Here is a 115,343-nt window from a genome sequence, read left to right as displayed (position 1 = left end):
GCCGCGATCTGCCCACCGAAGCCGAATACGAGTACGCAGCGCATGGCGGCAAGCACGGCGTCTATCCCTGGGGCGACACCTTCGCATTGCGCTCGAAAGCGATGGCGAATACCTGGCAAGGTGCGTTCCCTTTCCAGAACACGGACAAGGACGGCTTTGTCTCGACTTCGCCGGTAGGCTGCTTTCCAGCGAACGGCTATGGGCTTTACGACATGGTCGGCAATGTCTGGCAATGGGTGAAGGACCCGTGGCAACAGACCCATGCGCAACAGGCGGCCGAACCGCCCCCGGCGCCTGCCGTCGATCTGGAAGATGCGCTGGTTGCACGGGCGCGTGGCACACAGTTCGGCACCATCAAGGGTGGCTCGTTTCTCTGTTCGCCGATCTATTGCAAACGCTATCGCCCCAGCGCGCGGCACGCGCAGGATCTGACGATGGGCACGAATCATATCGGCTTTCGCACGGTGTCGAGGCTGCCCGCCTCGTAAGTGTCCGATCAAAAAAACGCGGCGGCAACAGGCTTTGCCCGCAGCCGCCGCGTGCTTTCCCTCTCGCAGCAAGATTCTTCATAACTAATTAGTAGTCCAATCATCTGGAGATCCTTTCGTGAAATCACGTTTTCTGACCGTGAGGACGGCGCTCGCCGGTTCGCTGGGCATCTGCTGCTGTTTCGGCACAGGCGCGGCGCATGCGCAGAGCAGCGTCACGCTGGGCGGCATTCTCGATACGGGTTTGCTCTACGCCAACAACGCGGGCGGTCACGCGCAATGGACCACGGCGAGCGGGCAGCTTTCTTCGTCGCGCTGGATTCTGACCGGCCGGGAGGATCTGGGCGGCGGCACCCGCGCCGTGTTCCGCCTGATGAGTCCGTTCAATATCGACAACGGGCACGGTCCTGGCCGCGCGTTCAACGTCTCGTATGTGGGGCTGGCGAACGACGGCTACGGCACGCTCACGCTCGGGCGGCAGTGGGATTCGACTATCGATTTCGTATCGGGCTTTGCGACCAACGAAACCTGGGCCGGTTACATCGGCGCGCATGTGGGCGATGCCGATAACACCAACGCGACCTTCAAGGTCAGCAATACCGTCAAGTACGCCAGCCCGACTTTCGCCGGTTTCAGCTTTGGCGCGACTTATGGATTCAGCAATCAGCCCGGCGATTTCACCGGCAATCGACTGATCGCGGCAGGGGCCGGCTGGACCCAGGGGCCGGTCTCGCTAGGCGTCGGCTTCGTGCAGGCCGACCGGCCCGATACGCAGCCTGCAGGCGCGCTGGGTGCGCCGGGCGCGGGTATTTTCGATGACTATTCGAATACCTTCAGCAACAGCATGGCGGGCGGCGCGGGCGTGCAGCGGCAGCGCATCTGGCTGGCGGGCGCGTCGTGGCATGTCGGCACTGTGACGCTCGCGGGACTGTATTCGAAGACCCAGTATCGCTATCTGGACGCCACCGGGCTCACGCTCGACAACTACGAGGCCAGCGTCACCTGGCAGATGACGCCCACGTGGCTCGCGGGCGTGGCGTATATCCGCACGAATGGGCAGTATTCGGGCGAGGGCACGGCGGGTGCGGAGCCGGGTTGGGATCAGCTCAATCTTGGCACGCAGTATCAGCTTTCGAAGCGCACGACGTTGTATCTGCTTGGCGTCGGGCAGCAGGGGCGGCACGCACAGGCGCAGATTTACGGCGTCTTGCCGTCCAGCACGCGCAGGCAACTGGTAGTGACGGCGGGCATGGCGCATCGCTTCTAGGGTGTGTGCGAGGCGCTGACGCCGTTACGGCTTCAGCGCTTCCTGCTGGCTGAGCGCAGCCAGCAGGCGCGGAATCTCGCTCTTGTCGTGCATGCCGAGCTTGCGATAGGCGCAGCGCAGATAGTGCCGGACGGTGGTCGGCGAAATACCCATGCGTTGCGCGACTTCCTTGTGCGAGAGGCCGTCGCCGTAGTGCTGGATGGCGACGAGTTCGCGCGGGCTCAGGCGGTCGAGTTCCGAGCGCGTGCGCGCTTCCAGTTGAAAGAGGCCCGCCGTCGGCACGCAATGCACGGTGATGCGCTCGCCCGTGTATGGATGCGCGCCGCCGCCGTGCAGCCAGTCGATCAACGGCTGCGGCAAGGTCTGGTTGGCATAGAGCGGCCAGTCGTGGCGCAGGGTCGTCTCGAAGGCTTTATCGGCTTGATGCACGGTGCCGAACGAATCGCAGATCGCACGCGCAGGCGAGACGCTGGGCGTCGCGCCGCGCTCGCGCGTGAGCTGGAACGAGCGATTGATCGTGAGCGCCGCCGCGAGATGCGCAATCACGTTGCCGACCTTGTGTGCGTCGTCGGCGCTGAAGGGCTTGTCGAGCGCACGCCGATACACCGAAAGAAAAGTTGTGAGTCCGAAGCGATGATCGAGCGCCGTCACTACCATCAACTGCGCGAGCCCGTGTTTGACGGCCCAGTTGCGAAAGCGCGGCGGCACGTCGGGGTCGACGATGGAAATCGCCATCGCGCGGCCATAAACACCGCGCGTGCCCAGCGCGAGCGGATCGCAGTCGCGCACCTTGATCCATTCCGGGAAGAACGAATCGGGCAGACCCCACGTAAAACTGTTGTGCATGACCGGGCCGCCGGTCGTGTGCGTGGTCACGCCGGTCCAGCCCGCGTCGAAAGCGAGCAGCCCGCGCAGCAGCCGGAAAAAACCGTTTTCGAATTCGCCGATGCCGGTTTGATTCGCCAGCGCGTAGAGATCGAGCAGCAACACGCTCAGGTCGCGCTCGGCGGTGCCGTCGCCGCAAAACGGGCCTTCGAAATCGGCGCTACGCACGGCTGGCGCGTTGTGCGCGTAGGTGTCGATGGCGATCGCGGCGGGCATGTCCGGGGCGTTCGCGAAGGGCGCGTGCCGGTCTGCGTTGCGTGTCAAGCGCTCCTCCTCTTCGATTGTGAAGCCACGATTTTGCAGCCGATTATACGTGCCGCCGATTTTCGGCGGACAGCGTTGTGAAGTGCGTCTTCACCCCCTGCAATTGAACGGGGCCAGCCACAACGCCATGCGTGCTGCACCCGCACGAAACCGGCATCGCGCCAGTCTGCACGGGCGCTGGCGAGCGCATCAGGGTTTTCCGCAGCGTTCACTTGAACGTCTGTTCACGACTTTTCCTGCTACCGACACTGCACGCAGACCCGGGGCCTCGACGCTACCGGGCACGTGGTCAATGACAACAACGTCGTACGGTTTGGAGAGTCGGTCGATGAAACGATGGAATGGATTGAGGCACCCGCGCAGGCGCTCGCGCATCGAAGCGTGCATTCGCCTGGCACCGCTAACCGCGATGGCGCTTGCCGCAGGTGGCGCGGCGCACGCGCAATCGAGCGTCACGCTTTACGGCATTCTCGATGCCGGCATTCAGTACCGCACGCACGCGGACGGCGCACACAGCGCCGTCAATCTGCAGAACTACGGCGTGCTGCCTTCGCAGATCGGCATCACCGGCACGGAGGATCTGGGCGGCGGCATGCAGGCGATTTTCCGCCTCGAACAAGGGCTGAATCTCAACGATGGATCGGCCACGGTGCCGGGCCTCGCTTTCTTTCGCGGCGCCTGGGTGGGGCTCAAAGGCGGTTTCGGCACGGTGACGATGGGCCGTCAGTTCAGCGTGCTGTTCGATCGCACGGTCTTCTACGATCCGCTGCTTTACGCGTCGTATAGCGGGCAGGGCGTGCTCGTGCCGCTTGCCGCGAATTTCATCGACAACGCCATCAAATACCAAAGCCCCGATATCGCCGGTTTCAGCGGCGAAGCGCTGGCCGCGACGGGCGGCGTCGCCGGCAACTCGCGTTCGGGCCGCGTGCTGGAAGCAGGCGCGCAGTACGCGGGCAACGGCTTTGGCGTGAGCGCGGTGATTCACCAGTCGTACGGTGCGGCTTCATCGACCGCCGATACCTCCGCCGAACAACGCGTGGTGGGCGTGCTGGCCGCGCATTGGGACATCGACAGGCTTTCGCTATACGGCGGCGCGGAACGCCAGACCGGCTCGCTCGAACCGGCGAAGACCGTCGCATGGGGCGGTGCGCGTTATCGGCTCGATCCGGCCATCGGCTTCGCGGCGGGTATTTATCACACGTTTTCGAATACGCCGAGCGTCGGCCATCCCACGCTTTATATCGCGAGCGGCACCTACGCGCTCTCCAAGCGGACTTTTGCCTACGTGAATCTGGGCTACTCGCACAACACGAGCGGCAGCACGCAGCCCGTCTACGAGTACGACACGCTGCCGGTGGCCGGTGTCTCGCAGTTCGGCGCGATGGCCGGCATGTCCCACACGTTCTGATCGACCTGTTCGCTAACCGGAACTCTCACTCCATGAAAAATCCCGCTCCGTCCTTTGCAGCCGCGCAATCCGCACCGCGCGAATTCGCGGCTTCGACGCTGCTTTCGCTAGTCGTATTCGCGGCGATCACGCCCTTGCTGTTGCTGGTTGCGCCTGCGGTTGCCGCGCAACTGGCCGTGCAACTCGGGCTATCCGCTTCGCAGATCGGTACGTATTTCTTTGTCGAACTGGGCGCGTTCAGTTGCGCGACGCTGCCTTCGCTGCTGTGGCTCGGGCGAGTGGATGCGCGGCGCGTTGCCGCCATCGCCACGGCCGTGTTCTGCGTGGGCAACTTCGCGACCGCATTCGTCATGCCGGGCTTCGCCGGTTTGCTCGCGCTGCGCACGATCACCGCGCTGGGCGGCGGCACGTTGATGGTGTTGTGCATGACGAACGCGGCGACCAGCGCAAACCGCGACCGCGTCTATGGCCTCTGGGTCGTCGGCCAACTGGTGGCGGGCGCGGTGGGGCTGTTCCTGCTGCCGCACGTATTCGAAGGCTATGGATTGCGCGCGCTGTATGCCGTGCTCGGCGTGCTGGGGTTGTGCGCCGCGCCGCTGGTGCGGGGCTTCGATCCTGAACTGGGCCGCGCAAAGCGCGCCGCCGGTGCGGCTGCTGGCGCCGATGCGTCGACTACCGCGCGTGCGGCGCTGAACGCGGCGCTGGTGATCGGCGGCGTGCTGGCGTTTTACGTGGCGATCGGCGGCGTCTGGACCTTTGCGAGCAAGGCGGCTGCGCTGGCGGGATTCGACGCCGCGCATACGGGCGAAGTGCTCGCCGTGGCGAGCGTGATGGGGATTATCGGCGCGGGCAGTGCGTCGCTGATCGGCGGGCGCCTGGCGCGCTTCGCAATGCTGCTGGCGGGCTACGCGATCCTCGCCGTCTCGCTCGCGGGACTGGCCACGCAGCCGGGCACGGCGGGCTATATGGCGGCGGTGTTCGCCTTCAAATTCGCATGGACCTTTGTGCTGCCCTTCATCCTGGCCGCTGCCGCGAAGCATGACCGCACGGGGCGGCTGGTGGCCTCGCTGAACTTCGTGATTGGCGCGGGGCTCGCGGCGGGACCGCTGATCGCGGGCGTGCTGCTCGATGCGGGCGCTTCGCTGGGCGCGCTGTTCGCGGGGGCGGCGGCGATCTGCGTCGTGTCCTGTCTCTGCCTGCTGCGCGTCGAGCGCGATTGATTTTCACACTGGATTTTCAGGGTTAAACCTGCAAACGCAACACGAACCACTACGAGCAAGAGAACCTCATGAGCAAAACGGCCTTCTTCACCGATGAACGCACTTTCTGGCACACGGGCGGCACGCACGCGCTGTTCTTTCCCGTCGGCGGCTGGGTGCAGCCACCTTCTGCGAGCGGTTACGCGGAGTCGCCGGAATCGAAACGCCGGCTGCTGGCGCTGATCCAGGCGTCGGGGCTGGCGGCTTCGCTCGACATGCAAGGCGCGCCCGCCGCGAGCGACGACGACCTGCTGCGAATCCATCCGCGCGATTACCTCGAACGCTTCAAGGCGGCGAGCGATGCGAACGGCGGCGATCTGGGCGAACTCGCGCCGTTCGGTAAAGGCAGCTACGAGATCGCGGCGCTGTCGGCGGGCCTTGCGATGAGCGCTGTCGATACGGTACTCGCAGGCCGCGCCGCGAACGCGTTCTCGCTCTCTCGCCCGCCGGGCCATCACTGCCTGCGCGACAAGCCGATGGGCTTCTGCCTGCTCGCGAATATTCCGGTTGCGATCGAAGCGGCGCGCGCGAAGCACGCGGTCGAGCGCGTTGCGGTGATCGACTGGGATGTGCATCACGGCAACGGCACGCAATCGATCTATTACGACGATCCCAACACGCTGACGATTTCGCTGCATCAGGAAGGCTGTTTTCCGCCGGGCTATAGCGGTGCGGATGAGCGCGGCGCAGGGCGCGGAGAAGGCGCGAACATCAATATTCCGCTGTTGCCGGGCGGTGGCCACGACGCTTATCTCTACGCCTTCGAGCGCATCGTGCTGCCTGCACTCGAACGCTTCAAACCGGAACTGATCGTGGTGGCGAGCGGGCTGGACGCGAGCGCCGTCGATCCGCTCGCGCGCATGCTGTTGCATAGCGAAAGCTATCGCGCGATGACGCAACTCGTGCGCGACGCTGCCGAGCGCCATTGCGGCGGCCGGCTCGTGATCGTGCACGAAGGCGGTTACTCGGAAGCCTACGTGCCGTTCTGCGGCCATGCGATCGTGGAAACCCTCGCGGATGTGCGTACCAAAGTGGAAGACCCGATGCTCGAACTGGCGATCCTGCAGCAGCCGAGCGCACGCTTCGCGGCATTCCAGCGCCAGTTGATCGACGAAATGGCCGACGCCATCGCGCGATAGGCCGGCGGCGTTGTCATCCTTATGGTCGATGCCGCGCGGCGGGGCGGCTCCGTAGAGTGTGAGTCACGCCGCCGCTTCTTTCAGGGCGCGTGCGGCCCTCACACACTTTCCATGGAGTTCTCCTCATCATGTCGTCCCAACCCGTTTTCATTCAGGTCGGCGCACTCGCCGAAGGTTTCGCACCGGATAGCCATATCCTCACGCCGACGGGCGATCTCGAAGGCCGCCGTTTCACGCTGGAATTCGCGGATGGAGCGAGCGAAACGCTGCATTTCGCGAGCTCGCAACGCGTGGAGGTCGAGCGCTCGGGCGGCGCTAGAACGCGCCATGATTGCCGGGTGAGTTCGGTGCGCGAGGGCATGTATTTCGTCGATTACGTGGGCGCCGATGCATCGCTTCCCGATGATCAGGGCAAGCCGCGCAACGTTTCCACGAGCTACGTACTCGATCTGCGCCGTGCCTTGTGCACGGTGGTGGCGGGCGCCTTGCCGAGCGAAACGGAAACGCATATCGACGCCTTTACGCGCGTTGAGCGCGGTATGGAATTGACGGGCGTGCAGATGCAATTGCGGCATGGCCGCATTGCGGCGGGCGAGGGCGTGAGCGTTGCGCAGATGCCGTTGCACGCGCCTACGAACGAACTGATCGGCATGCGCAATCTGTACACGTATAGCGCGACGGAGCGTTACGAACACATCTATCTGAACGAGAATTTCTACGCGTGGCAGTGCCTGAGCGGCGTGGAAGCGGGCCTGGCGGACGTGGACCGTTGTCACATGATCGGTATCGACGAAAAGCTTTATCTCTTTGTCTGGCGCGAGAAGATCGTGCCGACGCTGGGTGTCGTGATGATCGATCTCGAACGGATGAAAACCGACGGCAAGATTTTTGGTTATCAGGGTAGCCGGTTCGATGCGCTGTCGAATTTCCCGGTGGGCGCGCATGCACAGGTGCTCAATATCACGCGGTATCCGTCATGACGGGCCTTTTTGCAGGGCGTACTGTGCTGGTGACGGGCGGCGCCCAGGGGATCGGGCGCGGGATCGTCGAAGCGTTCGCGCGTGAGGGGGCGAGTATTGCGCTTGTGGATTTGCAGGCTGATAAGGCGCGCGGCTGGCTGGGTGAGTTGGGGCCGCAGGGGCATCGTGTCTATGAGGTCGATCTCGCTGTGCGCGAGCAGATTCTGGCGCTGATCGCGCAGGTTGAGAGCGATTTTGGGCGGCTCGATGTGGTGGTGCATAACGCGGCGTATTTTCCGCTGACCGCTTTTGAGGCTATCTCTGCTGAGGTGCTGGAGCGCACGCTGGCTGTGAATCTCAGTGCGCTTTTTTGGTTGGCGCAGGCTGCTACGCCGGCTTTTGTAAGGCAAGGTGGTGGGCGTTTGCTGGTGACTTCTTCTGTTACTGGGCCGCGAGTTGCTTATCCTGGGTTGGCGCACTATGCGGCTTCTAAAGCGGGGGTGAATGGGTTTATTCGGGCCGCTGCGCTGGAGCTGGCTGTGCATCGGATTACCGTTAATGGCGTGGAGCCTGGGATGATTCGGACTCCTGCTATGGGGAATCTGGGGGATGAGGCGCTTGCTGCGCGGATTGCTGGGGCGGTGCCGCTTGGGAGGTTGGGGGAGCCTGAGGATGTTGCTGCGGCTATGGTGTTTCTTGCTTCGCCTTCCGCTGGGTATGTGACTGGGCAGACTATTGTGGTTGATGGTGGGGCTACTTTGCCTGAGGGGTCTAGTGGGGCGCCTGCTGGCGGTGTCGCGTATCCTTGAGTTCGTGTCGGTCTATTAGCGTCGCCCCTGTGCGGGGCGGCACCTACTTTTCTTTGCAGCGGCAAAGAAAAGTAGGCAAAAGAAAGCCGCTCACACCGCCAATATGACGCAGTCCACAACCAGCCTTACACGGGGAATGGTATAGGGGCGTCCGTCACCTCGCGCCTTCAAAGGTAGTGACAAAGCCGTCATACATCCCGTTGCTCGCTGCGCGCGCAACGGTTGGGTTTGCCACGGAAACCAGCAAACCTTCGGTTTGCGTTATGCCTCTCGGGGCGCGCAGCGTCCCCGGGTGGGCGGGCGCCTTGTCACTAGCTTTGGTGGCGCGGGGGACCGGATGCTCCTATACCTTTCCCCCTTAACGGCTGTTTGTGGACTGCGTCATTCTGGCGTTTGTAGCGGCTTTCTTTTGCCTACTTTTCTTTGCCGCTGCAAAGAAAAGTAGGTGCCGCCCCGCACAGGGGCAACGCTAATAGACCGACACGAAAACAAGGATCCGCGACACCGCCAATAAACCGCCCCAAAAAAACCAACCTAAAAATCCCGCCCAAAAACAATAGTAGGCACATCAACAATAGAAGACCCACCATCAGCAACAATAGCAGCCCCAGTAACAACACTAGCCGCAGGCGAAACAAGAAACCCACAAACCTGAGCGATCTCATCGGCACTAGCAGCCCGCCGCAAAGGCACATCACGACAAACCCGTTGATAAGCCTGATCCAGCGAATCGCCATAGCGATCAATGAGAGGCTGCATTTCAGCATCAGCCATAGGCGTCCTGACCCAACCCGGACAAACGGCATTAACCCTCACACCCAACGGCCCGTAGTCCCGCGCAAGCGAGCGCATCAATCCGATCAGCGCATGCTTGGCCGTGGTATACCCACAAACCTCCGGCCCAGCCGCAAGCGAAGCGATAGAAGCAACCATCACAATCGCCCCCCGCCGCTCGATCAATTGCGGCAAACAGGCCCGCGCACTCACAAACGCAGTATCCACATTAGCCCGCATGGCAGCAGCCCAATCACCGTCGCTGGTTTGAAGCGCACTCCCCATCCCCAACCCACCCGCACAAGCCACCAGCGCAGCAACACCGCCTTCAGCTTCCAGCACAGCACCAAACCGCTCCCAATCGGCAGCAGAAGCGGCATCGCCTTCCAGCACGATCCCGCCCGTTTCCTGCGCAACACGCTCAAGCGGCCCACGCCGCCGCCCAATCAACGCAACACGCGCGCCTTGCGCGGCAAACAGCTTCGCGCAAGCTTCGCCAATACCCGTCCCCGCACCGGTAATAACAACACAGCCCTGCGCAGATGAATTAGCAGATGTCATGCAAGCAACTCCAGAGTGAATAGACCCGAACAGCGCCAAAATGCAGGCGTGCGCCGAGTCTAGGCGCCCCTCATAGCCCAGCCTATCGGGCAAAAGGATGACAACGCGCCGCCCATTTGCCAATTTGCGCTCACACCTGGGCCGCCCGCCTGCCTAGCATCGTCGAACAATCCCGCCGATATCCGAGGGACGATGGAGATCTCACATGCCCAGGCAAGACCACCGCGCCGCCGCGCTGGATACCGCCGTTGCCGCGCTCACGAAGCTGCTGCGCCCAGGCGCGACCGTGTTCTACCGCATCGGCGCGCATCAGCAGCCTTCGGGTTTCGAGCTTTTCGGTCTCGCGGAAACCATGCATCGCACGTGGCTCCAGCGCTATCTGGTGCTCGATCCGATGCACCCGTCGCGCTATTTGCGCCAGCATGGCAACGTCCTCACGCTCGCGGGCGAGTTGCCCGAGGCGCTGCGCGCGCAATCGGTCTACTGGCGACGTTTTTTGCAGCCGCATCGCGTCGTGGATGTGATGGAAGTGCTGCTCCGCGATGAAGGCACGGTCGCCGCCGCGTTTTCGCTGCTGCGCTTTGCCCCCGATCCGCCGTTCACGCCGCACGAAATCGATCAGGCCAACACGTTGCAACCGCTGCTGGAACTCGCGCTCGAGCCCGTGCTGCGCAGCGAGGCCGCCATGCATCTGGCCGCGCCCGCCGACGATGCCGATGCACCGCGCCTCACGCACCGCGAGGAACAGATTGCGCGTCTCGTGCGCGATGGCCTGTCCAACAAGGCGATTGCGCGCGATCTCGAACTCTCGCAACCGACGGTGAAAACGCACTTGCTGCGCATGTTCCGCAAGCTCGGCGTATCGAGCCGCACGGAATTGATCGGCGCGCTGTTCCTATGAATTGCCTTTCGACGAGGTCCGCACGATGAGCGCCTGCGCGCCCCAGTTGGTCGACGCCGCTCCCGCCACGTATGAAGAAAGCGGTCTGTTGCTCTATGCGGTCGCCGCCGTGGCCGTCGAGCCCGCGCAGGAGCCGGGCTGGTTCCGCCGCTGCGCGCACGCCGGCGCCGCGGTGATCTCGCGCGAGGAGGACGTGCCCGATGTCCTGCTGCGTTTGCCCGACTGCTGGAATATCGCCGATACCGCGCGCTGTCACGGTCTGCACGACGATCCCGATATCGTCGCCGCCGATCCGCGCTTCAGGCATGGCGACGACGACACCGCCTTCGCCATCGTCGCGCATGACGACGGCCTGCGTCACGTGCTGCTGATGCAGGTGAACGCCGCCGAAGCCGTGCTGATGCCCGAGCGTCCGTTTCGCGAGCGCGACGGTTTCGAGCGCTGCGTGTGGGGCTGAGCGCAAGCGCACGCGCACGCGTGAACCTGCATCGATGTATACCCGCAGCGCATCTCGATCTGCCAATTTGCGCTAACGCGCCATGACTTGCGCCCCTAAAGTCGGCATCAGATGCCCGTCTGCGCCAGCGCACCGACCGCCGCGCGGGGCTTTGCCCACTGGTGATTAGCGAGAGATTGACGATATGAGTAGCGATGCGAAGGTCCGGGTCAGCGACAACGTGCGTGCGTTTCTGGCGCGCGAACACGGTCTCTTTATCAACGGCGGTCCGCAGCCCGCGCAAGCCGCGCAGCGCGTCGATGTATTCGATCCGTCCACGGGCGAGGTGATCGCCACGGTTGCGGACGCCAACGCCGCCGATGTCGATCGCGCCGTCACCAATGCACGCGAGGCCTTCGACGCACGCGTCTGGAGCGGTCTGCGCCCTGCGGATCGCGAACGCATCCTGCTGCATTTCGCCGATCTCATCGAAGCCAACACCGAAGATCTCGCGCAGCTCGAAACGCTGGAGCAGGGCAAATCGATCAATATCGCGCGTGCGATCGAAGTGGGCGCGACCGTCGAATACGTGCGTTATATGGCCGGCTGGGCCACCAAGATCACCGGCGAAACGCTCGACGTGTCGATTCCGTTCCCGCCCGGCGCACGCTACACGGCCTTCACGCGCAAGGAGCCGGTTGGCGTGGTCGCGGGCATCGTGCCGTGGAATTTCCCGCTGATGATCGCCGTGTGGAAGCTGATTCCCGCGCTCGCGGCGGGCTGCACGATCGTCATCAAGCCGTCGCCGGAAACGCCGCTCACGGCGCTGCGTCTCGCAGAAATCGCCGTGGAAGCGGGCATTCCGCCGGGCGTGTTCAACGTCGTCACGGGCGGGCGCGAATGCGGCGCGGCGCTCGCTTCGCATCCTGCCATCGCGAAGATTTCCTTCACGGGATCGACGCCCACGGGCAAGCTGATCGGTACGGCCGCCGTGCAGAACATGACGCGCTTTTCACTGGAACTGGGCGGCAAGAATCCGGCCGTCATGCTCGCCGATGTCGATGTCGATCAGGCCGTGCAGGGCGCGCTCGCAGGCGGCTTTCTGAACCAGGGGCAGGTGTGCGCGGCGGCTTCGCGCATCTATATCCATCGCAGCAAGTATCGGCAGATTGCCGACGGTCTCGCCGATGTCGCGAAGTCGATGACGCTCGGCGCCGGGCTCGATCCGAACGCGCAGATCAATCCGCTGGTGTCCGCGCAGCATCGCGATCGTGTCGAGCAGCATATCGCGCGCGCGCACGCCGATGGCCTGCGCTTTCTCGCAGGCGGCACGCGCGTCGATCATCCCGGCTATTACGTGCGTCCCACCGTGATCGACGATGTGCCGCACGACGCCGCGCTCGTGCGCGACGAGGTGTTCGGCCCGGTGCTCGCACTGATTCCCTTCGACGATCCCGAGCAGGCGCTGCGCCTTGCCAACGATTCGCCTTATGGCCTGGCCGCGAGCCTCTGGAGCAACGATCTGCGCGCCGTGATGAATCTCGTGCCGCGCATCGAGGCCGGCACGGTCTGGGTGAACTGCCACGTGCCGCTCGATCCGTCGATGCCGTTCGGCGGCTACAAGCAATCGGGCATGGGTCGCGAATTCGGCAAATACGCCGTTGAAGGCTTTACCGAAACCAAATCCATCTGCATTGCGCATTGAACGCGCGCATTCATCGAGTATTCGACGGAGACACCATGAGCAAGCCCAATTCCGCTTTCTGGCACCCGATGATCCATCCCGCCGAAATGCAGCAACGTACGCCGATCCGCATCGTGCGCGGCGACGGCTGCTTTGTCTTCGACGAGCACGGCAAGCAGCTTGTCGACGGCGTGGCGGGTCTGTGGAATGTGAACATCGGCCACAACCGTTCCGAGGTGAAAGCGGCCATTACCGCGCAACTCGACGAGCTTGAATATTTCCAGCTTTTCGATGGCATTTCGCATCCGCGCGCCGAAGAACTCTCGCGTCGGTTGATCGACATGCTCGAACCCGAAGGCATGACGCGCGTGATGTACAGCTCGGGCGGTTCGGACGCGGTGGAATCGGCGCTCAAGCTTGCACGCCAGTACTGGAAGGTCGAAGGTCAGGCCGATCGTACCAAGTTCATTTCGCTCAAGCAGGGCTATCACGGCACGCATTTTGGCGGAGCGTCGGTCAATGGCAATACGGTTTTTCGCCGCAATTACGAGCCGAATCTGCCCGGCTGCTTCCATGTGGAAACGCCGTGGCTTTATCGCAATCCGTTCACGCAGGACTCGCAGGAACTGGGCCGCATCTGTGCGGAAATGCTCGAACGCGAGATCCTGTTCCAGAGCCCGGATACGGTGGCCGCTTTCATCGCCGAGCCGGTGCAGGGCGCGGGCGGCGTGATCGTGCCGCCGGAGAACTACTGGCCGCTGATTCGCGAAGTCTGCGATAAATACGGAGTCCTGCTGATCGCCGACGAAATCGTCACCGGTTTTGGCCGCACGGGCAGCCTGTTCGGCAGCCGTGGCTGGGGTGTGAAGCCGGACATCATGTGCTTCGCGAAGGGTATTTCATCGGGCTATATTCCGCTGGGCGCGACGGCTTTCAACGCGCGCATCGAACAGGCCTTCATGAAGAACGCCGACTTCACGGGCGCGCTCATGCACGGCTACACCTATGCGGGGCATCCGGTTGCGTGCGCGGCGGCGCTGGCCAACCTCAAGATCGTTGCCGATGAAAACCTGCCGGCCAATGCGGCGGCGCAGGGCAAGCATCTGCTCGAAGCGCTGCAGCCGTTCGCGCAGCGCTATGCGGCTGTAGGCGACGTGCGCGGCAAGGGCTTGATGGTGGCGCTCGATCTGGTCAAGGACAAGGCGACGCGCGAACCGATCGATCCCACCGACGGTTACGCCAGCCGCGTGGCCGAAATCGCCCGCGAGAACGGCGTGCTGGTGCGCCCGGTCGGCACGAAGATCATTCTCTCGCCGCCGCTCGTGATCGAGACCGAACAGATCGACGCCATCGTCAAGGCGCTGGCGGCGGGTTTCGCACAGGCCTGAATTTCAGCGCATTCTTCATCGCAACCTATTCGGGCATTTATTTAAGGCAAGACCGCTCCCTGGTTCATCGATTAAAATTCGTCGACAGGCATTCGACGATCAGGATGCTGCTGATTCATGCAGGAGACAGCCGATGGATTTCAGGGTCAGCGCGCTTGCCGACGTGCATGATCATTCGCTCGCCGTGAGCGGCTGGGAGCAGGTCTATCGTCAGATGACGCCGGGCCGCTACGAAAGCCGGCTCGTGCAGGCTTCGTCGAGCGAATTTCACTTCTTTCGCGAGCAGACCAACCGCCGCGTGGTCCAGGCGGGCGTCTCGCCCGCGGGCTTCGCTTCGCTCGCCGTGCCGCTGTACGCGCCCGTCGTCGGCACGTTCCAGGGCCAGAAGGTGGACGGTTATGCGCTCATGCAACTCGGCCCCGGCGAGGAGTTCCGCTTCTACACGCCCGAGGCCATGCATTACGTAGGCGTGAGCCTGCCCGCCGAAACCATGTTCGAACTCGTGGCCGTCACCATCGGTGAAGAGGCCGCGCGCCAGTTGCGCCGCAACGTGGTGCCGTTTCCCGCCGAAGCCGCACAGGTGCTGCGCCTGCGCCTTGCCCCTTTTCTCGATGCCAGCGAGCGCGAGCGCGCGGCGTTTGCCGATGCGGCCGCCCATGGCGCCAGCGTCAAACGGTTCCAGGACGAAGTGCTGAGCGTGCTGCTCGGCCTGCTCGAAAGCGCAACGGGTTTGCCCTCGCGCGACCTCACGCACGCCACCTATAGCGATATCGTCAAGCGCTGCGAGCGCATCACCGAAGACAACACCGAAGAATCGCTCACCGTGCTCGACCTGTGCCGCATGCTGCGCTGCAGTCGCCGCACGCTGCAAACGAGCTTCCAGCGCGTGGCGAACGTCACGCCGGTGGAATATCTGCGCTCGCTGCGTTTGAACGCCGTGCATCGTCTGCTGCGCTCCACCAGCGCGGACGAACTCCTGATTGGCGATGCGGCCGCGCGTTGGGGCTTTACGCACCTGAGTTATTTCGCGCGCGAATATCGCGACCTGTTCGGCGAACTGCCCTCGCAAACGGTGCGCAAAAGCTGATCGGCAGTTTTCGTTTGACTGACAACACCGCCTGTTTCAGGGCGCATTCTTCTCCCGACTAACCCTGGTTCCGCCCCCTTGCCGCGCGGCTTGCCGATTTGTGCTGCCGGTCGGCAATATTGGCTCTCTACAGTGCATCTCGACACCCGGCCTGCATGCGTGCGCGCCGCGGCACGATTAATACTTATCGGAGCGAGATACATGAACGTCGCGGCAGAACCCACGCCCTCGACCGAACTACGCAAAGGCGCTTTAGGCCTGGGCTTCATCGTCTTTTTCGTCATTTCCGCGGCCGGTCCGCTGGTGGCCATCGCGGGCGGTTTTCCTATCGGCATCATGCTTGGCAACGGCGCGGGCACACCGGCGCTGCTCGTGGCCACGGTCGTGATCCTGCTGCTGTTTGCGGCGGGTTATACGGCGATGTCGCGTCACGTCACGAATGCGGGCGGCTTCTATGCGTTCACCGCGCGCGGGCTTGGCGGGACGGCCGGCGGTGCGGCGGCACTGCTGGCGCTGCTCGGCTACAACACGATGCAGATCGGTCTTTACGGCATGTTCGGCGCGGTGGCGTCGGGCTTTCTGCAAACGCACTTCGGCGTGAATGCGCCGTGGTGGATCTGCTCGCTCGCGGCGATGGCAAGCATTGCGGTGCTCGGCTATCGGCAGATCGATTTGTCGGCCAAGGTGCTTTCGCTGCTGGTGCTCGGCGAATATGTGGTCGTGCTGATTCTCGATCTCGCGATTCTCAAGAGCGGCGGCGCGCATGGCGTCAACGCCGTGTCGTTCACGCCGCGCGTGTTCCTGAGCGGCACGCCTGCGCTGGGCTTTCTGTTCTGCTTCGCGAGCTTTATCGGCTTCGAGGCCACGACGATCTACAGCGAAGAGGCCAAAGATCCGCAACGCACGGTGCCGCTCGCGACGTATATCTCGGTGCTGCTGATCGGCGGGTTCTACGCGTTCTCGGTCTGGTGCATGGTGATCGGCGCGGGCGCGGACGATATCGTCAAGACGCTCGGCGCGCTTCAGGACCCGACCACCTTCCTCTACACGCTCTCCGATCACTACGCCAACGGCACGCTGACCGGCGCGATGAGCGTGCTGTTCATCACGAGCGTGTATGCCGGGCTGCTGGCGTTCCACAACTCCGCGGCGCGTTACTTTTTTGCGAGCGGCCGCGAAGGTCTGCTGCCGAAGTCGCTTGGCCGCACGCATGCGCAGCATTGCAGCCCGCATATCGGATCGCTCTGGCAATCGGCGATTGCTGCCGTGGTGGTGCTGGTGTTCATCGTCGCGCATGCCGACCCGGTGCTGACGCTGTTCTCGTGGCTTACCAATGTGGCGACGCTGTGCATCATCGCGCTGATGACGCTGGCTTCGGCGGCGGTGTTCGTGTTCTTCCGCCGCCAGACGGTGCGCGAGGAAGGTGCGCTGCGCGTCGTCTGGTTCCCGCTGATTTCGGGGATTGCGCTCGCGGTGGTGCTGCTGCTGGCGGTGGCGAACTTCCCGTTGCTCACGGGTGCCGGCGCGACGCTCTCGTATGCGTTGACGGCGCTGCTGCCGGTGTTTGCGGTGATCGGCGTGGCGCTGGCGCGCCGTCTGAAGCGCCGCGATGCGCTGGCGTACAGCCGGCTCGGGCGTTCGCGGCTGTAACGTCGCATTGAAAGAGGGGTAGTGAGCCTGCGCGGCCCGTCCATGACGGGCCGCGCGGCGTTTACGGCACGTGCTTTGCGAGACGCAGCGATGGGTTTCAACGATCGGAAACATTCTGCGAATTGCCGCTGCGCCACGCCTGTCGCGCGTCGCGGCATCCCGGCGCGGGCGGCGATGTCAAACGCCGTCGGCTGGCGTACCGATTTCAGGGTCACAGCGATACACTCGCCCAAAACTCAGACGGCGGATGTCAGGGAGCCGATCGCGGCCAGCAAGCGCTCGCGTCGTCCGCAACCGTTATTCAAGGAAGATATGCCGGCCTTCATCGTCAAATATACGCATCGTCATGTGAACACTTCGACGGATATCGGCTCGGCAATCCGCGTCGATGCCGTGTCCGGCGATGCCGCCGTCGATCAAGCCTGGGTCCTGCTCAAGCAGCGCCATCCCGGCGAATACATCGTGGTGACGGCGGCGATCAGGAAGTAGCGCTCAGCCTCTGCGGTCACGACAATTTGATCTTGCTTCCGCTAGCTGTCGCGCGCCGGGTCAGTAAATTCCGAAATGGCGGCGCGTTGCGCGCAACGGCGTCGGGCATGTTGTACCGTCAGGGATGCACGGGTTTCGATCGCCGCTCAGATAGCACACAAGCAGAACTCAGGCAGAAGCCCGGCGTGCTCGCCGCCCTGTGGACCGGCTTCGCGGATCTCACCCGGCGGCGTATCGACATGCTCGCTTACCCGGTGGCCAATATGAAAACAATCCACTTCCTCCCCGCACTTCCTGCACTCGTGGCGATATTCGCCGTCACTTCCGCGTGCGCACAACCGTTGCCGATGAGCGCGCAAAGCCCCGCGCGGCAGCAGGCGGCCATGGCGAACCCGGCTTCGGTCAACTGCATCCACAACGGCGGAACGCTGCAGATCGTCGAAACGGCGGACGGGCAGACCGGCATCTGCAAGCTGCCGAACGGCCATCAATGCGAAGAGTGGGCCTTGCTGCGCGGCGATTGCCAGGCGGGCCGGCCATGAGTGCGGGCATGAGTGCGACCATGGGTGCGACCATGAGCACGGCCGCCGTCGATTTCGACTATGGCGGCCAGGTGCAGGTGCTTGCGCATGCACTGCACGCGAGCATCGACCATGAAGCCTCCATGCCGCGAGCGCAGGTCTGGGTGGTGCATCTGCCCAATATCGATCCCGATGCCACGCTGCTGCTGCGTTTCTCGCCGCCTGAGGCGGCGGGGCGGCTGGTGGTGGAATCCGTGCTCGCGCTGAACGGCGCGCCGGTGCTGGCGGCTGAATATCCGAGCATCGAAATGGTGCGCGCGTGCGGCTACCGGCGCGCAATCTCGCTGTCGCTGAGCAAGAAGGCCAACCGTCTCGCCGAGGATATCAAGGTGCGTCTGATGCCGGGCTATATCGACGTGCTCGAGCGGATTCGCGCCGCGCGCCGGCTGGGTGGCGCGCAGCCGGTACGCATGGCGCATGTGCAGGCGCAGATGCAGGCGCCGCCCGCGTGCCCGCGCTCGCGATCGCGCAGCCCGCTCACGGCTTTCTGATGCCCAGACTGCTGGCGAGTATCGGCTTGCATAGCACTGAATGGACAGGGCATAGCCGCGTGGCGCTGCCGCGTCTGGTCACGGGTGGCCCGCAGATCGACGTTGCTGTCGACTGCGAGCAAACGGGCACGGTGCATCTGTCGATCCGCGATCTGCCGCTCGAACGGGCGCAGGCCGTGCTGCAGCTTATCTGCGAGTTGCGCTGAAAATGACGTGATCGCCAACGTCGGCAGTGTGAAGCGCGTGTGACAGGACGTTTTCGGGACGGCATTTTCCGAAGCTCCGGCATACTTTCGCCTGACGAGGAAAAGACCGGCGCTGCGGCGCCGCCTCGGCAACCAGCAACCCCATAGGAGTCAAGCAAATGAGCATCTTTGGCGATATCGTGAACAAGTTGTTCCACAAGGCCAAACCCGACCAGACGCCGCCGGCCGCCGAGCCGACGCCGGACCCCGCAGCCGCCCAGGCCGCCGCTCCCGAAGCCGCGCCGGCGCCTGCGCCGCTCACCGATGTCGATGTTGCCGCCGTGATGGACCAGCTGGTGTCCGAAAGCGGCCAGACGCTGAACTGGCGCGTGTCGATCGTCGATACGATGAAGGCGCTCGGCGTGGACAGCAGCCTCGATCACCGCAAGCAACTCGCGCAGGAGCTCAAGTACTCGGGCGACGTGAACGACTCCGCGAGCATGAACATCTGGTTGCACAAGCAGGTGATGGCTGCGCTGGCCGCGAACGGCGGCAAGCTGCCGGCCGATCTGGCAGGTTGAGTTGATGCAGACCGCCGCGCGCTGATGGCGCGAGCCGGTTTCCGAAGCTGTTGAAAAGCGGGCCGCTGGAATTTCCAGCGGCCCGCTTTTTATTCGTGAGATTCGAATGGCACGGTATTTCAGTGCGGCGGATTGACGACGATGTACTGCACCGTCGTTCCCGAGTACTGCGGCTGATAATAGGTCGAGCCGCACTGCTGATACGTGACACCGTTGACGTTAATCGCCGAACAGCTAGGCGGCAGGGTGTGGACGATCGAGCCCACCACGGCCGCTGTGGCGACCACTGCGCCAGTCACTGCGGCGGCTGTCGCAACCGGGTGATCGTTGTACCAGCCGCCGTTATAACAGCAGCCACCGTGGTTGTCGTTGTAGTTGTTGGCGACGTTGGCGCGGTTATTGCTGATGTTTTGCGCTGCATTGGTCCGGTTCGAACTGACCTGCTGGGCGGTGTTCTGGCGATTGCCTTCGCGCGTGGTTCGATTGGCTTGCCGCGTGGCGACATTGGTATCGTGCGAACTTGCCATATTCGCGCGATTCACGGACGTTTGCGCACCACCGCGGACCTGAAACGCGCTCGCCGAAGTCGTGCTCATTGCAACGATCAGTGCCACGCCAGTCGCCGTCAAGATTCTCTTTGATTTCATGATGATCTCTGGATTGAAAGGCTATTGGTCTATCGGGCTCTTGGCCTATTGGGCGCCGTTGGTTTGCACGAACTTGATCTGATGTGCATTTTCAGGAGGCGAGAAGTCGAACAGCTTCGCGCTGATTTCCGGCTTCAGATTCCAGTGGTAGATCGCCGTGTACTGTGGCCGTTCCTTGTCCTGCGACGTGACGATATTCAACTTGCAGGGCAAAGGCTGGCTGCCTTTCTGAATCCAGATTTGCCAGTCCAGATTGTTTTGATGATAGGCATAGTGGGAACACGTATTGCCGCTGACGACTTCATCGTCGATATAGACGGCCGACGTCACATGTTTTAAATCGTCGGGATTGGCGCCTAGCGTGAAGATATCGCTGAGCGGCAACTCAATGCCGTATTTGTTCTCGAGATCGCCCATTAGCTCCTTGATTGTTGCAGGAGCCGGAGCACTGGCATAGTAATTACCCGGTTCGGTAAACAGTGTAAAAGTTTTGCCGTTGTAAAAAACGTGGCGGCTGTAACCCGGTGCGCCACCGACAATATTGACCTTGAGACTATCGGGACGGCTAACTGTCAGTTTCGTGTTGTGCGATAGCTGGATCAATTGCGCCGTTGACCATGAGCTGATCGTTCGTTGAATCAACGTCTAGATCGAATTGCTTGACCGTCTCCATGAAGCTGCTCATTCTGGTCGGGGCGTCCAGTGCCTCTGGATCGGGTTTCGTTGCAGCAGCTGGCGCGACGACTTTCTTAGCCGCCATGGCAGCCTCGCCGGCTGCGCAGAACGTGAGCGCCACTGCCGCGAGGACTGCAAGTCTGTCAAGACGTTGTGTCATTCGCCTTCTCCTTTAATCAGGCTTCTTCAACCGCTGGTTTGACAACGTTGTTGCTGCCACGGCCAACGACGGGAGTACTTCAGTCCCACGGACTCCCATGCAGGAAATCGATACGCAAGACCCTATTAAACAACGCTTTTCGGATCAGGGTTCTGTGAAGTGGCAGGGGCGCAATATTTAACATGTGCGCAGCGGGACAACCATGATTTGAAACAAGGAGAAGACAACAGAGTGGCGGACGCTATCGTCGAATTGCCGAATGGATCATGCTTTTATATTTAAAAGCATGCTGGAGACATGAAAGTCAGTGGCGAATTCAGACGTTGCAATGCGATATGGCTTTTATCGACGATCGGAATTTTGCATAAACATGACTTTCGATTGCGTCATTCTCAATGGCATTTCTGCTGGATAAAACCTTGCGGGTTTTGTTCGCTCGAGCCGGCTGCAAAGCGAGGCAATGCAGCCGCGAGCGATTTAATCCGTCTTTATGGCGTTCAGCCGGGCATTAACCGGGTTGGCGCGAATTGGCGTCCACATACACCCACGCCTGCTTGCCGGAAGCGAGCGTGACGAGATCGCGCCGGTATTCGGCGACTTCGTAGGCATCGGCGTGCGCGAGTTCTTCCGGCGTGATGGCGAACACGGCGCCGCTCACGCGATCGGCGGGATTGCCGGTCCAGGTCACGACAGGATGATGGGTCTTGCCGCTGGTTGCGACCACAGCCGGGTCTTCGATCTTGAGCATCGTGAGCGAAAAGCCAGGCATCTCGTCGGCTTCACCATCGAGCTTGCGGCCGAAGGTGGCGATCTGCACCTGCTCGAGCTGCAGGGTGCCGTAGGAGAAGAGCTGTTCGGAGAACGGGGAGTCGGTGTGGGTCATGGTGCGGGTCCGGAGGAGAACGGCGAATACGTCGATACACTGCGCCAGTCATTATAGGGGTCGTTTTGCGCGGCTGCCCGCGGGTCGGCAAGCGGCGGTGCGCCCGTTGCCCGTAAAATATGCGGCTGCACCCTGCAATCGACGGAGACCGCATCGCATGGAAGCCCCGCATCATCAACTCGACATCGTTCCCGACGCGCAACGCGAACACCATCTGCCGCCCAACGTCATGGCCCGCTTGCCAGCAGAAGGCGTGACGGTCTTCAGCGTCGCCGACGATGCCTCCGACACCGCGCAATTCAGCGAGCGTTATGGTTTCGGCCTCGAAGACTGCGCGAATACGCTGGTGCTGCGCTACAAGCGCGAGGGTGCGGAACGTCACGCCGCCGTGGTGACGCTCGGCTCGCGCCGGCTCGACGTCAATGGCGCGGTCAAGGCGCGGCTGGGTGCGCAGCGGCTGTCGTTCGCGAAGCGCGAACAGGCGGTCGAACTCACGGGGATGGAGTTCGGCGGCATCACGGCATTCGGCGTGCCCGAAGACTGGGTCGTGCTCGTCGATGCTGCGGTGATGGCGCGCGAGCGCATTGTCATGGGCGCAGGCGTGCGGGCCACCAAGCTGTTGCTCGCGCCCGCGCTGCTCGAACAGTTGCCCAATGTCGATATTGCGCCGCTGGTCTTCGATGAAGATGAAACTACGCAGGCATCCTGATTAATTTTCAGGTGTCGACCATCTTGCGCGAGCCCGGCGCTCGTTTCAAACCGCTCGCGCTACGCGCCCGATTGCATCGACGATAACTTGCGGCGCGTCGCGCTGCACGAAATGCTCGCTCTGCGGTGCGCGTATCAGTTCGGCGCGAGAAGACAGCGCGAGAAAACCTTCCTGCATACGCTCCCAGGCGTGCTGCAACGCCTCGCGCTGTTCGGCCACGAAGAAAGGCGAATGCTCGAACGACGCCGCCACGATCACGGCCATCGGCAGATCGCCGAGCGTATCGATTGCGCTCGCCGCGCGAAAGCTGGCGGGAAAGTCGATGTTTTCGGGCGTGGTGCGCGCATTGCGCCAGCCTTCGCGCCAGAGTGCGCGCATCGACTGCAGTGCGCTCGAATCGTCCGGCGTAGGTTCGACGAATGCAGGGCCGAAGCGCTCGAATTGCCCTTCGTGCATGGCTTCGACAAGCACGAGCCCGCAGGTCTGTGCGCGAAAACGATGAGCGAAGAGGCGCATGAGCAGACCGCCAAACGAATGACCGACCAGCAGCCACGGCGCGGGAAGGCGCGCTGACTGCAGGAGTTGCGCGAGGTCTTCGATCATGGCGTTAGCGTCGCGCGGGCCGCGCGCGGGATCGCTGGCGCCGCGTCCCGCGCGATCGTAGCGAAACACGCGAAAGTGCGGCTCGATTGCGGCTTGCACGTCCTGCCAGGCTGCACTCTCCAGGCCCAGACCGGTTTCGAGCACGACGCTGGGCGACCCCTTGCCCGATGTCCACCAGGCAAGGCGTTTGCCGCGGATATCGGTGAAATGGGGGGCGGCGGCGGGAAGAGCAGCTTGATCCGGCATGATTGGCGGGACGTTTCAAGGCGCGACATGCGCACTATAACCGCATCTCGCCGTCTGGCATTACGCTCGCGCCGAGGCCAGTGCGTGCAACGCTTGCGCGACGCGCGCGACCACGGGTTGCCAGTCGCCGGGGCGCGGCTGGCGGAATAGCGTGACGCTGTCGTACCAGCGCTGCTTTTCGGCGCTTCCCCACGCCCATTGCGATACGTGATCGAGCATCGCATAGACCGGCATGCCCAACGCGCCGCCAAGGTGCAGCGGCGCGCTGTCGATGGTCACGATGGCATCGAGCGTGCTGACATGCGCGGCCACATCGTCGAAGCCGAGCTGATAGTGATGCGTGAGATCGCAATGCGCCACGCTGGCGGGCAGTGCCGTGCCGCCGGGTGTCAGCGGATGAAAAACCACATTGGGCACAGAAAAGAGCGCGTCGAGCGTTTCCAGATCCATCGAGCGTTGAGCGTCGCGCCGATGTTTGGAGTCGCCGCGCCAGACGAGGCCGATCTGCAATGCGTCGCGCCGGGGCGTGCGTGCATGAACGAGCGCGCGCCATGCCTCTACGCGGGAGGCGTCCGCTGCCAGATACGGCGTGCCGCGCACGTCGTCCGGCTTGAGGCGCAGCATGAGCGGCACACTCATGATCGGCAGGCAGTAGTCGGGCGTGCCGTGCTGCGCGTAGGCCTGCGTTTCGATTTCGACGCAAGGCGCGAAATGACGCGAAAAAAGCGCATGCAGTGCCTGCCTGCACGCCAGCACCATCCGGCCGCCTTCATGCTGCACGCGCGCCGCGAGCGCGGGCAGCAGGCGCGCCATTTGCAGATCGTCGCCGTTGCCTTGTTCGCTGTACACCAGCAAGGTGCGGCCTTCGAGCGATTGACCGGCCCAATGCGGCGCGACACGCGCCATGATCGACACGATGCTGTTGTGCGCGCGATCCGCCCGGCCAAGGCGCGCTTCGTAGCGCGCCCAGCCGCGTCGCCAATCGCCGTTGCGCAATTCGATTTCGGCGAGATCCACGGCTGGCGTGGTCGCGCCGGGATCGAGCTTGAGCGCGCGTTCGTAGAGACGCTGGGCCTCGCCGTAACGGCCTTGCTCCGCCACGAATTGTGCCATGGCGGCGACGATGTTCGCGTTGCCGGGGTTGAGGGCATGGGCGCCGCGCATGGTGTTTTCGGCTGCTGCGGGCGCATGCCGGCGCCATTGCGCGCCAGCCAGTTGCCACGCGACTTCCGCATTGGCGGGATCATGGGCCAGCGACGTGAGGCACAGGCTTTCGACCGCTGCCCAATCGCCCGCGAAGCGCCTTTCGAGGATGGTCTGAAGCGACGGATTCGGAGCGTCTATCAGGGCTTCGGCGTCTGGCATGGCGGTGCTATCGGTATGATTGGTATTCCTGATTATTGCGATGCTGCGAGTGATCAGGAAAAGGGCGCACATTATCGCCCGAAGCCGCGCTGCAAACCTCTGGAATCCGTGCCGATGCCTTGATGGGCGTCATTGGCCAGGTGCTTGACAGGCCAGCAAGCGAGTAAAAAGCGGCACGTCCGACGCCCGTGCCGTTAATGCCCCTTTAAAGAACACATTTAAAGAAGCGCCTTTAAAGCGCCCGCAACCCTTCCATATCGACGATACGAATCAGCTTGCCTTGCGCGTCGATCAGATTGCGTTTCTGGAAGCGCGAGAGAATCCGGCTCACTGTTTCGAGCGTAATGCCCAGATAGCTGCCCATATCCTCACGCGACATGCGCAGATGGAATTCGGTGTGCGAGTAGCCGCGCTGCCAGTTGCGCTCCGAGACATCGAGCAGGAACGCGGCCACGCGCTCTTCGGCGGAGAGCGAGCCCAGCACCATCATCTGCGAGGCTTCGCGATTGAACTGGTCGCCCATCAGGCGGTGCAGGCGTTCCTGCATCGTCGCGGTTTCGCGGCACAGGCTCTTGAGCGCGGCGTAGGGCAGGGTGCAGATCGAACTGTCTTCCAGCGCGATGGCGCTGAACGCATGCGTGTCGCTGGCGATGCCGTCGAGGCCGAGCGCTTCGCCCGCCAGTTGCAGGCCGGTGATCTGCTCGCGGCCGTCACGATGCACGATCAGCGTCTTGAGCGAGCCGGAGCGCACGGCGTAGAGGTTGTCGAAGCGGTCGCCGGCGCGGTAGAGCGCTTCGCCGCGGCGGACCTTGCGCACGCTGCAGATCAGGGCTTCGAGCTTGGGCACTTCGTCGGAGGCGAGGCCTTGCGGGATGCACAGATGGCGCATCGCGCAGGCCGAGCAGCGCGCGACCGTCTGTTTGGCGGCGATGGGCGCGCGGCTGGCAGGACCGCCATGGCGGACGACGACTTGGGATACCGCGGTAGGGGACAGCATCGAAACACTCCTCTGATCGGTTCCTGAATATTGTCCCCTCACAGAGAAGGGTTAAATAGGCGACAAAATGACGCGCGTCAGGAACGGCTCTGGTCGAGCCTTGTCAGGTGGCGCTTTTCGTGATCGTGCTATCCCGGAAAAAAGATGCGACTTGGGAAAATGTGCCGAAAACGGACAATCTAGTCGCGACCGCTCTTGTCACAATGCGAAAAGACGCCCCTCTCGCGTTATTGAGCGCAGACATCCGAGATTGGGCATGCGCGCTTCAGACGTAGCGAACGGCAGGCATTCTTCCTCGAACACTGCCTGCCGGTCGCCTGGTCCAGCGCTCCGTTCAATAAACCGATGCCATACCAGGTGGTCGATGCTTGAAGCGCCGGTGCACCCAGTAATACTGCTCGGGATATTTAACGACCTGCTCCTCGAGGAACGCATTCATGCGGCGTGCGTCGACCACATCACAGCCCGATGGGAAATTCGCGAGCGGCTCGAAAATCGTCAACTTATATCCCTGATAGTTTGGGAGCACCTCAGTCACGAATGGAACGACCCGCGCGCGTCCCAGTTTCGCGAGACGCGAAACAGCGGTTAGCGTGCAGGCGGGAACGCCGAAGAACGGGACAAAAACTGAGTTGTCCACGCCCTGGTCCATGTCTGCCGCGAGCATGACGGGTTTGCCGGAACGTAACAATCCCACGATCCTTTTGGCGCTGGTCGCGCGTTCGATCATCTCTGCCCCGAAACGGCCGCGTTGTCGCCTGGCCAGCGCACATAGGGCCGTGCTTGACATACGTGTGTACAGCGAGGCAACCGGTAGGCGGGTCGAGTAGAGCATGCAACCGACCTCGATGCCCACGAAGTGAAACCCCATAAAGATGGTGGGAGGGGCCGCGTCGTCGTCCAGATCAATTTTGCTTTCGATCTGAACGATGTCCCGGATCGCCTGCGCACTGCCGAACCACTGGATGCCTCGTTCGAGATAACTGCGAACAACGTGGCGGAAGTGCTCTCTTGCGAGCTGCTGAAGCTCGCTGCTGGTTTTCTCGGGGAAGCAGAGACGCAAGTTCACAAGGACGATATGCTTGCGGCGGCTGGGAACAGCATACAGCGCAGTGCCGATCACCATCCCAAGCCGTGCGACGAATTGATAAGGAAGTATCGAAAGCGTACGTAGCAACGCCACGATGAACACGAAACCGAGGCGTTTCAAAGATTGTCTCCTCTGGATAAAAAATGCGAAAAGTGCCGCGGAACGCCATGCATTGGGCCGGCGCGTGATGACATCTTTAATGTTGGGCCCATGACATTGTTGAGCGTGCCAGTAAGGGCGAACCATCAGCTTTGTCGCTAACGAGAAGCCGACACATTCTGCTCTCCGAGCTTGTGCGCCGATTTCCCGCTACGCGAAGATATGACTGCCGGTACAGGCCGAATCAACTCATGCACCATCGATTCGATATCCTCGAACGGAACAGAGCGTGCATTCAGACCGCTAGACTCAAATCGTCCAACCGCAACGACGATCTGCCGTTGTACGACCGAGAAATCAATTGAATTCCAGTGTTCGTTCGAATCAGCAGCCGTGAAGCCATCGAAACTTCGCGCATGAACTGAATATTTCAGAGTGGTCTTGCACTCGGTACGCTCAGTGCCGTGGCTATAGAGGGTGCTTGATATTCCTTCCTCGTGCAAAGAAATCTCGATAGCCCGAAGAAGATCGCCCGATGGCACCGATTCATTAACATCCACGCAAACATGGTTCGCGGTCACCGGTAATCCACTCACTGAGACCCTTGGTGGTTGAACACTGCTGCAGCCAAAAAAAACAGTGGACGTTATCAAAATCGCAAAGAGCTTTGCTGGCGACGGATAGATTAAAAATGCGTTATTAGAGAGGGGCATTCGTTTGCTGCTACTCAACAAGTTATTCTTCAATTGGCTACCAGCCAGGATCTGGCGCTTGACATGCGATTACACAACCGAGCGCTCCAATTGCACCCACAGATCCCAAACCGGCTCCCAGTGCTTCGATTAAGGATAAAAAATAACTTGAGAAACACACCGTACCTTAGAGTTGGCTTCTTGTTTGCCGGGCATAAGATACCGTTTTCGCATCAATGCAAAATAAGGATATCGATGCTGGAATGGATGCTACTTACAAGATATTACTTTTCAAATTCATTGCATATTTGTATGAATAACTCGCGCCGAGATATTGAACAATAGTTATTGTCATTCATTGTTGATCGTTCGGAATCGGAGCGTGTTGGTTGTGAGATTCAAGGGTTTTTTCGCGGAATAAATTCTATTTATGACGAAAATGTAATCGCCGGGTAATTCTGATGTCATCATTCGATGAATGCCGCCGTATTGCGGATTGGCGCCTTCCATTGAGTTTGAAATGTTTCGTCATGATTGCGTGTCGATCCGTCCGGCAGTGATTGAATACGCTCGCCCGGTACCCTGGATGTAGGGACAAAAAAGCCCCGAACAATGTCGGGGCTTGAAACGATGATGCTGGCGAGGGCAGCCGTGAGGGTCAACGCGTGCCTCGAACGCGTCATGCGCTCGCGCTCACCCAGGCTCTCCCATCGTCCCTCAAGCGGCTTCCGGCCAAGGCAGATCGGGCGATGCCCAGTCCAGTTCGACGGCGAGCAAGACTTGCTGGCTATTGACCTCGATGGCGATCGAAGCGATCACGCACAGGCAGCCCGTCAGCGGCGAGAGCATCGGGCCGGAGTAGACCGCCTGGCCGTTGTTGCGCGTGGCTTTCCAGAAGAACGCGCGATGGTCCCAGCGGCCGCCGGCCGCGTCGCTGCCGTTGTGCAGGCTCAGCGGCGGGTCGGTGCGCGCCGCGCCGCGCGCTTCGAACAGCGTGGGCCGGCCGGTCGGGCCGAGCACGAAGGCGCGCACGCATTGCGGCCCGGCCAGCAGTTTTGCCAGCGATTCGGGATAGGGGACGCCGGACTGCACCTGGCGGCTCGCTTCCGCGAGGTCGGTGAGCCACGGGCGGATTGCGCCGTCGAAGCGGCTCATGCGCACCGCGCGCGCTTCGGCGGCAATATCGAAAGCATGGTCGATGCGCGTGGGCGTGGTGTCGGCGGGCGCCAGCGAAGCGTTCGGGCGCCCGAGCAGAAAGCCTTGGGCGATATCGACTTTCGCCTCGACGGCCAGCACGAGTTCTTCGGTCGTCTCCACGCCCTCGACCACCACGACGATATCGGCCTGATGCAGCAGCGTGACCATATCGCGCAACAACGGGCGGCCCGAGCGGCGATTGCGCGCGCGGATCAGTTCGCCGTCCAGTTTCACGAGGTCGGGCTGGATGCGCAGCAGGCGGTCGAGATTCGAGTAGCGCGCGCCAAAGTCGTCCACGGCGATCAGGAAGCCGCAGTCGCGATAGCGGTTCGCGGCCAGCGAGAGCGCGTCCGGGCAGGCATCGTCGGATTCGAGCAGTTCCAGCACGATATCGCCGGGCGCGAGACCGGCTGCGTCGACCATGCGCGCGAGTTCGGTGTCGTAACCCGTGCGGATGAAAGTCGACGGCAGGATGTTCAGGAACAGCCGCGCGCCTTCCGGCAGACGGCCCGCGGCGCTTTGCAGATGGCAGCGATGCGCGAGCACATCGAGTTCGCGTAATTCGGCCGGCGTGAGGCCGCCGAACAGCACGACTGGCGGCACGAGGCCGCCGTGATCGTCTTCGCCGCGCAGCAGCGCCTCTACGCCGATCAGCTTTTCGCGCGGCAGGCTCCAGAGCGGCTGGAAATGCGATAGCAGCGTGACGTCGCGCCAGCGCAGGCGTTGCGCTGGTTGCGGCGCGCTGGCCTGCTGAACGGCGTCGTTCGCGGCCGTATTGCGCACGGCCACCAGCGAGGTGCCGCGCTCGAATGCCACCTGATTGCGCCCGGCCTGCTTGGCGCGGAATAGCGCTTCGTCGGCGCGTTCGAGCAGCGCGGCGAGATTGTCGTCGATATCGTCTTCGGTATTTTCAGCGCGCATTTGCGCCACGCCGATGCTCACGGTCACGAAGCCGTCGGGCCGCGCGATCTGCGAAACCACATGGCGCAGCGACTGGGCCAGGCCCGCGATGGGCGTGGGCGCCTGTTCTTCCACCAGCACGACGAATTCCTCGCCGCCCATGCGGGCGATCAGCGCGCCTTCGGGCGCGTGCTGCACGATCGCATCGGCCACGTTTTGCAGCGCCTTGTCGCCCGCGCCATGGCCGAACTGTTCGTTGATCGACTTGAACTGGTCGACATCGACAAACAGCAGGGCGACGGGGCGGCCCGCTTTGCGGCGCGCGTCGATAAAACTGGCGGCTTCGTCGAGAAAGGCGCGCCGGTTCAGCACGCCGGTCAAGGCATCGGTGGCGGCGAGTCTGGTGAGCGTTTCTTCGAGCCGGAACTGGCGATAGCGGAAGTGATAGAAGCCGAAATGAAACACCACGGCCGTCGCGAACGCGATCACGACCCATACGGCGAAGATCGCGAGTTGCGCGGCGTCGTGCGGCAGGCTGAATACGAAGGGCAGCGTCGCGGCGTAATAACCCACGCTGCCCACCGCGAAATGGCGCGGCGTGAGCCAGAGCGGCGCGGCGCACAGCGTAATGGCCACGACGGCGGGTGTCATCCAGGCGAGTTTGTCGTCGGTGCCTTGCACGAGCGCGTTGGCCGCCAGTTGCATGATCACCACATAGGCCACGCCGATAAAGCCGAATTGCGCCGTCGTACGCGAGCGCGGAATGGCCAGCACCAGCAGCACGAGCAGCAGGCCGGCGAGCGCCGTGATCCAGAACGGGAACGGCGCGCTGAACAGTTGCGCGCGCGCCACCGCGAACAGCGTAAAGGCGCCGATCGACAGCGACATGGTGACGAACGAAAGCGGGCGCTGATGCTCGAGCGAGCGCGCATGAAATCGATTTCGTTCGGCCGCGTTGGCCGGGGAAGCAAAGACGGAAAACCGCATGACTCGCACTCCGGCGATTTGTCGGACGAAAGGAGGCGCCCAGTATAGCCGCCGTGGATGCTTTGCGGATATGCGCGTCAAAAGACGGCGCGGCGGCCTGAAGCTCGTGCGCCCGGAAGTCGCTAAATTGGCCGTATAGAATGGGCTCGAATATAACTTGAGCCCATGCGATGCAATTACTCGACCATGTATCGATCGGCGTGCCCGATCTGGACGCAGCCCGCCCGTTTTATGACGCCATCATGACAGCGCTCGGTGCCTGCAAGGTCTATGACCGGCCTGCGGCGCTCGGCTACGGAGAACGTTGCGATGCCAACGATCTGACTTCGACTTGTCTCGCTGTGTATCTGGATACCAGCGGCGATACCCGCGAAATCGCGCCAAACAAGCGCCATTGGTGCTTCAAGGCGCAATCGCGCGCCGAGGTCGATGCCTTCTTCGAAGCCGGGCTCGCAGCGGGCGGACGCTCGGACGGCGAACCCGGTTTGCGCGAACATTATCATCGCGATTACTACGCGGCGTTTCTTGTCGATCCGGCGGGCAATCGCGTCGAAGCGGTCTGTCATGCGGCCAGCGCGCCTTGATGCGCTGGCCGTCTAGCGCTCCCAGGGCGCATCGCGGCCGCTGCGCGCGAAATGCGCGAGGCGCTCCTGCGCCTTGAGTACCGTAAATACCGGCGCGCGGCGCAATTGCCGCTCGTGCAGATCGAGCAGCCAGGCCGCGAGCGCCTTGTCGTCTTCGCGCAGCGCGTAGAGATCGAGATCGGTGTCGTGCGTGGTGCTGCCGATCATTCGTTCGATGTCCTTAAATTCTGTGTGATCGGCATGACAGATTCCCGCGTCGCATAAGAACCAGGTCAGATACGCCGTTTCGATCAGCACGGCCAGTTGATGGCCATTGCCTTTGCCGCACAGCAGGGCTGCAAGCGCGAGGTGGATACGCAGCAGGCGCTCCTGGATCGCCGTGGGCGACCCGGGCAACAACATCGACTTACTGAGGGGTTTCTTGCCGTACATGGTGCCGTTCAGTCGATGTCATTTCGTCACGTACCACAGGGCGCTCGTGCCCGGGTTTGCGTTCGTGTTGGTGTTGTTCGTGTCGCTCTTTGCGGGTGCCGATGGCTTGTTGAGCGACGGCGTTTGCGCAACCGGCCACGTTGCCCCGGCAGCAGGCGGCGTGGCCTGTGCTTCGGTCTGCACCGCGGTACGCGCCGGCTCCTGCGCTTTTGTCTGCACCTGGGCGGCCTGGCGCGGCACGTTGAGATACCAGAGCGCATCGGTCGAAGGCGCGGCCGCTTTATCGGCTTTATCGGCCTTATTGCTCTTTGCCGCCGTATTCTGCGCGCCAGGCAAAGCCGGGCGGCCCGCATCGGCGTTCGCGGTTTTTTGCGCCCGTGCCTCGGACGTGCCGATCTGGAAAATCAGCGTGCGTTCCGCCGATGAGATCACCGCATATGGCGGCTGCGCTTCCCAGCGCAACAGCACGCGCCCGCGCGGCGTGTCCGCGAAGATCGCGGGCGGGCGTTTCATGTCGCTGAACTGCACGTAGATCTTCGCGCCGTCGTCGAATACCTGTACGGGCTTGGCGTCGTCCGCGCCCGTCACGGCCCAGCCGAAGCTGTAGGCGCCGGGCGCCACGCCTTGCGCGATCGCCTGCGAGGCCGGCAGCGCAGCGGGCGCCGACTGCGTGGTGCGCGGCGCGCTCATGCGGACCTGCGTGACCTCGAGATTCGAAAACGGGTTGTAGCCGCCCGCGGGCGGTGTGTAGGAGGGCGGGAGGATAGGCATGGGCGAGTCCGGCGAACGGGTGATGGATTGCGCGGTGGCGTAGACCTTTTGCGCGTAGGCCAGGCGCTTTTCGGGCGAGGCGGCGTTGTACGCACCGATCGCATTCCATGTCGGGCCGAACTGGCGGATGTTTTCCGCGAGAATCCAGGCGGCGACGTAGGCGTTCGTGCAGGGATCGTAAAGGCTCTGTTCGGTGATGCCCACCTGCGCGAGGCGCGGCAACCAGGAACTGTTGATCTGCATGAGGCCGATATCGACCGTGCCGTTGCTGTTGCGATTGACGACGTTGGTCTGGGTGCCGGATTCCACCTGCGCAATGGCGCGCATCAGGCTCACGTTGACGTGCTGGAACGCGGCCGCGTCGTCGATGCAATCGGCGAAGGCGAGGCCGGGCGCGGCGCTCAGGAACGCGGCGAGCGCGAGCAGGCGGGGCGGAACAGGGCGTAGCGAGGGCGTGGTCGGGTACTGCATGATTGGTCTGGTCTATGCGCGAGAGTTCGCCGTGCGGCGGCGATCGTTTTTCTTCGCAGTGACATTCCCCGGTCGTGGTGGTTTTAAATCGCGCTGCGCATTCGAAGACAAGGCTGCGCGAATTTCGCTTTGGTCAATTTTTGCCGGTTTGTCACCGGCAGGTATTTTATGCTGATTTTGTTCTTCTCACGCCACGATATTGGACGCGGTTCGGCATTTTAATTTGAATCGACCGAATTGCGATAGATGGTGAAGTGAATAATATGGCTTATGGATTTTGTAAATGGCTTTCAGGCCGTCTTGGGCGGCGCGGGCGACCCGATCGGGCGACCGGCTCAGGCGGCTGGCGCTGTCTCGCATTGCCGGTGGATATTCGCCGGTAATTTATCCCGTCATATGCCGATCGCATCGAATGACGGCATTTTTTTCGTGAATTTCCGAAATATTCCGAGTTGTTAAATTGATTTAATTTCAGGTTCCGATCTGAAAAGCCACGAGCTTTATTCCAGCTAAATAGGCTAGGGAAACGTCCGTCGATGTCCGGCGATGTCCCAATCGGCCAGGCGACTGTCATCCACGATCAAGCGCGGCGCGCATCGAAGCCGAACAATGAGGCGCATTCCCACCGATCGTCTGCTCGCCACCTGGAGATTCCCCATGAACTTTCTCGACGGCCATCTTTTCCCCGAGAACCAGCCGCCGCTGATCATCACCGCCGCGCCCTATGCGCCCGGCTGGCTGCCCGGCGATTTTCCCGAAGACATTCCCGTGACGATGGAGGCGCAGATCCAGAAGGCCGTCGATTGCTACAACGCGGGCGCGACGGTGCTGCATCTGCATGTGCGCGAACTCGACGGCAAGGGCAGCAAGCGGCTTTCGCAATTCAATGCGCTGATTGCCGGTGTGCGCCGGGCGGTGCCGCAGATGATCATCCAGGTGGGCGGATCGATCTCATTCGCGCCGGAAAACGAAGGGCAGGCTGCGCAATGGCTGTCCGACGACACGCGCCATATGCTCGCCGATCTCGAACCCGCGCCGGACCAGGTCACGGTGACGGTCAACACCTCGCAGATGAACGTGACCGATCAGGCCGAAGACGCCGATTTCAAGGGCACCTCGCGTGAGCATCCCGCGATCTTCGGCGCCTATAAGGAAATGACCGTGCCGGCCCAGCCGGGATGGGTCGAGGAACACGTGCGCCGTCTCACGGCGAAGGGTATTCAGAGCGCGTTCCAGTGCTACAACCTCAACAGCTTCGAGTCGGTCGAGCGGCTGATGCGGCGCGGCTTCTACAAAGGGCCGCTGGTGATGAACTGGGTCGCGATTGCGGGCGGCATGGATACGCCCAGCGTCTATAGCCTCGCCAATTTCATGCGCGCGGTGCCCGATGGCGCGGTGGTCACGGTGGAAAGCAACGTGCGCAATGTGCTGCCCGTGAACATGATGGGCATTGCGATGGGCCTGCACGTGCGCTGCGGTATCGAAGACTGTTTGTGGAACCAGGCGCGCACGGCAAAAATGAGTACCGTGAAGCAGATCGAGCAACTGGTGCGTATCGCACGCGAGTTCGGCCGCGATATCGCCACGGCGAAAGAAGCGCGCGAGATATCGCGCATCGGCGTGTTTTACGACACGGTCGAAACATCGCTGCTCGCGAATGGCTTTGCACCGAATCGCCAGGGCGCGAATCAGGGCTTTTTGCGCAAAAGCGCATGAGCGCGCGTATGAACACGCCCATTCCTGTTTGCGCCGATAGCGACCTGGGTGAAGGGCAGCGCAAACTCGTATTCGTCGATGGCGGCAGCGTGGTGGTCTTTCGTATCGAAGGGCAATTGCATGCCATCGAAAATAGTTGTCCGCACAACGGTGCATCGCTTGCGAATGGCGCGTTGCAAGGGAGCGTGCTGAGTTGCCCCGCACACGGATTGCGTTTCGATCTACGTACCGGGCGTGTGATGGGCGGCGGCCAGCTTTGTCTGAACCGCCTGAGCACGCAGGTGATCGATGCGCAGATCAGCGTGGCGAAGCCATAGAAAGCGCGATCTAGTGATCGGTGTGAACAGAACCGTTGGCGTTCTGTTCGAGCAGCGCGCCGCGCCAATGGCTGGGCGCCTGACCGAACTCGCTGCTGAACCAGCGTGAAAACGCACTCAATTCCGAAAACCCCAGCAGATCCGCGACATCGGAAACCGAATGGCGCGGCTGCGTCAAATAGCGGATCGCCAGCGACGCCCGTACCTCGTTGAGCAGCGTCGAAAAGCGCATGCCGGTCTGTTCGAGCTGACGTTGCAGCGTGCGCGGCGTGAGGCCCAGCCGCATGCTGACGGGCTCGATCGCGCCCTGTCCGCGCGGCAGCAGGATATGCAGCGTGCGCCGCACATTGTCGGCGAGCGATTCCTGCTGATAACGCGGCTGCAGATCGAGCAGTTCTTTGGCGTAGTGCGCGAGATGCGCATCGGCGAGCGGATTGGCGCGATCGAGATCGTGCCGCGCCATCACGATGCCATCGCACTCGCTTTCGAATTCCACCCGCTGGCCGAAGAAGCGCCGATGCACTTCTACGCTAACGGGCGCTGCATGCGTGAAATGCACGCTGCGCGGCATGTATTGGGGACCCAGCATCGCGCGTACGAGGCTGAAGACCGCGCCCACCGCCATTTCGACGATTTCGGGGCCGGGGTGCGGGCGGCCGGTCATCAACGCCACATGAAGTACCGCCACATCGTCGACTTCTTCGACATGCACGGCGACCGAATCGCTTAGCAGATGCCGATAGCTTTCGATCTGCGCGAGCACGTCGCGCAGCGTGGCCTGATGCTGCAAAAACAGGCTCAGCGCGCCGAAATCGGCCAGCCGCCACGCCTCGCCGATACGTACGCCCAGCGCCGCGCCGCGTTGGTGCGCCGAGACTTCGAACACGCGCGCGAAGCTCGCTTCGGGAATGCGCAGGTCCGGTGTCGTCAGACAGGACGGATCGATGCCGGCTTCGCGCAGCGCGCGCACGGGATCGAGGCCGATGCTGCGGGCGATCTGGGCGTATTTGGTGAGGGAGGCGGTGCGAACCAGGAGGGGCATGGCGTGAAAAACAGACGTGATCCGTCGAGGCTACCGTCGGCGCGGGGCGGCGTCTGTCAGGAATAACCATGAACGCGGGCCGTGTCAGCAGCGCGTGCAGGTGCTTGTCGTTCAGCGTCAGGTCGTGTCGCGCGTGGTCAAGCGCGTCGGGCGTGGCCTTACCACAATGGGGCTTCATGACGGTGCGCCAGATAAACCGATGTCGATGCCGATGCAGCCAAGACGCTGCAAGCGCAGACGACATCGAAAAGAAACGACGCATTGATACGAACAATCCGCTCTACAGGAGACACGAAGTGGCCCATGCAATCCGATTTCACGAGACGGGCGCGCCCGACGTCATGCGCTGGGAGGAGGTGGCCGTCGGCGCGCCGGGCGCGGGCCAGGTGAGGCTGCGCCACGAGGCGGTCGGACTGAATTTCGCCGATACGTATTTCCGCAGCGGGCTTTATCCGGTGCCGCTGCCGGCCGGCATGGGCGTGGAGGCGGCGGGCGTCGTGGAAGCGGTGGGCGCGGGCGTGAGCGGCGTGGCGCCGGGCGATCGCGTGACCTATACGGGCTTCGTCAACACGCTGGGCGCGTACAGCACCGAGCGCCTGATTGGCGCCGATTCCCTCATCAAACTGCCCGACGCGATCGCCTGCGAAACGGCGGCCGCCATGACCATGCGCGGCCTGACCGCTGCGTACCTGATGCGCCGCATCTGGCCGCTCGCGCCGGGCGAAACGATCCTTGTGCATGCCGCGGCGGGCGGTGTCGGTTTGATCCTTTGCCAATGGGCCAAACTGCTCGGGCTCACGGTGATCGGTACGGTGTCGAGCGAGCAGAAAGCGGCCGTGGCCCGCGCGCACGGCTGCGATCACGTCATCTTCTACACGCGCGAAGACGTGGCGAAGCGCGTGCGCGAACTGACCGATGGCGCAGGCGTGGCCGTGGTGTACGACAGCGTCGGCAAGGACACGTTTGCGGCTTCGCTCGATTCGCTCAAGCGGCGCGGACTGCTGGTGTGCGTGGGCACGGCCTCGGGCAAGGCGCCCGCCTTCGAGCCGCAGATGCTGGCGATGAAGGGCTCGCTCTATGTCACGCGTCCGGCGCTGGCCGACTACATCGCCGATCCCGCCGAAAAAGCCGCGCTCGCCGATGAGATTTTCGGTCACGTCGCGGCCGGGCGCATCCGCATCGAAATCAATCAGCGTTATGCGCTCGAAGATGCCGTGCAGGCGCATCGCGATATCGAGGCGCGCCGCACGACCGGTTCGTCGGTCTTCACGCTCTGAGGAGGCGCGATGAAAGTCGAGCAATTGACCTGCGCGATCGGCGCGGAACTGGTGGGCGTCGATCTCGCCGATGCCGTGCACGACGACGGCCTGTTCGCCGCGATCAAGGCGGCGCTGCTCAGGCATAAGGTGCTGTTCCTGCGTGGCCAGACGCTCTCGCGCGCGGAGCACGTAGCGTTTGCCGAGCGTTTTGGCGCGCTGGAAGATCACCCCGTTGCGGGCAGCCATCCCGATCATCCGGGTCTGGTGCAGATCTACAAGACGCCCGATCACCCGAACGATCGCTACGAAAACGCCTGGCATTCCGACGCCACCTGGCGCGCCGCGCCGCAAATGGGCGCGGTGCTGCGCTGCGTGGAATGCCCGCCGGTAGGCGGCGATACCATGTGGGCCAATATGGCGCTGGCCTATGAAAAACTGCCGGAGACCGTGAAGGCGCAGATCGCGGATCTGCGTGCGAATCACAGTATCCAGTCGAGTTTTGGCGCAGCGATGCCGATCGACAAGCGGCTCGCGTTGAAAGCGCAATATCCCGATGCCGAACATCCGGTCGTGCGCACGCACCCCGAAACCGAAGAGAAAGTGCTGTTCGTCAACGGCTTCACGACGCATTTCGTCAACTATCACACGGCTGCGCGCGTGCGTATCGGCCAGGACCACAACCCCGGCGCGGGCCAGTTGCTGCATTACCTGATCAGCCAGGCCTACGTGCCCGAATACCAGGTGCGCTGGCGCTGGCAACCGGGCAGCGTGGCGATCTGGGACAACCGCAGCACGCAGCACTACGCCGTGATGGATTACCCGCCGTGTCATCGCAAGATGGAGCGCGCGGGCATTATCGGCGACATTCCGTATTGATACGGATGCCGAATCAATTATCGGTTTATCGATTCATTCATCGTACAAAAAAGACATTGGAGCCCGCACATGCAATTCTTCGACGATTCGCTGCATCCCGAGAACATGGACAAGGTCGTGATCACGGTGGCGCCTTATGGCCCCGAGTGGATGCCCGAGGACTTCCCGGAAGATATTCCGGTGACGATGGACGAGCAGGTGCAGAAAGCGGTGGACTGCTATAACGCGGGCGCAACGGTGCTGCATCTGCATGTGCGCGAGCTGGACGGCAAGGGTTCGAAACGTCTGTCGAAATTCAACGAGCTGATTGCCGGCGTGCGCAAGGCCGTGCCCGACATGATCATCCAGGTGGGCGGCTCGATTTCGTTTGCGCCGGAAGACGACGGCCAGGCCGCCAAATGGCTCTCCGACGATACGCGCCACATGCTGGCCGAACTCGAACCGCGCCCCGACCAGGTGACGGTCGCCATCAACACCACGCAGATGAACATCATGGAGTTGCTGTACCCGGAGTATCTGCATGGCACGTCGCTGGCGAATCCGGCCTTGCAGGCGGCCTATGCGGAGATGACGGTGCCGGCGGGCCCGGCGTGGGTCGAGGAGCATCTGCGCCGCCTGCAGAACGCGGGCATCCAGCCGCATTTCCAGCTCACGGGCATTCACGCGCTGGAGACGCTGGAGCGGCTGGTGCGCAAGGGCGCGTATCGCGGTCCGCTCAATCTCACGTGGATCGGCATCGGCGGCGGTTTCGACGGCCCGAATCCGTTCAACTTCTTCAACTTCGTGCACCGCGCGCCGCAAGGCTGCACACTCACCGCCGAGTCGCTGCTCAAGAATGTGCTGCCGTTCAACATGATGGCGATGTCGATGGGGCTGCATCCGCGCTGTGGGATCGAGGATACGATCATCGGCCAGCATGGCGAACGCATGAGTTCGGTGCAGCAGATCGAGCAGTGCGTGCGCGTGGCGCGCGAACTGGGGCGCGAGATCGCCAGCGGCAAGGAGGCGCGCGCGATTTACCGCATCGGCACCTTCTACGACGACGTGGATACGACGCTCGCCGCCAATGGCTATCTGCCGAATCGCGCGCTCGCGTCGGGCCTCGGGCTCGTGAAATCGGCGGCGTGAACGGGAAAAGCACCATGACGCACACCATCAGGCGCGAACCGTGGGTTCTGATCGTCCCGGGTCTGCGCGATCACATCGAGCAGCATTGGCAGACGCTGCTGGAGGCGCGCTTGCGAGCCGCGCGCCGGCCTGTGGCGGCGGTCGCGCCGATGGGTCGTGCCGATCTCGATTGCGCCGCGCGCGTGGACGCGATAGAAGCAGCGGTAAGGTCCTGCGTTCGCGCGAGCGCAGCGCCGGTGGTGATCGTCGCGCACAGCGCCGGTTGCCTTTCGGTCGCACACTGGGCGCGCCGATATCCGCGCACGGCCAGCGAAGCGATACGTGGCGCGTTGCTGGCGGTGCCGCCCGATTTCGACACGCCGATGCCCGAGGGCTATCCGCAAGCCGACGCGCTGGCGGCTGCGAGCTGGCTGCCGGTGCCGCGCGAAGCCCTGCCGTTCGCGTCGATCGTGGCGGCAAGCGGCAATGATCCGCTCGCCCGTCATGCGTGGGTGGGCTCGATCGCGCGCGACTGGGGCAGCGAGTGCGTCGAACTAGGCGATGTGGGGCATCTGAATCCGGCCAGCGGTCACGGCGAATGGCCGGCCGCCGAGGGGCTGATCGAAGTGCTCGCGCGGCCTGGCGCGTTGTGACGGCTTGCGCGTAGTGTCCAGAACACGCACCCGGAATACATGCCAGGCACAAGCGCCAGGCACAAGACCCTGAAACAAGCCCCTGAAACAAGCGAACACACAAGGAGACGAACGTGGGAATGCAAGCGACCATCGCGATCGGCGAAGCCGACGCGGCCGCGCCAGATGTACCCAGGGTCTACGCCTGGTGCGTTTTCGCGCTGACCTTCGGCCTGCTGCTCGCGGATTACATGTCGCGCCAGGTGCTCAACGCGGTGTTTCCGCTGCTCAAGGCGCAATGGCAGCTTTCGGATACGCAGCTGGGTTCGCTCAGCAGCATCGTCGCGCTGATGGTTGGGCTGCTGACCTTTCCGCTGTCCCTGCTCGCCGATCGCTGGGGCCGTGTGCGCAGCCTGATCCTGATGGCCGTGCTCTGGAGTCTCGCCACGCTGGGCTGTGCGGTCTCGGCGAACTACGGCCAGATGTTCGCGGCGCGCTTCTTTGTGGGCGTGGGCGAAGCCGCCTACGGCAGCGTGGGTCTGGCGGTGGTGCTCAGCGTGTTTCCCGCCCATCTGCGCGCGACGCTTTCGGGCTCGTTTCTCGCGGGCGGCGCATTCGGTTCGATGCTCGGCATGGCGCTTAGCGGCATCGTCGCGGCGCATCTGGGCTGGCGCTGGTCGTTCGCGACGATGGCCGTGTTCGGACTCCTGCTGGCCTCGCTTTACCGGCTCGTCGTGACGGAGCGGCGCATCGCGCCACGTGGGCTCAACGCGCAACGCACCGCGCGGCCGCGCTTCACACCGCGCAGCATTGCCAATGCCTTATTCGCAACCAGAGCCGTGATCTTCGCGTATGTGGGCTGCGGCATTCAACTGATCCTGCCCGGCGCGCTGTTCGCGTGGCTGCCGAGCTACCTCGTGCGTGCCTACGACATGCGTCTCGACCGCGCAAGCGTGATCGCCGCGTTGTTCGTGCTGACTTCGGGTTTGGGCATGATCGTTTGCGGCGCGTTGACCGACCGCATCAGCCGTCATCGGCCTGCGCGCAAATGGACGATGGCGGCGCTCTTTTGCGCTGCCTCGCTGGTTGCGTTCGCAACGGCTTTCCATCTGCCGCCGGGCACGCTGCAACTTGTGCTGATCGGCGGCGGCATGTTTATTACCTCCGGCGCGTGCGGGCCTACGGGCGCGCTGGTGGCCGAACTCACGCCGCCGGACATTCACGGCACCGCCATGGCGCTCTGGGCGCTCGCCAATAATCTGCTGGGCCTGGCGGCCGGGCCCGTGATTACCGGCTTGCTCGCCGATCACATGGGCTTGCATGCCGCGCTGGAATGGATTCCTTTCGCGGCGCTGGCTTCCGCGCTGCTGTTCGCGGCGGGCCGGCGCAGCCATCTGCGCGTATTGCGCCGATAAAGCACACCACGCATCGCAACACGCCCGCGATCCCTATAAGAAAAATACGCGGGCACAACGAGATCGGGCCGGCACGTATCGGCACGGGCAATGGGCCTGCACAGGCCATCGGAGATCTGAGGAGACGCAATGAGAAAGCAGTGGAGTGCTGTGGCCGCCTGCGCGGCCATGGCGGGCGCAGCGCACGCGCAATCTTCGGTGACGCTGTATGGCGCCATCGATACCGGGCTGTTCTATCAAAGCTCGTTCGCGGCCTCGTTTTCGCCGGCCGCGAAAAACCTGGGCCACGTTTATGCCTTGAAAGACGCCGGTATTTACGCAAGTTTCTGGGGCATCAAGGGGAGTGAAGATATCGGCGGCGGCTACAAGGTCAATTTCCGGCTGCAGGGCGTGTTCAATAGCGGTAACGGCAAACTGGGTCTCGCCGATACCACCGGCGCCACCGCCGTATTCAACCAGCAGACGACGATAGGCGTTTCCGGGCCGTTCGGCTCGATCGACGTCGGACGGCAATTCACGCCCATGATCTACGCGATGGCCGAAACCGACGTGCGCTCGGCGCAATATTTCGGCAGCATCCTGAGTGCGTGGCTGGGCATGAACCAGGTGGCGGGCTGGTCGGGCACGAACACCAACGTGCCGGTGGGCGCGCTCTACGATAGCAATGCCATCGTCTGGCAATCGCCGAAATGGCAGGGCGCTTCGCTTGCGCTCGAATACGCGCCGGGCGGCGTGCCGGGGCAGATCCAGGGCGGCACGCGCGAATCCGCCGTGCTCAAGTATTCGAATTACGGCCTGAATCTGGCTGCGGTGTACTACAACGCGCACGATACGAATCTGGCCGCCAATGTGCCGTCAACCGGCCTCGACAATAACCGGCTTTATTACTTCGGCGCGAAATACACGTTTCATGGGCTGTCGGTTTCGGCGTCGTATGGTATCGGCAAAAATCCGTCGAATACCGGTCACGCCGATTTTCAGCTGGTTTCGGCCGGGCTTGGCTACCAGTTCACGCCGTTTTTTCGTGTGACGTCGGGCTTTTATTATCTGCGCGACCGGAATGATTCGGCGAATCATTCGGCCGAATATGCGATTGGCGCGGAATACAACCTCTCGAAGCGCACGCTGCTCTACGCGCAGGCGGGTTATGTGGCGAATCGCGGCAACATGAACCAGGCGATTACCTATGGCGAACCGGTCGCGCCCAGTATTTCGACCACGGCGGCGATGCTCGGCGTTCGCCATACGTTCTGAGTCTCACGGTAGCCATCACGCTCGGAGAAGTCGATGAGATATAGAGGAATCCTGTTTATGATTGCCGCGCTTTCTGGGCTGGTTTCGCTGCAAGCGCTGGCGCAGACCCATGCCGCGCCGGTTGCGCCATCGACTGCGAAGGATGCCCGCAAGGCCAATCGTGCGCTGAGCCGCAAGGTCTATGCGGCGATAGCGCAGCACAAGGAGATCGACGCGGGCAATATCAGCGTCGTAGCGCGAAACGGTGCGATCACGCTCGATGGCACGGTGAGGGAGGCCAGCCAGATCGATGCGGTGAGCGCCATCGCTCGCGCAGTGCCGGGCGTGACGGCCGTCACGAACCGGCTTTCGGTGCTGCGGCCGATGGGGGGATGACGCAGGACTTGCGTGCCACGCGTGCACCTATGCGGCGGCGCGGCGGCTACGCGCCGCCGCGATCCCCAGTGCGCGGCGCTTCAGATTGACGGTCTTGGCCGACAGACCAATGCGCTTGCCCAGTTCGAAATCGGAAATCTGGCCCAGCAGGGCAAGCTCCTCTTCGGTCCACGCGTGCCGCACGGGCGCAATGCCCAGTTCGGTGCGCTTCTTGTAGACGGTGGTATTGCTGCAGCCGATGCGCTCGGCGATCACCGCGTCGCTGACCTTGCCGAGTAGCGCAAGATGCTCCTCGCTCCATTGCAGGCGCGCACGCACGGGCGGCAGGCCGCGCCGGATGCGCTCGCTGCGCACGGCGTTGTAGCTCTTGCCGTAGCGCCAGGCCAGTTCCAGATCGGGCATCGTGCCGACCAGCGCAAGCCCTTCGGTCAGCCAGTTGCCCACGGTCTGGCCAGGCGGCAGACCATGAGCCTGCGCGCCGCCCGCTATGCCTGTCACGCCCACTACGCCTGCCACGCCGCTGTGCGGATGCCGCCTGCGGCCGCGTTCGGCAACCGCCGCAAGGCCGAGCTTGCGCCGCTGCAAGCGCACCGTCACCGTCGCCAGCCCGATGCGCCTCGCGAGCTTCGCATCGGGAATCTGGCCGAGCAGTTGCAGTTCCTCGGGGCTCCATTGATGCCGCGCGCGTTCAATGCCCAGATATCGACGCTTCTTGTTCACGACGGTTTCCGAAAGATTCAGCCGCAGTGCGACCTTGGCGTCGGACAGGGTGCCGAGCAGCGCGATCTCGTCTTCGGTCCAGACGTGCACGGTCTTGCAGGGGGGAATGCCGCACGCGACGCGCGCCCGCACGATCACGCCGGTGCTGACGCCTGCCTGACGCGCCAGCGTGGCGTCGGGCAGCTTGCCGAGCAAGGCCAGCGTTTGCACATCGAGCTCGATGGCGCGCGATTTGGGCGCGATGCCCAGCCTGTGCCGCATCGCGCCGATGGTCTGCGGCACGACGCCGAAGCGCTGCGCTGCGTCCACGTCGGTGATCTTGCCGAGCAGGGCGATTTTTTCGCTGGTCCAGCGATGGCCGACGACGCCGCGCTCGCGCGCCGACTCGATGCCGAGTGCGCGCCGCTTGGCGCTCACCGTGGGCAGCGAGGCGCCGGTGATGTGCGCAACCTGGGCGTCGGTCATCGTGCCGAGCAGCGCGACGACCTCGGGCGGCCACTGGTAGCGCGGCGGTCGGCCCCGGCGGTCGCGACGCTGCGCAGGGCGGGCGTTGGGCCGGCTTTCCGCGGGCGTGGCGCAACGCTGGGGCGGGCTGGATGTGACGCGCGGGGCTTGCGGCACGCCCGACGAAGGAGAATCGCTAATCAAAGGAAAGACGCGCATTTATTTTGTCATCCTGATTAATGAGAGTGGGAACTTCGGCGCGGCGAGGGTCGCCGTCGATCAGCCTGATCGACGCGCCGGGCGCGAGCCGAAGATTTAACTAGGGTGGGATAAAGATGTCTTTTGGAATACCCGAAAAATCCGAATTTTTATGTTTTCGGGTTCAGGTACGGCTCAAGACCGTCGCCGTTTGAGCTTGGCTTGATCTTCGACAAGTTCGGTCAGGGTCGGTCAGGTTCGCAGGTAGGCGCTCTGCCGCACGTTCGCGGAGCAGAACAGGCGGAATTCCACCGGCTCGTCGGCGCCCGCGCGCTCGACGATGCCGCACGCGTGCAGCGCATGCTGCAGGGCGGAGATGACCTGGCCGTCCGGGTCCTGGTCGATGACGATGTCCATGATGCCGGCGTCGATGTACTGGCGGTGCGCATCGAACATCTCATGGCCGATCCAGACCACCTCGCCCGCAAGCCCCGCCTTGCGCAGGGCCGCTTCGATGCCCGCCGATCCATAACCCGTGTTGTAGATGCCAGCGAGCGGCCCGCGCCGCAGGGCCGCGCTCACGGCCTGATAGCAGCGGTCGTCCTGATCGAGCGACTCGACGCTGGCGCTTTCGCAGACCAGATGCCCGTAGTGCGCGGCGATCTGCGCGCGGCAGCCTTCGATGCGGTCGGCGTGCGCGCGGTAGTCGAGCCGCGCGGGCAACAGCAGCACGCGCCCAGGCTTCGCCAGCCGCCCGAGAAAGTAGCCGGCGGTCTGCCCGGCGCGCAGATTGTCGATGCCCGCATAGTGCAGCCGGTCGATACCGCCGATGTCGGTGACCATCGTCACCACGGCTTCGCCGCGCGCGATGGCGGCCGCGAGCGCCGCGCGCACCTCGGGCGTGTCCTGGGCGGTGACGATCAGCGCCGCGCGAGGGTGACGCGAGCGGCCGATCGAAAGCGGCAGGCGCGCTTCGTCGGCGGCGGACAGCATGGTGCGGTGCACGATCACGCGGCGGTCCAGCATCTGCGTCGAGCGTTGCAGCGCCTCGCGCAGACGGCGGAAGAACGGCGAGTCGCTGCTGGGCACCAGCACATCGATATGGATGAGCCCGTGCTGGGTATCCGGCAACAGGCGCGGCACCGCAAGCTGGCGGGCCGCGGCGATCACGCGCTCGCGCGCCTGCGCCGAAACGCTGCCGCGCTCGTTGAGCACCCGGTCGACCGTGGTGGCGCTCACACCGGCCAGTTCGGCGATTTCGACGAAACGCGCGGTGCGTTTGCGCCAGCGCTGCGGGCTGTCTTCGGGCACGGTGTCTCCAGATCGGCGGAACAAGAAAAACGCCATGCTGCGAGAAAGACGAAATTTCGTCAATTTTCCCGTTGAGGTCGGCGCGTTGCTGGCCTATTTTCGTGACATAAGTTTTCGTGACACGAGTTCCGCGCCAAAGAAGCGGAACCAACCTGGACAAGGAGACACAGGTGGCGCCTACCGGAAACACCCAGAATACGGCCGCGGCGCGCAGCGCCTACCGGCTGATTGGCGGCGCGGGCGAACGTGCGCGGGCCGCGGGGCTTGTCAACGCGCAGTGGTATCAATGCGCGGTGCCGCGCCCGGTGATGAAGCGATTGATGCAGCGCAGCGACGCGCGAGCGATCCGCGACACGCTGCTCTGGTACGCCGCGATCGTGGCGAGCGGCGCGCTCGCCGGACTGGCCTGGCACCTGCATTCGCTCTGGGCGATTGCGGCCTTCTTCGTGTACGGCACGCTGTATTGCAGCCCGGCCGATTCGCGCTGGCACGAGTCGGGCCACGGCACGGCCTTCAAGACGCGCTGGATGAACGACGTGCTGTATCAGATCGCCTCGTTCCAGGTATTCCGGCGCGCCACGGTCTGGCGCTGGAGCCACGCGCGCCATCACACCGATACGCTCGTGGTGGGCCGCGACCCGGAGATCGGCGCGCCGCGTCCGACCGACTGGCCCGGCATCGCGCTCAACGTATTCGCCATCAAGCACGTCTCGCATGAATTGCCGAAGATGGTGAGCGCCGCCTTCGGCAAAGTGGGCGCTGAAGAAGAGACCTTTATTCCTGCATCCGAATGGCCGAAGGTGGTGCGCGAGGCGCGCGTGAGCCTGAGTGTCTACGCGCTGGTGATTCCGGCGTGCATCGGCTTCCATTCGATTTTGCCGCTGCTTTATATCGGCTTGCCGAGCCTCTACGGCGCATGGCTTTATCTGTATTTCGGGCTCACGCAGCACGCCGGCATGCCGGAGAACGTGCTCGATCATCGACGCAATTGCCGCACGGTGCGGATGAACCCGCTGTTCCGCTTTCTGTACTGGAACATGAATTACCACGTCGAACACCATATGTTTCCGATGGTGCCGTTTCATGCGCTGCCGGATCTGCACGAAATCGTGAAGCACGACATGCCGCCGCCTTATAGCAGCACGCTGGCCGCCTATGCGGAGATTATCCCGGCGCTGGTGCGTCAGACGCGCGACCCCGAGTACGCCGTCGCGCGACCAATCCCGGAAACGGTGCGAGCCTGAAAAATCAGTACACCCTATAAAACTGGAGACAACCATGACACAGTGGATCGACGCGGCGGCGCTGGACGATATCGAAGACGAAGACGTGATGCGTTTCGATCACGCGGGGCGTACCTTTGCGATTTATCGCATCGGCGACGATGTGTACGCGAGCGACGGCCTTTGCACACACGAACAGGTGCATCTGGGCGACGGACTCGTGATGGGGCATGTGATCGAATGCCCGAAACACAACGGCCGATTCGACGTGCGCGATGGTCGGCCGCTGAGCGCGCCGGTTTGCGAAAAGCTCAAGACCTGGCCCGCGAAAGTCGAGGGCGGGCGCATCCTGATCGAGGTGTGAAACGATGAACACCGAACGGGTGATGACGATCGTCGGCGCGGGACACGCGGGCGGGCGCGCGGCGCAGACGCTGCGCGAAGCGGGGTGGACTGGTGGCATCGCGATGATCGGCGCGGAGCGGCATTTGCCTTACGAACGCCCGCCGCTTTCCAAAGGTTTGTTGACGGGCGAGCGCGAAGCGCAGCAATGCCAGTTGCGGGCGCCGCATGCGTGGCGCGACGATCGGATCGAGCATGTGGTGGGCAAGGTGCAGGCGATCGATCCGCAGGCGCGCACGCTGCAACTCGCCAATGGCCGCAGCGTTGGGTATGAAGCGTTGCTGCTGGCGACGGGTGGGCATTTGCGTCGGTTATCGATTCCGGGGGCGCAACTGGAGGGCGTGGTGGGGCTGCGCACGCTGGACGATGCTGCGGCTTTGGCGCCGCGTTTTGAAGAGCAGGCGCGGGTGGTGGTGATTGGCGGTGGGTTTATCGGACTGGAAGTGGCGGCTTCTGCGCGGGCGCGCGGGTGTCGTGTGTGTGTTGTCGAAGGCGCTGCGCGATTGCTGGGACGCTGTGTGCCGGCTGCCATTGCGGCGCAGGTGCAGGCGTTGCATGAGCGTCATGGCGTGCGTGTTGTGCTGGAGGTGTCGCCTGTTTCGATTACGCGTAGCGATGATGGCGCGCTTGCTGTTTTGCTGGATTCTGGCGAAGTGCTGGAGGCGGATACGGTGGTGGTGGGAATCGGTATCGAGCCTGCCGATGAGCTTGCGCGCGAGGCTGGGTTGGAGACTGCGCGGGGCGTTGTGGTGGGTGAGACGCTGGAGAGTTCTGTGGCGGGTGTTTTTGCGGCTGGAGATGTGGCGGTGTTTCCCAGCCGGTTGGGGGAGCATCGGATTCGGCAGGAGACGTGGCATAACGCGCAGTCGCAGGCGTGTGTGGCGGCGCGCAATATGCTGGGTGCTGGGGAGGTTTATCGCGAGACGCCGTGGTTCTGGTCGGATCAGTTTGATCGGCAATTGCAGGTGGTGGGGGAGCCGGCTCTCGGTGTGCGGGAGGTTGTTAGGGATGTGGCGGGGGATGGGCGTGTTTATTTTGCTTTTGATGTTGGGGGGCGGCTGGTGGCGGCTAGTGGGTTTGGGGCGGTTTCCGGGTTTGCGAAGGAGATGCGCGTGGCGCGGTTGATGGTGGAGCGTGGGGTGGCTGTTGATGGTTTGGTGCTTGCTGATCCGCTTGTTAAGTTGAAGAGTTTTATTTGAATTGCTGTTGCTGTTGCTGTTGTTGGCATTTCCTTGAATTCGTGTCGGTCTATTAGCGTCGCCCCTGTGCGGGGCGGCACCTACTTTTCTTTGCAGCGGCAAAGAAAAGTAGGCAAAAGAAAGCCGCTCACACCGCCAGTGTGACGCAGTCCACAAACCGCCGTTTAGGGGGAAAGGTATAGGAGCATCCGGTCCCTCGCACCCTACCACTGAGTGACAAGGCGCCCGCCCACCCGGGGGCGCTACGCGCCCCGAGGGGCATAACGCAAACCGAAGGTTTGCTGGTTTCCGTGGCAAACCCGACCGTTGCGCGCGCAGCGAGCAACGGGATGTATGACGGCTTTGTCACTACCTTTGAAGGTGCGAGATGCCGGATGCTCCTACACCATTCCCCCTTAAAGGCTGGTTGTGGACTGCGTCATATTGGCGGTGTGAGCGGCTTTCTTTGCCTACTTTCTTTGCCGCCGCAAAGAAAGTAGGTGCCGCCCCGCACAGGGGCAACGCTAATAGACCGACACGAAAACAAGGAAATGCCAACACCACAATAAAACACACCCCAAAACCTAAACTCCCAAAAGGACAAAAAAATGCCCCAAAAACTACTGACATTCCAATCCCTATGGTCAATGGAACGCCGCCACACGGACGGCTACGAACGCACGCTTGAGGAGAATTTAAGCATGATCGCATCGGCCGGTTTCGACGGCATAAGCGCCCACTACACAGACAAAGAGTCCGTCAGAAAACTAGCCCACCTCCGCGCCCCCTACAACTTGCACGCCGAAGCCCAAAGCTTCCCCCGCACAATCGACGACCTCAAACCCATCCTTGAAAACGCCACAACCTACGGCGCCCACCACATAGACATCCAGCCAGACGTCCGCCTGCGCACAATAAAAGAGTGCGTAAAACTGCTAGACGGCTGGCAACGCCTCGCAGAACAGATCGACATCCCGGTCTACATAGAAACGCACCGCGACCGCATGACCACCGACCTCTTCTTCACCCTGGATCTACTCGACGAACGCCCCAATCTAAAACTGCTGGCCGATATCTCCCACTACCTTGTCGCCCGCGAATTTTCCTGGCCGGTCTCCGAAGAAAACCACGCCCTGATGCACCGCATTCTCGACCACTCCTGGTCGTTTCACGGCCGCGTCGCCAGCCGCGAACAGGTGCAGATCGAAATTTCGTTCGAGCCCCATCGCATGTGGGTCGATCTGTTTATGGACTGGTGGCGCTATGGTTTCGCATCTTGGCGCCGCCGCGCCGGCGCAAACGATACACTGGCATTCACCTGCGAACTCGGCCCCAAACCCTACGCCATCATCGGCCGCGATGGCAACGATACGACCGACCGCTGGGCCGAATCGCTGCTGCTGAAAGACTGGATTCAGGCACTCTGGCAAGAAGTCGCCAACGAAGAGCCCGTGCCGCGCAGCCCGCAATGATTACTTCGCATTACTCGCCTGTTGCGTAATAAAGCCCGCACCGCAAACGTTGTCGCCGCAACGGAATAACGCCAGGCTGAATTAAAGAATTGATGCTCGAGAATCATTATGTCAATGTAACGAAAATGACATAAAGAATCTTTAGCGTGCTGATCTTCTCTTCTGACGAATCAGTTCGCCATGCACCCAGCGCTTGCGCAATTTCACCGTTCCGGTCCGACCGGAGGTCCACGTTGCGCCGGCGATCTGTGTCAGACGGCGCCGGCCATCGACGCCTCGGATTCCAATTCGCGCGTGATGGAAGTGTTCTACTCGCGCCGCGATCTCATCAGCGTTGCTGTCATCGAAGGCGATCGTCCCATCGGTCTCATCAATCGCGATATCTTTCTTTCGCAGATGAGCAAGCCTTTCCATCGCGAGCTTTACGACAAGAAAAGCTGTATCGCGTTCATGGACAAGGAGCCGCTGATCGTCGATGCCGATATGAGCATCGAGGCGCTCACGTTCAAGACCGTCGAGGTTGGCGAAAAGGCGCTGGTGGACGGCTTTATCGTCACGCGCGAGGGGCGTTTCGCGGGCGTGGGCAATGGTCTGCAATTGCTGGGCGCGGTGGCCGAAACGCAGGCGGAAAAGAATCGCCAGATCATGCAGAGCATCGAGTATGCAAGCGTGATCCAGCAGGCCATGCTGCGCGCGTCGGGCGAAACGCTTTCGACCATGCTGCCCGATGCGGCACTGGTCTGGGAGCCGCGCGATGTGGTGGGCGGCGACTTTTATCATTTCGCCTCGTTCGCGGACGGCTGGTTTGGCGCCGTGGCCGATTGCACGGGCCATGGCGTGCCCGGTGCGTTCATGACGCTGCTGGCTTCGGCATCGCTTTCGCAGGCGCTCGAACGTCTGGGGCCGCGTGATCCGTCGAAGCTGCTCGCAGCCGTCAATCGCAATGTGAAAGGACTGCTCGGTCAGGTCAACGGCGCGGGCGATGCGCCGCAGTCCAACGACGGGCTGGACGCCGCGTTCTTCTGGTACGACGCCGCGCAGCAGCAGCTTCTGTTTGCCGGCGCACGCGTCGCGCTGCATGTGCTGCGCCCCGACGCGGCGCAGTTCGAAACCATCGCCGGCGAGCGTGTGGGCGTGGGTTACGTCGACAGCCTCGCGGATTACGCCTGGCCGCTGCACGCCGTAGCGTTGCCCGAAGACAGCCTGCTGTTCGTTTCGACGGACGGCCTCACCGACCAGATTGGCGGCGCGCGCAAGATTGCCTTTGGCAAGCGCCGCTCGCTCGATCTGATTCTCGCGAATCGCGCGCTCACGCCTTCGGCCATCTGCTCGCGTCTCACGGATGCATTGACCGAATGGCAAGGCGCGCAATCGCGCCGTGACGATGTCACCTTATTTTTTGCACGCGTTTAAGATTGTTGATCAAACTTATGTCTGAACTCCTGGAGCAGAACAGCGCCTTTCTAGAGCTTGCGCAGAAGCGCAATCTGATTTTCTATCACAAAGGCTACTTCTCCCAAAACATCGTCGCGGCGATGAGTGAAGTCGTGAAGCTTCAACTCGAAGTGGCGGGCGTGAACGGGCCCACGCGCCGCAAGCTCTTTTCGTCGTTTATCGAGCTTTCGCAGAATATCGTGCATTACTCGTCCGAAACGCTGCCCGCGGAGCAAACCCAGGGCGGCATTCGCGAAGGCGCCATGTGCATCACGAGCGATGGCGAACGTCATCTGATGGTGTGCGTGAATCCGATCGCCACGCATGCCGTGGACGAATTGCGTGAAAAACTCGAACCGTTGCGCAGCATGTCGGTCGATGAGATCAAGCAGGCCTACAAGAATTCGTTGCGTGCCGAAACGCCCGCCGAAAGCAAGGGCGCCGGTATGGGCTTCCTGACGATGGCGCGCGATGCGAGCGCTCCGCTCGAATTCGCCTTCCACCCGCGTGACGACGATCCCGCGACCACGCTGTTTTGCCTGAAGACCATCATCTGATTGCGCGCACTGCCATGGAAAACCTACATATTCCCGCCACGGCGACTTCGCCGGAAATCGACTTCCAGTTCGATCAGAACGTGCTGTCGCTGCGTGGCGAGTCGTACCCGGAAAACGCCGCCGCTTTCTATGCGCCTGTGATCGAAAAGCTGGGTGCCTGGCTGGCCGATTGCGTGGACGCCGCCATTACGGTGGACGTGACGCTCACGTACTTCAACAGCTCCAGCACGAAGATGTTGTTCAGCATTTTCGACGCGCTAGATCGTGCGGCTGCAGCGGGCAACCGCGTGCAGGTCAACTGGTATCGCGACGAAGAAGACGAGACGATCCAGGAGTTCGGCGAAGAACTGCAAACCGATTTCACCGCGATCAAATTCACCGATTGCCCGGTGGCGATTTAAGGACAGCGATGGTGGTAACGACTTCTTCCGCGGACGCATCGACGTCTGACGCGCCGGACCTGTTTCAGAGCGAGAGCGAGGCGCTGGAAAAGGCGCGCGCGATTCGTGCCGATGCCAACGCGGATGCCGGGCGTTACCGCCAGGCGCTGGGTGACCTGATCGGCCACTACGAGCGCCTGATGCGCGAGACGCGCCGCCTGATCGGCCGCAGCGATCGCGCCGAGCGCGAAATGCATACGCTTACCCAGCAACTGCAATATCGCGCGACACACGATGCATTGACCGATGTGTTCAATCGCAGCGCCGTGATCGAGCGCGCGACCAAGGCATTGCGCGTGGATTGCGCGGTGATGGTGCTGCTCGATATCGACGAGTTCAAGAAGGTCAACGACGACTATGGGCATCCGGCCGGCGATGCGGTGATTCTCGGTATCGTCGATTGTCTGCGGCGCATCGTGGGCGGCAAGGGCATTATCGGGCGCGTGGGCGGCGAGGAATTCACCGTGGTGTTGCCCGGTTACGAACTCGAAGAAGCGCTGGAACTGGCCGACACCATGCGTGCGGCCATCGAGAACCATGTGTTCGAGGCGCCGGTCAACCGCCGCATCACGAGCAGTTTCGGCGTGAGCGCCAATGTCATGGGCACGAGTTTCGACACCGCCTATGGGCTGGCCGATGCCGCGCTCTACAAGGCCAAGCGCAGCGGCCGCAACCGCGTGGAATGCACCGGCGAGCCTCTTATGCCGATGGCAGGCCCCGCCGCGGCCTGAGTTCCTGCGGGACGCACCTCGCGCTCTATAGGCGCAATCCCCATCCCTGCCTTGCCTCCATGGGCCGTTGCCTGCGCAACGGCCATGCCCGTCTATTACCCATCGCGCATCTAATTCCCGATCGCCCGAGTCGGCCAATTTAAAGACGCTATAAAGCGCAATTTAAATCGCGTCATTAATACCTGTATGTCAGATTGAATAGCCAGAATTACCTGGCTTTCATGCATTGCGCAGAAATTGTTTTAAAACATGATTTAAAGCTTGAAACCGGGGGAGTATTGTCTATGCTCAGGACGAAAGCCGTTTGTATGTACTGACCCGCTCTTCGAGAGCGGCTTCTGGAGGCGTGTTCCATGAAACACCCTGAAGATCCTGCCTGACCTGCGTTCCGATTGACCCGTCCCGCCGTGTTCCGGACGGCGCCCGAGCTGGCGCCGCAGGCGCGCGCACGCCTCGGTCCTGAGCGGCGCATGACGGGCAGGGCGCTTGTCCAGACGAAGCGCCGTTATCCCCATCCTGCTGGCCTGTCACGCAATGACCGGGCGGGCCGCACTCATTCGTAACAAAAGCGCGCACAAGCAAGTATCGAAGCAACAAGCGAAGCAACGAGCGAAGCAAAAAGCGAAGCACCCAGACGATTTTAAGAAGCTCGATTTAAAGCGTTTCGACTAACTCCGAGGGGACATGTCGTGAGCGAATCGACAGGGATGGGCAGGCGAGGGCATCGCGGGGCGGGACACGGTGCGATTCATGCAGTCGCGGCAGGCGTCTTATTGGGTTTGATTGCCACCGGCAACGCGTATGCCACGTGTTCGACGAGCGGCGCAACGGTGACCTGCACGGGCGCAGCCAATCCGCTTGCGCCCAGTTTCTCCAGTACTGCGAACAACGTTACGGTCAATCTCGCTGCGGGTTCGAGTCTGGGCGTGCTGCTGGGCGTAGGCGGCACGGCGCTCTCGCTCACGGGCAACAACGTGACGCTCAACAACGCCGGGACCGTCGATCCCTCGCTGCTCGGCGTGCTGAGCGTGCTGTCGAGCGGCACGGTGGTCGGCAACAGCAGCGCCAGCAACGTCAACATCACCAATAGCGGCACGATGAACGGCACGATGGGCGCCGTCACGCTCAACGTGGCCAGCCTCACGGGTCTCGCGCTGGCCGTGCAGAACGGCGCAGGCGGCGTCACCAATATCACCAATACCGGCACGATGGGATCGGCGTCGATTGCCGGCGTGTCGATCGCGCCGGGCGATCGCACCTCCGTCGCCGTGTATGGCGGCAGTCAGATCAACTTCACCAACAGCGGCACGATCACCGGCCGCGTGGGTCTGCAGGCCTCATCGACTGCGGGCACCGGCAATACGTTCACGAACTCGGGCAGCATTATCGGCAGTGTGTCGATGGGCGCGGGCAGCGCCAATACCTTCAATGCGCTCACGGGGTCGTCGGTGACGCCTGGCGCTGGCGCATCGCTCGATGTGCTCGGCATTGCGGGGCTTTCGCTGGGCTTTGCGCAGGCCGGTTACGTGGATGGCGGCGCGGGCGGCAACAATACGCTGCATCTGCAGCAGGGTTCGGGCGGTCCGGCCACCGGTGCGATCTCGCTGGCGAACTACATCAACTTCAATCACCTCGCCATCGACAGCGGCAGCTGGACCTTGAGCGGCGCGTCGAGTGCAGCCGATGCGACGCTCGGCGCGGCCGCCACGGCGATCCTCGATAACGCCCAGGGGCTGGGCACCGGCACGATCACGGCAACCGGCGGCGCGCTGCAGAGCAGCGTGGCGGGCCTGAACATAACGAACGCGGTTTCGCTGGGGACGGGCGGGCTGATTGCTTCGGGGTCCAATGCATTTACGTTGTCGGGCGTGATCTCGGGAACCGGAGCGCTCACGCAGTCGGGCACGGGCGCGCTTTCGCTCAGCGGCGCGAACACCTATAGCGGCGGTACGGTGCTCAACTCCGGTTCGATCGTCGCGGGCAATAACGCCGCGCTGGGCACCGGCGCGTTGACGCTCGGCGGGGCGGGCACGCTCGATACCAGCACGGCGGGCCTGTCGATCGGCAATGCCGTGAATCTGGGCGCGAACACGCTGACGCTCGGCGGCAGCAACGCGCTGGCGCTGTCGGGCGTGATCGCCGGAACGGGCGCGCTCGTGAAGAACGGCGCGGCAACCGTGACGCTCACGGGCCTGAACACCTACACGGGCGGCACGACCGTCAGCGCGGGCACACTGGCGCTGGGCGCAGGCGGCGCGCTGGCATCGACGGGCGCACTCAACGTGGCGTCGGGCGCGGTGTTCGACATCGGCGCGGCGAGCGCGAACCAGACCGTGGGCGCGCTGTCGGGCGCGGGCGGCGTGACGCTCGGCGCACATACGCTGAGTTTCGGCGATAGCACCAATCAGACCTTCAGCGGCGTGGCGAGCGGGACCGGCGGCCTCGTCAAGCAGGGCAGCGGCACGCAGACGCTCACGGGCGTGAACACCTATACGGGCGCGACGACGATCAACGGCGGCACGCTCGCGCTCTCCGGCAACGGCGCGCTGGTATCGACGGGCGCCGTGAATCTCGGCGCGAGCGGTGCGAGTTTTTCGATCGCCGGTGCCTCGGGCGCGCGCACGGTGGGCGAGCTTGCGGGCGTGGCGGGGTCGAGCGTCTTGCTGGGCGCGAACGCGCTGACGATCGGCGATGCGACCAACCAGACGTATGCGGGCGCAATCAGCGGAACGGGCGGCCTCGTCAAGCAGGGTAGCGGCACGCAGACGCTCAGTGGTGCGAACAGTTATACCGGCGGCACGACCGTCAGCGCAGGGACGCTGGCGCTGGGCGCGGGCGGCTCGCTGGCGGCAACCGGCGCGGTGAATCTCGCCAATAGCGGCGCGGTATTCGACATCGGCAATGCGGGCGCGGGAGAGACCATCGGCGCGCTGTCCGGCGTGGCGGGAAGCGCCGTCACGCTGGGCGCGAATGCGCTGACTTTCGGCGATGCCACCAGTCAGACCTTCGCGGGCAGCATCGGCGGCACGGGCGCGCTCGTGAAGCAGGGCAGCGGCACGCAAACGCTCACGGGCGCGAACACCTTCACGGGCGGCACGACCATCAACGCGGGCACGCTGGCGCTGGGCGCGGGCGGCTCGCTGGCGAGCGCGGGGGGCGTGACGCTGGGCGGCACGGGCGCGTCGTTCAATATCGGCGCGGCGGGCAACCAGACGATCGGCGCGCTGGCTGGCGTGGCGGGAACCACGGTGGCGCTGGGCGCCAATACGCTTAGCTTCGGCAACGCGACGAACCAGACCTTCGCGGGTGCGATCACGGGCACGGGCGGCCTCGTCAAGCAAGGCAGCGGCACGCAGACGCTCAGCGGGGCGAGCAGTTTCACCGGCGGCACGACGGTCAATGCCGGCACGCTCGCGCTTTCGGGCGCGGGCACGCTGGGCGCGGCGTCGAATCTCAATCTTGCCAATGCGGGCAGCGCCTTCGATATCAGCGCGGCGACGGGCGCGGCGACGATCGGCGCGCTCAACGGCGTGGCGGGCACCACGGTCACGCTGGGCGGCAATGCGCTGACGCTCGGCAGCGCCGCGAACAGCGCCTATGCGGGCGTGATCCAGGGCGCGGGCGGCGTCGTCAAGACGGGCAGCGGCACGCAGACGCTCACGGGCATCAACACCTACACGGGCGGCACGACCGTGAACGCGGGCACGCTCGCCTTGGGCGCAGGCGGCGCGCTGGCATCGACGGGCGCGCTCAATCTCGCCAATGCAGGCGCGGCGTTCGATCTCGGCTCGGCGGGCGCGAATGCGACCATCGGCGCATTGAGCGGCGCGAGCGGCAGCACGCTCGCGCTGGGCGGCAATTCGCTGACTTTCGGCAATACGACGAATCAGACCTTCGCGGGCGCGATCACAGGCACGGGCGGCATCGTCAAACAGGGCAGCGGCACGCAGACGCTGGCGGGCGCGAGCACGTACAGCGGCGGCACGACGCTCGATGCGGGCGGTCTGGTGCTGGGCAATGCGTCGGCGCTGGGTACGGGCGTGCTGACGGTCGGCGGCCCGGCGTCGCTCGACAACAGCAGCGCGCTCACGGTGGCCAACGCGATCGTGCTCGACAGCGCGCTGAATGTAGCGGGATCGAATGCGTTGACGCTCTCGGGCGTGCTTTCCGGCGCGGGCAGTCTGACGAAGTCGGGCGCATCTACGCTCACGCTGACGAACGCGAATACCTTCACGGGCGGCACGACGGTCAATGCGGGCACGCTCGCGTTGGGTGCGGGCGGCTCGCTCGCGAGCGCCGGCGCGCTGAATCTCGCCAACGCGGGCGCAACGTTCGATATCGCCAACGCGGGCGCTGCGCAGACCATCGGCGCGCTCAACGGCGTGGCGGGCAGCACGGTCGCGCTGGGCGCGAATACGCTGAGTTTCGGCGATGCGGGCAATGCAAGCTTCGGCGGCGTGCTGCAAGGCACGGGCGGCATCGTCAAGCAGGGCAGCGGCACGCAAACGCTCACGGGCGCGAATACCTTTAGCGGCGGCACGACGCTGGCGGCGGGCGGGCTGGTGCTGGGCAATGCGTCGGCGCTGGGCACGGGCGTGTTGACGGTGAGCGGCCCGGCATCGCTCGACAATAGCAGCTCGATTACCGTCGCCAACGGCATCGTGCTCGACAGCGCGCTGACTGTGGCGGGATCGAATGCGCTGACGCTCTCGGGCGTGCTTTCCGGCGCGGGGAGTCTGACGAAGGCGGGCGCATCCACGCTCACGCTGACGAACGCGAATACCTTCACGGGCGGCACGACCGTCAATGCGGGCACCTTGGCGCTGGGCGCAGGCGGCTCGCTCGCGAGCACCGGCGCGGTGAATCTCGCCAACGCGGGCGCTACGCTCGACATCGGCAATGCGGGCGCTGCGCAGACCATCGGCAGCCTGAGCGGCGTGGGCGGCAGCGCGGTGACGCTGGGCGCGAATACGCTGAGTTTCGGCGATGCGGGCGACGCGACTTTCGGCGGCGTATTGCAAGGCACGGGCGGCATCGTCAAGCAAGGCAGCGGCACGGCGACGCTCACGGGCGCGAACACCTTCACGGGCGGCACAACCATCGATGCCGGGACGCTCGCCATCGGCGCGGGCGGCTCGCTCGCGGCCACGGGCGGCGTGAATCTTGCCAATAGCGGCGCGGGCTTCGATATCGGCAATGCGGGCGCGGCGCAGACCATTGGGGCGTTGAGCGGCGTGAGCGGCAGCACGGTGACGCTCGGCGGCAACACGCTGGCTCTCGGCGATGCGGGCAACGCCACCTTCGGCGGCGTGCTGCAGGGCGCGGGCGGCATCGTCAAGAACGGCACGGGCACGCAAACGCTCACAGGCGCGAACACCTTCAGCGGTGGCACGACGCTCAATGCGGGCGGGCTGATCGTCGGCAACGATGCGGCGCTGGGCACGGGCGCGCTGAGCGTGAACGGGGTATCGACGCTCGACAGTACGGCCGCCACCACGCTGGCCAACGATGTCGTCCTGAATAGCGGCTTGGGCGTGGCGGGCAGCAACGACCTCACGCTCGGCGGCACGGTGTCGGGCGCGGGCGGTCTGACCAAGAACGGCGCGGCCACGCTCGCGCTCGACGGTGCGAACACCTACACGGGCGGCACGACGCTCGACGCGGGCACGATCGTTGTGGGCAACGATGCGGCGCTGGGCACGGGCGCGCTGAGCGTGAACGGCGCATCGACGCTCGACAGTTCGGCCGCGACGACGCTCGCCAACGACGTCGTCCTGAACAGCGCCCTCAGCGTGGCGGGCAGCAACGATCTCACGCTGAACGGCGTGCTTTCGGGTAGCGGCGGTCTGACGAAGAACGGCGCGGCCACGCTCACGCTCAACAACGCCAACACCTACACCGGCGGCACGACGCTCGATGCGGGCACGATCGTTGTGGGCAACAACGCGGCGCTGGGCACCGGCGCGGTCACGGTGAATGGCGCGGCCACGCTCGACAGTTCTACGGCGGTGGCGCTCGCGAACGACTTCATCCTCGGTAGCGGATTCACGGTCGCCGGCAGCAACGATGTGACGCTCAACGGCGTGCTCGCGGGCACCGGCAGTCTGACGAAAAACGGCGCGGCCACGCTCACGCTCAACGGCGCCAACACCTACACCGGCGGCACGCAGATCAACACGGGCACGCTCGCACTCGGCGCGAACGCGAGCCTGGCATCGACCGGTATCGTCGATGTCGCTACCGGCGCGGTCTTCGATCTGTCGGCGGGCAACGGCCAGCAGCAGTTCGGCACGCTCACGGGCGGCGGCACGGTGCTGCTGGGCGTGAACAATCTCACGCTGGGCAGCGCGGCGGACGGCACCTTCAGCGGCGCGATCGGCGGCAGCGGTAGTCTGACCAAGATCGGCAGCGGCACGGAAACGCTCACGGGCGCGAACACCTTCACGGGCGGCACGACCATCGATGCGGGCACGCTCGCGCTGGGCGCGGGCGGCTCGCTGGCGGCGTCGGGCGCGGTCGATCTGGCCAATAGCGGCACAGGCTTCGACATCAGCGGGGCGAGCGGCGCGCAGACCATCGGGGCGTTGAGCGGCGTGGGCGGCAGCACGGTGACGCTCGGCGCGAATACGCTGACTTTCGGCGATGCGGGCGACGCAACCTTCGGCGGTACGCTGGCGGGCACGGGCGGCATCGTCAAGGATGGCGCGGGCACCGAAACGCTCACGGGCGCGAATACCTTCACCGGCGGCACGACCATCGACGCAGGCACGCTCGCGATTGGCGCGGGCGGCTCGCTCGCGGCCACGGGCGGCGTGAATCTCGCCAATGCGGGCACGAGCTTCGACATCAGCGGCGCGGGCGCGGCGCAGACCATCGGGGCGTTGAGCGGCGTAGGCGGCAGCACGGTCGCGCTGGGCGACAACACGCTGACTTTCGGCGATGCGGGCAGCGAGACCTTCGGCGGCACGATTGGCGGCACGGGCAGCATCGTCAAGGCGGGCAGCGGCACCGAAACGCTCACGGGCGCGAACACGCTCACGGGCACCACCACTGTCGATGACGGCACGCTCGCGCTGGCGGGCAATGGCTCGCTTTCCACGAGCGACGTCACGCTCGCCGGTGCGGGCACCACGCTCGACGTAAGCGGCGTGAGCGGCGCAACGTCGATCGGCGCGCTCAACGGCGTGAGCGGCAGCACGGTCGCGCTGGGCGGCACGACGCTCACGCTCGGCAGTGCGAACGATGGCGCATTTGCGGGCGCCATCGGCGGCACGGGCGGCATCGTCAAAGCGGGCGCGGGCACCCAAACGCTCACGGGCGCGAACACCTACACGGGCGGCACGACCATCGATGCCGGCACGCTCGCGATCGGCGCGGGCGGCTCGCTCGCGGCCACGGGCGGCGTCAATCTCGCCAATGCGGGCACAGGCTTCGACATCAGCGGCGCAAGCGGCGCGCAGACCATCGGCGCGTTGAGCGGCGCGGGCGGCAGCGCGGTCGCGCTGGGCGGCAACACGCTGACGTTCGGCGACGCCAGCAACCAGAGTTTCGACGGCACGATCAGCGGCACGGGCGGCATCGTCAAGACCGGCAGCGGCACGCAGACGCTCACCGGCGCGAACACCTATAGCGGCGGCACGACGCTCGACGCGGGCGGCCTCGTGGTGGGCAACAACGCGGCGCTGGGCACGGGCGCGGTCACGGTAAACGGCGACTCGACGCTCGACAGCACCACGGCGACCACGCTCGGCAACGACTTCGTGCTCAACAGCGGCCTCACGGTGCTGGGCAGCAACGATCTCACGCTCGACGGCGCGCTGTCCGGCGCGGGCGGGCTGACCAAGGACGGCGCGGCCACGCTCACGCTCAACGGCACCAACACCTACACCGGCGGCACGCTGATCAACGACGGCACGCTGGCGCTGGGCGCGAACGCGAGCCTGGCATCGACCGGCATCGTCGATGTCGCCGATGGCGCGACCTTCGATCTTTCCGCCGGCAACGGCCAGCAGCAGTTCGGCACGCTGATCGGCGGCGGCACGGTCAATCTCGGTGGCAACGATCTGACGCTGGGCAGCGCGACGGACGGCACCTATACCGGCTCGATCGGCGGCACGGGCAGCCTGACCAAGATCGGCAGCGGCACGGAAACGCTCACGGGCAGCAATACCTACACGGGCGGCACGACCATCGACGCGGGCACGCTCGCCATCGGCGCGGGCGGCTCGCTGGCGGCCACGGGCGCGCTCGATCTCGCCAATAGCGGCACGACCTTCGATATCGGCGGCGCGAGCGGCGCGCAGACCATCGGGGCGTTGAGCGGCGTGGGCGGCAGCACGGTCGCGCTGGGCGGCAATACGCTGACCTTCGGCGATGGCGGCAGCGAGACCTTCGGCGGCACGATTGCGGGCACGGGCGGCATCGTCAAGGCGGGTGCGGGCACCGAAACGCTCACGGGCGCGAATACCTTCACCGGCGGCACGACCGTCGATGCCGGCACGCTCGCGATTGGCGCAGGCGGCTCGCTCGCGGCCACGGGCGGCGTGAATCTCGCCAATGCGGGCACGAGCTTCGACATCAGCGGCGCGGGCGGTGCGCAGACCATCGGAGCGTTGAGCGGCGTAGGCGGCAGCACGGTCGCGCTGGGCGGCAACACGCTGACTTTCGGCGATGCCGGCAGCGAGACCTTCGCGGGCACGATTGGCGGCACGGGCGGCATCGTCAAGGCGGGCAGCGGCACCGAAACGCTCACGGGCGCGAACACGTTCTCGGGCGGCACGACGCTTGCCGCGGGCACGCTCGCCGTGGGCAACGACGCGGCGCTCGGCAGCGGCGCGCTGAACGTGAGTGGCGCGGCCACGCTCGACAGCACCACGGCGACCACGCTCGGCAACGATGTCGCGCTGGGCAACACGCTGAGCGTGGCGGGCTCCAACGCGCTCACGCTCGACGGCACGGTGTCGGGCACGGGCGGGCTCACCAAGGACGGCGCGGCCACGCTCACGCTCGGCGGCGCGAACACCTACACGGGCGCGACCCAGGTGAACGGCGGCACGCTTGCGCTGGCGGACAACGGCACGCTTTCGGCATCGAGCGATGTGAACCTCGCCAATGCGGGCACGGCGCTCGATGTGAGCGCGGCCACCGGCACGCCGACCATCGGCGTGCTCGATGGCGTGGGCGGCACGACGGTCGCGCTCGGCGGCACCACGCTGACGCTCGGCAATGCAGGCGACGGCAGTTATGGCGGCACGATCGCGGGCACGGGCGGCATCGTCAAGGCGGGCAGCGGCACGCAGACGCTCACTGGCGCGAGCAGCTATAGCGGCGCGACCACCGTCGATGCCGGCACGCTCGCGCTGGCGGGCAACGGCACGCTGTCCGCGTCGACCGACGTGAACCTCGCCAATGCGGGCACGACGCTCGACGTGAGCGGCGCGGCCACCGGCGCCACGCCGACGGTCGGCTCGCTCTCGGGAGTGACGGACAGCAACGTCGCGCTGGGCGGCAGCACGCTCACGCTCGGCGGCGGCTCGGACGGCAGTTATGGCGGCACGATCGCGGGCAGCGGCGGCCTCGTCAAGGCGGGCGCGGGCACGCAGACGCTCAGTGGCGCGAACACGTATAGCGGCGGCACCACGCTTTCGGGCGGCACGCTGATCGCTGGCAACGATGCGGCGCTGGGCACCGGCGCGCTCACGTTCGCGGCGCCTGCCACGCTGGACGCCGCCACGGCGGTCAATCTCGCCAATGCCGTCAATCTCGATGCGGGCGCAACCATCGGCGGCAGCGCCGATACCGTGCTCTCCGGCGTGGTGTCAGGCACCGGCGGCATCGTCAAGAACGGCGCGGCCGGTCTCACGCTCACGGGCGACAACAGCTACGCAGGCGGCACGACGGTCAACGCGGGCACGCTCACGGTCGGCTCGAATACCGCGCTCGGCACCGGCGGGCTGACGATGAACGGCGGCACGCTGGCGCTGGGCGTGACGGGCGGCGCGCCGCTTGCGGTGTCGCTCGGCTCGCTCGACGGCGCGGCGGGATCGACGCTCGATCTGGGCAACTCGGGCTTGACCGTGAACGGCGGCGGCAGCTTCGGCGGCACGCTGGCGGGTGCGGGCTCGCTCACCAAGGCGGGCGCGGGTTCGACGCTCACGCTCTCGGGCGTCAACAGCTACAGCGGCCCGACCGCCATCACGGGCGGCACGCTGGCGGTGAGCGGATCGGCCGCGAATTCGACGGTCACCGTGCAGTCGGGCGGCACGCTCACGGGCACCGGCACGGTCGGTGGCCTGATCGTGCAGAACGGCGGCACGGCGGCGGCCACCACGCCGGGCGCGAGCCTCAACGTGAGCGGCAACGTCACGTTCCAGCCGGGCTCGACGCTGCAGGTCGCGACCACGCCGCAGCAGAGCGGTTCGGTGGCGGCGGGCGGCACGGTGAGCATCGGCGGCGGCACGGTGAGCGTGGTGGCGGGAAGCGGCGTCTACACGCCATCGACGCAATATCCGATCGTCACGGCCGCGAGCGGCGTGAGCGGCACTTTCACGAGCGTCAACTCGAACCTGCCGTTCCTCACGCCGACGCTCGGCTACAGCCCGAACAGCGTCTATGTGAGCTTCACGCCCAACGGCGCGGCGCTGGCATCGGCGGCGACTTCGCCAAACCAGTCGAGCGTGGCGGGGGCGCTGGCGAGCATGCCGTCGACGGCGCCGCTGCTCTCGGCGGTCGTTTCGGGCGATGTGGCGACGGCGCGCCAGGCCTTCGACATGGTGAACGGCCAGTTGATCGCCGATGCAAAGACCGTGTTCCTGCTCGATACGCGTTATCTGCGCGATGCGGTGACCGACCGCCTGCGCCAGGGTCTCGCACCCACCAGCGGGCCGCTTTCCGCGCTCGCAGGCGGCCCGGCGCTATGCGATCAGCGCATGGGGCAGGGCGCGATGTCCGCGAGCGAGTCGGACGCTTCGCGCGGCGGTTCGTCGGGGGCGTGCGTCGATCGGCGGCCGTATCAGCCCGTGGTCTGGGCGCAGGGCTACGGCGCGGATAGCCGGCTGGCGGGCAACGACAATTCGGCGGGACTCGATCGCACATCGGCTGGCGTGATCGGCGGTGCGGACATGGCGCTGTCCGACCATTGGCGCGTGGGCGCGGCGGGCGGTTTCGCGCATAGCTCGCTGGAAAACGGCCTGAATTCGACGGCTGCGGTGGACACCTACCACGTCGCGCTCTATGGCGGCGCGCAGTACGGACCGATTGGCGTGCGGCTGGGCGCGTCCTACACCTGGAACGATGTGAGCGAGGACCGCTATCCGGCCTTCACCGGCTATAGCGACCACGACAGCGCCAACTACGACGCCAAGGCCGCGCAGGTGTTCGGCGAAGTGGGCTACGCGGTGCCGTTCAACCGCTTCGCGCTGGAACCGTTCGCGGGTCTCGCCTACGTGAATCTGCACACCGATGGCTTCACGGAAAGCGGCGGCTCGAGCGCGTTGCGCAATCAGGGCGATACGGAAAACATCGGCTATTCCACGCTGGGTTTGCGCATTGCGACGCGTCTGGGCGAACTGCCGCTCGCCAGCATCAGCGCACACGCAATGGCGGGCTGGCGGCACGCGTTCGGCAATACGCAACCGGCCTCGACGCTTGCGTTTGTCGATGGCGGGTCGTCGTTCTCGGTGGCGGGCGTGCCGATCGCGCGCGATACCGCGGTGGTGGAACTGGGCGTCGATGCGAATCTGGCGAAGAATCTTTCGCTGGGCATCGCGTATAGCGGGCAATATGGCGGCGGTTCGCACGACAACGCGATCGGCGGGCGTCTGGCGTGGCGGTTCTAAGGCAGGGCGCGGCGGGCAGGAACGATCAGTTCGTCGCGCGCTCGACCGGATGTTGCGCCAGCCAGGCGTTTTCCGCGTCGTCATAAAGGCGCGAGCGCGTGAGAAAGCGCAAACCGGTCGGGCGTTCGAGCGAGAACATGCCGCCATTGCCCGGCACCGCGTCGATGATCAGTTGCGTGTGCTGCCAGTATTCGAATTGCGATTCGCTCATGTAGAACGGCACGCCGGCGATCTCGCCGAGTTTCACATCCGCGCCGCCCACCATGAATTCGCCGATGGGAAAGCACATCGGCGCGCTGCCGTCGCAACATCCGCCCGACTGGTGAAACAGCACCGCGCCGTGTTCGGCCACGAGTTTCCCGATCAACGCAACGGCCGCGGGCGTTGCGACGACGCGTAGCACTTCATTCGTCATAATCGGCACTCCTTTTGATATTCCTGCAATCCCTGATTTTCCTGTTTTTTCCGCTGGAAACGAACGCGCCTCGCCGGATGGCGAGGCGCGCGAGTTCGTGTCCTGCTGCCTAGAAGAAGCCGAGCGGCTTGTCGCTATAGCTTACGAGCAGATTCTTGGTCTGCTGGTAATGGTCGAGCATCATCTTGTGCGTTTCGCGCCCGATGCCCGACTGCTTGTAGCCGCCAAATGCCGCGTGTGCGGGATAGGCGTGATAGCAGTTGGTCCACACGCGCCCGGCCTGGATCGAGCGGCCGAAGCGGTACGCGCGCGTGCCGTCGCGCGTCCAGATGCCTGCGCCCAGACCATACAGCGTATCGTTGGCGATCTGCAGCGCTTCTTCCTCGTTTTTGAATGTCGTCACGGACACCACCGGGCCGAAGATTTCCTCCTGGAAAATGCGCATCTTGTTGTGGCCTTTAAAAACAGTTGGCTGTACGTAATAACCGTTTTTAAGCTCGCCGCCGAGTGCATTGCGCCCGCCGCCCGTGAGGCATTGCGCGCCTTCCTGCTTGCCCAGATCGAGATAGGAGAGGATCTTTTCCAGTTGCTCCTGCGAGGCCTGCGCGCCGATCATCGTCTTCGTATCGAGCGGATGACCCTGCTGGATCGCTTCGACGCGCTTGAGCGCGCGCTCCATGAAGCGGTCGTAAATCTTTTCGTCGATCAGCGCGCGCGAGGGGCAGGTACACACTTCGCCCTGATTGAGCGCGAACATGGTGAAGCCTTCGAGCGCCTTGTCGAAGAAGCTGTCGTCATGATCCATGACATCGGCGAAAAAGATGTTCGGGCTTTTGCCGCCCAGTTCCAGCGTCACGGGAATCAGGTTCTGGCTCGCGTACTGCATGATCAGGCGGCCCGTGGTGGTTTCGCCGGTGAACGCAATCTTGGCGATGCGTTTGTTCGAGGCGAGCGGCTTGCCCGCTTCCAGCCCGAAGCCGTTGACCACATTGATCACGCCCGGCGGCAGCAGATCCTGAATCAATTCCATCAGCACGAGGATGGAAGCGGGCGTCTGCTCGGCGGGTTTGAGCACCACGCAGTTGCCGGCCGCGAGCGCGGGCGCGAGCTTCCAGGTGGCCATCAGGATCGGGAAATTCCACGGAATGATCTGGCCGACCACGCCAAGCGGTTCGTGAAAGTGATAGGCCACCGTGTCGTTGTCGATCTGCGAAATCGCGCCTTCCTGTGCGCGAATCGCGCTGGCGAAATAGCGGAAATGATCGATGGCGAGTGGAATGTCGGCGGCGCAGCTTTCGCGCAGCGGCTTGCCGTTATCGATGGTTTCGGCCACGGCCAGACGCATGAGATTGGCTTCCATGCGATCGGCGATCTTGCCGAGCAGCGTCGCGCGGTCGGCGGGCGCGGTGCGGCCCCACGCGTCCTTCGCCTTGTGCGCTGCATCGAGCGCGAGTTCGATATCGGCTTCGCGCGAACGCGGAATCGAGGTGAACGGCTCGCCGGTGATCGGCGAAATATTGTCGAAGTATTCGTTGCCGGCCGGCTCGACCCACTGTCCACCAATGAAATTGTCGTATTGCTTGCGGTACGGGTAGTCCGTGGTGAGGTACTGCAGCTCTGCGTGGTTCATGGGCGTGCTCCTCGCAAATCGTGAACAGGGGTTAGGCGCGACAGGGAGTGAAGCGCAATGAGGCGGCTGCGTTGTATCGCATGGAATACTACGCTCGTCGGCGTGCGGCGTCTGAAGTTTTGATTTTGCGCTGCACAAGGGGGCTGCAAAGGGCGTCCGGCCATGCTGGCCAGGCGTGCATCCGATTCGGCGTACGGTACGTATTTGCGATCCATGCGGACCCGCATTCACGCAGATTCCCCTTTGGAGACCATCATGAAGACGGTAACGTTGCGCGTCGTTTCGAGCCTGACCCTCGCGCTGTTCGCGGCTGCGGCCTATGCCCAGACCGATTCCATGCCCGCGAGCGGAGCGACGATGCCGATGACGCCCATGGCGTCGATGCCGCCTGCGGCAGGCGCCGCGCCCGCGCATTCGGGCCACGCGACCAAGGCCGATCGCGCGCTCGCCCGGGCGGTGCGGCGCGCGCTGGGCAAGACCTCCGGCTTCGACGTATCAGGCGTATTCGTGCGCGCGCGTGACGGCGCGGTGACCTTGAGCGGCACGGTGCGCAACGGCGACCAGATCCGTCAGGCCGAGGACGTGACGCGTTCGGTGCAGGGCGTGACATCGGTGATGAACCGGCTGACGCTGTTTCATGGCGGCAATGGCTGATTTAGCGCCGCGCGTCGCGTTGCGTCATTCGTTAGTGATGCCAGGTATCGGCATTCGAGGATTTCGAGGCTAGGCCTTGAGGTTCAGCGCGGGCACGCCTTTTCGGCTGCTCGTCCAGCGCTTGCCTGGGCCTAAGCGGTCCACATGGCGCTGGAGATCTTCGCCCCACGCATGACCGCTCGCCGCGCCCAGGTCGCGCACGAGCTTGACCACTTTCACGCGCGTGCAATGCGACAACAGACGGTCGAGCACCTTCGGCCGCAGATCGGGCAGCGTGGCGGCAATGGCGATCGCCTCGTCGAGCGCTTGCCCCTTGCCGCCACGCTTGCCGATATCGCTCGCGAGTTCGAGCAGCGCGCGCTCGGGCCGCGAAACGAGAATCGACGGATCGAGATTAGGCAGCGCGGCGAGCGAGGTGTTGCCGGGCAGGGCGTCGTCGAAGAGTTGGGTGGTCTGCAGCGTGTGCGGCAAGTGGAGATCGGCCCAGTCGGGCATCGCATACGGACGCCGCGCCCAGAGCGAGAAACGCGTATGCGCGTCGATGCTCAGACGGCCGCCTTGCCAGTCGAGCGCGGTCTTGCCGCCGACATGCAGGCCATTCGCGTGATGGCTCAGATACGCAAGAATGCCGGCGCGCGTGGGCGAATCGCCCGCGAGCAGATAGGCGCCCTTGGAGAGCCGTTGCAGCCAGCCGGCGCTGACGAAATATGTGGTTTGCTGGGCGCTCACGCCGCAGTCGCGCAGCATTTGCGGGTCGAGCGGTTGCCCGCGCGGGACGCCTTCCATGAGGCGCAGGAGTGTCTTGCTGGCCATGTGTTCGAATAACGGGTTGCTAGCGATCCGGCAGGCCAGTTGGCTCGGTATCGGTATTGGTATCGCGCTCAGTTTCGAGCATGAATTATTTTAATCGATATGGGTAAATTTTGTATTTAAGACGAAAAAAGTATGAATTCACTGGGCGCGCGCCGGGCGTGTGCCGTGGGTCATTTTCTGACGGTTTTCCTGCGTCCCGCAGCCGTTTTGCCGAGTTCGACCGGCACGAACGGCGCCTCGAAATGCTTGACGAGAAAGTCGATAAACGCGCGGGCGCGGGTGGATTCGTTACGTTGGCCGGGGTAGTAGACGAACAGGTCCGCCGAGGGTAGCACCACATCGGGCAGCACGAGCTTGAGCCTGCCGCTTTGAATGTACTTGGCCAGATCCCACTCCGAACGGATCAGAATGCCGTGGCCGTCCAGCGCCCAGCGCAGCACGATATCGCCGTCGTTGCTGGAGAGCGCGCCGCTCACCTTCAGCGCCTCCAGATGATCGTTCTGCATGAATTGCCACACGCCGAAGGTGTCGTCGTTTTGCGTGTGAATGATGCAGCGATGCGCGAGCAGATCTTCCTTGCGCTGCGGCACGCCATGCCGCTCCAGATACTTCGGCGACGCGCACAGAAAGCGCCGGTTGCTCATCAGACGCCGCGCGCGCAACCGCTGGTCCGGCAATTCGCCGAAGCGGATCGCCATGTCGAACGCGCCCTCGACCAGATCGACCGGGCGATCCGTCACGACGAACTGGATTTCCACGTGCGGATAACGCCTGGCGAATTCCGATACCAGCGGCGCAATGGTGGTGCGCCCGAAACCCAGCGTCGCGTTGATACGCAGGCGGCCACGCGGATCGGCGGCCGAGCCTGAGATGGCGTCTTCCATCTCCCGCACCTGTTCGAGGATCTGCGCGGCGTAGCGCGCGAAGGTCTCGCCTTCGGGCGTCAGGCTCACGCTGCGGGTCGTGCGGTTCACGAGCCGCGTGCCGAAGCGTTCTTCCAGAATGCCCAGCCGTTTGGTCGCCGCGGGCGGTGTGATGCCGATCGATCGTGCAGCGCCGGACAGGCTCTTGAGCTTCGCCAGTTGCACGAAAAACTCGAAATCGGAAGTGGAATCAGTTCTCACTTTTAGTAAAAAATGAAATGAATTGAGGTGAAGTATAGGGCGGTCTGCGGCGGCTATGCTACGTCCCATTGCAGCCGCGTCAGTCCAGGAGACAGCACCATGAAAATCGTCGAGATTCGCGAAATCACCGTTCCGATCAGTTCGCCGATTCGCAACGCCTATATCGACTTCAGCAAGATGACGCTGAGCCTCGTTGCCGTGATCACCGATGTGATGCGCGACGGCAAGCCGGTCGTGGGCTACGGCTTCAATTCGAATGGCCGTTATGGGCAGGGCAAGCTGATGCGCGAGCGTTTTATTCCGCGCATTCTCGAAGCCGATCCCGCTGCGCTGGTGAACGATGCCGGCGACAATCTCGACCCGCACAAGATCTGGGCGACGATGTTCACCAACGAAAAGCCCGGCGGTCACGGCGAGCGTTCGGTTGCAATCGGCACGATCGATATGGCGGTGTGGGACGCGGTGGCGAAGATCGAAGGCAAGCCGCTTTTTCAACTGCTCGCCGATCGTTACGGCAACGGCCAGCCGCAGCGCAAGATCTTCGTCTACGCGGCGGGCGGTTATTACTACCCGGGCCAGGACCACGACAAGCTGAAGGACGAAATGCGCAGCTATATCGACCGTGGCTATACGGTCGTGAAGAAGAAGATCGGTGGCGCGTCGCTCGACGAAGATCTGCGCCGTATCGATTCGATTCTCAGCGTGCTGGGCGATGGCCAGAAACTGGCCGTGGACGCGAATGGCCGTTTCGATCTGGATACCGCGATCCAGTACGCGAAAGCGCTCTCGCAATACGATCTTTTCTGGTACGAGGAGGCGGGCGACCCGCTCGACTACGAACTGCAGGCAACGCTGCGCAACTACTACGATAAGCCGATGGCAACGGGCGAAAACCTGTTTTCGATGCAGGATGCCCGCAACCTGATCCGCTATGGCGGCATGCGCGCTGACCGCGACTGGCTGCAATTCGATTGCGCGCTGAGCTACGGTCTGGTCGAGTATCTGCGCACGCTCGACATGCTGCGCCAGCATGGCTGGTCGCCGAGCCGCTGCATTCCGCACGGCGGGCATCAGATGTCGCTGAATATCGCCGCCGGTCTGGGCCTGGGCGGCAACGAATCGTACCCGGATCTGTTCCAGCCGTATGGCGGCTTCCCCGATGGCGTGAAAGTCGATAACGGCTTTATCACGATGCCGGATCTGCCGGGCATCGGCTTCGAGGGCAAGGCCGATCTTTACGCGCAAATGCGCAAACTGTCTGATTGAAGCGGCTCGCTTCGATTTCCTTCGCCCGGATGGCGTTTCAAGCGCAGTTTCAAGCGCATCAAGTGAGATTCAACCCGCCATCCGAAAGCAGGATTTCTCCGGTCAGATAGTCCGACGACACGAGCATCGCCACTGCCTGGGCGATGTCGTCCGGCGTGGCGGCGCGGCGCATCGGCGAGCGTTCCTTCCAGAGCTGTTGCGCGCCGGTCCAGTCGGCCGTGAGCGGCGTATCCACGAGGCCGGGCGCCACGGCATTGACGCGAATCTCCGGCGCCAGCGATAGCGCGAGCAGGCGGGTCACGTGATTGAGCGCGGCCTTGCTCGCGGCATAGGGAATCGACGCGCCCTTGGGCCGCACGCCCGCATGCGAACTGACGTTCACCACGCAACCCGGCTTGCCACGCGTGGCCGCTTCGCGCAACGCCGCCTGCGCTTCGGTCACGAGGCGAAACGGCGCAACCACGTTGATCTCGTGCAGTTCTTGCCAGACGGCCGGCGTGGCGGCGGCCAGATCGTCGTGAGGAATCACGCGGCTGATGCCGGCGTTATTGACCAGCACATCCAGCCGTCCCCAGACCGCGATGGCTTCGCGGATCAGCCTGACACGCTGGGTATCGTCGGCGAGATCGGCTTGGATGTAGACCGCGTTGCCCGTTCCGCTGCCCAGTTCGCGGGCGACCGCCGCGCCGGCCTCGGCGGAACTGCGCGAATGCAGAACGACGGCATGGCCATCGCGCGCAAGCCGTCGCGCGATGGCCATGCCAATGCCGGAAGTCGAGCCTGTAACGAGAGCAACGGGGCGATCAGGGTTCATCGTGAGCGTGGTGGTCTGATGGGATTCGATCAGTATGAACGCACATCGCCACATCGCGCCCCGATACGAACAGTCTCACCCGTTCGACGCCATGAAATCGGTCACCGCCTTGAACCAGCCCGCAGTCGTATCGATCACGAGCAGACTGCCCGTGGACGGATCGATCTGGCTGCTCGAAATCCACAGGATGCAGCCATCCGCGCCCGCGCTTTTCAGTGCTTTGAGGCGATACATCATCTGGTCGTAAGTGAGGATTTCGCTCGCGTTGCTGCTATCGGTCCAGACGGGCGTGATGTAAGGCAGCACTTTCTTCGACGTGCCGTTGAGCGTGTCGAAGGCGCGCGATTGCTCGACGGCATAGACGGCCGCGCTGTTCCAGTCGGTGTCGCCGGTGGACGTGCCGTCGTAGCCGTAGTTGTAGAGCGACGGGCTGTAGTAATCGACCAGCGCCGCCACGGCCGCATATTGCGGATTCAGCGCGTCGTAGGTCGTGGCCGTGGTCGAACTCCAGCCGAAGGTGTTCTGCGGCACTTCCGCGTAGAGCCCGACGACCGCGCTGGGATTGTCGGCCTTGAAGTCCGTGAGCGCTTCGGTCAGGTTCTGCACGATGGTCTGGCCGTTGCCGGTCGCGGTGGTGGGATAGAAGCGTTTGGTGTCCCAGACTTCGAGGTCGAGCGAGACCGGGATCGCGCCGGTGCTGTCCGCGCTGGCGGCGGCGGTGGCGATCTTGGTGGTATCGACGGTGTATTCGTCGGTGCAGCTCGTGAGCGGGCAGGTGACCAGCTTGCTGGAGTAGAGCAGGTTGAGCGGCGTGATGCCCAGACCTTCGAACCACGTGTCCGAAATCGTGTTGACGCCGCTGGCGTCCTGATACTGCTTGAGCTTGAGGAATTCGTAGACGGTGAACGCTTTCGCGCAGGTGACGCTGGCGCTGGCTTCCTGAGCGTCGCTGGTGGCCGTGATCGTGGCGCTGCCGACGGCTTCGCAGGTGACGGCGCCGTCGTCGGTGACGGTCGCGACGGTCGTGTCGCTGCTGTTCCATGTGACGCCGGTGTTGCTGGATGCGACGCTCGCGGTCAGTGCCGATGAATGCCCGACCGTGAGCGAGAGCGTCGTTGGGCTGACCGTGACCGTGCTGCTAGTGGACGTACTGCCCGAGCCGCCGCCGCCGCATCCTGCCAGCGCCGTCAGCATGGCCAGGCTCGCGCTCAAGGCGCCCGCAAAACGGCGAATTGCGCGACGTCCAGCCCGATGTCCTTTTTTAGATCCCGTCAAAACCTTTCAGCTCCTTTCGATATTCGATTGCCTGCCCGATCGACGCGGCAGTTAATCACTTATTTGCGCTTTATTCTCGCGCTAACGTTTGCGCGAATAAGAATGCAATGGCATGCCGATTAATCGGCATTAACCGGAAATATCAGGCGGACAAATCTGCATTCGCCCGGCTCACGTTCCTGATAACGGAACGCCAGCGGAAAAATGAAGGGGAAGCCTGAAAGAAAACAGGCAGAAGGGGCGGTAATTCTGACCGGGCTGCCGTGGCGGCAACCCGGTAATCGTCATTTATCCAGCTCAAGCCGAGACCATGCCGCGCAGCTTGTTCAGCAGTTTGAGCCCGCGCCGGGCGATGGCGGAGTACAGCTCGGCACCCTTGAGCGCGGCGTCGAAGTGACGCTCGTACGGCTGCACCTTGATCGGGAAATACGGCGAAAGCTTCTCGACCACCTGCTCCAGCGGAATATGCGTGTTGCTCTGCACCACGGCGAACAGGCCGTCGCTGCTTTCGGCGAAATGCTGCGCGGCGCTCCATTCCTTCATGTCGTTGGCGAACCAGACGCTTTCGGCGGCGTGCAGCGTGCGCTGGCCCGGCAGCGGGAACGCGTGATACTGGTCGAGCAGGCCTTCGCGCTCGGCGTTGAGCCAGTACAGCGTGTATTCGGTCCAGTCGATCGCGTAGTTGGAGAGCAGCACGCGGCGCCAGTCGGTGCCGTACATCTGCGCCAGATGCTCGTGCAGTTTCAGGCAGAGCGTGCGCGAGAGGATCGTGGGCGTCCACCAGAGGCCGTCGCGGTCGAGGCCCGGATCGACGTTCAGCAGTTTCGCCGACGCTTCCCAGAAACGCGGCTCGGCGGTACGCGGCTGGCGGTGCGTGAGCGCGCGGCCGTCGTGAATCAGCGTATCGACGGTAAACGGATGCGTGGCGAAGCAGTCCGGGTCGAACACGAGGAAATATTCGGTCTCGATCCACTCGGGCGCATTCAGCTTGATGATCTGCTGGCGGTGCCAGTTGCGGATCTGATGGCGCTGCGAGAACTCCGCGAAGACGCCCATATAGAGCGATTCGTCGATCACCTCGATCGGGAAGTCGGCCCACGCTTTCGCATAGCCTTTGACTTCGTCGACTTCTTCGTGCGGCACCACGAGCACGATGCGGTGAAACGTATCGGGCGTGGTGAAGTGGCGCAGCGACGAAAACAGGATGTCGCAGCGGCCGATGTTGTCGGCGTAATGCCGTCCCCGGGTCTTGATCGGCAGGATCGCGCTGATTTGGGCCATGGTGTTCCGGTCTGTCGCCGGTAATTAGAAGAAGCGGTAGATGAAGTCGGGAATATAGGCGCGACGGTGCGTCAGCGCGAGGCCGATGAGGCGGCCGCCTGCGTCCTGCACCTGCGTTCGCAGGGTCAGCGCGATGGGCTTGCGCGTGGATTCGGCGCGCACGGCAAGGATCGTGGCATCGGCCAGCGCGGCGTTTTCCACGCCGGCGAACGACTGGCTCGCAGGCGGCGCGTGCAGCACGATGTAGTCGTGCGCGGCGCGCAGCGCGTCGAAAAGCTCGCGGGTCTGATGCCACGACGCCGGGAACATGCCGTTGCGCGGACGCGCCACCACGATGTTGTGGCCGTCGACGCGTTCGTAGACGAGGTCGTGCGGATTCGCGGGCGCATCCGCGGATGCATCCTTTGCCTGTGCGTCATTCGCGCCGGCCGTGCGGGCCGAGGCGTAGCCGGGCCACCGCAGCAGGCCGCCCGCATCGGGCAGGCCGTAGAGCGGCGCGGCCTCCGGCGCCGATGCCATGTCGAGCACGAGAACCGGCTTGTCCGAACGGCTTTCGAGTTCGGCGGCGAGGCCGCGAATCACATCCTGCAAGCCGTCGTTCTTGCCGAAGGACAGCGCCATCACCAGTTTCGCGCGCGAGTCGGTGCTCGCGTTGATGGCGGCGATCATGCGGCCATAGGTCAGATGCACGGGCCGGCTGACGGCGGGCGTGAGCGCGTCGGCGCCGCCGCGGCGCGGGCCGGTCTGCGCGAGCGGCGCGGCCAGCACCGGCAGCAGCAGCGAGCGTTCGGCCTGTTCCGGGCTCAGGAAAGTTTCGCGCATGCTGGCCAGCACGAGCACCACCAGCGCCGAAATCAGCAGCCCCGCAGCCACCGCCGCCGAGACGATCAGGCTGCCCGGCACGCTGCGCTCCGAAGGCGGGAAGGGTGTCTGGATCACGCGCACGTTCGTGCTATTGACCTGACTCACCTGGCCTTGCTGGATCTTCGCGAGTTCGACCTGGCGCGAGCGTTCCTTGAAGTTGTCCGCGAGAATGTCGCGACTCGCCAGCATCTGGCGCATCTGGCTCGAAATATCGCTGAGGTTTTTCAGGCGCGCGCGCGCATCGGTGATCTGCTCTTCGAGCGCGTGCTGCAAGGCGGTTTCGCCCGCGATGCTCGCGTTCAGCGTGGACAGCTTGCCCTGCACCACGTCGTAATAGTCGTTGTGACCGAGGCGCGTGGCCGTGGTCATTTCCTTCTTCTGACGCGCGATATTGGCGCGCATGTCGGCGACCTGCTGGTCGAGCTGCGTCACGAACGGCGAGCCCGGCAGATAACGCGCGGCGAAATCGGCGCGGCGCGTTTCGAGCTGCATCAGCGAAAGCTGCATCGTGTCGAGCGCGTGCGCGGCTTCGGAATCGTCCGTGTAAATGGGAATGGTGGCGTTCACGCCTTTCGACGAAGCCTGCGTGGACTTCAGTTCGCCGCGGTCCTGCGCGAGCTTGGTATCGTTTTCGAGCTTGTGCTGCACGAGCTGGCTTTCCAGCTGCACGGCGCGCGCGATCTGGTCGTCTACATCGACGATGCCGTGCTTCTTCTGGAAGGTCAGCAGGTCGGCGTTGGCGCGGTCGAGCTGGACCTTGACGTCGTCGAGCTGGCCGGTCAGGAAGTCGACCCGGCCCGACGTGAAGATGGTCGCGCGGCGGCGGAAATATTTGTCGAGCAGGCGCGACAGGGCATCGGCGGCGACTTTCGGGTCGGGGTCCGAGTAGTTCAGCGTGATCGTGTTGGCCAGGTCGTTCTGTTCGATATGCAGACGATGTTCGAAATTCGCCAGTTGCGCGTTGATTTCGCGCTCGCTTGCGTTCGGCCCCAATTTCGAAATGATGACGTCGCGATGAAGCTCAGGGCTGCTGAGGATCTGCGCTTCGACGCTGTCGAGCTGGCCGGCGGCGGGCTGCAGGCCGGCGGAACCATTGGTATTGTTGGACTGATCGTAGTATCCGGCGAACAGCACGAGCAGGGTGGCCTGCGCGCGATAGGGCATCGGCACCGCCAGCGCGACGATCACCCCGATCGTGACAATGGCAAGAAATACCGCTGCTGCAATCTTGCGGTAATAAAAAAAGGTGTTGAGATAATCCCGGATCGTCAAATCAACAACTGCTGCCCTGCGGTCAGGCCTGGTCCTAGTTGTAATAACCATATGGTTGTGGTTCCTGGCCCACAAGTTAGATACCGAAGGCGCATATAATACGTAAGAAAACATGGCTCAGCCGGTATTTCTATAAATTTCGCGCGGTCGCTGTCGTTCGCTGATGACACTTTTCAGGTGTTATCGTTTGCCTTCGCGCAACGGCCAGTCGGCGCCACCCAATTAAACGCTCTACACGCTCGATGAATACAATTCGCCCGGCTTTCGTCCTGGTGCTGATGATGCTGACCGCCTGTACCCGCACCTGGGTGGAGCCGCAATACCAGCGACCGGCCAACTTCGCGACCTGGGTCGATTCGACCCCTTCCATTTATCGCATTCAGGCGGGCGACGACCTGTCGGTCACGCTGCCTTTCAACGCCGAACTGAACTATCGCGGCCCGGTCGCGCCGGACGGCACGCTGTCGATGCCGTTCGCGGGCACCCTGCCGGCGGCCGGCCTTTCCGTGGCGCAGCTGGCCGAAAGCATCAACAAGGCGCTCGCCACCAATGGCGTCACGGGCAACGCGCATGCAACGGTCGCGATCGCGCAGTCGTCTTCGCATATCTACGTGGGCGGCCAGGTGGGCAAGCCCGGCGAAGTGCCGCTGCATCCGGGCATGAGCGTGCTGCAGGCGGTGATCGAGGCGCAGGGCCTGCTCGACACGGCGCGCACCAATGAAGTCGTGCTGATCCGTCGCAGCCCGGACGGCCGCCCCATGCTGCACACGATCAATCTGGACGCGCTCACGCATAGGGGCGATTCGGCGCAGGACGTGATCCTGCAGTCGTCGGATACGATCTTCGTGCCGAAGTCGTCGATCGCCGAAGTCGATCAATGGGTCGACCAGTACATCGACAAGGTGTTGCCGTTCAATCGCGGCCTCGACTACACCATCTCGAACAATCACATCCTGTACTAAAGGTATCGAGGGCACAGGAAGCACTCTCAGGCAGAACACCTTGTACGAGATGGAAACCGCCACTTCGACGGCCCGGTCCGCGCCTGTGTTTTCGGCCGAGCCGGCGCGGGCGCGCGTCCTGCTGTGGCTGCTCGCGCTGCTGCCGCTGTTCGGCCAGACCTTCCACTACATCAGCGCGCTTGCGCCCTTGTGGGCGCTGTCGAAGGCGTTCCCGATCCTGTCGCTGCCGGCCGCCTTGCGGCTGGCGGGCCATCCGCGCTTTCCGGTGACGCGGCAGATTCTCATCAGCTTCGCGTGGCTCGTGCTGTTTCCGAGCTTCGCGGCGATGTTTTATTTCCACGAAGGTTTCTTCACCAGTATTACTGCGCAGGTGAAACTCCTGCCTTTACTTTATTTCTTTTCTTTCCTCGCCTTACTGCTGACGCTCGAACCCACGCTGCACGAACTCGAACGCAGCTTTATCGTCGCGGGCATGATCGTGATCGGCGCGCTGATCCTCATGTGGGCCGTCGTGCCCGATAGCTGGTATCGGGACGATTACGTGATCGGCCAGTCGCCGTTCTTTACCGCCGACATGCGCGGGCACCGTATCCGCATGTCGATGTATTTCCCGATCATCCTGCTGTTCTTCTGCTACCGGCGCGCATTTTTCGAGCGGCATCTGGGCTATTTTCTCGGCGCGGCCGTGGCCTTCGCCGTGACGCTGCTGATCGTGAAAACGCGCGCGATGATCATCGGCATCATGGGCGTGCTGATCATCAATACGTTTATCTGGTCGCGGCCGATGGCGCGCGTCGGCCTGCTGGTATGCGGGCCGTTCGCGCTCGTGGGCATGTTCTCGGCGGGCTATCTGGCCACGACGTTCAATCTGAATTCGGCCAACGGTTTCGACACGCGGCGTATCTCGATCGATCTGGCTTCGCGCTTTCTCGGCGACGAACCGATGCGCTGGCTGTTTGGCGTGGGCACCATCAGCCCGACGAGCCGCGACAGCCTGTTCGACTACTTCCACCATTTCTTCTTTCTCGCCGACATCACCTGGCTGGGCATCGTATTCGAGTACGGCCTCGTGGGCGCGCTGATCATCCTCTTGTATCAGGTGCGCGGCATGATGCTGTACCGCCGACTGCGCGCGAAAGTCGACGACGATTTCCTTGGCTCGCTGTTCGATTACCTCGTCTATATTCTGGTGATTTCGTTCTTTTATCCGCCCACGCTCACGCCTGGCGAAACCGCGGTGATACTCGCGATCTTCGTCTATATCTGGCGCGCGGGCGGTCTGGGCGATCAGGCCGAAACCCATGCTGACCATGCCACCGACCAGGACGTCGACCACGACGCTTCCGATGAAGCCGCCCCACGGAGCGACCATGCCGCGCACGCGACGCCCTAGACTTTTTCTCGCGCCGCTTGCGGCTGCGTTGCTGGCAGCGGGCACGGCTTCGTGCACCGAAGCCACCTCAGAGCCGGCGCCGGTTGCCATCAGCGTCGATGCGGCCGCCAATCGCCATGCAATCAGCCCGCTGATTTACGGCATCAACTTCGGCACCACGGCAACGCTGCGCGATCTGCGCGTGCCGATCAACCGTTCGGGCGGCAATAGCGCGTCGGCGTATAACTGGCGGCTCGATGCGCGCAATGCGGGCAAGGACTGGTATTTCGAAAGCGTTGCCGCCAATCCGAACGATATCAACGATCAATACGGCGATCGTTTCGTTACGCTGAGCCAGGCAGGCGGCGCCACGCCCATCATCACGATTCCGATGCTCGGGCGCGTGGCGAAACTCGGGCCGCAGCGTCAGACGCTGGCGAGTTTCTCGATCGCCAAATACGGCACGCAGCCCAATCACGATGTGGATGGCACGCCGGACGCGGGCAATGGAGTCGGCATGGGCGACGTGCCGATCACAAGCAACGACCCGAACGACGCCACCGTGCCCGACGACGCGCAGAACGAACAGGCGCGCGTGGCCGCGCTGGTGGCGCAGTTCGGCGGCGCGAATGCGGGCGGCGTGCGCTATTACGCCATGGATAACGAGCCGAGCCTGTGGCACGTGATTCATCGCGACGTGCATCCCACTGGCGCGCATGCGCGCGAAATCGCCGACAAGGTCATGGCCTATTCGCGCGCCGTGAAAAGCGCCGACCCGCACGCGAAAGTGCTCGCGCCGGAAGAGTGGGGCTGGGCCGGTTATTTCCATAGCGGCTTCGATCAGCAGAACGCCGTTGCGCATGGCTACGATCACGCGCCGGACCGCGAGAACGAAACCCAGGGCATGGACTACGTGCCGTGGCTGCTGTCGCAATGGAAAGCGGCGGGGCATCCCGTTGACGTATTGAGCCTGCACTTCTACCCGCAAGGCGGCGAATACGCCGATGGCGGCGCGGCCAATACAGCCGAAATCATGCTCAAGCGCAACCGCTCGACGCGCGATCTCTGGGACCCGCACTATACGGACCCCACGTGGATCAACAGCGTCGTGGCGCTGATTCCGACGATGCGCCGCTGGGCCAATACCTACTACTATGCAGGCACGCCCATCGCGCTGACCGAATACAACTGGGGCGGCGAAACGCTGATGAACGGCGCGACCGCGCAGGCGGACCTGCTGGGCATCTTCGGGCGCGAAGGACTCGATATCGCCACGCGCTGGGGTTCGATCGATCCTTCGATGCCGGTGTACAAGGCGATCAAGCTCTATCGCAACTACAACGGCAATGGCGGCGCCTTCGGTACCACCAGCGTGACGGCCAATGCGCTCGACCCGGACACGGTGGCCGCGTTCGCAGCCTTGCGCGCGAGCGATCATGCGCTCACGCTCGTAGTCATCAACAAACAGCTCGACCGTCCCGCCGATGCTGCGGTGTCGCTCGCGCATTTTGCTGCGAACGGCGCGGCCGAAACCTGGCAACTCGCCAATAACCAGCTTGCGCGCGTGCAGGACGTGCACTACACGAACGGCACCTTGCGCGCGACACTGCCGCCGCAAAGCGTGACGCTATTCGTGCTGCGCGGCAGTGCTGCATCATGATTCGCCATCCTGATTAATCGACGACCCGACTCTTGCAACCGGATAAACCGCACGTGAGCGATACCCAAACCGCGCCCGCTTCGAGCGGCGCTTCGATCGTCCGCGGCTCGCTCGTGAGCCTGGGCGTGCGCCTGCTCGATCTGCCGAGCCGCTACGGTTTCCATTTGCTGACCGCCGCCGCGCTGGGCGTGGTGCAGACGGGCAACTTCTATATCGTGTTCAGCACGATGGTGGCGCTCGCGGGTTTCGGGCGGCTGGGCATCGATCAGGCGCTCACGCGGCAGATCGCCATGGACGTGGCCTCAAGCCGCGCCGGCGCCGTGCGGCCCGCGATCAAACGTGCGCTCACGCTGGTGGTGCTGGCCTCGGTTGCGATTTCCCTTGTGCTGGCCGCCGGTGCTGCTGCGTTCGCGCAGTACGGTTTGAAGAAGCCCGATCTGGCGTGGCCGCTCGTGCTGGGTGCGCTCGCCTTCGTGCCGCAAAACGTGGGCGCGGCGCTCGCGGGGGCGCTTGCCGGGCTGCAGCGCGTGGGCCTGAGCCAGATGATCTATTCGTGGCTGTGGCCCGCGATCTTCTGCGTTGCCGCGATTCCGGTCGTGCTCACGGGCGGCATGACGGTTGCGCACGCACTCATGTTGATCGCCGCGAGCTTCGCCGTGACGGCGCTGGTGGGCGCGATCCTGCTCAAGCGGGCGCTTGCGGCTGTGTCCGCTGGCGAGTCTGCGGATGGCGAGTCGGCACGCGAAACCCCGCGCCTTCTCAAACCGGGGTTGTCCCTTTTCGGGCTGGAATTCACCAAGCTGCTGATTACCTCCGCGCCTGCGATCGTGCTCGGCATCGTGGCGACCTCGCGCGAGACGGGGCTGTTCGCGCTGGCATGGCGGCTGGCGCTGGTCGTTAACCTGCTGATCAGCGGCGTGACCGGCATGGCCGCGCCGCGCTTCGCCAGCCTCTATGCGCGCCGCGATCTGGCGGGTTTGCAGCGCAGCGCGGCGCAGGCGGTGGGCATCGTGCTGTGTCTCGCGCTGCCGTGCACGATCTGCATGCTGCTGTTCCCGGAGCGCCTGCTGGCGCTGTTCGGCGCGGGATATGGCGCGGGCGCGACGGCCTTGCGCGTGCTCGCAATCGGTCAACTGGCCGCGGCGTGTTTTACGGCGATGCCCGAATTGCTCGGCATGACGGCGCATACGTCGGTGCTTTATCGGATCAACTTCTATTCGGTGGCCGTGCTGCTGATTGGTCTTGCCGTGCTCGCGCCGCTGGGCGGCAGTGTCGGCGCGGCGGCGGCGGCTTCGCTGGCAGTGGCGGTGAACGGCGCGATTGCGGCGTGGGCAGCGCATCGCCTGCTGGGCGTTGCACCGCTGGCGGCATTGTGGGCGAAGGCGAGTGCGCGGCTTTCGCGCGACACGCGCAACTGATCAGGATGCCGAATCAGTGGCCGACGCGTTAGCGTACCGGCTGCTCATGCAGATTCGCCGCGCCCTTGAGATGCGCGGCCCGGCGTAGCGCGAGCGCCACGATGCTCAGCGTCGGGTTCGCCTGCCAAGGCGATACCGGCGGCGCCGGCTCCCACGATGCACACGTTCCCTTGCAGCACGCTGCCGGCGGGGATCTCACGAGCGTCGACAATCATATTGAACGTAAAGCGCGCTGCGGATGAAGCGGAGTTGAATGGGAAATCGGTGTTTTATATTGCGCGCAAACGTTAGCGCGTGCGTATTGTTCAGATATTAACGGTCGATCGGGCGATATTACCGGGATCGCCACGCACTGCCGCGATGTTTTAAATCGGACTAATGGTTTGCGTGCCGCCGGCACTATAAGGAAACTCCCTTACGGCAAATTACGCAGCCGCCGCGATGTTCGCCGTTTCGTGCTGCGAATACGATGGTTTTCCCTACGGCCACGCACGCTTTCGAGGCGACAGTACAGGGTTTCCGGGCAATCCGGCTCAATCATCTGACGAATTGAAATATGAAAGGTCACATGCCGAAGATAATTTCTTTGTGCGTGTGTCGTTGAAAAAACACGTCAGCCTCACCCGCTTTTTGAGATGCGCTGGTACTATTCGTTTTGCAGTTTTTCTGCGAATAAAACCATACGTCTTGGCTTTGCCAGGAGACCAAACAACATCACGTCGGACGAATCGCCTCTTTAACCTGCGCGCTTGATTGCGTGCGCGTTTCTGGGCGGTATGCATCCGTGCGGGAAGTCGGGGTTGTAAAAACAATGAGCACTGCGCTTTCTCAAACGGCGGCGCCGGAAGCGACCGCACAGGCAGGATCGGCTGCATCGGCAGCATCGTTGCCCAGGATCACGTTGTTCGGCCTCGACATTGCCGCGGTGCCGTTCGACACCGCGCTCGACGCACTGTGCGAAGCCGCGCAGCAACGCGACGGTCGCGCGCGCGTGACGGTCACGCCCAACGTCGATCATCTCGTGCGGCTCGACCGCCAGCCCGAACTCAAGGCGCTTTATCGCACCGCAGACTTTCTGTTCGCCGACGGCATGCCGGTCGTGTGGGCAAGCCGTGCATTCGGCAAGCCTTTGCCGGGCCGTGTGACGGGCGCGGACCTCGTGCCCGCACTGTGCGAGCGCGCGCGCGTGGGCGGCTGGAAAACCGTGATCGTGGGTGGCATGCCGGGCCAGGAACAGACGCTGTTGGATGGCCTGGCCACGCATTTCCCCGGACTCGACGCGCAAATCATCGCGCCGTCGATGAACTTCGATCCGACCGGCCCAGAAGGCGATGCGATTGCCGAGCGCGTACGCGCGATGGCGCCCGATATCGTGTTCGTCTGCATCGGCATGCCCAAGCAGGAGCGCTGGGCGTTCCGTCACGCGCCTTCGCTGCAGGGCGGCCTGATGATCTGCGCCGGTGCGGCGATCGAATTCGCGGCAGGCCTGCAAAAGCGCGCGCCGATGTGGATGCAGCGTTCGGGTTTCGAATGGTGCTGGCGCATCATGCAGGACCCGGCGCGTTTGTGGCGCCGTTATCTGGTCGACGATCGCCACTTCCTGCGCATCTGCTGGCGTCAATGGCGTATCGGCCGCGGTATTTGATTGCGCGTCCGGCCCGCTGGAGCCGATAAAGCAAAACGCCGGTGCCCCAAAAGGGCACCGGCGTTTTAGTTTGTGTGTGCTGGAAAGGCCTAGATCGCGTTGCGGCCCGAAATGATTTCGGGGATCGTGCGCATGAGGATCTGCAGATCGAGCCAGAGCGACCAGTGCGTGATGTAGTAGCGGTCGTATTCGACGCGGCGCTGCATCTTGTCGGGCGTATCCGTGATGCCGCGCAGACCGTTGATCTGCGCCCAGCCGGTGATGCCGGGCTTCACGCTATGGCGCAGCATATAGCCGGGAATCAGGCGTCGATAGAGTTCGTTGTGTTCGGCCGCATGCGGGCGCGGACCGACGAGACTCATCGAGCCGCCCAGCACATTGAGGAACTGCGGCAGTTCGTCGAGCGAGCTACGGCGCAGAAAGCCGCCAATCGAGGTGATGCGGTTGTCGCCGGCTACGGCCTGACGCACGATGCCCTTGTTGGCGGCTTCTTCCTCGCGCGTGAACATCCGCATCGAACGGAATTTGTGCACGACGATCGGCTCGCCGCGCTCGCCGTAGCGCAACTGGCGGAACAGGATCGGGCCCGGCGAATCGAGGCGGATCAGGATCGCGATGGTGATCATGATCGGCGAGAGCAGCAACAGCATGACCATCGCGCCGACGATATCCACCGTGCGCTTGAGCACACGCGAGAGCCCGAGGATCGGCATGTCGTGCAGCGCGAGCAGCGGCACGCCCGCGAGGTCGGTGCTGTACGTTGCGAGATCTTCGACGAAGCGCGATTCCGGCACGAAATAAATTGCGGCCGTCGAATCGTAAAGCTGCTGCACGATGTCGTTCGTGATGTTTTCGCCGTCGAGCTGGCCGGTGGCGATAAAGACCGTTTCGAAATCGTTGGCCTGAATACGCGGGGCAGCATCGGCAAAACGGCCCAGATATGGCGGCAGCGTTTCGCCCGCGCGCGGCACCACGGGCGTGTCGTTGTAATAGCCGATCACGCGGATACCGAGAATCGGCGAGCGGCGCAGGCGCAGATTCAGCTTGCGCGCTTCGCTGCCCATGCCGAAGAACGCGGCGTCGCGCTGGTTGCCGGGCGCATTGTTGATACTGTGCGCCGCGCCGCGCAGCACCGCGAGACCGGCGAGTTGCAGCGGCAGCGCGAGCGTGGCCCATTTCGCCAGTAACACGATGCTTTCCTTGCCGCCCAGCCGCGCGCCTGCGATCAGCAGCACCAGCGCGACGCCCAGCGGCGCCCAGCGCATGGCGCCGCGCCCGAGCATCCACCAGAGATCGCGGGCGCTCGCCAGCAGATGGAAACGCGCAAACAGAAGAAAGGCGGCAACGGCTAACAGACCCGCGAGCGCTCGCAAATAGATCAGCTCGCCGCCCGAAACGTGCGGCGGCAGCAGTGCGAGAAAGGCGCCCGCATTGAGGGTCGCGCTGAGCCCGCCGGCCAGCGCCATGAAAAGGCGATGATGATGGCTAGACTGGGTGGACATGACGGCTTCGGCTGGTTCGTGCAGCTAACGACTCGACAGCGTTCATCAGGCCCGGCGACGCTTAAGCGGCCGGGGCTCGGGTGGTGCATGGGGAGTACGTCTGCACGAGACAGGCGTAAGACGTGCGCAAATGGTGCCGGGCAGTTTGGGTTCGCCGGTCTGGCCGGCGAGACACAGCTCGCGTCTGAACATTTGCGGTCGGTAGCATGCGGTGAACGGGCGGACGCTTTTCTGGCGGGTGCGCTTGTGTTCCTGCATGCGGGCAGATGGCCTTTCCCCGATGGCCGATGGCACCTGTTGTTCGAACCGGCGGCCCGAGTGGTCTAGATTCGGGTCGTTATTCCGGAGCAACGGGTTGCCATCCGATATTCGCGCTCATCTTACCAGCGACCTATGTATTTTGCTTACTTCAAATTGACGCTTCGTTAAAAAGACCTGCGTGTGTGGTCAATTCGTCACTGCACGGAGTTTCTACGTTTGCTGAACGATATCGGCGCATGGTGTTTTTTTAAAATGAAATGGCGCACCGGTGCCGGCTATTCCGGTCGTTCGGGCATGCGCAAACGTTTTTATCGGCTCGATGATGTTTTATTCTGACGAATGATTTTCGTGCCTGATTGAAGAGATGTTGCAAGCGCGTGCGCGCTCAGGCCCGATCGGCCTCAAGTTACAATGGATTGCGCCGTTATTGCGTTGCGTATCATCTCGATCACCTTATCTGCCCGGAGCCGGAATTGAAGCGTATTGCCCTGAGCCTGAGCTGTTGCCTTTGCGTTGCCGCCTTGGCTTACGCTCCGGCGGGCGTTGGCGCCACGCTGGGCAATGACGCGGGTTGCTCGGGCAGTCTCGCGTTTCCGAATTGCATCGATGCTTCCGGCAATAATTACTCGGTGCAGCATTTCGGCAATACGGCGCCCGTGAACGAAAAACCGCCGATGACAGGCGGCGCATCCGATCGCGTGCCGACCACCATCGGCAGTTCGACCTACGTCAGCGGCGTGGCGGCGGACGGCGCAACCTGGAATGAAAGCGTGACCGATTATGGCAATGGTACGCGCACGATTTCAGGCATGGACGGCAACGGGGTGGTTTATACCCACTATTGCACCTTGAACGGCTGCAATTGAATCGCGCCCATTCACGCACCATGCCTGCGTGATTCAAATGGAAGAATGGCGAGTGAGTTTAAACGCGGCGTGCAATGGGTTGTTTCGTATTCCTGTGCGACGCGCGCAGTGATTCCGTTCAGTGATTCCGTTCTGCGACTGCGTTCAGGTTCGATCGCTTTTAAGGTAACGCGCGAATGGCGGCGGCGAGATCGTCCGTATGCACCATGAGATCGCGCACCTGGACCAGCATCGGATATTGATTCAATACCGAATGCCAGTGCGGCGATTCCAGCAGCGCCTGCCAGACGGGTTCGAGCGCGTGCGCATTGGCGTGCTGGCGCTCGGCCAGCGCGTTCGCGAAGCTGACGCTCGTTTGCGCCGATAACAACTGCATGCGGCTGGCTGCGCCCAGCAGGCGCGGCGGCATTTCGGCGGGGGCGTCGCAGCAGTACAGCACGGCGTCGCGCAAGGCCGCATCGTCGGTGGACAGCGCGTGCAGCGACGCGCCGTTGAGTTTCACGGTGCCTTGCTGCGTTTCGAACGCGTAGACACTGTCCACGTTGGCGTGCGCGAGCAGGCGCAGGCCGCGCAACAGGCGAGGGAGATCGGTCGTCGCGGCATCGACGGATGCTTTCGCTTCCAGCAGCAGGCGCACATTCCAGGGCGCGGCGTCTGCGCCTTCGCCGTCCAGCCTGGCGCGTTCGAGCAGCACGGCATCCCATTCGGTTTTGGCGCGCTCGTGGCTGCCGGGAATGGCCGAGGGCACGCGCATCGACGTCACGACGCGAAACTGCTGGCCGCTCGCATCGACATCGTTGAGCCGCGTGGCGAGCGCGTCGAGCGCCTGCATCGCCAGCATTTCGACGGCCGCGCCGCGCTGCTGCGAACGCGTGCCTTGCGCAATGGCCTGGGCGCTGCCGGGACGCGGGCCGTTGCGATCGAGCAGCGAACGGTACTGGCGCACGTGTTCGTTCGCCGCGAGCGCATCGAGGCGCAGCAGATGCGCAAGCGCCGGGTTCTCCGCAAGCTTGACGATGTCGCGTTGCAAGGTGGCCGATGCCGCGATGGCGGGTGCGTTGCGCAACGTGGCCAGGGTTTGCGCCAGTGCGGGCCATGCCGCCTGCGCGGCGGCGGCCTGCAGTTGCGCGAGCGCGTCGCGTTGCGCGCCGGGCGTCAGGCGCTGCAGCTTTGCGGGATGGGCGATGGCGTTGACGCCGGCGTGGATCGCGCGCCGGTCGTGGTCGGCTTCCGTGGCCAGCGCCGCGTATTCGCGCACCAGCGCCTCGCGATGGCGCAGAACCGTGGCCTGCAGCGTGGCATCGCCGCCTTCCTCGCGCATCGCGTGGCGAATCATCTGCGCGAGCGCGTCGATGAAGGTGTGCCGGATCGCAGTGTCCGGCGTATGCCCCGCGGCGAGCGCTTCGCGGGCCGCTTCGATCGAGACGGCGAGCCGGGTCGCCGGGCTGTGGCCGTCGGTCAGCGCCGAGGCGGTGGCCAGCGGCGGCAGGCGATAACGCCGGTCGACGCGGCGCAGCGTTTCGTCGAGCAACGGGGGCAAAGGTGGCAGCGGCGGCAGCAATGAGGGCAGCGGCATTCTGGGGCGCACGTTAATTCCGGCAAGGACCGTGAAGCCGGAAACTGAACGATGATATAAGAATCGTAAGTTTCAGGGCCCCAAGGGGCACGAGCCTTCAAGGTTACAGCAGATACGCCAAACCTTTCGAAACAACGTGCAGCCGGGGCCTTTCTTCAACCTGTCGAAAGTCGCGAGCGAAAGTCTGGATGCTGAATACCGCCGATCTGCTTGATCTGCTCAATACCTGCGGCGACCCCGTCGAGGTGCGCGCGCACGACGCCGTAGTCAGCGTCGAGGCATTTCTCGCGCTGGATCTCGGGCTGGAAGGCGTGATCTGCAAGAACCTGCTGATACGCGATAAGCGCGGGCTCTACTTACTGGTTGTACGCGCAACCAAAAGTCTCGACCTGAAGGCGCTGGCGGGCGCGCTGGGCACGTCGCGGCTGTCGTTTGCCGATGCGGCGCATCTGGAGCATCAACTCGGCACCTGGTCGGGCGCGCTCAGTCCGCTCGCGCTGGCCAATGACCCGGACAACCAGATCGAACTCGTGATCGAAGCGGCATTGCGCGCCGAGCGCCGCGTGTTGTTTCATCCGCTCGACAATGCCGTGACGGTCTCGCTGACGATGCAAACGCTGGAGCACTTCTGCGAACGCATCGGTCATGCGGCTCGCTGGGTCGAGGTGCCCGAGCGTCAGCGCTGATCTTCGATAAAGCCGTGACGGGTTGCGGCGAAGCCCGCGATGCCGATCAGCACGCCGGTGGCGGCCATGAGCCAGCACGGCACGAGCCAGCCGCCGCTGAACGCAAACAGCTTGCCGGTCACCCACGGTCCCGCCGATGCGATCAGATAACCGCTTGCCTGCATGACGCCGCTCAGCGCGGTGGTGCCGCTTTCGGTGCGGCTGCGCAGATTGATGAGCGTGAGGCCGATGGTGATCGCCATCGCGCCCAGGCCCGCCGGAATCACCCAGAGCAGCGCCAGTTGCGGAAAGTAGGCAAGACCCAGCGTGCCGATGACCGTGCAGGCCGCCGCGACGATCACCACGCGCTCGGGCCGCCGGGTCGTGGCGAGCAGATTCGGCACGACGAGATTGTGCGCGAGCCCCACGAGACTGTAGAGCGCGAGCATCGCGCCCGCGTGGGCGGGGGCGACGTGCGCGGTCTGCACCAGCATCGTCGGCAGCCACGCGAGCAGGGCGTACATCACCCACGCGCCGCCCGCGAATACGACGACGAGCGCCCAGGTCTGCGGCCAGCGTAACGCGCGCCGTGTGAGGTCGGGGTCGCGCGCGCCTTGCACGGCCGTTTGCGGCCGATGCAGCACGAGCCAGGGCAGCGCGGCGATCACGGCCAGCAGCGACCATGCGCCGACCGAAAAACGCCAGCCGAACAGATGCGCGACGGGCACCGCGAGCAGCGAGGGCGCCGCCGCCCCGACCGCCGACATGATGCAGTAAGCCGCCGTCGTCGCGCCTACGCGGCCCGGCAGGTAGCGCTTGATCGTCGCGGGCAGCAGTACGTTGGCCATGCCCATGCCGCCGAGCGCCATCAGCGAAAACAGGCCCAGGCTCCAGACCGAACCGGAGAGCCACGCGCGGCCCAGATCGCCCGCGCTGACCAGCAGCATGGCGAGCGCGATGCCGCGCTCCAGGCCGAGCCGCCGGTTGATTGCCGGCGCGCAGCATCCGAATACCGAAAACGCCAGCGCCGGCAGCGAGCCGAGCACGCCCTGGGCTTGCGGCGAAACCAGATAGCTCTTGCCGATGAGGTCGTAGATCGGCGACAGCGCGGCAACGGCGGCCCGCAGGTTGGCGGCAACCAGCAGGATGCCGGCGACGGCGATCAGGCTGCGGGCCGTGTAGGGCGTGGCGGCGGGCTGGGGCGCCGCGTTTGCCGCGGGCGGGAGAGTGCGGGTATCCATCGTCGGTATTGCCTGGCCGGGCGGGGGCGTCCCGGTTTTCGTGCTGAAGCCCGCAGTGTAGATAATTAACCAAGTAGTTACTGATAGGGGTTTACGTGAGGCGATTTTATTGCCGCGAAGTCACGCAATAGAGCATTGCAAAAGCGTTAATAAACAGGGTGTTTGGCGGTTCGTGAGGTATCGCGGATTTGCGGTTTTTATAGCCTCGATTAACTATTTGGTGATAAATGAACTGCGTGCGGGCGGGCCTCGAAAGGACGCGCACTCGCCCCTGTTAAGCTGCTGCTTTCCTTCAACGAGCGGATCGCCCACGTGCGCCCATTCAATGCCGTCGTCATGCTGATGGGTGTACTGCTGGCATCGGCCGGCTACGGGGCGACGTTTCTCTTTTCGATGCATGTGCGTCTGGCCGGCGGCACGGATTTCCAGACCGGTGTGGCGCTGGCGGGCGCGGCGCTCGGCACCTTGACCGGTGTGCCGCTCACGGGCTGGGCCGTGCGCCACTGCGGCGCGGCGCGCATGGCGGCGCTGGCGTCGTTAGCGGTGGGCGCGGGCGTGGCGAGTTTCGCCTTGACGGGGCGGCCCGGCGCGATCGATGCGCTGCCGGGTTTTCTCGTCGGACTGGGTTGGGGCGCCTTCTGTCTGGCCGCGCCGATGGCGCTTGCCGAGCGCACCAGCGACGCCGATCGCGGCCTCTGGTTCCTGCGTTTCGCGACCGTGCAGATGACGGGTATCGGCGGCTGTCCGGCGCTGGCCGCGTTGGCGATCCGCTGGTGGCGCGTGCCGCTCGACGCGTTGCTCTTCGGCATCGGCGCGCTGTGCGTGATTGCCGCGATGTTGCTCGAAGCGTTCGGGCAGCTTGCGCACGTACAGCCGCAGCGCGATAGCTGGCTGCGCAGCATCGGTGCGGTGGCGCGCACGTCTGCGGTGTATCCGGTCGTCATCATCGCGCTGGGCGGCTGCGTGTTTTCCGGGCTGATGACATTTCAGATGTCGCTGGTGCACGGCACGCAGGCGCAGGCGGGCACGTTTTTCAGCGTCTATACGATCACCGTCGTGGCGACGCGCTGGCTGCTTTCGCGTCTCGTGGCGAGGTTGAGGCCGCAAACCGCCACCAAAGTCCTGCTCGCGATGATGGTGCTGGGCAGCGGCGCCATGTTTGCCGTGCCTTATCACGCGTGGTTTCAGGCGATATCGGCGGTATTGCTGGGCACCGGTTACGGGCTGGCTTATCCGATCGTGCAGTTGCAGGCCGTCAACGATTCGATCGCCGCGCATCGGCGTGCTGCGCTCACCTGGTTCGTTGCCGCGTATTTTGTGGGCGCGTTCGGTTTTCCGGCGGTGGGCGGCTGGGTGCTGGTGCACGGCGGCAAGAGCGCGCTGCTCGTGCTGATCGCCGCGTGCGGGTTACTGGCGCTCGCGCTCGCGGTGTGGCGCGACCGGCGCAGGCTGATGGTGGCGTGAGGCGACGCGCGGTCTGCACGCCGCCTGTTTTCGCGTCTTATACCATCGTGCTTTGCTGGGCTTCGCACGCATCGTCTGCTTGAGCGAGATCCATATTCGCGATCAGTTTCGCGATGAGTGCGTTGACCTCTTCCGGCGTACGTGCTGCGCCAAATACATAGTAGTCCGGACGAACGATCACGATCTTCGCATCGTGCTACGCGAAGAACCGCTGATATTTTCCGCTGAGATCGTAGAGCACGCGATCGGCCACGATCTTCGATTCGTCACACGTCACGCCGACCGTGTGTGCACCCAGCACGTCAAGCGCCGCGCGCGAGGCATCGTCCAGCCAGTGCTGCGGATCGACGTCCAGCCCGATGACCTGAAAACCGGTTGGCACCGCGTCGTCGAAACGCATCGTGCGGCCCCGGTTGCGCACCTGACCGTGGACGCCCAATTGCCCGGCGATACCGCCATCGGCGCTATTCTGCGTGTGCACGATGAGGCCGTCGGTGAGGCCGGGGAAGGGCGGCAGCGGCGGCACGTTGCCGCCCAGATACGCGGCGTCGCGCTGGGCCGCCTTGACGGGGTCCGAGGTGCAGACCACTTGACCCATGGCGATCGACGCGTCGATCACCGCGCGCACCTGCGGGCGGCGCTCGGGCGTGTAGCCATCGAGCAGCGACGGCGGCGCGATATCGCGTAGCACCAGATCGAATCGCCAGGCGAGATTCCATGCGTCGCGCAGACCCGAACACATGCCCTGACCCATGAACGGCGGCATCTGGTGTGCGGCGTCGCCGGCGATCAGCACGCGGCCACGGCGCCAGTTATCGGCGATCAGCGAGCGGAACGTATAGAGCGCGTAGCGCACGAGCGTGGCCTGTTCGGGGCCCACCCACGGCGCAAGCAACTCCCAGACTTTCTCCGGTTGCTGCATCGCTTCGCGGCTTTCGTGCGGCAGCCGCATGAATTCCCAGCGCCGATAACCGGGACCGCCTGGCACCATGGTCGTCGGGCGTTGCGGATTGCACCACTGGCCGATGTCGGGTACGTCCAGTTTCACGCCGTCATGCGGTTTCAGATCGATGACCAGCCAGTCCTCCTGGAAGCCCAGATCCTCGAAGTCGATACCCACGGTCTTGCGCACGAAACTGTTGGCGCCATCCGCGCCGATCACATATTTCGCCTTGACCGTTTGCGTTTCGCCACTGCGCGTGACCTTGCCGTCCTGCATCGTGATGCGTTCGAGCGTCAGTTCGCAATGATCGGCGTGCTGGTGCAGTTCGATGGCTTCCCAGCCTTGATGAACCGAAACCGTCGGCAGCGCTTTCGCGCGGCGGTCCAACAGCGCTTCGAGCGAAGGCTGATTGAACAGATAACCCACCGGCCCATCGCTGATCGATTCCGACGACCAGTCGATTTCCACCAGCGTTTTCCAGTCGGCGTTGAACCACTGATAGGTTGCCGAAGGCTGTGAAATCGATTCGACATCCTGACCAATACCCATAGCATGAAACATGCGACGGATTTCGTGATCATGAAAGACTGCGCGTGGCAGCGGATAGAGCGACGGCCAGCGGTCGTACACCGCCACCTTGTAGCCGCGCTGCCCGAGCAGAATGGAAAGCGTTTGCCCAACGGGACCGTAACCGACGACGACCACATCGAGAATGTTCCGGGAAGCCATAGTGTTCACCTTCAAACGAGCGAGTGATGCCCTGGCCGCCGGCGGGGCCGGCAGCCATGAGTCTGTGTCTGATGAAAATACCGCGTTGCTACGGGGCGCTTTTGCGTCGGTGGTCAGCGATCAAGCGGTCAATTCCGTATTGCGGATGAAGTTGTCGGGGACGGCGGGGCCCCAGAGATAAAGCGAATCTTCCGGATCGTAATCGCCGGCCGGCCATTGCGCGCCTGCGGAAACGAAGTCGATATCCGCGGAGTATTCGCAGAACGAGCCCCACGGGTCTTCAACGTAGTGGAAGTAGTTGGAGCCAAGCACGTGACGGCCCGTGCCCCAGCCCTTCGTATAGCCCGCTGCGGCCATCTGCGCAGCGCCTTCGCCGACGCTGTTGACGTCATCGACATCCCAGGCCGCGTGATGCCAGCCGCGCGCGCTGCTTTTCGCGAACGCCACGAGATGATGGTCGCTGCCGTGCGGCGCATGCGTGAAGGCGATCAGGTCCTGCGATTTGTCCGAGAGACGCAGCCCGAGCGTGGCGTGATAGAAGTCCAGCGCGCGCAGCACATCGGGCGTGAAAAGCAGCACATGCGAAAGCCTGCGCGGATGCACGGTCTGCGCCTGCGAACGCGTGTGCGAGCCGCGCGTATCGGCGGGACTGCCGTCGAGATGGCACAGTGTCTTTGCCGACGGACTGGTCTTGGGCCCGACCTTCACCTGGAGCAGATTGCCGTCCGGATCGCGGAACCAGAAACCGTCGCTGCTGCGATCGTGCAGCACCGTGCGGCCGGTGGCGGCGACCTGGGCGTAGAGCGCATCGAGATCCGCCGCGTAGGCGTTGAAGGACAGATACGCGAGCGACTTGTGATCGGCAGCAAGAATGCGCGCCCAGCGATGCCCGTCGGCCGCATAGAGCGCGAGTTCCGGCGCGCTGCCGCCATCGCGCTCGACGCGCAGACCGAAGCTGCGGAAGAAGCGTTCGGCTTCGTCGATAGAGGGCACGTTGAGCGCGAAATGATCGATCGAATGGATGCTCGCGCGGCCGCGACCGGCCTCGTTTTCAGGCATGTTTGTCTCCTTCATGTCGCCCGCGCGGCTGGCGGGCGGTCTGCGGTTTCGATGCTCAGCGTGCCGCGCGATCGCTCGCACGCGTGTTCACACTCTCGTCCGCAATCACGTTGCGCAACGTGCCGATTTTTTCGACCGTGACTTCGCAGACATCGCCGGCCTTCATCAGCAGTTTCGGCTCGCGCGCCCAGCCGATACCCGCCGGCGTGCCAGAGACGATCACGTCGCCCGCTTCGAGCGTGATGGCCTCGCTGATGATGCTGATGAGGCTTGCCACGTCGAACACCATTTCATCCGTGCTGGCCGATTGCACGACCTGACCGTTGAGGCGCGTTTCGAGGCGCAGGCCCTTCGCGCCGGGCGGCAATTCATCGGCGGTGACGAGATCGGGGCCGAAGGCGCCGGTGCCGTCGAAGTTCTTGCCAACGGTCCATTGCGGCGTCTTGAACTGATACTCGCGCACCGATCCGTCGTTGAAGAGCGAATAGCCGGCCACGTGCGAGAGCGCGTCGCCTTTGTCGATATGACGTCCGCTCTTGCCGATCACCACGGCGATTTCGCCTTCGTAGTCGAGGCCCGCGCAGTCCGTCACGCGCGGGCGGATCATCGGCTGATCGTGGGCGATCAGGCTGGTCGCGACGCGGAAGAACAAGGTGGGGTAGTCGGGCTGCGCGTAATGGCTTTCGGACGTGTGATCCGAAAAATTCAGGCCGACGCAGAGGATCTTGGGCGGACGCGAAAGCGGCGGAAGCAGGGTGACGTCGGCGAGCGCGACACGCTCGTCGGTGGCCTGTTCGCGTGCGTAATCGACGAGATTCACGCCGCGCGCGAGCAGCGCTTCAAGCGTCTCCTCGCCGATGATCCTGATCTGCTCGCCCTCGCGCACTCCAAGTGCCGCCTTGCCATTCCGCTCAAAACTTACCAGTCGCATTTCCTGCCTCCGAACATTGCTGGGGGTCGATTCCCGTTGATTTGACGTTTTCGTCAATTCGTATACTAGGCGTTTTGACAAAATCGTCAACTAGATTAGATTCAGGACAAACCCTAGAATGCTGGGGAGCCAATCGAACGTGAATCGCACGTCAATCGCACGCACATGGATGCTTCAGAAGAGAACTATCAAACCCGCGTGGGCGCCGCGCGCCGCGAGAAAACGCGTAATCGCCTGATTGAAACGGCGCTGGGCGTGTTCGCGGAGAAAGGCCCGGACCTGCCCCTCATCGACGATTTCATTGCGGCGGCGGGCGTGGCGCGGGGCACGTTCTACAACTACTTCCGCACGACCGGCGAACTGCTCGTGGCCGTCGCGGGCGAGAGCAGCGATCAGGTGCTGGGCGTGATCGATCCGCTCGTGCTGGCCGAGGCGGACCCGGTGCGGCGGCTGGTCGTGGGTTCGCGGCTCTACATGACGATGGCGGCGCGCTATCCGCTGTGGGGCGCGTTTATTACGCGCGTGGGGACGCGGCGCGGCTCGCGCGGCCGTCTGCTCGACGAATACCTGACGCGCGATCTGCAACTGGCGATCGATTCGGGACGCTTGCGCGTGAGCCACGTGAGCGTGGCGCGCGATATCGCGCTGGGCGCGATCATGTATGGGATCGAGACGCTGCTATCGGGCGACGCGCCAGTGGACTACACCGAGCAGGTGATGTTCACGTTATTGCTGGGTTTTGGCGCGAAAGAGGATGAGGCGCACGCGCTGGCATTCGCGCCCATTGCCGATTGCGGCGAACCGCAGGGCGCGATCTTCGAGAAAGACCCGATGCATGCGCAGGATGCATCGGATCGAACGAATCAAGCGGATCAATCCGAACAACCCGAATAATCAGCGGATTAAATCCACGGATGCTCGAGACCTTCCGTGCGCAAGGCGCGCTGAACGGCCGGGCGTTCCAGCACCTGCTGCAGATACGACGCCAGACGCGGACGCAGTCGCGCAGGTTGCGAGAACTGCCGCGTCCAGCGGCACAGCATCAATGCATAGGGATCGAGCACGCTGTAGTGCGCGCCCAGAAACCACGGGCCGCCGCTCGTTTGCAGCTGGTTTTCCAGTTGATCCAGTAAAAGCGCGATCTTCGCTTCGGCGTGCGCCTGGACCTGTTTTGCGCCATCGGCATTGCCCGCATCCACCCAACGTTCCGGGTAGAAGTAGGCAATCAACGTTGCCTGAAACGTATTGGTCAACCACATCAGCCACATATAAAACTGCGAGCGTTCGGGCGTGCCGAATGCGGGCGCGAGTTGTGTCTGCGGGAATTTATCGGCGAGATGCAGGCAGATTGCGGCGGTTTCATAAAGCACGAGATCGCCATCGATCAAGACGGGAATCAGGCCATTCGGATTGAGTTTGAGGTACTCCGGCGACTTGTGCTTATCCTGCGTGCGGTCCACCAGCGCGAGTTCGAATGGCTGGCCAATTTCCTCAAGCACGAAATGAGGCGCCATGCTCGCATTGCTGGGGTAGTAGAACAGCTTCATGGGCATTTCCCTTCTGATCGTTGTGGTCGAACGAAGTGATTGTGCCGCAGCTTGCCCGCGTAGCGTCTCATTTTTGTCGGGATCGGGAATCGACGTCGATCAGAATCGCGTGCGCAATCCCACTGTGGCGACCACCTGCGTAGCCGTGGACGAAGTGCCGCCCGCCGTATCGATGAACGCAACATAATGCGCGCCCGTCACGTGTTGATAAATGCCTTCGAGATACACATCGGTGCGCCGCGAAAACGAATACACGAGTTGCGTGTCGATCTGCTGCCACTTTGGATTGACCGAATACGAGCGGGTATCCGAAACATGGCCATCGGTATAAACGAATGCGAGCCCGAGTTTTAAACGACTCGCAAGCGGATACTGTCCATTGAGTTCGTAGTTATCGAAACTCACGTGGCCGCCGGTCGAACCGAAAGCGGTGCTGCCTTCGAACTGGCTATGCGAATAGACAAAAGCCAGCGACGCGCCATTCACGTCATAGCGAATCGCGCCTGCCGCCACGCGCTGCACGTCGGCGGCGAGCGTGAAACCGCCCACGCCGTTTGCCGCCGATTCGGTGATATCGACCGCGCCGCTGCCCGTCGCGCCGCCCGCGTGATCGATCTGCAGATAGCCCGCGCCCAGACTCAAAGGCCCGTTCGCGTAGCTTGCGCCCGCGCTCCACGCGCGATTAGCGTTAAAGCTCGTACTGTTCGAGAACGCGTAAAGACCGCCAAATTGCAGGCCCCCGACGTTTGGGCTTGCGTATTTCACGGCATTGCTGAAGCGCAGGGAATCGGCGAGATTGTCGTTGTCGAAGGGGTGCGCAAAACTCGTCTTGCCAAACGACCCGGCTTCGGCGGAAAGCGGCGCGACGTAATCGACCACCGAATCGTACTGGCGGCCCACGGCGGCGAAGCCATAGCGTTCGCTCGTCAGGCCAACCCACGCTTCACGGCCGAACAGCCGGTTGTCCTGGCCGAGCTTGCCGTTTTGCGCGTTGAAGCCATTTTCGAGCACGAAGACGGCCTTGACGCCATTGCCCAGCGATTCGCGGCCGCGAATGCCGAAGCGGCTGCCGTTGATGGTGCCGCTGGTGGCCTGAAATAGCGCGCCGTGCGCGCCGCTCTTGCTCACGTTGTTGGTGTACATGAGACCGGCGTCGATCAAGCCGTACAGCGTGACCGAGTTTTGCGCGAAGGCGGAAGACGAAAGCAATGCGGCGGCGAGTGCGCCAATCAGATTGGTTGTTTTCAAGTGAAACCCCTGTATGCGTCAATCGAACCTTGCGAACTGCGAGGTTCGACCGATGCTAGGGAGGGGTTTGCACTTCGCTAACGAATGGGTTGCGAAAAGCTCAGCGCACGCGCGCTGCTATGCAATTCACGCTGGCGGGATTAGGTTTTTCGCGGCTTCGCTGCTGGAATAAGGAAGCGGATAAAACCTTATGCATCAGCTATTTCGATGCAATACCTCAGCGCGGCAAGCACGCGCGAATGACGCTGTCGTCACATATCGAAGGCCCATTATTTGGCTTTGCGGAAGACTGAATTCCGCTTCGTACGTGGCGAAATACGCACGTTAGCGCAGGCGCGCGGCCCACGCGGAAACTTCATCGCCGCTGCTGATTTTCGGATCGACAATACCGTCGATCATGAAGGTCGGCGAAACATGGATGCCGTTCTGGCGCGCGTATTTCGCGTGCCATTTCACTTCGGTGTCGAGACCCGGAATCGCGAATGCCTCGCGCAATGCAAGGCCGCTATAGCGCTCGATACGCGCGATGATGTCGTTGGGCGTGGCGTCCATGTTCGGGCCGCTGCAATGGCGCTCGAATTCGAATTCCTCGCGATGCGCGGCCACGGCGGCCATGACCGCTTTCGCGTTTTCCTTGCCGCCCGGCAGCGTCGAAGCTGCGAGAATGCAGCGCACGATCACGCCCGAAAACATGTGCCACGACTGCGATTGCAGGCGGATTTTCACGGTGATGCGATCGGCGCCGGCCGTTTCCAGCAGGGCGTCGAGCTTGCCGAACGCGCGCACCGAGTACGGGCAGGTCGGTTCGAGAAAGACTTCGAAAACGCGCGGGCCGTGGCCCCAGGTGAGCGGGTCGGCGCGCCAGGCGGGCGTGGTGGATTCGGCTTGCGTCATGGTGATGTCCTGATGTTGCGGATGATGGAATGCAGTCGGATCAGGCGAATGTATGCACGCGCCTGATCCGGCAATTCGACTTATTGCGGCAGCGGGAAGATCTGATCGTCACGCACCACGTATTGCTTCTGGAAGCCGGGGCGCAGCATGAATGCGCCGTACCAGTCGATCTTCGCGGGTTCCTTTGCGGGGCTTGGCGCCGGACCGTAGCTGGACGCGCTGGCGGGATCGCCCTTGCCGAGATAATGCGCAATCTGCGGGAACGGATAGATCGGCCGGCTCGCCAGCGCAGGCTGATTCGCAATCGCGACAGGCGGCAGCGCGGCGTGTGCGCCCATGCCGCCGCCCCGGCCGTCGCTGCCGCCTTGCGGACCTTGCGGGCCCTGTCCATCCATCGGCGGCGCGCCGTGCGGCATGCCAGCGCCGCTGGCCGGAGGCGGACCGCCGAAGCCGCCCGCGCTGGCCGCGATGCGTTCCGCACGCAGGCTGGCCGGTGCGGTGCCGTGTTCGACCCAGTTCATCAGCGGGCTCAAGGTATCGACTTGCGCGAAGCCGTCGCCGCCACCGCAATGCCCCACGCCCGGAATCATGAAGAGGCGCAGGAAGCGATCCGTTGCGCCCGCACCCATTTCGGCCTGCACGGCGCGATAGTAGGCGATGGAGATCATCGGCGCGATCGAGAAGTCGGCCCAGCCGTGCCACATGATGAGCTTGCCGCCATGCGCGGAAAACGCTCGCAGATCGGGGTTGGTCGCATCATTGAGCGGATGCAGTTCCTGCATGCGCGTGAACTGTTCCGTGGTGAACGGGAAGGTGGTGGCGCTCGATTCGGCCTGCGAGGGCACCAGGTTGACCACCGGAACCATGCCGCTGAACAGCGCTGCGGACATCACGTGCGCGCCGCTATTGGCGTCGCGCGGCACGAACGATCCCCACATCATCTCCGAACCGGGTTCGAGGCCGCCAGGCAGGAAGCGATGGCCGGCGGCATCGGTCGGGCCGGTGTAGATCTTCTGCGCGACCGACCATTCGGCGGGCGTCAGGCATTGCTGCGTGTTGCTTGCGCCGGGCTTGCATGCCACCCAGCTTTGTTGCACGTGACACGTGCGCGGATCGCTGAGCAGGCCATCTTTCACGCCGTCGAGCGTGTCGCAATGCGCAATCACCGCGTCGTGCAGCACGCGCAGTTTCGGCGCGAGCAGGATGGGCTTGCCGTCGCTGCCGCGATTGGCTGCGACCGTCCACGCGTGGAAGAACGAGTTCTGGATCTGGAATAGCATCGCGGGAGCGCCGGCCGAAATGCCGTCGAAGTCGTCGGGATAGCGTTGCGCTTCCATCAAGGCTTCGCGGCCGCCATCCGAGCAGCCCGAGAAGTAGGCGTAACGCGGCGCGACGCCGTAGAACGCGCGCATCAGCGCTTTCGAGGCCAGTGCCGTGAGGTGATTCGCGCGATAAGCGAAATCGATACGCTTTTGCGGATCGGCTGCGAATGCGCCTTCGTCGGGCGCGCCCATGCGGCCGGTGTGGCCCATGTCGGTCGCGGCCACGGCGAATTCGCCGTCGAGCGCGGGGCGGCAGTCGCCTGCATTGCCGATGCTGGCATTGATCATGCCGCACAGGCCGCCGCAACCGGCCTGCAGATAGCGTTGCGTCCACTTGCTGGCGGGCAGGTCGAGCTTGAAGCCGATCGCAGGTTCGATCGTGCCGCTTACTTCGCAGAACTCGTCCTGAGCGGTGCTCACGCGTCGGGTTTCGATCGAGACGGGCGCGCCGACGGCGGCGTCGAGCTTCGTTTGCGCAAGCGCTTCACAGCTTTGCACGGGCGCCACGACAGGCAGGGTGACGCCGGGATCGGCAAAAGCCGGCGCGGCGCGTAACAGTGCGAGCGCCGCCAGCGCGCAAAGCGCCAGAGCCAGCGCAATCGTGCGCCGGGTAAGGGAATATAAGGAAAATGCGTTCATCGCGAGAACCGGGTTTCGTGAACCCGTGTTCTTAGCATCTTTTACGCTTCGATGGTCGTAACGAGACCCATCGATTAATGAAATCGATCGGTCGATAAACAAAAGACATGGGTATCGACCGGCTGCTTACGCAGCAGGTTCACGCTTGACGAAGGCCAGCGCGAAGGTTTGCACGGCCGCGTCCACCCAACGGTCGATCTGCGCATCGGAAGGCCGCGAGTCGGGGTGCGTGATGCATTCCAGTTGTGCCTCGCCGCGCACGATGCTGATGAAGAGATTCGCCGCCGTGGTGTAGCCCACGGCCTGCACATCGATCTGGCCGCGTGCGGCCGCGCGCTCCAGAAATTGCCCGACGATGCTCGCGACCACCTCGGGCCCGGCCGCATAAAACGTGCGCCCCAGTTCAGGAAAGCGCCCCGATTCCGCGACGATCACGCGAAAAAGAGCGAGCCCCGTCGGCGAAACAATCAGGCTGAGATAGGCGCGTGCGAGTTTGGTGAGCGAGCGCGTGATGTCGTCGGACTCGAACTCCATATGACGCAGCGAATTGGCGAACTGGCCGCATTCGCGCTGGATCACGGCTGCGAACAGCGCTTCTTTCGTCGGCCAGGCCGCGTAGACGGTGGACTTCGAGACCTGCGCCTCGCGCTGGATCATGTCGGTCGTGGCCGCGCTGAAGCCGTGCGCCAGAAACACATCGCGTGCGGCGTTAAGCACGGTGTCGGCCTTGCTGGCTGCAGGGGCGGAATCGGTATTGCGGGGGCGGCGCGCCGGTGCGCCGGATGCCTTGAGCGTCGCCATATTTTTAGAGTGAATTGCGAAAACGGTGTCGCGGGATCGTAACACAGCAGCGCGGCCGCACTCGCAGACAAACGCGCCGCTACCCGCGACTGTACCGATCGGTTCGATTTTCGTTGACTCGGCCGGGATGTCCTTTTATCATGCGATACCGATCGGTACTGAACAACCGTTTCGATCATCCCCTTTTTAGAGATCTGGCTGCCGCGCAAGCGTGCCGACCGGTCTCGTATTGGGCGGATAGCGCAGGTTCACGCGGCCGCGCACATCAATTTAATCAGGATTGCAAATGAATCAGGACTTGGGAACGCAAACGTTCCGGGGTGCGCAATGAGCCCGCAAGGCGCCGCTCACGCGCCGCCGCCGCCATTGACCGGCGGCCGTCTCGCGCTGGGCACGCTCGCCGTGGCGCTCGCGACCTTCATGAACGTGCTCGATTCGTCGATTGCGAACGTTGCCATTCCCACCTTGTCGGGCAGCCTGGGCGTGTCGGTGGACGAGGGCACGTGGGTCATCACGGTCTTCGCGGCGGCGAATGCGGTGTCGATTCCGCTGACTGGCTGGCTCACGCAGCGGCTCGGCCAGATTCGCCTGTTCGTGGGCGCGATCGTGCTGTTCACCATCGCTTCGTGGCTGTGCGGAATGGCGCCCAATCTGCCGATCCTGCTGGCCGCGCGCGTGTTTCAGGGCCTGACGGCGGGACCGCTGATTCCGATGTCGCAGGCCATCCTGCTCAGTTCCTGGCCGAAGCAGAAGTCGTCGACGGCGCTGGCGCTCTGGGCGATGACCGCGACGGTGGGGCCAATCGCAGGACCATCGCTGGGCGGCTGGATCACGGATAGCTATAGCTGGACGTGGATCTTCTACATCAATATTCCCGTGGGTATTTTCGCGGCCGTGGCGACGTGGATGATCTACCGCACGCGCGAAACGCCCACCCGCAAGCCGCCAATCGATCTGGTCGGGCTGGGGCTGCTGGTTGCGTGGGTCGGCACCTTGCAGGTGATGCTCGATAAAGGCAAGGACCTCGACTGGTTCCATTCGCCCGTTATTGTTGGACTGACGATTGCCGCTCTGGTCAGTTTCGCGGCCTTCGTAATCTGGGAATTGACCGAGGAACATCCGATCATCGATCTGCGCCTGTTCGGCCAGCGCAATTTCCTGGGCGGCACGATTGCGATTTCGATTGCGTATGGCGTGTTCTTCGGCAATCTCGTGTTATTGCCGCAATGGATGCAGGAATATCTGGGCTATCGCGCGGTGGATGCGGGTCTCGTGATTGCGCCCATCGGCATCTTTACGGTGCTGCTTTCGCCGGTGATTGCCAAGGTATTGCCGCGCTCGGATGCGCGCCTGATCGCAACGCTGGCGTTCATTGGTTTTGCTGCGGTGTTCTGGATGCGCTCGAATTACATCGTCGATATCGATACGTATCACCTCGTCGTGCCCACGTTGCTGCAAGGCATTCCGATGGCGATGTTCTTCGTGCCGCTCACCGCGATCATTCTTGCCGGACAGCCGCCGCAAAAGATCCCGGCGGCAGCGGGGTTGTCGAATTTCGCCCGTGTGTTTTGCGGCGCGGTGGGCACCTCGCTGGGCGCCAACGAATGGTACGACCGCACGGTGGTGCATCACGCGCGCCTCACGGAACAGGCGGTCCCGGAAAACCCGGCCTTCACGCAGTTCATCGACTTTCTCGGCAAAACGGCGCACTTCGATACCGCGACGGCGCACACGGTTTTCGGACAACTCGTCGATACCCAGGCGGCGATGCTGGGTTTGAACGACGTGTTCTGGATTTCAGCGGTGATCTTTATCGCGATCATTCCGCTTATCTGGATCACGCGTGCGGGCAAGTCAGAAGGCGGCGCCGATTCGGCGGCGCATTGAGCCTGTTTCAGGACATCGCTCCAATACGATCATCAGGACAAGCATGAATAGCGTTTCAATCCTCCGCCCGCGTACTCCAATGCGTACCCTGGCGATTGTAGTTGCTTGCACAACGGTATCGCTGATGGCCGGTTGTGCGAACTACGCCGGCATCAAGAGCGACAAGACGCTCGCGCAGCCGCAGCAGTTCGAATCTTCGCAGAGCATTCCGGCGCAGGGCGGACAGTGGCCCTCGCTCGACTGGGCGCAGCAGTTCGGCGACCCGCAACTGCCGAAGCTGATCGACGAAGCGCTCGACGGCAACCCGAGCATTGCGCAGGCGCAGGCGCGTATCGCCAAGGCGTCGTCCTATATCGATACGTCGAAGGCTGCGCTCGCGCCCAAGGTCAACGCGAGCTATTCGTGGACGCGCGAGTTGTATTCGTCGAATGCCTTGTATCCGAGCCCGTACGGCGGTAGCTGGTATAGCGAAAACAATGCGCTCGCCAGCGCGTCGTGGGATCTGGATCTGTGGGGCAAGAACCGTCAGCGTCTGGCGCAGGCTGTTTCGTCGCAGCGCGCGGCCCAGGCCGATATGGAACAGGCGCGTATTACGCTCGCGGCGTCGGTCGCGCGCACGTATAACCAGCTTGCGCAGCTTTATTCGCTGCGCGATATCGCCGCGCGCGAAATCGATAATCGCAAGACCATCGGCACGATTACGAATGGCCGCGTGGCGGCGGGACTGGATACCAACGTCGAGCGTCAGACCGCCAACGGCAATATCGCCACGAGCCAGGGCAATCTCTCGCAACTCGACGGCCAGATCGAAAGCGTGCGCTATCAACTGGGCGCGCTGCTCGGCAAGGGCCCGGATCGCGGCTTGCAGATTGCAAAACCGGTGCTGAACCCAGTCGCGCAAATTGCGTTGCCGGATAACCTGCCTGCGGATCTGGTGGCGCGTCGTCCCGATATCGTCGCCGCGCGCTGGCAGGTCGAAGCCGCGATGCACGACGTCAAGGAAGCCAAGGCCGAGTTCTATCCCGATGTGAATCTCGCCGCAGGCTTTGGTTTCGATGCCTTCGGCTGGGGCAAATTCCTCAATTTCACGAGCCGCCAGATGAGCATCGGCCCGGCCGTGCATCTGCCGATCTTCGATGCAGGCGCATTGCGCGCGCAATTGAAAGGCCGTTACGCCGACTTCGATCTGGACGTGGCGAACTACAACCAGACGCTTATCACTGCGTTCCAGGACGTGGCCACGACCGTGTCGTCGATCCGCTCGGCGGACAAGCAACTGGTCGACGCGCAGAACGCGCTCGACGCTTCTACGAAGGCTTATCAGCTTGCGGTGATCCGCTATAAGGCCGGTTTGTCGGAGCAGTTGCAGGTGCTCAATGCAGACCAGAATCGTCTTGCTTCCGAGCAGACGGTAGCGAGCCTCAAGGCACAGCGCGTCGACCAGCAGATGGCGCTGATCAAGGCACTGGGCGGCGGCTTTGACGCGCATGACGCGCACGACGTCAATCTCGTTGCGCCCGCACAGATCGGCAGCGACGCGAAAGGGGCGAACGGTGCGCCGTGGACCGGCGCGCGCGTTGAAACCGCAGCCAGCCATCCGTCGCAACCATAAAACGAAATCGCACAAGAGAAATCTGAAATGAATACCACCCAACGGCCTGTTGAAGACGCGCAGGGCACTGAACAGAACGGCAAGCGCAAGCGCATGATGACGCTGCTGGTTCTGGTGATCGTGATTGCCGCGATTGCCTACGGCCTCTATTACTTCCTCGTCGCGCGCTTCAGCGAAGGCACCGACGACGCCTATGTCAACGGCAACGTCGTGCAGATCACGCCGCAAGTCACGGGCACGGTGATTGCCGTGAACGCGGACGACACGCAGACCGTCAAGATCGGCGATCCGCTGGTGCAACTCGATCCGGCCGATTCGCGTATCGCGCTGCAGCAGGCCGAAGCGAATCTCGGCCAGACCGTGCGCCAGGTGCGCGGTCTGTTCGCCGACGACAGCCAGTACGAGGCGCAAGTCGCCGTGCGTCAGGCCGACCTCTCGCGTGCGCAGGACGACCTGCGCCGCCGTATGCAGGTTGCGCAGACGGGCGCGGTTTCGCAGGAAGAAATCTCGCACGCACGCGACTCGGTCAAGAGCGCCGAAGCCGCGCTCGACGCCGCGCAACAGCAACTCGCCGCCAATCGCGCGCTGACCGCCAACACGACCATCGCCAATCATCCGAACGTGATGGCTGCGGCTGCGAAGGTGCGCGATGCGTACCTCACGAACGCCCGCAACACGCTGCCCGCGCCGGTCACGGGCTATGTCGCGAAGCGCTCGGTGCAGGTTGGCCAGCGTGTTTCGCCGGGTACGCCGCTGATGTCGGTGGTGCCGCTGAACGCCGTGTGGGTCGATGCGAACTTCAAGGAAGTGCAACTCAAGCATATGCGCATCGGACAGCCGGTTGAAATGACGGCGGACGTGTACGGTTCGTCGGTGGTGTATCACGGCAAGGTGGTGGGTTTCTCGGCAGGCACGGGCTCGGCGTTTTCGCTGCTGCCGGCGCAGAACGCCACGGGCAACTGGATCAAGGTGGTGCAGCGTCTGCCGGTGCGTATCGCGCTCGATCCGGCCGACCTCGAAAAGCACCCGCTGCGTATCGGCCTGTCGATGCAGGTGGACGTGAATATCAAGGACGATACGGGCAGCCAGCTCGGCAACGCGCAAAACACGACTTATGAAACCAACGTGTTCGAGAAATACGGCGACGAAGCCGATGCGGAAATCGCCCGCATCATCACGGAGAACGCAGGGAACAAGGCGGGCGCGCACGCCGAATAAGCCACGCACGCCACGACGCCTTCGGCGGCTTTCGTATGAATAAAAGCCGCTGACGCAACGTATGAAGCAAAACAGGAATATCCGGTGCTTTTCGACCGGATGTTCTTTTTTATGCGTAATCGCGACGCTAACTCGGCCCGTTCATGACATTGGGGAAAATCCTGGATAGTGGGTCATAAAAAGTGAGATTTAACAAAGTTAGAATGGAAGCTCTAGATCGGCGAAGGTGAAGTTCCGCGAACCACGAGGCGGACGCTTACCGTACCGGTCATTGGCCGCAGTGGCAGCGGCCAGGCTTGTTGGTGATTTTCTGGAACCTGTTCATGAGCAATCCTGATCAAAATATGACTGCCACCTCGCACAAAGCCAGCGCCTCTGCGCTGCCAGTCTCTGCCCAGCCCGGGGCGGCAGTCTGTTCACCTCGACGTCCTCGCTTCGGCTGTTGTCCGCCATTGCGCTAGACAACACCAGCCATCGCCCTGCAGCACGCCCGGCAATCCGCACGTGCCTGCACGCAAAGCCATAGTTTGAGCCGCTGACCTGGTGAGCCATTCACCCGGCCCGCGAGCGCGTTACGCAGACTTTCGTCGCGAGGGAGACGTCATGCTGAGCCACCACGAATTCGCCACCTTGTTGCTGCTGAAGGATGCACCGGAACGCATCGAGCCGGACCGCCTGGAACTGGGCGCGTTGCGCGATCTCCAGTTGATCGCCGTCGATCCGGCCGCTGGTCTGCCCGGATTGCGCGTGACCGCGCGCGGCGACGCCATGCTGCGCGCCATCGCGCGCGCCTGTTGAGCTTCGAATCGATGGCGGTCCGCACGTGCAGGAAGTGAAGGATGGCGGTCCATACGTAACGGCAATCGTGGAGGCTGACGTGCAAGAGTCCTTGCTGGGTATGAGTGTGGGCACGGTCGTGCTGCTGATCGCAGCATGTGGCGTTATCGCGCACTATCGCCGCGAAAGGCGGCGCGCCGATCTGTTGCGCAATCTCGATCACCACGAATGGCTGCAATGGTCGCGCTCGCGTGGTCGTTGAATCGCCATCGGGCGACTGAAATCGATACCAATAACGGGGGGAAAAATCATGAGCTTCGAATTTGCTGAGCGGGATCTCGCGCACATCCGCAATGTTCTCGGCTATCTCGAGCGATCGACCGACTTTGTGCGGCAAACCGAAGCGGGCGCTGTGGTCAGCCTCGGTTATTGGCGCGCGCGGGTGAGGGCGATTCAGGTCATGCCGCTACTGCCCATGCATATCGACAAACAGGCGAAAGAACTGATTGGCCGCCTCGACCGTCTGGAATCGGCCCGGCAGGGCGCACAGGCGGTGGAGAAAAAAGCAGAGAAAAAACCGGAGAAAAAATCCGGCGAAAAACGCGCATTGGCGTCGATGTATTGAGCGCGGCGATACCGCACGGCGCGCACCGCCTATCGGCGGAATATAGACGTTCAATTGGGGCCAGTCGGCGGTAACGGATATATTAGGGCGTTCCCCCCAAGCGAAACGGAGTACACATGAGCACGCCCATCGATACACCCACCCCCGATGAAGCCAAATGCCCGTTCCATGCCGCCACCAAGCCGATCGCCGGCAGCGGTACTGCGAACCTCGACTGGTGGCCCAAACAACTGCGCGTCGACCTGCTCAACCAGCATTCCAGCCGTTCGAATCCGCTTGGCGAAAGCTTCGACTATCGCGCGGAATTCAAGAAGCTCGACTACAGCGCGCTCAAATCCGACCTGCGCAAGGTGCTGACCGATTCGCAGGAGTGGTGGCCTGCCGACTGGGGCAGCTACGCGGGTCTCTTTATCCGCATGGCGTGGCATAGCGCCGGCACCTATCGCATGATCGACGGCCGTGGCGGTGCAGGCCGTGGCCAGCAGCGCTTCGCGCCGCTCAATTCCTGGCCCGACAACGTCAGCCTCGACAAGGCGCGCCGCCTGCTGTGGCCGCTCAAGCAGAAGTACGGCCAGAAGATTTCGTGGGCCGACCTGATCGTGCTGGCCGGTAACGTTGCGCTCGAAAACGCGGGCTTCCGTACCTTCGGTTTTGCGGCTGGCCGCGAAGACGTGTGGGAACCGGACCTCGACGTGAACTGGGGCGACGAGAAAAAATGGCTCACGCACCGTAACCCCGAAACGCTCGCGAAGAACCCGCTTTCGGCCACGGAAATGGGCCTGATCTACGTGAACCCGGAAGGCCCGAATGCCAGCGGCGATCCGCTCTCGGCCGCGCCCGCCATTCGCGCAACGTTCGGCAACATGGCGATGGACGACGAGGAAATCGTCGCGCTGATCGCCGGCGGCCATACGCTCGGCAAGACGCACGGTGCGGGTTCGGCGGAGCATGTCGGCACCGACCCGGAAGCTTCGTCGCTCGAATCGCAGGGTCTGGGCTGGCACAGCGGTTATGGCTCGGGTGCGGGCGCGGATGCCATCACCTCGGGCCTCGAAGTGGTCTGGACGCAAACGCCCACGCAGTGGAGCAATCACTTCTTCGAAAACCTGTTCAAGTACGAATGGGTGCAGACGCGCAGCCCGGCCGGTGCAATCCAGTTCGAAGCGAAGGACGCGCCGGAGATCATCCCCGACCCGTTCGATCCGTCGAAAAAGCGCAAGCCGACCATGCTGGTCACCGACCTGACGCTGCGCTTCGATCCCGAATTCGAAAAGATTTCGCGCCGCTTCCTCGACGATCCGCAGGCGTTCAGCGAAGCGTTCGCACGCGCGTGGTTCAAGCTGACGCACCGCGACATGGGCCCGAAGGCCCGTTACCTCGGCCCGGAAGTGCCGTCCGAAGATCTGCTCTGGCAAGATCCGCTGCCGGCAGCGGTGCATCAACCCAGCGCCGCCGATATCGCCGATATCAAGGCGAAGATCGCCGAATCGGGCTTGTCGGTGAGCGAACTGGTGAGCGTGGCCTGGGCGTCGGCATCGACGTTCCGTGGCGGCGACAAGCGCGGCGGCGCCAACGGTGCGCGTATCGCACTGGCGCCACAGAAGGATTGGGACGTCAACAAGGCGGCCGTGGCCGTGTTGCCGAAGCTGCAGGCGATCCAGCAGGCGTCGGGCAAGGTATCGCTCGCCGATGTGATCGTGCTGGCCGGCGTGGTGGGCATCGAGCAGGCGGCTGCGGCTGCGGGCGTGAAGGTGGCCGTGCCGTTCGCAGCGGGCCGCGTGGATGCGCGCCAGGATCAGACCGATGTGGAATCGGTGGGTCACCTCGAGCCGCTCGCCGATGGCTTCCGTAACTATCGCCGCGTGCAGGATGGCGCGTCGACCGAAACGCTGCTGATCGACAAGGCGCAGCAACTGACGCTGACCGCGCCCGAACTGACCGTGCTGGTTGGCGGCCTGCGCGCGCTGGGCGCGAATTCCGACGGCAGCCGCGATGGCGTGCTGACCGACAAGGTGGGCGTGCTGAGCAACGACTTCTTCGTCAACCTGCTCGATATGGGCACGGCATGGAAGGCGGTCGATGCATCGGCGGAACGCTTCGAAGGTCGCGACCGCAAGAGCGGCGAAGTGAAGTACACCGGCACGCGCGCCGACCTGGTGTTCGGTTCGAACGCCGTGCTGCGTGCGCTCGCGGAAGTCTATGCAAGCAGCGACGCGAAGGAAAAGTTCGTTAAGGATTTTGTCGCTGCGTGGACGAAGGTAATGAACCTCGATCGCTTCGATCTGGCCTAAAGCTGGTTCCGGGATGTTGAATCCGTCCCGGCGTTGAATGACACTTGAAATGGTCCGATTAGCCTTTACGGCGAATCGGACCATTTACTTTTAGGCGCTGATTTCCGGCGTTAAATTTTTTGCTGTTTGAAATCAGAGGAATTAGTTGCCGTATTGTTTTTTGTTCGAACAAGCGTCGGCGCACTCGCTTCATGATGATATTGTCTGATCGAGATCCGGCAATGGAATGAATGCAGTGGCGTGCAGATTGCACATGCCCGGTGCCCTTGTTAGGATGGCCCCACGTCACCGGGCCGACACAGACCTGCGTAACCAACTTTGGCAACGAAGGTCGGACACATGAAACATAACATCTATCAGGTCTACTACTCGGAGCAGAGCCGTAACGAGCTGGACCCCGGCTTTATCGCGCTCGACAATACGGGGCAACGTCCAGACTGACGCGAGTACTGGCCCATGCGCCGCTTTCTGCTGGAGGAGACGCTGGAGGAAGATGTCCTGTATGGTTTCTTTTCCCCAAAGTTCAAGTTAAAGACAGGACTGGATTCGGCAGAAGTCCATGCATTCCTGAATGACGCTCCAGACGATGTCGATGTTGTCACCGTTTCGTCGTTCTACGACCAGGCTGCCTATTTCGCCAATATCTTCGAACATGCCGCGTGGATGCATCCAGGCATTGGGCCGCGCATTGACGAAGTACTGGAGTTGATTGCGCCGGGGCAGAACACCGGGACCGATTTCGTCATGAGTTCGTTCGAGACGATTTTCTGCAATTACCTGGTGGCCAAGCCCGCGTTCTGGCGGCGATGGTTAAAGGATTGCGAGCAGATCTTTCAGATCGCCGAAGCGGGCGCCAATAAGCTGGCACAGCAACTGAACATGCCTGTCAAGCATGACGGCGACGGTGCGCCGGCCAAGGTTTTTATCATCGAAAGAATCGCGTCGCTCATTATCGCAACGCAGCGCCCCTGGCGGGTGCATTGCTTCGATTCGATGACATTGCCGCCGCAGAACAAGTGGTTGGCGGAACACTATGCAGCGGATCTGATTGCACTCGACGCACTTAAATTTACGGCGAATGCAACGCGGAATCCTCAATTCGCGTGGCGCTTTTTTGAATTGCGCCTTCGTCTGTACGAGAAGATCCATCAGCCGAACGATCAAGTGGCGGAATCCGGGCAAGGCCAGGATCAAGACACCTAGCCCGACCTAGCCCGACGCTTTGCGATCAGATCACTGCGCTTTAACCTGCACGGCGACCTCCACCTGATGCGCGCCGCCGCCCAGAATCACGCCGCGCAGCAGCGAGACATCGGTGTAATCGCGGCCGATCGCAAGCGTCACGTGACCTTGATCGGCCAGTACATCGTTGGTCGGATCGAGATCGACCCAGCCTGCCGCCGGCACATAGAGCGACACCCACGCGTGCGAGGCATCCGCGCCGATCATCGGCGCTGCGCCTTCGGGCGGATCGTTGCGCAGATAGCCGCTCACATAGCGCGCCGCCAGCCCGATCGAACGCAGACAGCCAATCATCACCTGGGCGAAATCCTGGCAGACGCCATGGCGTAATTCGAACGCGCGCGCGGCGGGCGTATCGAACGCCGTCGCCGTCGGGCGATAGGAAAAGTCCGCGTGGATGCGGTGCATCAGATCGATCGCCCCATCGAGCACGCTCGTGTCAGGGCCGAAGCTTTCCAGCGCATAGGCACGAAATGCCGGCAGCAAGGCAATATTCGGCGATGCAAAACAAAATTCGGATTCCGCATAAAATGCACCGCCCACTTCGTAACGCAGCGCATGCGCGACGCTTTCCCACGCAGGCGTCGCAGCGGCATCGAGCGACGCATAGCGCGGCGCCAGCAGCACGGTGGTTTCGCTCGTCATCTGCAGATCGCTATGCGGCGCGTCGAACGAGAAATACAGCACTTCGTTGCCGAACGGATCGAAGCGGCTCGTCTGATAGGACGGCGCGGGCTCGATGGTCGAGCGATGCGCGAGCACGCGTTGCCACGGCAATTCGAGCGGCTTGATGGTGGCGAGATGCTGCGCGGTTTCAACCGGCGTCGAATAGCGGTAGGTCGTGCGGTGCGTGACCGCGAGGCGCGTGCCGCTCATGACCACACCTGCGCGGCGGGCGGCGTGGCATGGCTGAACCAGCGCGCGCTGATTTCATTCGAGGTGGCCGCCATGCGCGCCGCGAGGCTGTCGCACAACGCGACGAGCGCGGGATAGCGGTCGTCGTCGCCGGGTTCGCAGAGTTCTTCGAGCGTGGGCAAGGCGTCGATGGGCGCGAGCTGCGAGGCGAACGGCTCGCGGCGCGGTCCGCCCGCCGCCTGGGCGATTTCGTCCAGACGCGAGCGCAGGCGCGCGTACACGCCATAGAGGCCGCGCGGATTGGTGGGATCGGTCACGATCAGGTCGAGCAGGGCAGGCACTTCGAGGCGTCCGGGATAAAGCGAGCGATAGGTGAGCGTGCTGTCGAACAGTTGCAGCAGCACGTCGAAGCCCGCGGGCGTGGCAAGCGTGCGCTCCTGCGCGGCGATGCGCAGCGTGGTTGACATGGCGGCGACGCGCTCGATATGGCGGCCCGCGAACAGCAGGCGCCAGGCTTCGTCGCGCGTCATGCGGTCGCCCTGGCAGCCGCTGATCGCGCTCAGTTGCGTGCTCAGCACGTCGAGCGCGCGAATCAGCGCCATGCGGTCGTAGGACATCGGGCGACGCAGCGGCGTGGCGGCGCTCTCGCGCGCCGCTGCGGGCGCGAGCGACAGCGCTTGCAGCGCATCGCGGAAGTCGTTGCGCGAGGCCAGCACTGTGCGCCAGTGATCGCTCGACAGACGGCCGCGAATTTCGCCGCACGCATACGCCTGGCCCGCGAGCGTCTGGCCGATGCTGGCGCTGCCGCCGCTACCCGCGTTCTCATGCAGATTGGCCACCAGCACGCGCTCGAAGGCGTCGAGGCCGCGCCGTACATCGCCGCGCGCGGACGGCACGAGCCCGCTCGCGGCGGCGAGTTCGATGAAGGTGCCGGACAGTTCGCCCGCATCGCTGCCTTCGAGCGAACCCAGAATCAGGCGGCACAGGCGCACGCCATTTTCCGCGCGCTCGCCGTAGCGGCCGGCCCAGAAGAGATTCTCCGCGGCGCGGCTCGGTACGCGACGGCGTTCGCGGCGCAGGTCGCCGGGCTGCATCGGCCGGGGCAGCATCGAAAAGCCGGTGCCCGGCTGGCTCGACAGCACCCAGGTATCGACGCTGCTGCCGCCGGCCTGCATCGACACCGATTCCTGGTGTTCGGCGGCCAGCCGCGTGAAGCCGCCGGGCAGCACGCGCCAGCCGCATGCCGGATCGGCGATCGCGTAGACGCGCAGCACGGCCGGGCGCGCGCCCAGCATGCCCGCGCCGCTTTCGTAGCGTGGCGTGTAGCTGTAGCGCAGCGGCTGCTGGACCGTGAAGGCGTCGGGGAGTTGCGCGATGCGCTCGCGCCATGCGTCGAGCGCCTGCGGCCCGGCGGCGAGCCCCGGCGCCGCGCTGGCGGCGCCGCTTTGCCCGCGCGGCCAGGTGGGCACCAGCAGCGCGTCCGTGAGTTGCGTTTGCGCGTCGCGCCAGGCGGCTTCTTCGCCGCACCACCAGGTCGGCACGCCGGGCAGCGCCAGCGGTTCGCCCAGCAGCGCCTGCGACATCGCGGGCATGAAGCCGTGCAGCGCCGGCGATTCGGCGAAACCCGCGCCTGGCACGTTCGACACCATCACATTGCCCGCGCGCATCACCTGCAGCAGCCCCGGCACGCCGATGGTGGAATCGGCGCGCAATTCGACCGGGTCGCAGAAGGTATCGTCCAGACGCCGCAGCACTGCATGCACGCGCTCCAGGCCGCCGAGCGTCTTCAGATAAAGCATGTCGTTGCGCACGGTCAGGTCTTTGCCCTCGACCAGCGTGATGCCCAGATATCGCGCAAGAAAAACGTGCTCGAAATACGTCTCGCTGAACGGCCCCGGCGTGAGCAGCACGATATGCGGCGAGGCGTTCGCGCCGCGTTCGTTATCGTCGCGCATGAGTGCACGCGCGGCGGCCGCGAGCGTGGCGACCAGTTGCGAATACGACGGCGCGAGCCGGTGCACGCGCATCGCGCGAAACGGCTCGGCGAACAGGCTGGAGACGATCAGGCGATTTTCCAGCAGATAACCGAGGCCCGAAGGCGCTTCCGTGCGATGCGACACCACGGTCCACTGGCCGGTGGGCGCGCGCCCCAGGTCCAGCGCGACGATTTGCAGATACTGCCGGTCGGGCGGCACGAAACCCTTCACGGCGCGCAGATAACCCGGATGGCCGAACACCAGTGCGGGCGGCAGGAGACCGCGCGCGAGCAGCGTCTGCGGCCCGTAGACATCGGCGACGATCTCGTTGAGCAGGCGTGCGCGTTGTGCCACGCCGCGCTCGATATGCGCCCATTCGTCCTCGCCGATGATGAGCGGCAGCAGATCCAGCGCCCACGGACGCGGCCCGCCGCGATCGGCGTAGACGTTATAGGTGATGTCGTTTTCGCGGACCTGACGCGCGACCGACGCCGCCGCGCTGTCCAGACCCGCCACGCCCGCCTCGTCGAGCAGACTGAAAAACTGCTGCCACGGTTCGCGCCAGTTGCCGTCCGGCGCGCTCAGCTCTTCCCAGTGCCCGCTGCGCACCGGCAGCGTGCGTAGCGGCGCGCGCGCCTCGTCATCGTGGGCGGCGGCATCGAACGGCAGGGAGGTCTGGATCGGCAAGATGGTGTGGCGCGCCCGTCTTCCGGGCGCGTTCGCAGTGAGGCTTGTGGGTGAGGTCGATTACGGCTGCCGCAGATCCAGCGTGAACGGGAATTCGAGGCTGCGCGTGGGCGGTGCGGATTCGACCTGACCCGGCGTGTGGCCGGTCGTGAAGAAGCGCGCGCGCCGCCGGCTTTCGGCCTCGTAGGCGTTGACCGGGAACGTCTGATAATTGCGGCCGCCCGGATGCGCTACATGATACTGGCATCCGCCGATCGCGCGGCCACTCCAGGTATCGACGATATCGATCGTGAGCGGCGCATGCACGCCGATGGTCGGATGCAGCGACGCCGACTGCTGCCACGCGCGATAGCGCACGCCCGCCACGCTTTCTCCGGCGCGCCCGGTCGGTTGCAGCGGCAGCGCGTGGCCGTTCACGCTCACGCGATGGCGGCTTTCGTTGATGCCGAGCACGCTCACCTCCATGCGCTCCACCGACGAATCGACGTAACGCACCGTGCTGCCGCCCGCGCCTTCTTCGCCCATCACGTGCCACGGTTCGAGCGCGTGGCGCAGCGTGAGCGCGATGCCGCTCGTGTGCAGCTCGCCCACCAGCGGGAAGCGGAACTCGACATGCGGCGCGAACCACGCCGGGTCGAGCGCGAAGCCCGCCGCGGCGGTTTCGGCGAGCACATCGTCGAAATCCATCTTTACGAAGGTCGAGAGCATGAAGCGGTCGTGCAGCGCCGTGCCCCAGCGCGTCAGACGCTGCGTGTACGGCGCGTGCCAGAAACGCGCGACCAGCGCACGCAGCAGCAGTTGCTGCGCGAGGCTCATGCGCGCGTGCGGCGGCATTTCGAAGCCGCGCAATTCCAGCAGACCGAGGCGGCCGGTCGGGCCGTCGGGCGAATAGAGCTTGTCGATACAGAACTCGGCGCGGTGCGTATTGCCGGTCACGTCGATGAGGATATTGCGCAGCGCGCGGTCGATCAGCCAGGGCGGCACGCGCGCACCGTTATCGGCCGAAGCCGCCTGATCCGGCGCGCCGTAACTGCGCAGCAGATCGACCTGACGCTGGATTTCCGCGAAGGCGATTTCGAGTTCGTAGACCTGATCGTTGCGCGCTTCGTCCACGCGCGGCGCCTGGCTGGTCGGGCCGATAAAGAGCCCCGAGAATAGATACGACAGCGACGGATGGTTGTGCCAGTAGGCCACGAGGCTCGCGAGCAGGTCGGGGCGGCGCAGGAACGGGCTGTCGGCGGGCGTCGCGCCGCCCAGCACCAGGTGATTGCCGCCGCCGGTGCCGG

The 115,343-nt window shown here is 63.6% G+C and carries 99 protein-coding genes (2 of these 99 cut by a window edge); 59 read left to right on the top strand and 40 right to left on the bottom strand.

Annotation, left to right across the window (positions count from 1 at the left end; genetic code table 11):
- Nucleotides 1-488 carry the 3' end of a formylglycine-generating enzyme family protein gene (locus U5A67_RS13170; protein WP_321814808.1) on the top strand. It extends 634 nt beyond the left edge of the window, so the window shows 488 of its 1,122 coding nt (coding positions 635-1,122); its start codon lies beyond the left edge, outside the window; the stop codon is at nt 486-488.
- A 118-nt stretch (nt 489-606) separates the two neighbouring features.
- Nucleotides 607-1,755 (top strand): porin, encoded by a 1,149-nt coding sequence (locus U5A67_RS13165; protein ID WP_321814809.1) that lies wholly within the window; start codon nt 607-609, stop codon nt 1,753-1,755.
- A 24-nt stretch (nt 1,756-1,779) separates the two neighbouring features.
- On the opposite strand, the gene U5A67_RS13160 is transcribed toward U5A67_RS13165, so the two are convergent.
- Nucleotides 1,780-2,856 (bottom strand): response regulator transcription factor, encoded by a 1,077-nt coding sequence (locus U5A67_RS13160; RefSeq protein WP_415767828.1) that lies wholly within the window; start codon nt 2,854-2,856, stop codon nt 1,780-1,782.
- A gap of 376 nt (nt 2,857-3,232) precedes the next feature.
- Here U5A67_RS13160 and U5A67_RS13155 point away from each other — a divergent pair, with 376 nt between their 5' ends.
- From U5A67_RS13155 to U5A67_RS13135, 5 genes are all read left to right on the top strand, one after another.
- Nucleotides 3,233-4,312 carry a porin gene (locus U5A67_RS13155; RefSeq protein WP_415767823.1) on the top strand — a complete coding sequence of 360 codons (1,080 nt, stop codon included), beginning with the start codon at nt 3,233-3,235 and terminating at the stop codon, nt 4,310-4,312.
- 32 nt (nt 4,313-4,344) lie between these two features.
- Nucleotides 4,345-5,532, top strand: a complete 1,188-nt coding sequence (locus U5A67_RS13150) for an MFS transporter (RefSeq protein ID WP_321814811.1) — start codon at nt 4,345-4,347, stop codon at nt 5,530-5,532.
- Between the two features lie 68 nt (nt 5,533-5,600).
- Nucleotides 5,601-6,710: a class II histone deacetylase gene (locus U5A67_RS13145; protein ID WP_321814812.1), complete on the top strand. Its 1,110-nt coding sequence runs from the start codon at nt 5,601-5,603 to the stop codon at nt 6,708-6,710.
- Between the two features lie 128 nt (nt 6,711-6,838).
- Nucleotides 6,839-7,690, top strand: coding sequence for a MoaF C-terminal domain-containing protein (locus U5A67_RS13140; protein ID WP_321814813.1), 852 nt, complete (start codon nt 6,839-6,841; stop codon nt 7,688-7,690).
- Nucleotides 7,687-8,478, top strand: a complete 792-nt coding sequence (locus tag U5A67_RS13135) for an SDR family oxidoreductase (protein WP_321814814.1) — start codon at nt 7,687-7,689, stop codon at nt 8,476-8,478. The genes U5A67_RS13140 and U5A67_RS13135 overlap by 4 nt, the downstream gene beginning before the upstream one ends.
- A 534-nt stretch (nt 8,479-9,012) precedes the next feature.
- On the opposite strand, the gene U5A67_RS13130 is transcribed toward U5A67_RS13135, so the two are convergent.
- Nucleotides 9,013-9,813, bottom strand: a complete 801-nt coding sequence (locus U5A67_RS13130) for an SDR family oxidoreductase (RefSeq protein ID WP_321814815.1) — start codon at nt 9,811-9,813, stop codon at nt 9,013-9,015.
- 205 nt (nt 9,814-10,018) lie between these two features.
- On the opposite strand from U5A67_RS13130, the gene U5A67_RS13125 reads away from it, so the two are divergent.
- The 11 genes from U5A67_RS13125 (at nt 10,019) to U5A67_RS13075 (ending at nt 19,286) form a co-directional block, all read left to right on the top strand.
- Complete coding sequence (locus U5A67_RS13125) at nt 10,019-10,714, top strand: helix-turn-helix transcriptional regulator (RefSeq protein ID WP_321814816.1); 696 nt, start codon at nt 10,019-10,021, stop codon at nt 10,712-10,714.
- A 25-nt stretch (nt 10,715-10,739) separates the two neighbouring features.
- Nucleotides 10,740-11,171: a hypothetical protein gene (locus tag U5A67_RS13120; RefSeq protein WP_205987599.1), complete on the top strand. Its 432-nt coding sequence runs from the start codon at nt 10,740-10,742 to the stop codon at nt 11,169-11,171.
- Nucleotides 11,172-11,355: 184 nt separating this feature from the next.
- Nucleotides 11,356-12,855, top strand: a complete 1,500-nt coding sequence (locus U5A67_RS13115) for an aldehyde dehydrogenase family protein (protein WP_321814817.1) — start codon at nt 11,356-11,358, stop codon at nt 12,853-12,855.
- A gap of 35 nt (nt 12,856-12,890) precedes the next feature.
- A complete protein-coding gene (locus tag U5A67_RS13110) occupies nt 12,891-14,222 on the top strand; it encodes an aspartate aminotransferase family protein (protein WP_321814818.1) in 1,332 nt (443 codons plus the stop codon).
- A 133-nt stretch (nt 14,223-14,355) separates the two neighbouring features.
- Nucleotides 14,356-15,309 carry a helix-turn-helix domain-containing protein gene (locus U5A67_RS13105; protein WP_321814819.1) on the top strand — a complete coding sequence of 318 codons (954 nt, stop codon included), beginning with the start codon at nt 14,356-14,358 and terminating at the stop codon, nt 15,307-15,309.
- A gap of 201 nt (nt 15,310-15,510) precedes the next feature.
- Nucleotides 15,511-16,959, top strand: coding sequence for an APC family permease (locus U5A67_RS13100; RefSeq protein ID WP_321814820.1), 1,449 nt, complete (start codon nt 15,511-15,513; stop codon nt 16,957-16,959).
- A gap of 174 nt (nt 16,960-17,133) precedes the next feature.
- Nucleotides 17,134-17,448 carry a hypothetical protein gene (locus U5A67_RS13095; RefSeq protein ID WP_321959706.1) on the top strand — a complete coding sequence of 105 codons (315 nt, stop codon included), beginning with the start codon at nt 17,134-17,136 and terminating at the stop codon, nt 17,446-17,448.
- 185 nt (nt 17,449-17,633) lie between these two features.
- Entirely contained in the window at nt 17,634-17,990 is a 357-nt protein-coding gene (locus U5A67_RS13090; RefSeq protein ID WP_321959705.1) for a DUF333 domain-containing protein, read from the top strand.
- Nucleotides 17,991-17,998: 8 nt separating this feature from the next.
- The gene (locus U5A67_RS13085) at nt 17,999-18,520 is read left to right on the top strand and encodes a hypothetical protein (RefSeq protein ID WP_321814823.1); all 522 of its coding nucleotides are present in this window, start codon (nt 17,999-18,001) and stop codon (nt 18,518-18,520) included.
- The gene (locus U5A67_RS13080; RefSeq protein ID WP_321814824.1) at nt 18,520-18,726 is read left to right on the top strand and encodes a hypothetical protein; all 207 of its coding nucleotides are present in this window, start codon (nt 18,520-18,522) and stop codon (nt 18,724-18,726) included. Before U5A67_RS13085 ends, U5A67_RS13080 begins: the two co-directional genes overlap by 1 nt.
- Nucleotides 18,727-18,884: 158 nt before the next feature.
- Entirely contained in the window at nt 18,885-19,286 is a 402-nt protein-coding gene (locus U5A67_RS13075) for a DUF3597 domain-containing protein (protein WP_321814825.1), read from the top strand.
- 119 nt (nt 19,287-19,405) lie between these two features.
- On the opposite strand, the gene U5A67_RS13070 is transcribed toward U5A67_RS13075, so the two are convergent.
- The 4 genes from U5A67_RS13070 to U5A67_RS13055 form a co-directional block, all read right to left on the bottom strand.
- The gene (locus U5A67_RS13070; protein ID WP_205987609.1) at nt 19,406-19,933 is read right to left on the bottom strand and encodes a DUF6515 family protein; all 528 of its coding nucleotides are present in this window, start codon (nt 19,931-19,933) and stop codon (nt 19,406-19,408) included.
- A 45-nt stretch (nt 19,934-19,978) separates the two neighbouring features.
- A complete protein-coding gene (locus U5A67_RS13065) occupies nt 19,979-20,536 on the bottom strand; it encodes a DUF2092 domain-containing protein (protein ID WP_321814826.1) in 558 nt (185 codons plus the stop codon).
- Entirely contained in the window at nt 20,499-20,768 is a 270-nt protein-coding gene (locus tag U5A67_RS13060) for a hypothetical protein (RefSeq protein ID WP_321814827.1), read from the bottom strand. Before U5A67_RS13060 ends, U5A67_RS13065 begins: the two co-directional genes overlap by 38 nt.
- Nucleotides 20,769-21,276: 508 nt before the next feature.
- Nucleotides 21,277-21,651 (bottom strand): gamma-glutamylcyclotransferase family protein, encoded by a 375-nt coding sequence (locus U5A67_RS13055; protein ID WP_205987613.1) that lies wholly within the window; start codon nt 21,649-21,651, stop codon nt 21,277-21,279.
- A gap of 157 nt (nt 21,652-21,808) precedes the next feature.
- On the opposite strand from U5A67_RS13055, the gene U5A67_RS13050 reads away from it, so the two are divergent.
- A complete protein-coding gene (locus U5A67_RS13050) occupies nt 21,809-22,360 on the top strand; it encodes a YbaK/EbsC family protein (protein ID WP_321814828.1) in 552 nt (183 codons plus the stop codon).
- Between the two features lie 45 nt (nt 22,361-22,405).
- Here the strand turns inward: U5A67_RS13050 and U5A67_RS13045 are convergent, their stop codons facing one another.
- The 6 genes from U5A67_RS13045 to U5A67_RS13020 all read right to left on the bottom strand — a co-directional run bounded on the left by U5A67_RS13045 (nt 22,406) and on the right by U5A67_RS13020 (nt 30,536).
- Nucleotides 22,406-23,209, bottom strand: a complete 804-nt coding sequence (locus U5A67_RS13045) for an alpha/beta hydrolase (protein WP_321814829.1) — start codon at nt 23,207-23,209, stop codon at nt 22,406-22,408.
- 60 nt (nt 23,210-23,269) lie between these two features.
- Entirely contained in the window at nt 23,270-24,574 is a 1,305-nt protein-coding gene (locus U5A67_RS13040) for a tetratricopeptide repeat protein (RefSeq protein ID WP_321814830.1), read from the bottom strand.
- Nucleotides 24,575-24,806: 232 nt separating this feature from the next.
- Nucleotides 24,807-25,463, bottom strand: a complete 657-nt coding sequence (locus U5A67_RS13035; RefSeq protein WP_205987651.1) for a helix-turn-helix domain-containing protein — start codon at nt 25,461-25,463, stop codon at nt 24,807-24,809.
- A gap of 442 nt (nt 25,464-25,905) precedes the next feature.
- The gene (locus U5A67_RS13030) at nt 25,906-26,781 is read right to left on the bottom strand and encodes a lipid A biosynthesis lauroyl acyltransferase (protein ID WP_205987618.1); all 876 of its coding nucleotides are present in this window, start codon (nt 26,779-26,781) and stop codon (nt 25,906-25,908) included.
- 137 nt (nt 26,782-26,918) lie between these two features.
- Nucleotides 26,919-27,341, bottom strand: a complete 423-nt coding sequence (locus U5A67_RS13025; RefSeq protein ID WP_321959704.1) for a hypothetical protein — start codon at nt 27,339-27,341, stop codon at nt 26,919-26,921.
- Nucleotides 27,342-28,169: 828 nt separating this feature from the next.
- Nucleotides 28,170-30,536 carry a bifunctional diguanylate cyclase/phosphodiesterase gene (locus U5A67_RS13020; protein ID WP_321814833.1) on the bottom strand — a complete coding sequence of 789 codons (2,367 nt, stop codon included), beginning with the start codon at nt 30,534-30,536 and terminating at the stop codon, nt 28,170-28,172.
- A 170-nt stretch (nt 30,537-30,706) separates the two neighbouring features.
- Between U5A67_RS13020 and U5A67_RS13015 the strand changes: the two genes are divergently transcribed.
- Nucleotides 30,707-31,120, top strand: a complete 414-nt coding sequence (locus U5A67_RS13015) for a VOC family protein (RefSeq protein ID WP_321814834.1) — start codon at nt 30,707-30,709, stop codon at nt 31,118-31,120.
- A 12-nt stretch (nt 31,121-31,132) separates the two neighbouring features.
- Here the strand turns inward: U5A67_RS13015 and U5A67_RS13010 are convergent, their stop codons facing one another.
- Together U5A67_RS13010 and U5A67_RS13005 are read right to left on the bottom strand one after the other, a co-directional pair.
- Complete coding sequence (locus tag U5A67_RS13010) at nt 31,133-31,552, bottom strand: hypothetical protein (protein WP_205987622.1); 420 nt, start codon at nt 31,550-31,552, stop codon at nt 31,133-31,135.
- 18 nt (nt 31,553-31,570) lie between these two features.
- On the bottom strand, nt 31,571-32,794 hold the full coding sequence (locus U5A67_RS13005) for a transglycosylase SLT domain-containing protein (protein WP_321814835.1): 1,224 nt from the start codon (nt 32,792-32,794) through the stop codon (nt 31,571-31,573).
- 657 nt (nt 32,795-33,451) lie between these two features.
- Between U5A67_RS13005 and U5A67_RS13000 the strand changes: the two genes are divergently transcribed.
- Both U5A67_RS13000 and U5A67_RS12995 read left to right on the top strand, forming a co-directional pair.
- Nucleotides 33,452-34,510 (top strand): 3-keto-5-aminohexanoate cleavage protein, encoded by a 1,059-nt coding sequence (locus tag U5A67_RS13000; protein ID WP_321814837.1) that lies wholly within the window; start codon nt 33,452-33,454, stop codon nt 34,508-34,510.
- An 8-nt stretch (nt 34,511-34,518) separates the two neighbouring features.
- Nucleotides 34,519-34,827 (top strand): Rieske (2Fe-2S) protein, encoded by a 309-nt coding sequence (locus U5A67_RS12995; RefSeq protein ID WP_321814838.1) that lies wholly within the window; start codon nt 34,519-34,521, stop codon nt 34,825-34,827.
- Between the two features lie 10 nt (nt 34,828-34,837).
- Here the strand turns inward: U5A67_RS12995 and U5A67_RS12990 are convergent, their stop codons facing one another.
- Nucleotides 34,838-35,869, bottom strand: a complete 1,032-nt coding sequence (locus tag U5A67_RS12990) for an AraC family transcriptional regulator (RefSeq protein WP_321814839.1) — start codon at nt 35,867-35,869, stop codon at nt 34,838-34,840.
- Nucleotides 35,870-36,165: 296 nt separating this feature from the next.
- On the opposite strand from U5A67_RS12990, the gene U5A67_RS12985 reads away from it, so the two are divergent.
- The 7 genes from U5A67_RS12985 (at nt 36,166) to U5A67_RS12955 (ending at nt 42,787) form a co-directional block, all read left to right on the top strand.
- Nucleotides 36,166-37,146, top strand: coding sequence for a quinone oxidoreductase (locus U5A67_RS12985; RefSeq protein ID WP_321814840.1), 981 nt, complete (start codon nt 36,166-36,168; stop codon nt 37,144-37,146).
- A gap of 9 nt (nt 37,147-37,155) precedes the next feature.
- Nucleotides 37,156-38,004, top strand: a complete 849-nt coding sequence (locus U5A67_RS12980; RefSeq protein WP_205987633.1) for a TauD/TfdA dioxygenase family protein — start codon at nt 37,156-37,158, stop codon at nt 38,002-38,004.
- A 69-nt stretch (nt 38,005-38,073) separates the two neighbouring features.
- Nucleotides 38,074-39,132 carry a 3-keto-5-aminohexanoate cleavage protein gene (locus U5A67_RS12975; RefSeq protein ID WP_321814841.1) on the top strand — a complete coding sequence of 353 codons (1,059 nt, stop codon included), beginning with the start codon at nt 38,074-38,076 and terminating at the stop codon, nt 39,130-39,132.
- Between the two features lie 14 nt (nt 39,133-39,146).
- Nucleotides 39,147-39,764: an RBBP9/YdeN family alpha/beta hydrolase gene (locus U5A67_RS12970; RefSeq protein ID WP_321814842.1), complete on the top strand. Its 618-nt coding sequence runs from the start codon at nt 39,147-39,149 to the stop codon at nt 39,762-39,764.
- 119 nt (nt 39,765-39,883) lie between these two features.
- Nucleotides 39,884-41,158 carry an MFS transporter gene (locus U5A67_RS12965; protein ID WP_321814843.1) on the top strand — a complete coding sequence of 425 codons (1,275 nt, stop codon included), beginning with the start codon at nt 39,884-39,886 and terminating at the stop codon, nt 41,156-41,158.
- Between the two features lie 129 nt (nt 41,159-41,287).
- On the top strand, nt 41,288-42,412 hold the full coding sequence (locus U5A67_RS12960) for a porin (protein WP_321814844.1): 1,125 nt from the start codon (nt 41,288-41,290) through the stop codon (nt 42,410-42,412).
- Nucleotides 42,413-42,469: 57 nt separating this feature from the next.
- The gene (locus tag U5A67_RS12955) at nt 42,470-42,787 is read left to right on the top strand and encodes a BON domain-containing protein (protein WP_321959703.1); all 318 of its coding nucleotides are present in this window, start codon (nt 42,470-42,472) and stop codon (nt 42,785-42,787) included.
- A gap of 27 nt (nt 42,788-42,814) precedes the next feature.
- Here the strand turns inward: U5A67_RS12955 and U5A67_RS12950 are convergent, their stop codons facing one another.
- A complete protein-coding gene (locus U5A67_RS12950) occupies nt 42,815-44,170 on the bottom strand; it encodes a hypothetical protein (RefSeq protein ID WP_321814846.1) in 1,356 nt (451 codons plus the stop codon).
- A gap of 231 nt (nt 44,171-44,401) precedes the next feature.
- On the bottom strand, nt 44,402-45,460 hold the full coding sequence (locus U5A67_RS12945) for a LacI family DNA-binding transcriptional regulator (RefSeq protein WP_321814847.1): 1,059 nt from the start codon (nt 45,458-45,460) through the stop codon (nt 44,402-44,404).
- A 170-nt stretch (nt 45,461-45,630) separates the two neighbouring features.
- Between U5A67_RS12945 and U5A67_RS12940 the strand changes: the two genes are divergently transcribed.
- The 9 genes from U5A67_RS12940 to U5A67_RS12900 all read left to right on the top strand — a co-directional run bounded on the left by U5A67_RS12940 (nt 45,631) and on the right by U5A67_RS12900 (nt 64,734).
- Complete coding sequence (locus U5A67_RS12940) at nt 45,631-46,704, top strand: fatty acid desaturase family protein (RefSeq protein ID WP_321814848.1); 1,074 nt, start codon at nt 45,631-45,633, stop codon at nt 46,702-46,704.
- A 34-nt stretch (nt 46,705-46,738) separates the two neighbouring features.
- Nucleotides 46,739-47,047: a MocE family 2Fe-2S type ferredoxin gene (locus U5A67_RS12935; RefSeq protein WP_205987648.1), complete on the top strand. Its 309-nt coding sequence runs from the start codon at nt 46,739-46,741 to the stop codon at nt 47,045-47,047.
- Nucleotides 47,048-47,051: 4 nt separating this feature from the next.
- Nucleotides 47,052-48,284, top strand: coding sequence for an NAD(P)/FAD-dependent oxidoreductase (locus U5A67_RS12930; protein WP_321814849.1), 1,233 nt, complete (start codon nt 47,052-47,054; stop codon nt 48,282-48,284).
- A 587-nt stretch (nt 48,285-48,871) separates the two neighbouring features.
- Nucleotides 48,872-49,735: a sugar phosphate isomerase/epimerase gene (locus tag U5A67_RS12925; protein ID WP_321814850.1), complete on the top strand. Its 864-nt coding sequence runs from the start codon at nt 48,872-48,874 to the stop codon at nt 49,733-49,735.
- Nucleotides 49,736-49,915: 180 nt separating this feature from the next.
- Entirely contained in the window at nt 49,916-51,148 is a 1,233-nt protein-coding gene (locus U5A67_RS12920; RefSeq protein ID WP_205987016.1) for a SpoIIE family protein phosphatase, read from the top strand.
- 17 nt (nt 51,149-51,165) lie between these two features.
- A complete protein-coding gene (locus tag U5A67_RS12915; RefSeq protein WP_205987015.1) occupies nt 51,166-51,726 on the top strand; it encodes a SiaB family protein kinase in 561 nt (186 codons plus the stop codon).
- A gap of 14 nt (nt 51,727-51,740) precedes the next feature.
- Nucleotides 51,741-52,127: a DUF1987 domain-containing protein gene (locus U5A67_RS12910; protein WP_321814851.1), complete on the top strand. Its 387-nt coding sequence runs from the start codon at nt 51,741-51,743 to the stop codon at nt 52,125-52,127.
- A gap of 8 nt (nt 52,128-52,135) precedes the next feature.
- A complete protein-coding gene (locus tag U5A67_RS12905) occupies nt 52,136-52,897 on the top strand; it encodes a GGDEF domain-containing protein (RefSeq protein ID WP_205987013.1) in 762 nt (253 codons plus the stop codon).
- Nucleotides 52,898-53,670: 773 nt separating this feature from the next.
- Nucleotides 53,671-64,734, top strand: a complete 11,064-nt coding sequence (locus U5A67_RS12900; protein ID WP_321814852.1) for an autotransporter-associated beta strand repeat-containing protein — start codon at nt 53,671-53,673, stop codon at nt 64,732-64,734.
- 25 nt (nt 64,735-64,759) lie between these two features.
- On the opposite strand, the gene U5A67_RS12895 is transcribed toward U5A67_RS12900, so the two are convergent.
- Together U5A67_RS12895 and adh are read right to left on the bottom strand one after the other, a co-directional pair.
- Nucleotides 64,760-65,149, bottom strand: coding sequence for a DUF779 domain-containing protein (locus tag U5A67_RS12895; protein WP_321814853.1), 390 nt, complete (start codon nt 65,147-65,149; stop codon nt 64,760-64,762).
- A gap of 109 nt (nt 65,150-65,258) precedes the next feature.
- Nucleotides 65,259-66,779: an aldehyde dehydrogenase gene (adh, locus tag U5A67_RS12890; protein ID WP_321814854.1), complete on the bottom strand. Its 1,521-nt coding sequence runs from the start codon at nt 66,777-66,779 to the stop codon at nt 65,259-65,261.
- A 255-nt stretch (nt 66,780-67,034) separates the two neighbouring features.
- Between adh and U5A67_RS12885 the strand changes: the two genes are divergently transcribed.
- Nucleotides 67,035-67,433 (top strand): BON domain-containing protein, encoded by a 399-nt coding sequence (locus U5A67_RS12885; RefSeq protein WP_205987010.1) that lies wholly within the window; start codon nt 67,035-67,037, stop codon nt 67,431-67,433.
- Between the two features lie 69 nt (nt 67,434-67,502).
- Here the strand turns inward: U5A67_RS12885 and U5A67_RS12880 are convergent, their stop codons facing one another.
- Both U5A67_RS12880 and U5A67_RS12875 read right to left on the bottom strand, forming a co-directional pair.
- Nucleotides 67,503-68,246 carry a type IV toxin-antitoxin system AbiEi family antitoxin domain-containing protein gene (locus tag U5A67_RS12880; RefSeq protein ID WP_321814855.1) on the bottom strand — a complete coding sequence of 248 codons (744 nt, stop codon included), beginning with the start codon at nt 68,244-68,246 and terminating at the stop codon, nt 67,503-67,505.
- A 170-nt stretch (nt 68,247-68,416) separates the two neighbouring features.
- Nucleotides 68,417-69,370 carry a LysR family transcriptional regulator gene (locus tag U5A67_RS12875; protein WP_321814856.1) on the bottom strand — a complete coding sequence of 318 codons (954 nt, stop codon included), beginning with the start codon at nt 69,368-69,370 and terminating at the stop codon, nt 68,417-68,419.
- 99 nt (nt 69,371-69,469) lie between these two features.
- Between U5A67_RS12875 and U5A67_RS12870 the strand changes: the two genes are divergently transcribed.
- Nucleotides 69,470-70,636: a mandelate racemase/muconate lactonizing enzyme family protein gene (locus tag U5A67_RS12870; protein WP_205987008.1), complete on the top strand. Its 1,167-nt coding sequence runs from the start codon at nt 69,470-69,472 to the stop codon at nt 70,634-70,636.
- 58 nt (nt 70,637-70,694) lie between these two features.
- On the opposite strand, the gene U5A67_RS12865 is transcribed toward U5A67_RS12870, so the two are convergent.
- The 4 genes from U5A67_RS12865 to U5A67_RS12850 all read right to left on the bottom strand — a co-directional run bounded on the left by U5A67_RS12865 (nt 70,695) and on the right by U5A67_RS12850 (nt 76,142).
- A complete protein-coding gene (locus tag U5A67_RS12865; RefSeq protein ID WP_321814857.1) occupies nt 70,695-71,450 on the bottom strand; it encodes an SDR family oxidoreductase in 756 nt (251 codons plus the stop codon).
- Between the two features lie 75 nt (nt 71,451-71,525).
- Nucleotides 71,526-72,644 (bottom strand): Ig-like domain-containing protein, encoded by a 1,119-nt coding sequence (locus U5A67_RS12860; protein ID WP_321959702.1) that lies wholly within the window; start codon nt 72,642-72,644, stop codon nt 71,526-71,528.
- Between the two features lie 378 nt (nt 72,645-73,022).
- The gene (locus U5A67_RS12855) at nt 73,023-74,006 is read right to left on the bottom strand and encodes a DUF6492 family protein (RefSeq protein ID WP_321814859.1); all 984 of its coding nucleotides are present in this window, start codon (nt 74,004-74,006) and stop codon (nt 73,023-73,025) included.
- 24 nt (nt 74,007-74,030) lie between these two features.
- Nucleotides 74,031-76,142, bottom strand: coding sequence for a hypothetical protein (locus U5A67_RS12850; protein ID WP_321814860.1), 2,112 nt, complete (start codon nt 76,140-76,142; stop codon nt 74,031-74,033).
- A gap of 242 nt (nt 76,143-76,384) precedes the next feature.
- Here U5A67_RS12850 and U5A67_RS12845 point away from each other — a divergent pair, with 242 nt between their 5' ends.
- From U5A67_RS12845 to U5A67_RS12820, 6 genes are all read left to right on the top strand, one after another.
- The gene (locus U5A67_RS12845) at nt 76,385-77,104 is read left to right on the top strand and encodes a polysaccharide biosynthesis/export family protein (protein ID WP_205987004.1); all 720 of its coding nucleotides are present in this window, start codon (nt 76,385-76,387) and stop codon (nt 77,102-77,104) included.
- A 49-nt stretch (nt 77,105-77,153) separates the two neighbouring features.
- Nucleotides 77,154-78,497 (top strand): hypothetical protein, encoded by a 1,344-nt coding sequence (locus U5A67_RS12840; RefSeq protein WP_321814976.1) that lies wholly within the window; start codon nt 77,154-77,156, stop codon nt 78,495-78,497.
- A complete protein-coding gene (locus tag U5A67_RS12835) occupies nt 78,475-80,136 on the top strand; it encodes a glycoside hydrolase family 44 protein (protein ID WP_321814861.1) in 1,662 nt (553 codons plus the stop codon). The genes U5A67_RS12840 and U5A67_RS12835 overlap by 23 nt, the downstream gene beginning before the upstream one ends.
- A 53-nt stretch (nt 80,137-80,189) precedes the next feature.
- Nucleotides 80,190-81,554 (top strand): oligosaccharide flippase family protein, encoded by a 1,365-nt coding sequence (locus tag U5A67_RS12830; RefSeq protein ID WP_321814862.1) that lies wholly within the window; start codon nt 80,190-80,192, stop codon nt 81,552-81,554.
- Between the two features lie 441 nt (nt 81,555-81,995).
- Entirely contained in the window at nt 81,996-82,307 is a 312-nt protein-coding gene (locus tag U5A67_RS12825) for a hypothetical protein (RefSeq protein WP_321814863.1), read from the top strand.
- A gap of 58 nt (nt 82,308-82,365) precedes the next feature.
- Nucleotides 82,366-83,199: a WecB/TagA/CpsF family glycosyltransferase gene (locus U5A67_RS12820; RefSeq protein WP_241024626.1), complete on the top strand. Its 834-nt coding sequence runs from the start codon at nt 82,366-82,368 to the stop codon at nt 83,197-83,199.
- 89 nt (nt 83,200-83,288) lie between these two features.
- On the opposite strand, the gene U5A67_RS12815 is transcribed toward U5A67_RS12820, so the two are convergent.
- The gene (locus U5A67_RS12815; RefSeq protein WP_321814864.1) at nt 83,289-84,701 is read right to left on the bottom strand and encodes an undecaprenyl-phosphate glucose phosphotransferase; all 1,413 of its coding nucleotides are present in this window, start codon (nt 84,699-84,701) and stop codon (nt 83,289-83,291) included.
- 734 nt (nt 84,702-85,435) lie between these two features.
- Here U5A67_RS12815 and U5A67_RS12810 point away from each other — a divergent pair.
- Entirely contained in the window at nt 85,436-85,828 is a 393-nt protein-coding gene (locus U5A67_RS12810) for a hypothetical protein (RefSeq protein ID WP_205987001.1), read from the top strand.
- 160 nt (nt 85,829-85,988) lie between these two features.
- Here the strand turns inward: U5A67_RS12810 and U5A67_RS12805 are convergent, their stop codons facing one another.
- On the bottom strand, nt 85,989-87,404 hold the full coding sequence (locus U5A67_RS12805) for a 3-deoxy-D-arabino-heptulosonate 7-phosphate synthase (RefSeq protein ID WP_321814977.1): 1,416 nt from the start codon (nt 87,402-87,404) through the stop codon (nt 85,989-85,991).
- 188 nt (nt 87,405-87,592) lie between these two features.
- Between U5A67_RS12805 and U5A67_RS12800 the strand changes: the two genes are divergently transcribed.
- Complete coding sequence (locus U5A67_RS12800) at nt 87,593-88,090, top strand: YbaK/EbsC family protein (RefSeq protein WP_321814866.1); 498 nt, start codon at nt 87,593-87,595, stop codon at nt 88,088-88,090.
- Here the strand turns inward: U5A67_RS12800 and U5A67_RS12795 are convergent.
- A complete protein-coding gene (locus tag U5A67_RS12795; protein WP_321814867.1) occupies nt 88,081-89,310 on the bottom strand; it encodes a CynX/NimT family MFS transporter in 1,230 nt (409 codons plus the stop codon). The two genes, U5A67_RS12800 and U5A67_RS12795, sit on opposite strands and share 10 nt — an antisense overlap.
- Nucleotides 89,311-89,622: 312 nt before the next feature.
- Here U5A67_RS12795 and U5A67_RS12790 point away from each other — a divergent pair, with 312 nt between their 5' ends.
- Complete coding sequence (locus U5A67_RS12790) at nt 89,623-90,774, top strand: MFS transporter (RefSeq protein WP_321814868.1); 1,152 nt, start codon at nt 89,623-89,625, stop codon at nt 90,772-90,774.
- Between the two features lie 37 nt (nt 90,775-90,811).
- Here the strand turns inward: U5A67_RS12790 and U5A67_RS12785 are convergent, their stop codons facing one another.
- From U5A67_RS12785 to U5A67_RS12770, 4 genes are all read right to left on the bottom strand, one after another.
- Entirely contained in the window at nt 90,812-90,955 is a 144-nt protein-coding gene (locus U5A67_RS12785) for a hypothetical protein (RefSeq protein WP_321814869.1), read from the bottom strand.
- A gap of 15 nt (nt 90,956-90,970) precedes the next feature.
- Nucleotides 90,971-92,446 carry a bifunctional 3-(3-hydroxy-phenyl)propionate/3-hydroxycinnamic acid hydroxylase gene (locus U5A67_RS12780; RefSeq protein ID WP_321814870.1) on the bottom strand — a complete coding sequence of 492 codons (1,476 nt, stop codon included), beginning with the start codon at nt 92,444-92,446 and terminating at the stop codon, nt 90,971-90,973.
- Between the two features lie 120 nt (nt 92,447-92,566).
- Nucleotides 92,567-93,505, bottom strand: coding sequence for a VOC family protein (locus U5A67_RS12775; protein ID WP_321814871.1), 939 nt, complete (start codon nt 93,503-93,505; stop codon nt 92,567-92,569).
- A gap of 55 nt (nt 93,506-93,560) precedes the next feature.
- Nucleotides 93,561-94,436: a fumarylacetoacetate hydrolase family protein gene (locus tag U5A67_RS12770; protein ID WP_321814872.1), complete on the bottom strand. Its 876-nt coding sequence runs from the start codon at nt 94,434-94,436 to the stop codon at nt 93,561-93,563.
- A 165-nt stretch (nt 94,437-94,601) separates the two neighbouring features.
- On the opposite strand from U5A67_RS12770, the gene U5A67_RS12765 reads away from it, so the two are divergent.
- Nucleotides 94,602-95,330, top strand: a complete 729-nt coding sequence (locus U5A67_RS12765) for a TetR/AcrR family transcriptional regulator (protein WP_321814873.1) — start codon at nt 94,602-94,604, stop codon at nt 95,328-95,330.
- Between the two features lie 8 nt (nt 95,331-95,338).
- Here U5A67_RS12765 and U5A67_RS12760 read toward each other — a convergent pair whose 3' ends face one another.
- Both U5A67_RS12760 and U5A67_RS12755 read right to left on the bottom strand, forming a co-directional pair.
- On the bottom strand, nt 95,339-95,983 hold the full coding sequence (locus U5A67_RS12760) for a glutathione S-transferase family protein (RefSeq protein ID WP_321814874.1): 645 nt from the start codon (nt 95,981-95,983) through the stop codon (nt 95,339-95,341).
- A gap of 99 nt (nt 95,984-96,082) precedes the next feature.
- Nucleotides 96,083-97,231, bottom strand: coding sequence for a porin (locus U5A67_RS12755; RefSeq protein WP_321814875.1), 1,149 nt, complete (start codon nt 97,229-97,231; stop codon nt 96,083-96,085).
- 119 nt (nt 97,232-97,350) lie between these two features.
- Here U5A67_RS12755 and U5A67_RS12750 point away from each other — a divergent pair, with 119 nt between their 5' ends.
- Nucleotides 97,351-97,524 carry a hypothetical protein gene (locus U5A67_RS12750; RefSeq protein WP_321814876.1) on the top strand — a complete coding sequence of 58 codons (174 nt, stop codon included), beginning with the start codon at nt 97,351-97,353 and terminating at the stop codon, nt 97,522-97,524.
- Nucleotides 97,525-97,555: 31 nt separating this feature from the next.
- On the opposite strand, the gene U5A67_RS12745 is transcribed toward U5A67_RS12750, so the two are convergent.
- The 3 genes from U5A67_RS12745 to U5A67_RS12735 all read right to left on the bottom strand — a co-directional run bounded on the left by U5A67_RS12745 (nt 97,556) and on the right by U5A67_RS12735 (nt 100,887).
- A complete protein-coding gene (locus U5A67_RS12745) occupies nt 97,556-98,125 on the bottom strand; it encodes a thioredoxin (RefSeq protein WP_321814877.1) in 570 nt (189 codons plus the stop codon).
- An 80-nt stretch (nt 98,126-98,205) separates the two neighbouring features.
- Nucleotides 98,206-100,086 carry a tannase/feruloyl esterase family alpha/beta hydrolase gene (locus U5A67_RS12740; protein ID WP_321814878.1) on the bottom strand — a complete coding sequence of 627 codons (1,881 nt, stop codon included), beginning with the start codon at nt 100,084-100,086 and terminating at the stop codon, nt 98,206-98,208.
- Nucleotides 100,087-100,212: 126 nt separating this feature from the next.
- A complete protein-coding gene (locus U5A67_RS12735) occupies nt 100,213-100,887 on the bottom strand; it encodes a TetR/AcrR family transcriptional regulator (RefSeq protein ID WP_205986989.1) in 675 nt (224 codons plus the stop codon).
- Nucleotides 100,888-101,214: 327 nt separating this feature from the next.
- On the opposite strand from U5A67_RS12735, the gene U5A67_RS12730 reads away from it, so the two are divergent.
- From U5A67_RS12730 to U5A67_RS12695, 8 genes are all read left to right on the top strand, one after another.
- Nucleotides 101,215-102,774, top strand: a complete 1,560-nt coding sequence (locus U5A67_RS12730; RefSeq protein WP_321814879.1) for a DHA2 family efflux MFS transporter permease subunit — start codon at nt 101,215-101,217, stop codon at nt 102,772-102,774.
- A 43-nt stretch (nt 102,775-102,817) separates the two neighbouring features.
- Nucleotides 102,818-104,386 (top strand): efflux transporter outer membrane subunit, encoded by a 1,569-nt coding sequence (locus U5A67_RS12725; protein ID WP_415767821.1) that lies wholly within the window; start codon nt 102,818-102,820, stop codon nt 104,384-104,386.
- A 27-nt stretch (nt 104,387-104,413) separates the two neighbouring features.
- Nucleotides 104,414-105,604 (top strand): EmrA/EmrK family multidrug efflux transporter periplasmic adaptor subunit, encoded by a 1,191-nt coding sequence (locus tag U5A67_RS12720; protein WP_321814881.1) that lies wholly within the window; start codon nt 104,414-104,416, stop codon nt 105,602-105,604.
- A gap of 603 nt (nt 105,605-106,207) precedes the next feature.
- A complete protein-coding gene (locus tag U5A67_RS12715) occupies nt 106,208-106,402 on the top strand; it encodes a hypothetical protein (protein ID WP_321814882.1) in 195 nt (64 codons plus the stop codon).
- A gap of 79 nt (nt 106,403-106,481) precedes the next feature.
- Complete coding sequence (locus U5A67_RS12710) at nt 106,482-106,643, top strand: hypothetical protein (protein ID WP_205986984.1); 162 nt, start codon at nt 106,482-106,484, stop codon at nt 106,641-106,643.
- Between the two features lie 48 nt (nt 106,644-106,691).
- Complete coding sequence (locus U5A67_RS12705; protein ID WP_205986983.1) at nt 106,692-107,006, top strand: hypothetical protein; 315 nt, start codon at nt 106,692-106,694, stop codon at nt 107,004-107,006.
- Nucleotides 107,007-107,122: 116 nt separating this feature from the next.
- Nucleotides 107,123-109,297 carry a catalase/peroxidase HPI gene (gene katG / locus U5A67_RS12700; protein WP_321814883.1) on the top strand — a complete coding sequence of 725 codons (2,175 nt, stop codon included), beginning with the start codon at nt 107,123-107,125 and terminating at the stop codon, nt 109,295-109,297.
- A gap of 456 nt (nt 109,298-109,753) precedes the next feature.
- A complete protein-coding gene (locus tag U5A67_RS12695) occupies nt 109,754-110,500 on the top strand; it encodes a hypothetical protein (RefSeq protein ID WP_321814884.1) in 747 nt (248 codons plus the stop codon).
- A 30-nt stretch (nt 110,501-110,530) separates the two neighbouring features.
- On the opposite strand, the gene U5A67_RS12690 is transcribed toward U5A67_RS12695, so the two are convergent.
- The 3 genes in view from U5A67_RS12690 to U5A67_RS12680 are tightly spaced (at most 60 nt apart) and all read right to left on the bottom strand, a layout consistent with a single transcriptional unit that may run on beyond the window.
- Complete coding sequence (locus tag U5A67_RS12690) at nt 110,531-111,415, bottom strand: transglutaminase family protein (protein WP_321814885.1); 885 nt, start codon at nt 111,413-111,415, stop codon at nt 110,531-110,533.
- A complete protein-coding gene (locus U5A67_RS12685) occupies nt 111,412-114,057 on the bottom strand; it encodes a circularly permuted type 2 ATP-grasp protein (protein ID WP_321814886.1) in 2,646 nt (881 codons plus the stop codon). Before U5A67_RS12685 ends, U5A67_RS12690 begins: the two co-directional genes overlap by 4 nt.
- A gap of 60 nt (nt 114,058-114,117) precedes the next feature.
- Nucleotides 114,118-115,343: the end of a transglutaminase family protein gene (locus U5A67_RS12680; protein WP_321814887.1), read on the bottom strand. The gene runs 2,272 nt beyond the window's last position; 1,226 of the gene's 3,498 nt are visible here — the last part of the coding sequence; the start codon falls outside the window, past its right edge — the gene reads right to left on this strand; its stop codon occupies nt 114,118-114,120.

It is taken from the genome of Paraburkholderia sp. J69-1 (genome assembly GCF_905220255.1).
GTDB lineage: Bacteria > Pseudomonadota > Gammaproteobacteria > Burkholderiales > Burkholderiaceae > Paraburkholderia.
The sequence above is the reverse complement of the archived record's forward strand: the minus strand, read 5'-3'. Positions and strand labels throughout refer to the sequence as shown.

Bases quoted from the DNA above. Each gene is read 5' to 3' on its own strand.
- U5A67_RS13125 (WP_321814816.1), top strand. From the start codon at position 10,019: ATGCCCAGGCAAGACCACCGCGCCGCCGCGCTGGATACCGCCGTTGCC.
- U5A67_RS12905 (WP_205987013.1), top strand. From the start codon at position 52,136: ATGGTGGTAACGACTTCTTCCGCGGACGCATCGACGTCTGACGCGCCG.
- U5A67_RS12840 (WP_321814976.1), top strand. From the start codon at position 77,154: ATGGAAACCGCCACTTCGACGGCCCGGTCCGCGCCTGTGTTTTCGGCC.
- U5A67_RS12885 (WP_205987010.1), top strand. From the start codon at position 67,035: ATGAAGACGGTAACGTTGCGCGTCGTTTCGAGCCTGACCCTCGCGCTG.
- U5A67_RS12800 (WP_321814866.1), top strand. From the start codon at position 87,593: ATGCTGAATACCGCCGATCTGCTTGATCTGCTCAATACCTGCGGCGAC.
- U5A67_RS12835 (WP_321814861.1), top strand. From the start codon at position 78,475: ATGCCGCGCACGCGACGCCCTAGACTTTTTCTCGCGCCGCTTGCGGCT.
- U5A67_RS12795 (WP_321814867.1), bottom strand. From the start codon at position 89,310: ATGGATACCCGCACTCTCCCGCCCGCGGCAAACGCGGCGCCCCAGCCC.
- adh (WP_321814854.1), bottom strand. From the start codon at position 66,779: ATGAACCACGCAGAGCTGCAGTACCTCACCACGGACTACCCGTACCGC.
- U5A67_RS12725 (WP_415767821.1), top strand. From the start codon at position 102,818: ATGAATAGCGTTTCAATCCTCCGCCCGCGTACTCCAATGCGTACCCTG.
- U5A67_RS12815 (WP_321814864.1), bottom strand. From the start codon at position 84,701: ATGTCCACCCAGTCTAGCCATCATCATCGCCTTTTCATGGCGCTGGCC.
- U5A67_RS12870 (WP_205987008.1), top strand. From the start codon at position 69,470: ATGAAAATCGTCGAGATTCGCGAAATCACCGTTCCGATCAGTTCGCCG.
- U5A67_RS12775 (WP_321814871.1), bottom strand. From the start codon at position 93,505: ATGCCTGAAAACGAGGCCGGTCGCGGCCGCGCGAGCATCCATTCGATC.
- U5A67_RS12745 (WP_321814877.1), bottom strand. From the start codon at position 98,125: ATGACGCAAGCCGAATCCACCACGCCCGCCTGGCGCGCCGACCCGCTC.
- U5A67_RS13150 (WP_321814811.1), top strand. From the start codon at position 4,345: ATGAAAAATCCCGCTCCGTCCTTTGCAGCCGCGCAATCCGCACCGCGC.
- U5A67_RS12895 (WP_321814853.1), bottom strand. From the start codon at position 65,149: ATGACGAATGAAGTGCTACGCGTCGTCGCAACGCCCGCGGCCGTTGCG.
- U5A67_RS12975 (WP_321814841.1), top strand. From the start codon at position 38,074: ATGCAATTCTTCGACGATTCGCTGCATCCCGAGAACATGGACAAGGTC.
- U5A67_RS12970 (WP_321814842.1), top strand. From the start codon at position 39,147: ATGACGCACACCATCAGGCGCGAACCGTGGGTTCTGATCGTCCCGGGT.
- U5A67_RS12950 (WP_321814846.1), bottom strand. From the start codon at position 44,170: ATGCGCGTCTTTCCTTTGATTAGCGATTCTCCTTCGTCGGGCGTGCCG.
- U5A67_RS13060 (WP_321814827.1), bottom strand. From the start codon at position 20,768: ATGACACAACGTCTTGACAGACTTGCAGTCCTCGCGGCAGTGGCGCTC.
- U5A67_RS12825 (WP_321814863.1), top strand. From the start codon at position 81,996: ATGTTCGCCGTTTCGTGCTGCGAATACGATGGTTTTCCCTACGGCCAC.
- U5A67_RS12780 (WP_321814870.1), bottom strand. From the start codon at position 92,446: ATGGCTTCCCGGAACATTCTCGATGTGGTCGTCGTCGGTTACGGTCCC.
- U5A67_RS13070 (WP_205987609.1), bottom strand. From the start codon at position 19,933: ATGAAATCAAAGAGAATCTTGACGGCGACTGGCGTGGCACTGATCGTT.
- U5A67_RS12855 (WP_321814859.1), bottom strand. From the start codon at position 74,006: ATGGCCCAAATCAGCGCGATCCTGCCGATCAAGACCCGGGGACGGCAT.
- U5A67_RS12960 (WP_321814844.1), top strand. From the start codon at position 41,288: ATGAGAAAGCAGTGGAGTGCTGTGGCCGCCTGCGCGGCCATGGCGGGC.
- U5A67_RS12965 (WP_321814843.1), top strand. From the start codon at position 39,884: ATGCAAGCGACCATCGCGATCGGCGAAGCCGACGCGGCCGCGCCAGAT.
- U5A67_RS12980 (WP_205987633.1), top strand. From the start codon at position 37,156: ATGAAAGTCGAGCAATTGACCTGCGCGATCGGCGCGGAACTGGTGGGC.
- U5A67_RS13145 (WP_321814812.1), top strand. From the start codon at position 5,601: ATGAGCAAAACGGCCTTCTTCACCGATGAACGCACTTTCTGGCACACG.
- U5A67_RS12705 (WP_205986983.1), top strand. From the start codon at position 106,692: ATGAGCTTCGAATTTGCTGAGCGGGATCTCGCGCACATCCGCAATGTT.
- U5A67_RS13080 (WP_321814824.1), top strand. From the start codon at position 18,520: ATGCCCAGACTGCTGGCGAGTATCGGCTTGCATAGCACTGAATGGACA.
- U5A67_RS12865 (WP_321814857.1), bottom strand. From the start codon at position 71,450: ATGAACCCTGATCGCCCCGTTGCTCTCGTTACAGGCTCGACTTCCGGC.
- U5A67_RS13055 (WP_205987613.1), bottom strand. From the start codon at position 21,651: ATGACCCACACCGACTCCCCGTTCTCCGAACAGCTCTTCTCCTACGGC.
- U5A67_RS12805 (WP_321814977.1), bottom strand. From the start codon at position 87,404: ATGCCGCTGCCCTCATTGCTGCCGCCGCTGCCACCTTTGCCCCCGTTG.
- U5A67_RS12925 (WP_321814850.1), top strand. From the start codon at position 48,872: ATGCCCCAAAAACTACTGACATTCCAATCCCTATGGTCAATGGAACGC.
- U5A67_RS13020 (WP_321814833.1), bottom strand. From the start codon at position 30,536: ATGCGGTTTTCCGTCTTTGCTTCCCCGGCCAACGCGGCCGAACGAAAT.
- U5A67_RS13115 (WP_321814817.1), top strand. From the start codon at position 11,356: ATGAGTAGCGATGCGAAGGTCCGGGTCAGCGACAACGTGCGTGCGTTT.
- U5A67_RS13050 (WP_321814828.1), top strand. From the start codon at position 21,809: ATGGAAGCCCCGCATCATCAACTCGACATCGTTCCCGACGCGCAACGC.
- U5A67_RS13105 (WP_321814819.1), top strand. From the start codon at position 14,356: ATGGATTTCAGGGTCAGCGCGCTTGCCGACGTGCATGATCATTCGCTC.
- U5A67_RS12990 (WP_321814839.1), bottom strand. From the start codon at position 35,869: ATGCCCCTCCTGGTTCGCACCGCCTCCCTCACCAAATACGCCCAGATC.
- U5A67_RS13045 (WP_321814829.1), bottom strand. From the start codon at position 23,209: ATGCCGGATCAAGCTGCTCTTCCCGCCGCCGCCCCCCATTTCACCGAT.
- U5A67_RS12750 (WP_321814876.1), top strand. From the start codon at position 97,351: ATGCAATTCACGCTGGCGGGATTAGGTTTTTCGCGGCTTCGCTGCTGG.
- U5A67_RS13000 (WP_321814837.1), top strand. From the start codon at position 33,452: ATGAACTTTCTCGACGGCCATCTTTTCCCCGAGAACCAGCCGCCGCTG.
- U5A67_RS13010 (WP_205987622.1), bottom strand. From the start codon at position 31,552: ATGTACGGCAAGAAACCCCTCAGTAAGTCGATGTTGTTGCCCGGGTCG.
- U5A67_RS12765 (WP_321814873.1), top strand. From the start codon at position 94,602: ATGGATGCTTCAGAAGAGAACTATCAAACCCGCGTGGGCGCCGCGCGC.
- U5A67_RS12770 (WP_321814872.1), bottom strand. From the start codon at position 94,436: ATGCGACTGGTAAGTTTTGAGCGGAATGGCAAGGCGGCACTTGGAGTG.
- U5A67_RS13130 (WP_321814815.1), bottom strand. From the start codon at position 9,813: ATGACATCTGCTAATTCATCTGCGCAGGGCTGTGTTGTTATTACCGGT.
- U5A67_RS13040 (WP_321814830.1), bottom strand. From the start codon at position 24,574: ATGCCAGACGCCGAAGCCCTGATAGACGCTCCGAATCCGTCGCTTCAG.
- U5A67_RS12690 (WP_321814885.1), bottom strand. From the start codon at position 111,415: ATGAGCGGCACGCGCCTCGCGGTCACGCACCGCACGACCTACCGCTAT.
- U5A67_RS13075 (WP_321814825.1), top strand. From the start codon at position 18,885: ATGAGCATCTTTGGCGATATCGTGAACAAGTTGTTCCACAAGGCCAAA.
- U5A67_RS13160 (WP_415767828.1), bottom strand. From the start codon at position 2,856: ATGCCCGCCGCGATCGCCATCGACACCTACGCGCACAACGCGCCAGCC.
- U5A67_RS12760 (WP_321814874.1), bottom strand. From the start codon at position 95,983: ATGAAGCTGTTCTACTACCCCAGCAATGCGAGCATGGCGCCTCATTTC.
- U5A67_RS12880 (WP_321814855.1), bottom strand. From the start codon at position 68,246: ATGGCCAGCAAGACACTCCTGCGCCTCATGGAAGGCGTCCCGCGCGGG.
- U5A67_RS13095 (WP_321959706.1), top strand. From the start codon at position 17,134: ATGTCAAACGCCGTCGGCTGGCGTACCGATTTCAGGGTCACAGCGATA.
- katG (WP_321814883.1), top strand. From the start codon at position 107,123: ATGAGCACGCCCATCGATACACCCACCCCCGATGAAGCCAAATGCCCG.
- U5A67_RS12920 (WP_205987016.1), top strand. From the start codon at position 49,916: ATGCACCCAGCGCTTGCGCAATTTCACCGTTCCGGTCCGACCGGAGGT.
- U5A67_RS12695 (WP_321814884.1), top strand. From the start codon at position 109,754: ATGCGCCGCTTTCTGCTGGAGGAGACGCTGGAGGAAGATGTCCTGTAT.
- U5A67_RS12955 (WP_321959703.1), top strand. From the start codon at position 42,470: ATGATTGCCGCGCTTTCTGGGCTGGTTTCGCTGCAAGCGCTGGCGCAG.
- U5A67_RS12845 (WP_205987004.1), top strand. From the start codon at position 76,385: ATGAATACAATTCGCCCGGCTTTCGTCCTGGTGCTGATGATGCTGACC.
- U5A67_RS13100 (WP_321814820.1), top strand. From the start codon at position 15,511: ATGAACGTCGCGGCAGAACCCACGCCCTCGACCGAACTACGCAAAGGC.
- U5A67_RS12820 (WP_241024626.1), top strand. From the start codon at position 82,366: ATGAGCACTGCGCTTTCTCAAACGGCGGCGCCGGAAGCGACCGCACAG.
- U5A67_RS13085 (WP_321814823.1), top strand. From the start codon at position 17,999: ATGAGTGCGACCATGGGTGCGACCATGAGCACGGCCGCCGTCGATTTC.
- U5A67_RS13155 (WP_415767823.1), top strand. From the start codon at position 3,233: ATGAAACGATGGAATGGATTGAGGCACCCGCGCAGGCGCTCGCGCATC.
- U5A67_RS13015 (WP_321814834.1), top strand. From the start codon at position 30,707: ATGCAATTACTCGACCATGTATCGATCGGCGTGCCCGATCTGGACGCA.
- U5A67_RS13110 (WP_321814818.1), top strand. From the start codon at position 12,891: ATGAGCAAGCCCAATTCCGCTTTCTGGCACCCGATGATCCATCCCGCC.
- U5A67_RS12995 (WP_321814838.1), top strand. From the start codon at position 34,519: ATGAACACGCCCATTCCTGTTTGCGCCGATAGCGACCTGGGTGAAGGG.
- U5A67_RS12860 (WP_321959702.1), bottom strand. From the start codon at position 72,644: ATGCTGACGGCGCTGGCAGGATGCGGCGGCGGCGGCTCGGGCAGTACG.
- U5A67_RS13140 (WP_321814813.1), top strand. From the start codon at position 6,839: ATGTCGTCCCAACCCGTTTTCATTCAGGTCGGCGCACTCGCCGAAGGT.
- U5A67_RS13135 (WP_321814814.1), top strand. From the start codon at position 7,687: ATGACGGGCCTTTTTGCAGGGCGTACTGTGCTGGTGACGGGCGGCGCC.
- U5A67_RS12740 (WP_321814878.1), bottom strand. From the start codon at position 100,086: ATGAACGCATTTTCCTTATATTCCCTTACCCGGCGCACGATTGCGCTG.
- U5A67_RS12730 (WP_321814879.1), top strand. From the start codon at position 101,215: ATGAGCCCGCAAGGCGCCGCTCACGCGCCGCCGCCGCCATTGACCGGC.
- U5A67_RS12935 (WP_205987648.1), top strand. From the start codon at position 46,739: ATGACACAGTGGATCGACGCGGCGGCGCTGGACGATATCGAAGACGAA.
- U5A67_RS12930 (WP_321814849.1), top strand. From the start codon at position 47,052: ATGAACACCGAACGGGTGATGACGATCGTCGGCGCGGGACACGCGGGC.
- U5A67_RS12735 (WP_205986989.1), bottom strand. From the start codon at position 100,887: ATGGCGACGCTCAAGGCATCCGGCGCACCGGCGCGCCGCCCCCGCAAT.
- U5A67_RS12910 (WP_321814851.1), top strand. From the start codon at position 51,741: ATGGAAAACCTACATATTCCCGCCACGGCGACTTCGCCGGAAATCGAC.
- U5A67_RS12915 (WP_205987015.1), top strand. From the start codon at position 51,166: ATGTCTGAACTCCTGGAGCAGAACAGCGCCTTTCTAGAGCTTGCGCAG.
- U5A67_RS13035 (WP_205987651.1), bottom strand. From the start codon at position 25,463: ATGCGCCATCTGTGCATCCCGCAAGGCCTCGCCTCCGACGAAGTGCCC.
- U5A67_RS12720 (WP_321814881.1), top strand. From the start codon at position 104,414: ATGAATACCACCCAACGGCCTGTTGAAGACGCGCAGGGCACTGAACAG.
- U5A67_RS13005 (WP_321814835.1), bottom strand. From the start codon at position 32,794: ATGCAGTACCCGACCACGCCCTCGCTACGCCCTGTTCCGCCCCGCCTG.
- U5A67_RS12715 (WP_321814882.1), top strand. From the start codon at position 106,208: ATGCTGAGCCACCACGAATTCGCCACCTTGTTGCTGCTGAAGGATGCA.
- U5A67_RS13120 (WP_205987599.1), top strand. From the start codon at position 10,740: ATGAGCGCCTGCGCGCCCCAGTTGGTCGACGCCGCTCCCGCCACGTAT.